We start from the raw sequence: 113,870 nt of genomic DNA on the forward strand, positions 1-113,870 counted from the left end.
TCGGCGGCGCCGTCGGCCAGGCCTGCCGCCCGCCCGCCCTCGACCAGGTGGTATTCGGCCGCGCCGGTGTCCGAGGTGCGGGCCAGGGCCAGCATCTCGGGCGAGGTGTCCACCCCGACCACCCGAGCCCCCAGCAGCCGGGCGGCGTGCCCGGCGACCTTGCCGGGGCCGCATCCGTAGTCCACGAGGACGGCCCCGGCGCCGATCCGCCGCCGGGCCAGGGCCCGGAAGACGAACGGGTAGCCGAGCAGCCAGTCCGTGGCCGCCTCCAGCGCGGCGAAGGCCCGCGCTCCCTCGCTCCCGGACCAGGCGGCCGCATCGGCGGCGCCCTGGTCCGCGGGATCCCTCTCCGAGTCGCTCACAGCCCCCACTATCGGCCCGCGCCGGCCCCCGGGCGCCGTCGCGACACGGCCGGTGTCCGCCGGCCCGGGTCCTGGGGCCGCAGCGCGCCGGCGGCGAGGGCCGCGAAGGCGCAGCAGGCCACCGGGAGCAGCAGGGCCGGGCCGAGCGGTACGAGGCGGGTCAGCGGGCCGATCACCGCGGGGCCGGCGAGCATGCCGAGGTAGCCCAGGCCCGCGACCCGGGCGACGTTGGCCCCGGCGGCCTCCGGGTCCGTGTGGCCGGCCGCGCTGAAGAGCTGCGGGACGCAGCCGGAGAGGCCGGCGCCGAACAGGGTCCAGCCGGCGAGGGCGGCCGGGACGCCGGGCGCGGCCACGGCCAGGGCCAGGCCGGCCGCGGCGAGGGCGGCTCCGTACCGCAGGACGGCGACGGGGCCGGTGCGCGCCGCCACCCGGTCGGCGAGGAACCGGCCGGCGGTCATGGCGGTGGCGAAGGCCCCGTAGGCGAGGGCGGCGGTGGCGGCGGGCGCGCCGAGGGAGTCCTCCAGGTGGAGCGCGCTCCAGTCGTTGGCGACTCCCTCGCAGAGCATCAGCAGGAAGGCGAGTACGGCGAGCGTCCGCACGCGCGGGGAGGCCCGGCGGGCGGGGCGCGCGGCCGCGGCACCGGCCGGGCCGGGGGCGGGCGCGGGGTCCGGGTCCAGCAGGGCGGGGGCGGCGAGGAGCGCGAGGAGGAGGCCGCCGAGGGCGGTGGCCCCGAGGGTGGCGGCGGCCGGGAGGCCGAGGCCCAGGGCGGCGGCGCCGGCGAGCGCGGCGAGGGCGCCACCGACGGAGAAGACGGCGTGGAAGGCGGACATGACGGGCCGCCCGTAGCCGCGTTCCACCTGGACGGCGTGCGTGTTCATGCCGACGTCGAGGCAGCCGTTGCCGAAGCCGAGCAGCAGCAGTGCGGCGCCCAGCGCGGGCGCGTCGGCCGCCCAGGCGGGCGGCACCAGCGCGACGGCGCAGAGGGCGGCGCCGGCGGGGACGGTCACCTGCGCGCCGAAGCGGTCGGTGAGCGGTCCGGCCAGCCGCATCCCGGCGAAGGCGCCGGCCCCGAGGAGGAGCAGGAGCCAGCCGAGGAGGGCGTGGTCGGTGCCGGTGTGCTGCCGCACCACCGGGATGTGCACGATCCACATGCCCATGAGGAAGCCGTTGAGGGCGAAGTAGGCGAAGGTGGCGCGCCGTCCGTTCCGCAGGCGTGCGGACGGGGGCGGCGGCCCTTGGAGTCCGAGTCGGGTTCCGTGTGCGTTTCGCTGCATACAATCGAACATAACAAACACATTCAATGTTCGAAACTTGCCTTTCAAACATGAATCCTGTTCAATGCGAGCATGAGTGCAGACCGCCTGAGGCAGATCACCGATGCCGTCCGCGCGAGCGGCAGCCGCAGCGTCACGGAGCTCGCGGAGCTCACCGGTGCCTCCGAGATGACCATCCGCCGCGACCTGGAGGCCCTCGCCGAGCAGGGCGTGCTGGAGCGCTACCGGGGCGGGGCGCGGAGCCTGCTGCTGCGCGGGGAGGAGACCCCCTTCCCGCTGCGCGCCCGCGACGGGCTGGAGGCCAAGCGGCGGATCGCCGCCGAGGTCGCGGCCCTGGTAGCGGACGGGGAATCGGTCGTCCTGGACAGCGGGACCACCTGCCTGGAGGTGGCCCGCGCCCTGCACCACCGCCGGCTCACCGTGATGCCGCTGTCCCTGCACGCCGCCAACGCCCTCGCGGACGCGCCGCGTCTGACGCTGCTGCTGCCGGGCGGCGCGCCCCGCAGGGGGGAGCTCGCCCTGACCGGGCCGCTGACCGAGGCCTCCCTCGCGGCCCTGCGCTTCGACACCGCCGTGATCGGCTGCTGCGGCCTGAGCGCGGAGCACGGCCTGACCGCCTACGACCTGGCCGACGCCGCCGTCAAGCGCGCAGCCATCGCCTCCGCCCGCCGCGTCATCGCCGTCACCGAGTCCGCGAAGCTCACGCGCACCGCCCTCGCGCACGTACTGCCCGCCTCCGCGCTGCACGCCGTGGTCACCGACGAGGGGGCGCCGCGGGCCGAGGCCGACGCCCTCGCCGCGGCCGGCGTCACCGTACGCACGGTGTGAGACGTGCGCACGCCGGGCGGCGGCCGTCCCGGCGAGCGACGATGAGGGGATGGAGGAAGCGCCCCTGAACGGCGTCAGCGCCCCCGCGCGGGTGGCCGCCGAGGGCGAGGGCATCAGCGTCGAGGAACTGGCTCTCGCCGCCCGCAACCACGGGCTGCCGCTGGAGGCGCTGCGGTACGAGGTCACGCCGCCCGGGCTGCACTACGTGCTGGTCCACTACGACATCCCCTGCGTCGGGTCCGGGGCCGGGTCCGGCGCCGACGGCTGGCGGCTCGGCGTCGGCGGCCGGGTGCGGACTCCCCTGTCGCTGGACCTGGCCGCCCTGCGGGCCCTGCCGGCCGTCACCCGCCGGGTCACCATGGAGTGCGCGGGCAACGGCAGGGCACGGCTGACGCCCCGGCCGGTGAGCCAGCCGTGGCTGGTCGAGGCGGTGGGCACCGCCGACTGGACGGGGGTGCCGCTGCGGACCGTGCTCGCGGAGGCCGGGGTACTGCCGCGGGCGGTGGAGGCGGTGTTCACCGGCGCCGACCACGGGGTGGAGCGGGGTGTGGAACAGGACTACCGGCGCAGCCTGCCCCTGCCCGTCGCCACCGGGACGGACCCCGAGGTGCTGCTCGCGTACGCGATGAACGGCGCCCCCCTGCCGCCGCAGCACGGCTTCCCGCTGCGGCTGGTGGTGCCGGGCTGGTACGGCATGGCCCACGTGAAGTGGCTGCGGGAGGTCACCCTGGCCGACGTGCCCTTCACCGGCTTCCAGCAGGCCGTTGCCTACCGGTACCGGGCCGCCGCCGAGGACCCCGGCGAGCCGGTGACCCGGATCGCGCCGAGGGCCCTGATGGTCCCGCCGGGGTTCCCCGACTTCATGTCCCGCGTCCGGGTGGTGCGGCCCGGGCCGGTGCGGCTGGAGGGGCGCGCCTGGTCGGGGTACGGGCCGGTGACCCGGGTCGAGGTGAGCGGTGACGGGGGCCGTACGTGGGCGGACGCCGAGGTGGCGGCCCGGGAGCCCGGCGGCTGGGCGTGGCAGGCCTGGAGCGCCCCGTGGACGGCCGTTCCCGGCGGCCACGTGCTCGTGGTCCGCGCCACGGACGCGGCGGGCCGCGCCCAGCCCCTCGAACAGCCCTGGAACCGCGGTGGCTTCGGCAACAACCTCGTGCAGCGGGTACCGGTGGTGGTGCTGCCGGGGGACGGCGGCCGGAGCGGCGGCTAGAAGAGGCGGGCCATGCCGACCGACGCGGGGGCTGTCTCGGCGAAGCCGTACTTGGCGTAGAGGTGCCGGGCGTCGCCGTCCGCGATCAGGGACACGTACGTGCCCTGCGGCGCGCGCCGCTCCAGCTCGGCGGAGAGTTCCGCCATGATCTGCTTGCCGAGGCCCCGGCCCTGGTGTTCGGGGAGCACGCAGATGTCGACGATCTGCAGGAAGCAGCCTCCGTCGCCGACGATCCGGCCCATGCCGACGGTTTCGCCGCCGTGCCGGACCGTGACGCAGTACCAGGAGTTCGGCAGTCCGAGCGCGGAGCCCTCGACGCTCTTGGCGCCGAGCCCGGTCTCCCCGCGCAGTCGGCGGTAGGTGGCGATGTCGGGGACGCCGGGGTGGATCTCGTAGGCGTCGTTGGCCGGGCCGCTGCTCATGTGGGTCCTGTTCGTGAGGGACGGGAGGGGTTGGTGGTTCAGGAGGGGCGGGCGTCTTCGAGGAGCTCGGGGCCGTTGTTGCGCACGTTGTTGACCGCCGTGTTCACCGCGCGGGCCGTCAGGCGGCCTCCGGCGGGGGTGGCGAGGAGGGCCCGCAGCGCGTCGGGGTCCTGGTGTGCGGGGTCGAGCCAGGCGTCGTAGTCGGCGGGGGCGAGGGCCAGGGGCATCCGGGGGTGGACGCGGCCGGCGGCGTCGGTGGCCTCGGTGGTGATGACGGTGCAGGTCGCCCACCAGGCGGCCGGGTCGTCCCCGTCGGCGACGGCGGGGTCGCGCCAGAACTCGTACAGGCCCGCCATCGCCAGCACCGAGCCGTCCTCGGGGCTGATGAAGTAGGGCTGCTTGTACGCCTTCGCGGACCCGGCGGCGGGGACGGCCTCCCATTCGTAGAAGCCGTCGGCGGGCAGCAGGCAGCGGCGTGTGGCGAAAGCCCGGCGGTAGGCGGGTTTCTCCCCCACCGTCTCGACCCTGGCGTTGATCATCCTGGCCGCGCCGTCCGGCCCCTTCGACCAGGACGGCACCAGCCCCCAGCGCAGTGCCCGCAGCTGCCGTTCCAGGACCCCGCTGTCCCGGTCGGCGCGCTCCAGCACCGCCCACACCGGGTCCGTCGGGGCGACGTTCCAGCTGGGCGGCAGCACCAGGTCGGGGGCGGGACCGGGAACCTGGAAGAGCCCCGACAGGTCCTCGGGTCCGCGCGTGGAGACGTATCGGCCGCACATGCCCTCCAGCCTGCCACGCGGGCCGGGCGCGGGGGCGCCGGGCGGGGCCCGATGTGTCAGCTGTACAGGTCGATCCGCGCGTACGCGGGGCCGTAGTAGTGCTCCAGCTCCTCCAGCGACTTCTCGGGCTTCTCCAGTGCCTTGGAGATGACCGCCCGGGAGGGTGCCGCCTCGGGGTCCCAGGTGTCCGTCCGCCACAGGCCCGAGCGGAGGAAGGCGCGGGCGCAGTGGAAGTAGATCTCCTCGGTCTCCACGACGAGGGCGAGCGTGGGCCGGTGGCCCTTGACGGTCATCGTGTCGAAGAACGGGGCGTCGCGCAGCAGCCGGGCCCGGCCGTTGACGCGGAGGGTGTCGCCCCGGCCGGGGACCAGGAAGAGCAGCCCGACGTGCGGGTTGGCGAGGATGTTGCGGTAGCTGTCCGCGCGGCGGTTCCCGGGGCGGTCGGGGATCGCGAGGGTGGTGTCGTCGAGGACCTTGGCGAAACCGGGCGGGTCGCCCTTCGGGGAGACGTCGCAGCTGCCGTCGGCGGCGGAGGTCGCTATCAGGCAGAGCGGGGAGCGGGCGATCCACTGCCGGTGGTGCTCGTGCAGGGACCGCCGTTCCTTCGCGGCGGCCGCGGGTGCCACCGGGCCGAGGAGCTCTCGCAGTTCGGCCTCGGAGGTGATCTCCACGGCTCCGGTCTGTTCCATCGTCGGTCTCCCCCTGGGTCGGATCACGGGGGCGGGTGAGGGCCCGCCCCCCGGCGCGACTGCTTCGTGAGCATGTCACGGCGCCGGGTGCCGTCCCCGAGCCGGGTGGGGGCTCAGGCGGCGCCGTCCCCGAGGGAGCGTCCGAACCGCTCGTCCAGGCCGGACGGCCGGCGCCGGTACTCGTCCCCGTCGATCTCGCCGGAGGCGAAGCGGCGTCCGAGGACCGCGAGCGGCGCGTACGCCCCGTACGCGGCCCGGATGCGCGGGAGGCGGAGCGGCTCCAGGGTGGAGGCATGGAGCACGCGCCGATCGTCGTCCACCGCATCTCCCCCTCGGGCGGCCGCCGGGTCACCCTGCGCGTCCAGGACCGGGACGAGGCCCTCGGCACGGCGCACACCGACGCGGACGTGATCGAGTTCCTGCGCCGCGCGGAGGTCCCGGATCCCGACGAGGTGGTGCTCGGCGGCGGGCCGGAGCTGATCGACTGGCAGGGGGACGCCCCGCACGTGTTCGAGGCCGAGCCGACGGACACCGACGTCCCCTGAGCCCCCGCCCCGTCCAGGGCCCCATTCCGGCCAATGCGTGACACGTGCATGACATTTCAAGGCCGCTGTGACACATTCCGTGGCGCACTCCGCACCGCCCTCCGCACCGCCCTCGCACCACACCCCCACAAGGACGTGTCACAGAGGAGCGACATGATGCACCGTGCGAAGCTCGCCGTCGCCGCACTGGCCCTCGCGGCCACGGCCGCCAGTGTCACGAGCGCCGCCGCCTTCGGCACCACCGCGGACCAGAAGGTCGACGGCGTCATCGTCGTGGCGGGCAACACCTGTACCTGGACCAACGCCCGCACCAGCGCCAATCCCCCCAACGCCCTCACCGTCGACCGCACCAGCATCAACAGGCCCGGCGGGAACCTCGCCTGCGGCGGCGGCATCAGCGCCACCCTCAACAACAACCCGTCGTTCACCTTCGGCTCCACCGGGGCCACCGCCCTCACCGACATGATCGACATCACCGGCCAGCAGAGCTTCGTGTCCTGCCGCTACAAGGCCACCAACATCGCGTGGGACCGCGACGCGGCCACCGGGAAGTACGTCAACCGCGCCTTCACCGCCACCAAGACCTCGGGCAGCTTCCTGTGCCCGGGATCCGTGACCACGGAGGCCGGCGGGGCGTCCATGCTCTTCCACTGACCGGTACTGACCGGTACTGACCGGTACTGACCGGCACCGTCCGGTACCGCCGGTACGCGCCCGCCGGCCCGGCACCGCCGTCCGCACACGACGGCGGTGCCGTGCCGCGTCAGGGGGCACCACCCGTTGGCCCCGACCGGGTCGCCGGGGCCGCGGCGGGGCATGAGCATGGTGGGGAGTCCGCCCGGGTGAGGAGGCGCCGGTGATGGCCGATGCGCAGCCCGAACCGCCGTCCGGCGGCCCCGGAGCGGGATCTCCGGCGACGGGCGGCCTGCTCGACGTGCTCGGCGTGGCCGCCGTGGTCCTGGACGCCGAGGGCCGCATCAGCCTGTGGAGCCCACAGGCCGAGACCCTCTTCGGCTACTCGGCGCAGGAGGCCCTCGGCCAGTACGCGGCGGTCCTGCTGGTGGACGAGCGGGACCGCGAGGAGGTCCTGGAGCTGTTCGCCCGCGTGATGTGGGGCCAGGGGGCGTGGGCGGGCTCCTTCCCGGTGCGCCACCGGGACGGCCACACGGTCCTCGTGGAGTTCCGCAACATGCGCCTCCAGGCCGCCAACGGCCGGCTCTACGCTCTGGGCCTGGCCTCGGAGCAGGCCACCCTGCGCCGCGTCGAACGCGACCTGGCCCTGTCCCTGCGCATGGTCGACCAGTCCCCCATCGGGCTGGCCGTCCTCGACACCGATCTGCGCTACGTCCTGGTCAACCCGGCCCTGGAACGCATCAACGGCGTGCCGTCCGAGCGGCACATCGGGCAGCGGATCGCCGAGGTCCTGCCCTTCCTGGACGCGTCGGCGGTCGAGAGCGGCATGCGCGAGGTCATGGCGACCGGCGTACCCGTACTGGACCACTTCACCACCGGCCAGATCTCCGAGGACTCCGGTGAACGGGCCTGGCTGGTGTCGATCTACCGGCTGGAGGACCAGGCCGCCCGGGTGCTCGGCGTCGCGGTCTCGGTCGTGGACGTGACCGAACAGCACCGCGCGGCCGTCTCGGCCGCCCACGCCCGGCGCCGCCTGGCCCTGATCGCGGACGCCTCCGTGCGCATCGGGACCACCCTGGACCTGGACATCACCGCCCGGGAACTGGCGGACGTCGCCGTGCCGGAGATCGCCGACATCGCCGCCGTGGACGTCCTCGACACCATGCTGACCGGACCCCGACCGGGCGAGGACGCCGACGAGCGGGGCGTACGCTTCCGCGCGCTCGCGGTGAAGGCCGCGTACCGGACCCCCGCCGAGGCGGCGGCCGACCCCGTCGGCGACGTCGCGTCGTACCGCCCCGAACGGCTGGTGGCCCGCTGCGCCCGTACCGCGCGGCCGGAACTCGTCCCGCACGTGCGGCCCGAGGACCTGCCCCGCATCGCCCGCGACGAGGCCGCCGCCCGGCTGCTGGGCGAGGCGGGGGTGCACTCGTACCTGGCGGTGCCGCTGATCGCCCGCGGCCAGGTCCTGGGCACCCTCGACCTCAAACGGGCCCGCAACCCGGTGCCGTTCGGCCCCGACGACGTGCTCCTGGCCTCCGAACTCGCCGCCCACGCGGCCGTGTCCATCGACAACGCCCGCTGGTACCAGCGCCAGCGCCACGCGGCCCTCGCACTCCAGCGGCACCTGCTGCCCCAGCACCCGCCGGCGGCGCCCGGCCTGGACATCGCCTACCGGTACCAGCCCGCCGGCGCGGCCGACGAGACCGGCGGGGACTGGTTCGACGTCATCCCGCTCACCGGGGACCGCACCGCGCTCGTCGTCGGCGACGTCATGGGCAGCGGCATCAACGCGGCGGCCACCATGGGCCAGCTGCGCGCCACCGCCCGCGCGCTGGGCCGCCTCGGCCTCGACCCGGCCACGGTGCTCACCCACCTGGACGCGGCGACCGGTGACCTCGGCGAGGCCATGGCCACCTGCGTCTACGCCGTCTACGACCCCCACAGCCGGCTCTGCCACATCTCCACGGCGGGCCACCTGCCGCCCGTGCACCTGCGCGCCGGCCGCCCGCCCCGGCTGCTGCGGCTGCCAACGGCGGTGCCGCTGGGCGTCGGCGGCGTCCCCTTCGGGAACACCGCCGTGACCCTGGGCGAGGGCGACGAGCTGGTGCTCTACACCGACGGGCTGGTCGAGACCCGCGACCAGGACATCGACGCCCGCCTGCTCACGCTGACCGACCTCCTCGCCGGCCCCCACCGCCCGATCGAGGAGACCTGCGACCTGCTGCTGTCGGCGCTGCGCCGCCCCGACACCCACGACGACGTCGCCCTCCTCGTCGCCCGCGCCCTCGGCTGAGCGCGCCGGAGGTCACCTCGCGGGGGTGAGGTGCTTCCAGAGGAAGGTGGCGACGAGGGCTTCGTTGAAGGCCGTCTGCCGGTGGTCGGTGGCGCCGGCGTGGCCGCCGCCGATGTGCTCGTGGAAGAGGACGGGGTGGCCCAGTTCGCGCAGCCGGGCCGCGGCCTTGCGGGCGTGGCCGGGGTGGACGCGGTCGTCTCGGGTGGAGGTGAGCAGGAGCAGGGGCGGGTAGGCGGCGTCGGCGGTCATCCGGTGGTAGGGGGAGATCCGCTCGAGGTGGGGCCGGTCGGCGGGGTCGTCGGGGTTGCCGTACTCGGCGGTCCAGCTGGCTCCGGCGAGCAGCTTGTGGAAGCGGAGCATGTCCAGCAGCGGCACGTGCGAGACGACGGCGCCGAACAGTTCGGGGTAGCGGGTGAGCACCGCGCCCATCAGCAGGCCGCCGTTGCTGCCGCCCTCGATGCCGAGCTGGGCGGGGGTGGTGATGCCGCGCTCGGTGAGGTCGCGGGCGACGGCGGCGAAGTCCTCGAAGGCGCGGACCCGGTTGGCGCCGAGGGCGGCCTGGTGCCAGGCGGGCCCGTACTCGCGCCCGCCCCGGATGCCGGCGAGGACGTACGTGCCCCCGCGCGCGAGCCAGGTCCGGCCGGTGACGGCGCTGTAGCCGGGGACCATGGAGACCTCGAAGCCGCCGTAGCCGTAGAGCAGGGTGGGGCCGGGGCCGGGCCGGTCCTCGGGGCCGACGACGAAGTACGGGACCCGGGTGCCGTCGCGGGAGACGGCGAAGTGCTGGCTCACGCGGAGCCCGGCGGTGTCGAAGAGGGCGGGCGCCTGCCTCAGCACCTCGGTCCCGGCGGTGCCGGCCTCGCCGCGGGAGAGGGTGGAGGGCTGGAGGAAGCCGGTGACGTCGAGGAAGTACTCGTCGCTCTCGTCGGGGTCGGTGCCCCACGCGGAGGCGGTGGACAGCGGTGGTACGCCGTCCAGCGGGGCGCGGGTCCAGCCGTCCGGGCCGGGGGTGAGGAGTTCCAGGCGGGAGGAGACGTCGGCCCGGGTGCTCAGCAGGAGGTGGTTGCGGGTCCAGCTGTAGCCAGCGAGGGCGGTGCGCTCGTCGGGGGTGAACAGCACCTCGGGCTCGCGCCCGCCGGCCCGGAAGTCCTCGAAGTCGAAGGCGAGCAGGCTGCCGGCGGGGTGCCCCAGCCAGGGGGTGCGCGGCTGGACGGTCAGCCACCCGCGGTGGACGCCGGCGCCGGCATCGTCCGGTACGTCGATCTTCTCGGGCTCCGCGGCGGGGTCCTCGGGCAGCAGGAACAGCTCCCCGTTCCAGAAGTCGGTCTGCCGGGACACGAAGTCCCGTTCGAAGCCCGGCGTGTCGTCGTGCCAGCCGCTGGCGGACAGGTCCCCGGGCCGGCCCTCGTAGACCTTCTCGGCTTCGGCGAGGGGGGTGCCGCGGCGCCAGCGGCGGACCTGGAGGGGGTAGCCGGAGGAGGACATGGAGCCGGGGCCGAAGTCGGTGCCGATCCAGAGGTGGTCGGCGTCGATCCAGTCGACGCGGGTCTTGGCCTCCTCGACGGCGAAGCCGCCCTCGACGAACTCCAGGGTGTGCAGGTCGAACTCGCGCACCACGCAGGCGTCGGCTCCGTCGCGGGAGAGCATGACCAGGGCGTGGCGGTGTTCGGGGCCGAGGACGGTGCTGCCGGCCCAGGCCCACTTCTCGCCCTCGGCGTCGGCGAGGGCGTCGAGGTCGAGGAGTGTCTCCCAGACGGGGTGCTCGGTGCGGTACTCGTCCAGGGTGGTGCGCCGCCAGACGCCGCGCAGCCGGGCGGCGTCCTGCCAGAAGTTGTAGAGGTGGCGGCCGCGCCGGGTGACGTACGGGATGCGCCCGTCGTCGTCGAGGACCTCGCGCACCTCGCGCTCCAGCACCTTGAAGCCGGGGTCCGTGGTCAGCGCGGCGACGGTCTCGGCGTTGCGCTCACGGACCCAGGAGAGCGCGGCCTCTCCTTCCACGTCCTCCAGCCACAGGTAGGGGTCGTGGTCGTGCGGGCCGGCGGTGCCGGCGGGGGTCTGTTCGCTCATCCGCCGATTGTGCCGGACGCGGGCGGGCCGGCGGGGGCTCCCGGGCCCGCCCCCGTCGGCCGGGCTACTCGGCGGCCGCCTGGTGGAGGCGTTCGAGGACGGCCAGGTCCTCGTCGGTGAGGCGCAGGGCGCCGGCGGCGACATTGTCGGCGAGGTGGTCCGGGTTGCCGGTGCCGGGGATGGCCAGGACGTGGGGTCCGCGGTGGAGGGTCCAGGCGAGGCGGACCTGTGCGGGGCTGGCCCCGTGGGCGCGGGCGACCGCCAGCAGTTCCTCGCTCTCGGAGCCGGCCGCGGCGCCGCCCTCGCGGCCGGCGGCGGCGATCGCGTAGAAGGGCACGAAGGCGATGCCCTGCTCGCCGCAGGAGCGTACGAAGGCGTCGTACTCGGGGCGCACGCCGATGCCGTACATGTTCTGGACGCAGACGACGGGCGCGATGGCCCGTGCCTCGGCGAGCTGTGCGGGGGTGACGTTGGAGACGCCGAGGTGACGTATGAGCCCTGCCTCGCGCAGTTCGGCGAGGACGCCGAAGCGCTCGGCGACGGAGTCGGTGCCCAGGACGCGCAGGTTGACGACGTCGAGGTGGTCGCGGCCGAGCTGGCGCAGGTTCTCCTCGACCTGCCCGCGCAGCTGTCCCGGCCCGGCGTGGGCGGTCCACTCGCCGGAGGCGTCCCGGGCGGGGCCGACCTTGGTGGCGATGACGAGGCCGTCGGGGTAGGGGCCGCCGAGGGCGCTGTTGATCAGCTCGTTGGCGGAGCGGAGGGGGGAGAAGTAGAAGGCGGCGGTGTCGATGTGGTTCACGCCGAGGTCGACGGCACGGCGCAGGACGGCGATGGCCCGGTCCCGGTCGCCGGAGGCGGCGGCGGCCTGGAGGGCCGCGCCGTTCTGCGGCAGGCGCATGGCGCCGAAGCCGATGCGGTTGACCGGCAGGTCGCCGAGGGTCCATGTTCCGGACGCGGCAGCGGTGGTCGTTTCTGTGGTCATCCGCAGATGATCACATGTGCGGGTTGGTGTAGTGCGTCTCGATCAGCTGGACGAAGGCGGGCTCGTCCTCGTGGCGGCCGTTCTGCTCGTAGTCGGGGGAGTCCTTGACCTGGTCGCGGGTGCAGGTCAGGTGGACGGTCCCGGCCTCGGTGTCGACGCGGGAGACGACGCCGGCGGGGATGACGACCTTGCGGCCGAAGATCCAGGGTCCGGTGTCGACGACGAGGTAGGAACGGCCGACGTCGTCCGTGTGCCGGTCGACCTTGCCGATCGGTCCGTCGGCCGCCTCGACCTTGTAGCCGATGAGGTCGGTGCCGGGGGCGTAGCCGGCGCGGTGTCCGTAGCCCCAGATTCCGGTTCCCATGACGACCTCCTCGTGCGCCTCGTGCTCTTCGTGTGCCCTCGGGAGCGCCTACCCGCCGGCCGGCGCCGGAACCGGGCGATCCGGTAGACGGCGTCTACGCAAAGTGGTAGACACTGTCTATGGATAGGGAACCGGATGCGCCGCTGCGCGAGCGGCTGATCGACGTCGGGGTGGAAATGGTCAGGGCCGAGGGGACCGCCTCCCTCGGCCTGCGGGAGATCGCCCGCCGCGCCGGGGTCTCCCACGGCGCTCCGCGCCGCTACTTCCCCACTCACCAGTCCCTGCTGTCGGCCATCGCCCGGCGCGGCTTCGGCGACCTCGGCAGCCGCTTCCTGGCGGCCGGGGCCGAGCGGCCCGCACCCCGGGAGCACGTGCGGGCGCTGGGGAGGGCGTACGTGGGCTACGCGCTGGAGCAGCCCGGCATGTTCGAGCTGATGTTCCGGCACGACCTGCTGGACAGCACCGGCCAGGAGCCCACGGGCGGCCCCCGGCTGCGGGAACAGACCCTGCCGCTGTTCGGGCTGCTGACCGGGCTGGCCGGCGCCTGCGGGGCAACGGAGCCGGAGGTGACCGCGGCGGCGCTGTGGGCGGGGCTTCACGGGGTGGCGCAGCTGTGGGGCTACGGGAGTCTGCCGCTGGTCCTCGGTGCCGGCGGTGACGGGGACGGTGACGCCGCCCCGCGGCTGGAGGCGCTGGTGGACGCCGTCGTGGACGCGCACCTGGGGGTGGAGTCCGCGTGAGGGAGCGCCTGGCACTGCTCGTCAGCGCCGCCGGGGCGATGCTCGTCGCCCTCGACGGCACGGTGCTCGTGGTGGTGCAGCCGGCCCTGCGCCGCGACCTGGGGGCCGGGGTCGCGCAGGTCCAGTGGACGAGCACGGCCTACCTGCTCGCCGTCGCCGCGTTCCTGGTCGTCGCCGGGCGTCTCGGGGACCGCTACGGCCACACCCGGCTGCTGCTGACGGGGGTGCTCGGCTTCGCCGCCGCGTCCGCGGGGATCGCGCTGGCGCCCGGGGTCGGCTGGGTGATCGCGCTGCGCGCCGTGCAGGGGGTGTTCGGGGCGCTGTTGCAGCCCGCGACGCTGGCCCTGCTGCGGCTGGCGTACCCGCCGGAGCGGCTGGGCCGGGCGGTGGCGGTGCGGACCGGGGCGATCGGGGCGGCCGCGGCGGCGGGGCCGCTGCTGGGCGGGGTGCTGGTGGCACTGCTGGACTGGCGGGCGGTGTTCCTGCTCAACGTGCCGGCCGCGCTGCTGATCGCCGCCCTCACGCTCGCCGTACGGGTGCCCGCGCCGGAGCCGCGGGGGCCGGGGGCCGGCCTGGGGCCGGCCGGTCCGGTGCTGCTCGCCGCCACCCTGGCGTCGGCCGTGTACGCGCTGGCCGGGGTGCCGCGGGAGGGGTGGACGGGCGCGCCGACGCTGCTCGGCTTCGGGGCGGCGGCCGGGCTCGGGGCGCTCTTCGTACGGGGTGAGCGGCGGGCGGAGCTGCCCCTCGTACCGTCGGCGGTGGCCCGGTCGCGGCCCGTGGCGGCGGCGGTGGCGCTGCTGCTGGCGGTGTCGGCCGGGATGTTCGGGGCGCTGTTCACGGCCACGTTCCTGCTCCAGGACGTACGGGGCCTCAGCCCGCTCGCGACCGGGATCAGGGTGCTGCCGCTGACCGCGCTGATGGTGGCCGGGGCGCCGGTCGCGGGGGCCGCGCTGCGCCGGTACGGGGCCCGGCGGACGGCCCTGGCGGGGGCGGCGCTGGTGGTGCTGGGGATCGCCGGGCTGGGCGGGGGCGGCGGGGTGGCGTTCGGGGTGCTGGGGGCCGGGTTCGCGGCGGTGATGGTCACCGCCACCGGGACCGTGGTCGGCGACGCGCCCGCCGGGTACGCGGGGGTGGTGGGCGGACTCAAGCAGACCGCGATGAACGTGGGCCCGAGCCTGGGCATCGCCGTGGCGGCGGGCGCCGGCGCCGGCGTCTCGGGCGCCGGTGCGGCGGCCCGGCCGTTGACGGCCCTGGCATGCCTGGCCGCCCTCGGCCTGGCGGCGGCCTGGCTCCTGCCGGGCCGGCCCCGGGGGGCCGCCCCGGAACCTGCCCCGGAACCCAAACCGGCTTAGAACGCAAGCGGGCCCGGCCCGGCGTGGGGGGCCGGGCCGGGCTCGCGGTCAGGGGGTGAAGGTCCAGCGTTGGGCGGCGGCGCCCGTGCAGGCGGCGCGGGTGAGTCCGGTGCCGTTGGCGGTGCCGGAGCCCGCCGGGGTGAGGCACTGGCCGGCGCCGCGCAGGCTGCCGTCCGGGCCGGGCTGCCAGGTCTGGGCGGGGCCGGGGGCGCAGGCCCGCACCGTCACCTTCGCCGGGTCGCCGGCGTCGAGGCAGACTCCGCCCAGGCCGGTGAGGCGGCCGTCGTCCTGGAGGGTCCAGCGCTGGTTCGGGCCTCCGTGGCAGGTGTAGAGGGTGGGTGCGGTGCCCGGTGTGGTGTCGCTGTGCGGCAGGTCCAGGCAGCGCGCGGAGGCCGCGTTGACGAGGGTGGCGTCCGCGGGGAGCGGTGCCGGGCGGCCGGTGAGGGTGAGCTCGGCGGCACTGGTCCAGGGGCCGCGCCCGCCGGCCTCGGTCAGGGCGCGCAGTCTCAGGTAGCGGCCGGTCCTGGGGGCGAGGGTGACGGACTTGGCGGCCGCGGTGTCGGCGAAGGTGCCGGTGGCCGCGGGGGTTCCCCAGTCGGCGGTGGTGTCGGACACGTAGACCTCGTAGCCGCCGATCCGGCCGTTGGCCCCGCCGTCCTGGCGCGGCAGGTAGCCGAGGCCGTCGACGCTGTAGCGGGCGCCGAGGTCGACGCGGATCTCGTGCGGCAGGGCCGCCGCCTTCCCGGAGGACCAGGCGGTGTGCCACAGGGTGGCCGGGTCGCCGTCGAAGGCGTTGACCGCGGCACCGTTCTCGGCGGCGGTCTCCTGGCTGTCGGCGGAGACCAGGGTCCAGGCCGACGGGGAGATGGGCGAGGAGGTGACCGGGATCGCCTCGGCGGCCGGGACGGAGGTGCCGGTGGCGGTGACGCCGAACGCGCCCGTCTTCGTACCGGTCTTGACCCACAGGACGCCCGCGCGGTCGGAGGGGTCGAAGAACCAGCCAGTGGCCGCCGCGTCGTAGGCGGCCTTGTCGGCGAGGAGGGGCAGGGCGGCGCCGTCCGCCGTGAGGGCGGTGGGGGCGGAGGCCACGTGGAGGGTGAACTCGTAGCCGCGCGAGGCCCGCTGGCCAGCGTAGCCGCCCGTGGGGGCGCCGACGGAGACGGTCACCGTCCCGGGACCCGCCGTCGGGGCGCTGACGTCGACGCGCTGGCGGGCGAAGGCGCCCGACGCGTAGGCGCGGGTGCGGCCGTCGTCCTCGTACAGGCTGAAGGTGGAGGTGCCGCGCGGGTGGATGTCGTAGGTGAGGGTGTCGACGGGCTTCTCGCCGGAGTGGTTCATCTGCGGCCACATCGGCACGACCGCCCCGCCCTTGACGAACAGCGGCAGGGTGTCCAGGGGTGCCCGGTAGCCGTTGAGCCAGCCCGGGCCCGCGTACGTCTTCCCGGTCCAGTAGTCCGTCCAGGTCCCGGCGGGCAGGTAGATGCCGTCGCGGACGGTGGTGTCGGAGACGACCGGTGCGACGAGGAAGGAGTCCCCGGCCATGAACTGGCCGCTGGTCAGGTTCCCGCGGGCGACCGGGTCGTCGGGGTACTCCAGGACCATCGCGCGGGTGCTGGGGACGCCCGTCTCGTGGGCGGTGCGGCTCATCGTGTACAGGTAGGGCATCAGCCGCATCTTCAGCTGGAGGTACTTGCGGTTGATGGACAGGTAGGGCTCGGCGAAGCGCCAGGGCTGCTTGTCCTGGTAGCCGGGCGACGGGTTGACGGCGCCCCACCCGGACATGGTCATGAAGGCGGGGGTGAAGGCCTTCCACTGGAGGTCGCGGGCGTACGTCTTGGGGCTGCCGCCGAAGATGCCGTCGATGTCGCCGGAGGCGTAGTTGAGGCCGGACAGGCCGGCGCCGGCGATGGCGGGGACGTGCCAGCGCATGTCGTCCCAGGTGCCGTAGGTGTCGCCGGTCCAGACGACGGCGTTGCGCTGGGTGCCGGCCCAGCCGTCGACGGTCCACACGTACCGGCGGGCGTCGGAGTTCTTCTCGATGCCGTCGACGGCCTGCTGGACGCCCTGGAAGGCGCTCTTGTAACCGCCGCCGATCCACGCCACGTCGGTCTTGACGCCCCGGCTGCCGGCGCTGGCCACCTCGTCGGCGATGGAGCCGAGTCCGGTGGAGGTCCACAGGCCGGTCTGGAAGCCCTTGGCCTTCAGGGCGTCGACGGTGGACTTCAGGGGGGCGGTGTAGCCGCAGCCGTAGCCGTCGTTGGGCAGGAACCAGCCCGAGGGCATGTCGGCGGCGCGGGCGTCGGCGGCGTAGCCGGCCACGTCGGGGGTGGTCTGGTGGCGCGGCCGGTCGTGGTCGCCCTGGTAGGCGGGGTTGGAGGCGTTGAAGCAGTCGGCGTTGCCGAGTTCGAAGCCCCACATCGGTGCCATGAAGGGTTTGCCGCTGACGTCCGTGTAGGCGTCGAGGACGGACTTGAGGGAGTCGCCGGTGAAGTACCAGGCGTCGAAGCGGGTCTCGTCGTGGGTGAGGGCGGTGGGCGCGTCGAAGGAGTACGAGCCCGGGGCCCAGGTGTTGCGCATGACGCCGTAGTCGTTGGTGGACATGTAGAAGGGGGCGGGGCTGGCGTTGTTGTTCTCGCGCCACTTGTTGTCCACGGCCACGGGCACCGTCTTGCCGCGCAGCGCCCACTCGCCGAGGCGCAGGCCGGTGCCGTAGAACTGCTCGTCGGCGCCGCGGGCCAGGTACTGGGTGGTCTTGCCGCCGCCCCAGCTGGTGGGCTGGGTCTCCTGCCAGACGAGGGTGGTGTCGTCGGCGCGGTACACGGAGAACCGCAGGGGTGATTTGTTGACCCGGATGGACAGCGCCCCGGTGGTGATCCGGAAGTGGGTGCCCGCGTCGGTCCAGTTCGCGTTGACGGGGCCGAAGTCGGTGGTCTGGGCCAGGTCGGAGCCGGCCGGATCGTCGGTGAAGGCCCCGTCGGGCGAGAGCCAGAGGCGGAAGACGTCGGCGCGGGCGACGACGACGCGGGCCTTGGCGCCGCTGGAGGTGCTCACGGTGAAGGTGCCGCCCGACTGGGTCAGGCCGGTGGCCGTCCCCGCCGTGGCGGCCGGGGCGGCGGCCGCGGCGCGGGCGGTGGCGGGCCCCGCCGCGGCGAGGCCCGCGGCGGCGAGGGCGGCGGCGAGCAGGGCCGCGAGGCGGGCCCGGTGGCGACCGGGGCGGGCCCGGCGGCGGTGCTCGGGTGGGCGTTCGTGCCGGTGGCGCCTCAGGGACAGTCTCGTGGGACTCATCGGGCAGCTCCTCGTGCGGTCCGGATCGCGGACACACCGCCTTGGCATGCACCCGGCAAGATAGCGGACTCGGGCGGCCCATTTGAAGGAACCTGCTCGAAGTAGTCCGGTATCAAGCAGATTTGAGCACGGAGGGGCCCGGGCGGGAAGCCGTCGCACCTGCTTCGCCGCCCGGGCCCAACCCGTCGGCGTCAGGCGGCGGTGACGCGGATCTTGGACTGGCCGTGGCCGAGCTCCTCCCAGTCGTCCATGAAGCGGGCCTTCAGCCCGTGCCGGGCGGCGAGGTCCACGAGGGTCTGCGTGCGGTAGTAGAAGTCCTCGCGCAGCACCTGGTGTTCGGTGCCCTCGGTGCGGTCGAAGGTGAAGTCGAACCAGCCGCCGGGCGCGAGGACGCGCTCCACGTGCGCGAGGCACTCGTCGATGATCCCGATCGGCGAGTGGGAGAACACGCTGTGCGCGTGCACCACGTCGAAGTGCCGGTCGGGCAGGAAGTCCAGGGTGAGGTCCTGGGTGATGGTCAGGTGCGGGAGCTTGTCCTGGAGCCCCCGCCCGGTCAGCGTCCCCTTGGCCGCTATGAGGATGTCGGGCGAGATGTCGATGCCGTAGTAGTGGCCGGCGTCCAGGTGCTCGATGAAGCGCCAGCCCGCGCGCAGGTTGCCGCATCCGATGTCGAGCATGCGGTGGCGCGGGGTGAGGCCGTGCGCCGTGAGGTAGTCGAACTGCATCTTGCCGAGGGCCAGCCAGCGCTCGTGGGTCTGGCTGCCGACGGCGGCCTCCGGGTTGCGGCCGGTGTCGGAGGCCATGACGGCACGGTAGTAGCCCACGTGGTCGGGGTGCTTGAGGCGCAGCCAGCGGTCGCGCGCGGCACGGCGGACGTACGGGGCGATGCGGGTCGGGTTGCCCAGCGCGTAGCGGACCTTGTGGCCGAGGCCGGCGCGGTTGGCGGTGAGGTTCTTCTTGGTGGCCATGAGGGGTCCCCCAGGAGTGCGGACGGAACGGGTGGTCGGGCCCCGGGTGGGCCGCGGGTGGGCGCGGGGCGGGCGCGGCGGTCAGGCCGTGCGGCGGCGCAGCACGAGGAGGGTCAGGCCCACGAGCACGGCGGCGGCCCCGAGGTAGAGGGCGGTGTCGATCCACTGGAAGGTCCAGAAGTCGCCGCTCGGGTAGACCTTGTGGTAGCGGCCGGTGAAGCCGTGCTCGGCCATGCACGCCCGCATCTCGTCACCGGACGTCTGGCAGAACTCCGTGATCGGGTACTCGCGGCCGTCGGGCGTGAGGTAGCCGAACTGCCCGGTGGACCAGGCGCTGCCGACGAGCCGCTTGGGGGTGTCGCCGGGCGTGATCCGGGTCTCGGGGGCGATCCAGGAGGTGCGGAAGAACGTCACGAACACCATCGCGGTGCCGATCGCGGCCACGGCCGCGCCCATGGCGGGCAGCGTCCGGCGCACCAGGAGGCCCGCGAGGGTCCCGGCCGCGAGCCCGAACAGGGCGCAGGCCACCGGGGCCGGGCCGGTCGCCTGGTAGACCGCCGCGTCGTGCCAGTAGGGGCCGTCGAGGGTGTTGGCGATGGGCAGCCACCACCAGGCGACGAGCGCTCCGACGACGGCTGCCACGAGTACGGCGACCAGCGCCGCCAGACCGAACCGGGCCGCGAACCAGCGGCGCGGGCCCACGCCCTGGGTGAGGGCCAGCTTGAACGTGCCCGTCTCCAGCTCCCGGCCGATGAGCGGGGCGCCCCAGAACACGCCGATCAGGGCCGGCACCGCGATGCCGAGGGTGCCGAGGGCGCGGATGCCGGCGGAGTTGCCCTGCATGATCTCGAAGGTGGCGGTGCTCTCGCAGCCCCCGTTCCAGCCGGGGCAGGGCACCCAGCCGGTGGCGTCTATCAGCTCCGTCATCTCGGAGCGCCGGTACGCCACGTACGCCGCGCAGAGCGCCAGCAGGGCGAACGCGGAGAGGATCATCAGGCGCTGCTGGCGCCAGGCCAGCCACAGGACGCCCTTCATGCGGCGGCCTCCTCGTCGGCGGCGGCGGGGCGGGGGGCGCGGAGGTGGGCGAGCAAGAGGGTTTCCAGGGAGGGGGTCTCGGTGATCCACCGGCCGTCGTCGGCCGGCGGGGGCGTACGGACGAGCGCGGTGACCTGGCGGCCGCCGACCGCGGAGTGCACGACGGCGCCGCGGTCGAGGGAGCGGGGCAGGCCGTCGGCCTCCGCCGGGTCGGCCCTGCCGGTGATCCAGGTGTGGGCCTCGCGCAGCTCCTGGACGTCGCCGCTGAGCCGGGCGGCACCGTCCTTGAGCAGCACCACGTGGTCGCAGACGTCCTCCAGTTCGGCCAGGACGTGCGAGGACATCACGATGCCGGTGCCGTGCTCGGCGGCCGCGGTCATCAGCAGGGCCGTCACGTCGTGCCGGGCGACCGGGTCGAGGTCGGCCAGCGGCTCGTCCAGGAGCAGCAGGTCGGCGCGCTTGCCGAGGACGAGGGCCAGCGCGACCCGGGTCCGGTTGCCGCCGGACAGCGACCCGACCCGGGCGTCGCGGCGGATGCCCGAGCCGGTGAGCAGCTGCTCCGCGGCGTCCTGGTCCCAGTGGCCGCGGTTGAGCGCGCGGCCCATGCGCAGGGTGTCGGCGACGGTGAAGCCGGCGTGCAGCGGCTTCTCCTGCGCCAGGAAGGCGGTGCGGCGGCGGGCTCCGGGGGTGCCGGGGGCCTCGCCGAAGACGCGTATCTCCCCGCTGGTCGGGCGCAGCAGGCCGGCGGCGAGCTGGAGCAGGGTGCTCTTGCCGGCGCCGTTGGGGCCGACGAGGGCCGTGACGCGGCCCGCGGGCAGTTCGACGTCGCACGCGTGCAGGGCCCGGTGGCCGCCGAACTCCCGCCCGAGCCGGGTGGCCCGTAGTGCCGGCGCGTGGGTCGGATCGCTCACGCCGTTTCCTCTCTCGACTGTCCGGGCCGCCCGGGCCCGGAGGGGTTGAAGCTCTCGTCCACGGCGGCCGCGACGAGCGCCGTGATGTCCTCGCGGTCCAGCCCCTCCTCGCGGGCCCGCGCCATCCAGGCGGCGAGGGCCAGGCGCAGCGGCGAGTCGGGGGCCGCGCCGGGGTGCGAGAGGGAGCGGCGGACGAACGTCCCCGCGCCGGGGCGCGGTTCGACGAGCCCTTCGCGTTCGAGCTCGCGGTACGCCTTGAGGACGGTGTTGGGGTTGATGGCGGTGGCCGCCACCACCTCCCGGGCCGTCGGCAGCCGGTCCCCCGGCTCCAGCACGCCCAGCCGCAGGGCCTGTTTGACCTGCGTGACGAGCTGCAGATAGGTGGCGACGCCGCTGCGCCGGTCTACTCGGAACTCCATCCCTCCACCTCATTCCACTAACACGTTAGTGGAATAGTGCAGACTGTGTGAGGGCTCGTCAAACCGGCGGAGTATGACCGAACCGTCACAGCCCGCCGGGGCGGGAACGCGGAGGCCGGGGCGGGCATCTAGGTGATCGGCGGGCCGGTGACGGCCGCGCGGACGTGACGGCGAGAACCGGTGCAGCCGGGTGTGAACAGCAAGGTGGGGCGTGGATGAAGGCGGAAACGGTGTCGAACGGTGCGCGGGGCGGGCGGAGCCCGCAGGAGGGTGAACCGGGTTCGGGCGCTCCCCTGCCCGACCCCACCCCAAAGCCCCCCACCGCTGCCCTGCCCGGGCGCGAACCGCAGGACACCACCCCGGAGCCGACCCATGCCCTGTCCGGGCGCGGTCGGCAGGACAGTGCCCCGGCACCGACCATCACCCCGGCCGGGCGCGGCCCGCAGGACACCGGCCCGGAGCCGACCGACGACCCCACCGGGCGCGAACCCGAGAACACCACCCAGGAGCCGACCGACGCCCCGGCCGGGCGCGGCCCGCAGGACAGTGCCCTGGCACCGACCCATGCCCCGGCCGGGCGCGAACAGCAGGACAACGGGCCGGAGCCGGCCGACGCCCCGGCCGGGCGCGGGCCGCAGGACACCGGCCCGGAGCCGGCCAACGCCCCAACCGGGCGCGGGCTGCAGGACACTGCCCCGGAGCCGACCGACGGCCCGGCCAGGCGCGGGCGCGAGAGCGCCACCCCGGAACCGACCGACGGCCCGGCCGGGCGGGGGCCCGGGGACACCACCCAGGAGCACGCCGATACCGTGTCGGGCCGTGGGCCGCGGGACAGCGCACCGGGGGCGGAGACCGACACGCCTACCCGCACCCTGACCAGGCGTGAGACCAGCGCCTTGACCGGCGCCGGGCAGAAGGCGGCCCCCGCCGGCGCCCTGCCCGGGCACGGGAGGAGCGGCGCTGACGCCGAGTCGGAGGACGACGCCCGTGCGGGGCGGGGGTCCGACGACGTCGCCGTCCGGCGCGAGGCGTCCGAGCCCGCGAACGACACCCCCGGTGCGCGGGGACCCGCCGGTACCCCGGCCGGAGCCGGCCAGGTGGCCGACACCGACGCGGAATCCGAGGACGACGTCCCCGCCGCACGGGCCTCGGCAACGGACGCCCCGGCTCAGCGGGAGGGCACCGCCGGGGCGGAGGACGCCTCCCCCGCCGGGCGGGAGGCGATTCCCGGTGACCGGGCCGGGGGCGGGGACGCCCCGTCGCGCAAGCGCGCGGACGCCGACGCGGAGTCCGGGACCGGCACCCCCGCCGAGCAGCGAACCGGCCACGCCTCCGACGGGGGCGCGTCGACGGACTCGGACGCCGCCCGAGGCGGGCAGGGAGCCCCCGCGGGAACGGGCGGCGCCCCGGCGGGTCCCGTCCCGGACGCGGAAGCCGACACCCCCACCGGGCCCGAGCCGGCCGGCAACCGGCCCGGGGCCCGGGAAACCCCCGACCGGACCGAGCCGCGCTCGCAGTCCGGCACCGCAGCCGAGCCGACAACCGACGGCAACCGGTCCGGGGCGCGGGGAAGCCTTGACCGGAGCGGGACGCGCGGCGGGGGTGCGGCGGGGGCGTCGGGCCGCCCGCGGCCGTCGTGGGCGAAGGGCGACGGCCCCGAGGAGCCCGCGGACGGCAGCCCCCGCCCCTCGGTGGCGGAGGCGAAGGTCGGGGAAGACGCCCCCGCGGTCAGGGGCGGTGCCGGGCGGGGGCCGGCCTCCGGCGGGGGCGCGGCAGCGCGACCGCACGACCCCGAGCGGACCAGCGAGTTCGTCGCGCTCCGGGACCCCGACGCCCTCAGGCCGTCGCGGCCCCAGCCCCGGCAACAGCCCGCGCACCGCCCGGCGCCGGCGGTACTGGAGCCCACCCGCGAGGCCCCGCTGCCGCCGCTGGAACTGCTGGCCGAGCTGACCAACACCGCTCCCCCGCCGGAGACCCCGCGCCGCACCCTCACGCGGCGCGTCAAGGTGTGGACGCCGATCGTGCTGCTGCTCGGCGCCGCCGTCGCGGGGGCCCAGATGCTGCGCCCGCTCCCCGCCCCGCAGCTCGTCGCCGCGCAGACCTCGCACACCATCGATGGCTCGACGTCCATCCCCTGGCCGGCCAAGGGCCAGGCGGCCGTGCGCATCCCCGGCTCCGGCACCATCGGCACCTTCGGCGAGCAGAAGCCGGTGCCGACGGCCAGCGTGGCGAAGATCATGACGGCGTACGTGGTCCTCAAGGGCCACCCCCTGCGCAAGAACGAGCCGGGCCCCAAGATCGAGGTCGACGCCAAGGCGGTGGCCGAGGGCAACGCCGGGAGCGAGTCCCGGATCGAGGGGCTCACCGCCGGGCAGAGGTTCAGCGAGCTGGACATGATCAAGATGCTGATGATCCCGTCCGGCAACAACATCGCCCGCCTGCTGGCCCGCTGGGACACCGGCGGCGACGAGGCCGCGTTCGTCGCGAAGATGAACGCCGCGGCGAAGGAACTCGGCATGACGGACACCACGTACACGGACCCCAGCGGCCTGGACGCCGGCACCGTCAGCACCGCCGTCGACCAGCTGAAGCTCGCCGAGGCCGTGATGAAGGACGACGCGTTCCGCACGGTGGTGGTGCTGCCCAGCGCCCCGGTCGAGGGGCTGTCCAAGCCGCTCATCAACAACAACGGCAGCCTGCTCCTCGCCGGCCTGAACATCAACGGCATCAAGACCGGATCGAGCACCCCGGCGGGCGGCACCCTGTCGTGGGCCGCGTACAGGACGGTCGGCGGCGAGACCCCGCTGATCCTCGGCACGATGATGGACCAGCACGTGGACGGCCCCGACCCCGACGGCGCGAACAGCCTGGAGCTGGTGAAGGAGAACAGCCGCAAGGTCATCGAGGCGGTCCGCAAGGCCCTCGCCCCGGCCACCGTCATCCGCAAGGGGCAGCTGGTGGGCCACGTGTCCGACGGGCTCGGCGGCCAGACCCCGCTCGTGGCCACGAAGGACCTCACCGTGATCGGCGTGCCGGGGCAGCGGCTGCGGCTCTCCCTCGGGGCGGGCGCGAAGCCCCTCCCGCACGAGGCCAAGGCCGGGACGCAGGCCGGCGTGCTGACCGTGGGTGAGGGGGACGGCGCGAAGAGCGTGCCCGTCGCCGTGGGTGCCGACCTCGTCGAGCCCTCTTTCGGCGCCAGGCTGACCCGCCTGTCCTGAGGCGGGTCCCGCTGTGCTTGCATGACCGGATGGACGTCCGGCCCCGCGAAGCAGAGGACCTCGACGCGTGCGTGCGCGCGCTCGCCGAGGTCCACCACGGCGACGGCTACCCCGTGGACTGGCCCGACCGGCCCCGGGAGTGGCTGTCGCCGCCCGCGCTGCTCGGCAGCTGGGTCGCGGAGCGGGACGGCCGCCTGGCCGGCCACGTCGGCCTGTGCCGCGGCGGGCCGGGCGACTCGGCGCCGGAGCTGTGGAGCCGGCGGACGGGGCTGCCCGCGCGGGACACCGCCGTCGTCAGCCGCCTCTTCGTCGCGCCCGGTGCGCGCGGGCACGGGATCGGCGCCCTGCTGATGGCACGGGCCGCGCGCCTGTCACGGGAGCTCGGACTGCACCCGGTGCTCGACGTGGTGGCCTCCGACACCGCCGCCGCCGCGCTGTACGAGCGGCTCGGCTGGAGCCTGCTGGCGACCGTCGAGCAGCGGTGGGGACCCGGCCGGGTGGTCCCCGTACGCTGCTACGCCGCGCCCCCGTAGGCGCGTTACGGGTTCGCGATGACGAGCAGGGTGCGGGCGGCCGCCGTGCCCCCGTCGGCCAGCACGCAGCGGTGCGGCAGGTCGCCCCGGTGGTGGGCGCTCTGGCCGGCGGTCAGCAACAGGGGCTCCTCGCCCCGCACTTCGAGGACGACCGACCCCTCCAGGACGTAGAGGAAGTCCTCACCGGGGTGCTCGAACCAGCCGCGCTCGCCCTGGCCCGGCTCGAAGTGGTGCTCGTAGGCCTCCATCAGCGCGCTGCGCCCGCCCGGGATGAGCACCTGTGCCACCTGCCCGGCGGCCTCGCTGACGCGGATGACCTGGGGGTCGCTCTCGTGGCTGACCACGCCGGGCCGGCCCGGCGGCCGCAGGAACGTCCCGGGGGCCACGTCGAGGGCCTCGGCGATCCGGTAGATCGAGCTGAGGCTGGGCGTGGCCAGTCCGCGTTCGAGCTGGCTGAGGAAGGGCTGCGAGAGGCCCGAGCGGGCGGCCAGTACGGCCATGGAGACGCGGCGTGCCGTGCGGCACTCGCGGATCGCGCGGCCGACGTCTATGGCTTCGGGGGTGGGTTCGGGGCGGGACACGCTGGTGAACGTACCCCATGGGTTTCCGGCGGCCGGGTGGGCCCGGGAGGTTTCGTACTGCTGCAACACGCTGTTCATAAGCTTCGTCAATTATTGACCTCACTTATGAACGCCAGGCCGGCGACGGCCGGACAGCAGATGAGGAGTGCTCGCGTGCACCCCACCCCCTCCCCCACGGCCCGGGCCCTCGGCCGGTTCGGCCCGCCGGCCGGCGCGGCCGCCGCCGTGCTCGGGCTCTGGTCCCTGCTCGCCTGGTCGGGCGCGGTGGCCCCGGGGCTGCTGCCCACTCCGGCCGACACCCTCGCGGCGCTGGCGGACAGCGCCCGCAGCGGGGTGCTGGCCTCTGACCTGGGCGCGAGCCTGGCCCGCGCGGGGCAGGGCTTCGCGCTGGGCGCGGTCGTGGGCGGCGCGCTCGGGTTCGCCACCGGGTACCTGCCGAGGCTGTCGGCGGCCGTCACTCCGGTGGTCTCCTTCCTCCGGCCGATCCCGGCCATCGCGCTCGTACCGCTGGCGACGGCCTGGTTCGGGATCGGCGAGAGCGCCAAGCGGTTGCTGATCGCGTACGCCGTGCTCCTCGCGGTCTGGCTGTACGTGCACGACGGGGTCTCGCGGGTGCCGGTCTCGCACCTGCGGGCGGCCCGTTCGCTGGGGGCGCCGCTGCACCGGCGGTTCACCGAGGTGCTGCTCCCGGCAGCCGCGCCGGCGCTGCTGGCCGCGTTGCGCTACGGGGCCTCGGTGGCGCTGCTGGCGCTGGTCGCCGCCGAACTGGGCGGCGCGGACAGCGGGCTGGCCTACCGGCTCCAGGTGGACGGCCAGTTCCTGCGGGTGGACCGGATGTTCGCGGGGCTGCTCGTGCTCGGGCTGCTGGGCGTGGCGGCGGACCTCGTCCTGGCCGCCGTCGGACGCCGCTTCGTGCACTGGAGCGCGTCATGAGCCTCGAGGTACGCCTGGAGGGGCTGACGGTGGGCTACGGCGCGGCGCCCGTGCTGGAGCGGACGGACCTGGTGTTCCCGGCGGGGTCGTTCACGGCGCTGCTGGGGCCCAGCGGCTGCGGCAAGTCCACGGTGCTGAACACGGTGGCCGGCTTCGTCCGCCCCGCGTCGGGCCGGGTGACGGCGGGGTCCGTGCCGGTGGAGGGGCCGGGCCCCGAGCGGGGGGTGGTCTTCCAGCACTACGCGCTGTTCCCGTGGCGCACGGCCCGGGGCAACGTCGAGTTCGCGCTGAAACGGCTCGGGCTGCCGCGCCGGGAGCGCCGCGAACGGGCGCTGGCCGCGCTCGCGGAGGTCGGCCTGGCGGACGGGGCGCACAAGTACCCGGCCCAGCTGTCGGGCGGGATGCAGCAGCGCGTCGCCCTGGCCCGGGCGCTGGCGGCGGAACCGGAGGTGCTGCTGATGGACGAGCCGTTCGGGGCGCTGGACGCGCTGACCCGGGGCCGGATGCAGGACCTGCTGCGGGAGCTGTGGCGGCGCAGCGGGACCACGGTGCTGTTCGTGACGCACGACATCGACGAAGCGCTCGCCCTGGCCGGGCGGGTGGTGGTGCTGGGCGCCTCCCCGGGCCGGGTCCTGGCGGACCACCCCGTTCCCCCGGCCCCCCCGGACCCGGACCTCCGCGCCCTGATAGCCCGCCACCTGACCACCCCCTGACCCGCCCCCCCACCCCGAAGCCCGCACCCGGGCCCGCCCGGTCCGCCCCGCGCGACGCTCCCCGGGTCCGCGCGCGGAACCCCACGGGCACCTTGGCCCGCAGGGAACCGGAACCCGCCCCGCCCCCGCCCGGATGGGCGGACGCCCTCCTCGGCATGAGCGGAACCGGCGCCCGGCCCGCACGACCCCGCCCCGGTGGGCAACGCCCCGCCCGCCCGACCGGCACCCGACCCGTCGGGCAACGCCCGGCCCGCACGACCGCCCGCCCCCAGGCCGGGCCCCGACCCGCTGGGCCGGGCCCCGACCCGCACACCCCCGACCCCGCTGGGCCGGGCCCCGACCCGCGCGACCCCGATCCCCACCCCACACCCCCCGTCCCGGAAAGGACCGAGTCCCATGAGCCGTCCCCGAAGCAGACCCCGCGCGGTAGCCGCCGTGCTGTTCGCCGCCCTGCTGTCCCTGCTCGCCACCGCCTGCGCGCAGTCCCCGGAGGGGAGCGGGCGGCGGGCCGTGACCGTGGCCGGCAGTGACCAGCTCGGCGGCGCGCCCGTGTACCTCGCGCAGGAGCGGGGGCTCTGGGCCGAGGAGGGGCTCGACGCCACCGTGACCACCCTGTCCACCGGGCGGGACGCGCTCAACGCCGTCCTCGGCGGCCAGGCGCAGTTCGGCGTCGTCGGCGACCTTCCCGCGGTGACGGCCGCGCTCGGCGGGCGGGACGTGCGGATCGTGGCCGACCTCTCGCGGTTCTCCGACTGGCGGCTGCTGACCCGTACCGACCGCGGGATCACCGGTTTCGCCGCGCTCAAGGGGCGCAAGGTCGGGGTCCCGCAGGGCACCAACGTCGAGTACGCCCTGAGCCGGATGCTCGCCTCGGAGCGGCTGACCCCGGCCGACGTCACCGTGGTCAACCTGGCCCCGAACCAGGTCGCGGCGGCACTCACCCGCGGCGACATCGACGCCGGGCTCACCTTCCCCAGCTTCTACGACGCCGCCCGCACCGCCCTCGCCGACCGCTACGCCGAGGTCCCCTTCTCCGGCTACACCGCCCGCACCCTGCTCGTCTCGGGCCCCTCCGCCGACGACGCCGCGGCCACCGCCGTGCTGCGTACGGTGCTGCGCGCGCAGCGGGCCGCCGCGGCGGATCCGGCGGCCGCGCGGACCGCCGTCGTCGCCCAGTCCAAGGGCGCGCTCCAGGCCGGCTACGTCGACGCCTTCCACCCCCGCTACACGTACGGCGCGAGCCTGACCCCCGAGCTGCTCGCCCAGCTGGCCGACGAGGCCGCCTGGGCCAAGGCCGCCCAGAACCTGCCCGGCGCCGCCGACCAGCAGGCCCTGCGCGAACGGCTGCGCCCCGCACCCCTGGCGGCGGCCGACCCGGCCGCCGTCACCCTGCGCTGACCGCTCCGCCGGCCCCTTCGACTCCCGACCCCTTCACAAGGAAGCAGGTACGACACCCATGACCGTCGACCAGAACACCCTGCGCCGCCGCGGCACCGGACTGCGCGCCCACGACCCCGCGCGCAGCTACGGCGGCTACACCCTCTACACCCCCATCACCAGCGACGGCACGATCCACCTCGTGGACATCGAGGGCAAGCCGGTCCACACCTGGAACTCCCCGCACCCGCCGGGCCGGCAGGCGCAGCTCCTCCCGAACGGCAACCTCTTCTACGCGGCGAAGGACACCTCCGGTCCGACCCTCTTCCCGATCTGGGACGTCTACCACGGCGGCATCTTCCAGGAGCTGGCCCCGGACTCCACGGTGCTGCGCGAGGCCCGGCACCCCTTCCACCACCACGACGCCTCGATCCTGCGCAACGGCAACCTGCTCATCACCGGCGTGGAGCCGCTGTCGGCGGCCGACGCCGCCCGGATCCGCGGCGGGATCCCCGGTTCGGAGGCTCCGGGCGGGGTGATCTACGGGGACGTGGTGTACGAGCTGACCTGGGACGGCGAGGTGCTGTGGCGCTGGGCGGCCATCGAGCACCTGGACCCCGAGGAGGTGCCGCTGAACCCGCACTTCGCCCGTGAGCACTGGCCGATGGCCAACACGGTCAACGAGCTCGCCGACGGCGGGATCGTGGTGGGCTTCCGCAGCGCTTCGACGACGGTGGCCGTGGACCGCGCGGACGGCTCGGTCCGCTGGCGGATCGGCCCGGACGTGCTGGCGCAGCAGCACCACCCGCACGAACTGCCCGGCGGCACCATCCTGGTGTTCGACAACGGGACCTACCGCGACACCACCTCGGTGCCGTACTCGCGGGTGCTGGAGCTGGATCCGGTCAGCGGCGCGGAGGTGTGGTCGTACGAGGACAACCCGCCGCAGAACTTCTTCAGCCCGTACATGTCCAGCGCGCAGCGCCTGCCGAACGGGAACACCTTCGTGGCGGAGGGCTCCTTCGGCCGGCTCTTCGAGGTGACCCCGGAGGGCGACGTGGTCTGGGAGTTCGTGGTCCCGGAGTTCGGCTCGTTCAGCCGGGGCACGGGCCTGGAGTCCTCGCGCGGCGCCCAGAACTCGGTGTTCCGCGCCTACCGCTACGGCGCGGACGAGATCGCCTGGCTCTGACGGCGGGCGGCCCAGGCGCCCCGGCACCCCGGACCGGTTCCGGGGCGCCGGGGCGCGGGGGGGCCGGGCATCCGGTCGTGGTCCGGCCCGGGGACGGCGGCCCGGGGACGGCGGCCCACCGATCGGACGCCTCGATTCCGCGGACTGGTTTCGGCCACGCGGCCGGATGGGGTGGCCGGACAACGGCCGGTGGGGCCCGACCGACGGTTCCGCAGGGTGGCCGGAAGGCGACCATGCCCGGATGAACAGGGGCTTACGGGCTGGTAACTTGCGCGAGTTGATCAAGGCCGGGGCCCGGAACGACCATGCCGCCCGGCCGGAGCCACCCCCCAGTACCAAGGAACCACATTGGCACGCACCGTCCGCACGACGGCCCTCTCGCTCACCCTCTCCTTCGCGCTGCTCCCCGCCGCGCCGGCCTTCGCCGCCTCGCCGACCCCGCACCTGGACTCGGTCGAGCAGACCCTGCGCCAGGTCTCCCCCGGCCTCGAGGGCTCGGTCTGGGAGCGCACCGCCGGCAACAGCCTCGGCGCCTCGGCCCCCGGCGGCTCCGACTGGCTGCTCCAGACCCCCGGATGCTGGGGCGACCCGTCCTGCACCGACCGTCCGGGCTCGCGCCGGCTGCTGGACAAGACCCGGCAGGACATCGCCCAGGCCCGGCAGAGCGTGGACATATCCACCCTGGCCCCGTTCCCCAACGGCGGCTTCCAGGACGCGGTCGTGGCCGGCCTCAAGGAGGCCGTGGCGAAGGGCAACCGGCTCCAGGTCCGCATCCTGGTGGGCGCCGCGCCGATCTACCACGCCAACGTGATCCCGTCCTCGTACCGCGACGAGATGGTGGCCAGGCTCGGCCCGGCGGCCGCGAACGTCACCCTCAACGTGGCCTCGATGACCACCTCCAAGACCGGCTTCTCCTGGAACCACTCCAAGCTCGTGGTGGTGGACGGCGGTTCGGTGATCACCGGCGGCATCAACAGCTGGAAGGACGACTACCTCGACACCGCCCACCCGGTGAACGACGTCGACCTCGCGCTGTCCGGTCCGGCGGCGGGCTCGGCCGGCCGCTACCTCGACACCCTGTGGGACTGGACCTGCCGCAACAAGTCCAGCTGGAGCAGCGTCTGGTTCGCCTCCTCGAACAACGCCGGCTGCATGCCCACCCTGCCCCGTCCGGCCGCGCCGGCCGGCGGCGGTGACGTCCCCGCCCTCGCGGTCGGCGGCCTCGGCGTCGGCATCCGCCAGAGCGACCCGGCGTCGGCGTTCAAGCCGGTCCTGCCGACGGCCCCCGACACCAAGTGCGGCATCGGCGTGCACGACAACACCAACGCCGACCGGGACTACGACACGGTCAACCCGGAGGAGAGCGCCCTGCGCGCGCTGGTCGCCAGTGCGAACAGCCACGTCGAGATCTCCCAGCAGGACCTGAACGCGACCTGCCCGCCGCTGCCCCGCTACGACATCCGGCTCTACGACACGCTCGCCGCGAAGCTCGCGGCCGGCGTGAAGGTCCGCATCGTGGTCAGCGACCCGGCGAACCGCGGCGCGGTCGGCAGCGACGGCTACTCGCAGATCAAGTCCCTGAACGAGGTGAGCGACGCGCTGCGCGGCCGCCTCACGGCCCTCACCGGCGACGAGCGCACCTCGAAGGCCGCGATGTGCCAGAACCTCCAGCTGGCGACCTTCCGCGCCTCGGACAAGGCGACGTGGGCGGACGGGAAGCCGTACGCCCAGCACCACAAGCTGGTCTCGGTGGACGACTCGGCCTTCTACATCGGCTCGAAGAACCTGTACCCGTCCTGGCTCCAGGACTTCGGCTACGTCGTCGAGAGCCCGGCCGCCGCGAACCAGCTGAAGGACTCCCTGCTGGCTCCGCAGTGGAAGTACTCGCAGGCGACCGCGACGTACGACTACGCGCGCGGCCTCTGCCAGGCCTGACGGCTCCGGGTCCGGGTCCGGCCCCGGGTCCGGCTCCGGGTCCGGCTCCGGGTCCGGGTCCGGGTCCGGGTCAGCGCCTGCGCTGGCCCGGGCCGGCCGCCAGCAGCAGCGCCTCGGAGACGAGCCGGGCGCCCCGGGAGAGGCGGCCGAGCTGCTCCAGCTCGATGGCGTACATCCTGATCGTGTTCTCGATGACCGACTCGGCGACGCCCATCGTCGGCAGCTCGGCCCGGCTGGTGTGCAGGGCCACGCGGACCGCGCGCATCTCGTGCTGGAGCTGGAGCTGCACGTGCCGGGCCAGCAGGGCGTGGTGACGGGTCAGCGTCAGGTAGCTCCCGTAGCGGGCCGGGAGGAGGTCCCGCAGCCAGCGGGTGGCGCTGCGTTCCCAGTCGTGCGTGCCGGGCGCCTTGACCTGCAGGGGCCAGTCCGGGCTGCGCGTGAGGGTGGCCGTCTGGGGCATCTCGTCACTTCCGAGGGGTGTGGAACTCTGATCGAGAGACTGCGTGGGGGGCGGCCTCGGTCCAGGGGTTGACCGAGGCCGCCAGGGGCGCCCCTCCGGGGGATCCACAAGCCTTGACGCGGCACCCGGTGCCGCCGTGAGGAGGTTCGGCGTACTGGGTGGCCGTTCGAGGCGGACGTGGGGAAACGTCCGCCTTTGGCGTCTGAGGGATCCGGAGCGCCGCCGTCAGTAAACATATATACCGTCGAGTAATCAAGGGTATGAAAAATTTCATGCACGCCCGGGTTCTGAATATCTGGCGTTCACGACCGGGTGCGCGACGGGCGAAACCGGCGCTTACAGGAAGAAACCGTGCTGGTCGGCGACCTGCTCGTACTGCTCCAGCCGCGCCTGGGTGCGCTCGGGGTCCGCGTCGGCCATCGCCTGGAGCAGGGCGGCGGAGAGCATGCCGGGGGCCGCGTACGAGTCGAACACCAGCCGGGAACCGGTACCGGCGGTCAGCACCACGTCGGCCGCCTCCACCAGCGGGCCGACGGTCGGGTCCGTGATCAGGACGACCTTCAGCCCCGTGCTGCGGGCCGCGCGCAGGGCGGCCAGGGTCTCGTTGGCGTGCCGGGGCATGGCGAAGGCCAGCACCCAGGTCCCGCCGGCCGCCCGGCACTGGAGCAGGGCGTCGTAGGCCACGCTGCCGCCCCTGGTCACGAGGCGGACGTCGGGGTGGATGCGGCGGGCCGCGTAGGCGAAGTACTCCGCCAGGGAGACCGAGATCCGCAGCCCCAGCACGGTCAGGGGCACGGACCGGGCGAGCTCGCGGCCGATCTCCAGGACCTGGTTGGTGTCCGCCAGCAGCCGCCGCACGTTCTCGAGGTTCTCGATCTCGGCGTCGACGGCGGCCTGGAGCTCGTTCTGCCGGATCTGCTCCTTGGTGTCCGGGGTGCCGGCGACGGCCGACAGGGCGATCGGCTGGAGCACGTCGCGCAGGGCCGGGTACCCGCTGAACCCGAGGGAGGCGGCGAAGCGGGTCACGGAGGGCTGGCTGACGCCCACGCGCTCCGCGAGCTCGGTGATGGAGAGGAAGGCCGCCTCGGTGAGGTGGTCGATCAGGTACTGGGCGATCCGCCGCTGTCCGGGTGAGAGGCGGTGGCCGTCGAAGAGCGCGAGGAGCCGGTCCGCCGGCGGCTTCTCCTGCCCCGGCGGGGTCCCGCCGGGCGTGATCGCGGCCGCCTGCGCGCGTGCCTGCTGCCCCGATGACACCGGCGGCCTCCTTCTCACGTCACTCTCCCTCCAACATAGCCCACGCTCCGTGGCCGGATGATCATTCGGGGCGGGAGCCGCCGCACCGGCAGGGCGCGGCGGCACCCGGTCACGACCGGGGCCCGGAGGGGCGGCCCGAGCCGCGGGTGAGGGAGTAGCCGTAGAGGCCCGCGAGGGCTCCGAGGATCCCGCCGGCGGCCGTCCACAGCCAGCGGTCGGACCACCAGCCGGCCGACCAGCCGCCCTCCGGGGCGCGCGCCTCCCGCTGCGGCCCGGAGGCGCCCGCGATGCCCGGGACGAGGGGCTCGGCCAGCGCCGCGTCCACGGCCCGGGCCCCGCCCGTCTCCTTCGTCCCGGCCTCGACCTGCGCCTTCACGGGCAGCCCGAGGTCCTCCTCGTGCGCCCCGAGGACGGTCAGGCGGACGTAGTAGGTGCCCGGGAGCGGGTCGTTGGACCAGGCCTCGGCGCCGGAGCGGACGGTGCGCAGGGTGCAGGACAGCTCCACGGTGGCGGTCTCCTTGGCCGCCGCCGCGCTCTGGTGGCCGTACGTGCAGGGCTGCCGGCGGCGCAGGCCGTCGTACACGTCGAGCTGCCAGGTCTGCGCGCCGTGCCGGGCGGCGGACGGCGGGAGCGTCACCGAGGCCTTCACGGTGGCCCGTTGGCCGGTGTCGGCGGGGAAGGCCCAGTAGAGGTAGTCGCCGGTGGACCCGGAGGCGGTGGCCTTCTGCCCGGGCTTGAAGAGCGCCGCGGTGCGGAAGCCCGTGCCCGCCTCGGTCGGGGCCTTGCCGTCCTTGCCGGTACCCGCGCCCGCGCTCGGCGTGGGGGTGGGGCTCGGGGCCGCGGTGGCGGCGGCCGCGGGAGCCAGGAGGGCGGCTCCCGCCAGCAGGGCGGCGGTCAGGGTGCGTACGGTACGCATCAGTTGGTCCTCCAGACGGAGATGCGCCAGCGCGAGATCCAGCCCCAGACCAGACCGGCGAGCAGGCCGGTCAGCACCAGCAGGCCGATCAGCCACCAGCCGCGGCCGAGGCCGAAGGAGGCGGCGTCGGAGCCGCCGGCGGGGCCGTCGACGAGGTCGATGGTGAGCTCTACGGGCATGCCGGGGGTGGTCTTGACGGCCGGGCCGGCGGCGAAGGAGTTGCTGACCTGGAGGCAGACGGTCTCGGTCTTCTCCTTGTCGTCCCCGTCGAGTTCGGGCTTCGGGTAGCGCAGGCCGGTGGAGATCACGTCGGTGCGGCCGTCGCCGGCCTCGGAGCCGCGCACGATCTCCCGGCCGTGGACGGTGGTCGCGCGCAGCAGGACGCCGTAGTCGTTGTTGACGGCGCGGTCGGCGCCGATGCTGACCGAGGCGCGCAGCTCCTGGCCGGGACGGACGTCGACCTTGTACCAGCGGTGCTCGCCGAAGGTCTCGCGGTCGCTGTAGAGGCCGGCCTTCAGCAGCGGGGCGCTCGCGCACTGCTTGGCGCCCTCGGTGGCGACGGGGGTGGCGACGGGGTCGGCCGCGCGGTCGACGAGCTGTCTGACCCTGCCGGAGAGTTCGGCGGTGTGGGTCACCGAGGTGTAGGTGCCCCCGGTGGCCTCCGCGATGCAGGTGAGCTGGGCGCGGGTCTTGGCGTCGGGGACGAGGCCGAGGGTGTCCACGACGAGGTGGATGCCCTTGGCGGCGATCTCGCGGGCCACCTCGCAGGGGTCGAGCGGGGCGCAGGTGTCCTCGCCGTCGGTGATGAGGACGATCCTGCGGGTGGCGTTGCCGCCCTCCAGGTCCTGGGCGGCGGCCTGGAGGGCCGGCCCGATGGGTGTCCAGCCGGTGGGCGCGAGGGTGGCCACGGCGGTCTTCGCCTCGGTGCGGTTCACCGTGCCGACGGGGTAGAGCTGCTTGGTGTCCTTGCAGCCGAGGGCCCGGTCGTCGCCGGGGTAGGTGGCGCCCAGGGTCCTTATGCCCAGGCGGACTTCGTCGGGTACCGCGTCGAGGACCTCGTTGAAGGCCTGCTTCGCGGCGGCCATGCGGGACTGGCCGTCGATGTCGTTCGCGCGCATGGACCCGCTGACGTCGAGCACGAGCTCGACCTTCGGCGGCTCCTTGGCCGGTCCGTCGGCGGCGGCCGCGGTCGACGGGAGGAGTCCCGCGGTCAAGGCGACGAACAGGCCGCAGGCCCCTGCCGCCAGTCGTTTTCTTGTGATCATCGCCGGATCGTATTGAGGATCCGGCGCCATGCCAAAACGCGTACCGACAGGCGGTATCCGTCCTTCCGCGGGAAGCGCGGGACCGGCTACCAGCGCACCGGCAGCCGGGTCACGCCGTGCATCAGGGTGCCGGGGATCCACTCCAGGGGGCCGCCGGCCGGGTCGGCTTCCAGGGCGGGGAACCGTTCCAGCAGGCTGCGGACGGCGATGCGGCCCTCCATGCGGGCCAGCGGCGCGCCGAGGCAGAAGTGCAGCCCGTGCCCGAAGGCGAGGTGGCCGCCGGGGGCGCGGCGGATGTCGAACACGTCGGGTTCGGCGAAGCGGGCCGGGTCCCGGCCGGCGCCCGCGAGGGAGGCCAGCACGACCGACCCGGAGGGGATGCGGACGCCGCCGAGCTCCACGTCCCTGGCGGCGTACCGGTAGGTGGCGTTCTGCACGGGGCCGTCGTAGCGGAGCATCTCCTCCACGGCCCCGCCGAGCAGGCCGTCGCAGTCGGCGCGGAGGGCGGCCAGCTGGTCCGGGTGCGCGAACAGGGCCCTCGCGCCGTTGGAGATGAGGTTGACGGTGGTCTCGTGGCCGGCGACGAGCAGCAGGAAGGCCATTCCGATGAGTTCGTCGGGGGAGAGCGAGTCGCCGTCCTCGTCGCGGGTACGGATCAGGGCGCTGAGCAGGTCCTCGCCCGGGGACTTGGCCTTCTCGGCGACGAGGTCGGTGAGGTAGGAGGTGAGCTGGGCGAACGCCTCTTCGTTCGTGGTCTGCGGGCGGGGCGCGACGATTTCGTTGGACCAGCGGCGGAAGCGTTCGCGGTCGAGGTCGGGGACGCCGAGGAGCTCGCAGATCACCGTCATGGGGAGCGGGAAGGCGAGGGCCTCGACCAGGTCGGCGGAGCGCCCGGGGCGGGCGGCCATCGCGTCCAGCAGCTCGTCCGTGATCCGCTGGACGCGGGGGCGCATCGCCTCCACCCGGCGGGCGGTGAACTCCCGGGCCACCAGGCGGCGCAGCCGGGTGTGGTGGGGCGGGTCGGCCTCGAGCATGTTGGAGCTCGCGGCGCTGGGCTCGATGTCCGGATACAGCCCGGAGGTGCGCCAGTCCTTGAGCAGGTCGGGGTGGGTGAGGGCCTGGCGTGCCTCCTCGTACCCGACGACGATCCAGTACGCGTCCTGTTCGGGTCCGGGGCCCCTGACCTGGTGGACCGGCCCGGCGGCGCGCAGGGCCGCGTAGAAGGAGTGCGGGTCGCGGTCGAAGTCGGGGGCGCTGGAGGTGATGTCGACGAGGGGCATCTGATCACCCTACGACGGTCAAAGCCCCATGGAGGGGGGCGAATCCGGCCACGTGCCGCCGTGTGGCCGTGGCCGGTCCCGTCCTCGCGGGTCTCCGGTCGGCCGCTCAGCCGGTCAGCCCTTCGGGGAGGCGGCCGGTGTGCACCACCCCGAGGTGCTGGGTGGCGCGGGTGAGGGCGACGTAGAGGTCGCTCGGGTCGAGGTCCGCGGGCTCGGCCACGATCACAGTGTCGAACTCCAGCCCCTTGGCCTGGCGGGCGTCCAGCAGGACCACCGGCCGGGTGAGGTCCGGCTGCTCCCCCGCCCGTACGCCGGGCAGTGCCGCGGCGAGGGCCTGGTGCAGGGGGCGCGGGGCGATCACCGCGAGCCGGCCCTCGGCGGGCGCGCCGTCGCGGACGGCTTCGGCGACGGCGCCGGGGAGGGCGGCCGCCTCCCGCACCCAGGGGCGCACCCCGGTGGAGCGCACGGAGCGGGGCGGTTCGAAGCCGGGCCGGTGGGCGCGGAGCACTCCGGCCGCCAGCTCCATGATCTCGGCGGGCGTCCGGTAGTTGACGCCGAGCCGTACGTGTTCCCAGCGGTCGCCGACGTAGGGGTCGAGGATCTGCTTCCAGGAGCCGCAGGCCGCCTCCTCGCCGGTCTGCGCGGGGTCGCCCACCAGGGTCATGGAGCGGGTCGGGCAGCGGCGCATCAGCAGCCGCCAGGCCATCTCGGACAGCTCCTGCGCCTCGTCGACGATGACGTGGCCGAAGGCCCAGGTGCGGTCGGCGGCGGCTCGCTCGGCGGTGGTGCGGTGGTCGGCCTCCTCGTGGCGTTCGGCCATCCGCTCGGCGTCGATGATGTCGTGGGCGGCCAGGTACTCGCTCTCCATGTCCTCGAACTCGTAGGACTCCGAGCCCTGGGAGAGGTCGAGGACGCCCTGCGCGTAGGCGATGCGCTCCAGCCGGTCGCGGGCGGCGGCGGCCTCGCGGGCGGTGTCGTCGACGCCGAGGAGCTCGGCGGCCTCGTCGAGGAGGGGGACGTCGGCCGGGGTCCACTGGCCCGAGGTGCGGCGGATCAGCCGGGCGTCCTCGGCGGGCAGGTGGGTGGGGTCCGCCAGGAAGTCGGATACGAGCTGCTCGGGGGTGAGGTCCGGCCAGAGCGTGTCGATGGCCGCGTGGACCTCGGAGCTGGTGGCGATGTCCTTGCCGAGCTGGGCGACGTCGTCCGGGCCGAGCAGGTTGGGGCCGCCGTAGGGGTCGGCGCCCAGCCGGTCGGCGAGCTGTTCGGTGAGTGCGTCGATGACCGCGAACGCGAAGTAGGGGCGGGCCAGGTTGTGGGGCAGGGCGGTGCTGCGGGCCCGGTCGCGGGCGGCGTGGGCCATGGTCCGGTCGAGCAGCAGGGTGCCGTAGTCGTCGTGGGCGATCTCCAGCGCGGGTTCGGGGACGACCGCGCTGTCCTCGCCGCTGTCGGCGGGCACGGCCTCGGGGAGCGTCTGCCGGTCGGCGACGACCCGGGCGAGGACGTCGGCCATGGCCGCGCGGCCCTTGACGGCGGCGGCGCCGGGGCGGTCGGTGCCGGTGGCCCGCAGGCCCGGGTAGAGGTCGCCGGGGGAGGCGAGGAGCACCCCGGTCTCGCCGAGGGCGGGCAGCACCCCGCCGATGTAGCCGAGGAAGGCGGGGTTGGGGCCGACGATCAGCACGCCGCGCTTGGCGAGCAGCTCGCGCTGGGCGTAGAGGAGGTAGGCGGCGCGGTGCAGGGCCACGGCGGTCTTGCCGGTGCCGGGGCCGCCCTCCACGACGAGGACGCCCTGGTGCGGGGAGCGGATGATGCGGTCCTGGTCGGCCTGGATGGTCCGGACGATGTCGTGCATGCGGCCGGTGCGGGCGGCGTCGAGTGCGGCGAGCAGCACGGCGTCGGCGTCCGCGCCCTCGTAGCCGGTGCGCTCGGTGTCGGCGAGGTCGAGGATCTCGTCGTGCAGGGCGGTGACCCGGCGCCCCTGGGTGGTGATGTGGCGCCGGCGGCGCAGGCCCATCGGGACGTGGCCGGTGGCGAGGTAGAAGGGCCGGGCGGCTTCGGCGCGCCAGTCGAGGACGAGCGGGGTGCGTTCGGCGTCGTCCTGCCTGATCCCGATGCGGCCGATGTGGTGGTCGCGGCCGTCGGAGAACTCCAGCCGGCCGAAACACAGACCGTGTTCGGCGGAGTTCAGGGCGGAAAGCAGGCCGGACTGCTCGGCGACCAGGACGTCCCTTTCCAGTCGGGCCTGGAGGCCGGTGCCGGCCTCTCCCAGGGCGCCCTGGACCGCCCGTTCGGCCTGGTCCCGCAGGTCTTCGAGGCGCGCGTAGAGCTCGGTGATGAATTCCTGCTCGCCCTGAAATTCGGTGTTTGACAATTTCGCTCCCAGCGCGATACGATGTCCCCGTAAAGCTTCGCCACGCCCTCGTGCAATAGAGAGCGTGAAACATCGAATATACGCGGAAACGCGCCCCGGACGTCAATTCGCCCGGGGCGTTTTTGTATGGCGTTCCGGTCAGCGCATGTCGAAGCTCACGGACGAGGCCTTGTCGTTCATCCCGTCACCGACGTAGGCGTTGTAGCCGTAGTAGGTCTGGTGGGCGCCCCGGAAGTCGCCGTGCTCCCACAGGGTGATCGGGCAGGTGATGCCCTGCGCCGAGCTCACCGTGTCGTTCCACCCCCACTTGGAGAGCGCGTTGAACTCGGGGTAGCGCCAGTTGCAGCCGACGCTGCCGCGGAAGGTGAACTCGCTGCCGCCCGAGTTGGCGTCGCTCCATATCTTGCCGAGGTCCTTGTACTCGGCCGCGGCACCGAGCGAGGCCGCCTCCGCCTTGGTCGCGAAACAGCCGCCCTCACCCGTGTCGACGACCAGGGCGCAGAACTTCGCGGGCTTCGGGGCCGGCTTGGGGGCCGCGGCGGAGGCCGGGCCGGCGGCTGCGGCCAGCACCAGCGACGCGGCGGCGAGGGCCAGGACGGATCGGACCTTGCGCATGAATGCTCCTCAGGTATGCGGACGGAGCGCCCGGTTCACCGAAGGGAGCTTTGGGAACCGAAGCGCCACATCACCCAACAAGGCGGCATATCCGCCCGTCCAGGACGCGCAGGTGCCGGTGGCATGTTTCGTACGCGCCCGCGCGCGGGGCGGACCCGTACGCGGCTGGCGCGATCACGGCGCGCGCGGCGGCCGCGGTGCCGGTCGCCGGCCGGTGCGCGGACGCCCCGGGCGCACCGCCTGGCCGAAGCCGCGCGCCCGGGCGGGGGCGGGCGCACTGCCGCCGATTGTCCCGATTCGGGCGTACGGGGCCATGGCGGGCACTCGTACGAGGAAGGCCCTTCGCGTCATATGAGGTGATATGAACCTGATCTTCTAGCATGGCGTCCCTCCCGCCCCTCCGGCCCGCCCCTCCCGTCCCGGCGGTCTTCGCACACCGAGGAGTCGCATGTCCCGAGCACACCGGTCCGCCGCCCTGGCCGCCGCGCTGGCCGCGGCCGTCTTCCTGGCGGTCCCGGCCGCCGCGGCCGCGCCGGCCCACGACCGCGCGGACACCGACGCCGAGGTGACGGCCGGCGAGGCGGCCCTGATCGGCGAGGAGCACGCCCGGGCCCACGCGGAGCGGCGCCGCGCGGCCCGGGGGGCCGGCGAGTACCCGCAGACCACGCGGAGCGCGAGCCTGGCCGCCCTCACCGCGTCGCAGGAGCGGGCCAACAAGGCCTTCCGCCCGGCGGAGTCGGGGAGGTTCGCGGAGTTCTTCCCCTCCCCCGACTTCGGGGTGCACCTGGCCCAGCTGCCGACCGGCAAGGTGCTGCTCTTCTCCTTCGAGCGGGTCGAGACCGACCCCACCAAGGAGACCGGCCCCACCGACCGGACCGGCCGGACCAACGCCGGCCGCGCCTTCCTCTGGGACCCCGCCAAGGGGACCGGCGCGCGGGCCTTCAAGGAGGTCCGGCCGCCCACCGTGCTGATGCCCGACGGCACCTACGCCCCGCGCCCCGCCCCGTTCTTCTGCGCCGGACACGCCTTCCTGCCCAACGGGATGCTCGCGGTCTTCGGCGGCAACACCGGCGGAAAGGGCGGCAGCGGCGCCAAGCTGTCCTTCGTCTTCGACCCGTGGACCGAACACTGGTACCGCAACCGGGACATGTCGGTGGGCCGCTGGTACCCGTCGGCCGTCACCGGCCCCGACGGCCGCCAGATCATCATGTCCGGCCAGTCCGAGCGCGGCACGGGCACCCCCACGCCCGTGGTGGAGCGCTTCCCCGCGAAGGGGCTGCCGGTGCCCTGGCGTCCGTTCGACATCCCGCTGGACATCGCGGTCGACCGGTTCCGGGCCGACGCGCCCTTCCGCAACGACTACCCCCACCTGTTCTCGCTGCGCGACGGCATGGTCTACGGACTGGGCCGGGACGCCGACCAGCAGTGGCTCTTCGACCCGGTCGAGGAGACCCGCCGGGACCTGCCCCGGCGTCCGGCGGACTTCCGCGGCTACGGATCCGCCGTCCCGCTCCCGGCGGGGCTGCGCGGGCCGGACTCCGTGCTGGTGCTCGGCGGGGACCCCCACGACCCCAACACCTACCGGCTCGCGGGCGGCCGGTGGACCACCGAACGCCCCCGGGCCTTCGGCCGCACCCAGGACGACACCCTGATCCTGCCGGACGCGACCCTGCTGACCGTCAACGGGGCGCTGAGCACCCGCGACTACGGGTACGGCCCCTTCAACCCGAAGGCCGACCTCAAGTACCGGCAGACGGAGCTGCGCGACGCCGCCGGGCACTGGCGGCTCGGTCCGGCCCAGCGGCTCCCCCGCGGCTACCACTCCAACGCCCTGGTGATGCCGGACGGGCGGGTGATGGTGACCGGGGACGAGCTCCAGCAGATCGCCAACGACCCCGACATCCGGGACGCGATGGACGGCAGCATCGAGATCTACGAGCCCGCCTACCTGCACAAGGGCGGCACCCGGCCGGCCCTGGACCGCGTGCCCCGGGGCGAGCTCGCCCACGGCGCCGCCTTCGAGGTGCGCAGCTCCACCGCGGCCGCCGTCCGGCGGGCCGTCCTGCTGGCGCCGACCACGGTCACCCACGCCGTGAACACCAGCCAGCGGCACCTGGAGCTGCCGGTCACCGGGGTGCGCGGCGACGCCGTCGGGCTGCGGACCCCGCCGACGGCGGCGGACGCCCCGCCCGGCTACTACATGCTGTTCCTGCTCGACGCGCGCGGGGTGCCCAGTACGGCCAAGTGGGTGAAGCTCGGCCTGCGCTGACGTCCTGACCAGCGCACCTCACCGCGCGCGTCGCCCGGACGGGTGCGTGCGAGGCCCCCCGGCACGACACGCCGCCGGGGGGCTCGTAGCGTCGTCAGCACCCGGGCCGCAGGCCCGGACGGGCCCGGTGGACCGGGTCAGGGGGGTCTCCCGACGAGAGGCCGTACCGATGGGAAGCGACGTCTCCATAGCCGGCCTGTTCCGGATCCACCGGGGCAGCGCCGGACCCGAGGAACTGGCCGCGATCACGGTCGTGGTCGCCTGCCTCGCGGGCCGGGCCGAGCAGGCCCCGCCCCGGCCGGTCCGGGGCGCACACCACCGCCCGCCCCCGCGGCCCGCGGGCCACGGCTGCTGGGCGGGGTGCTGGGCCTGCCGCTGAGCGGCCCGGGAGCGGGGCCCTCAGGAGCGGCGCAGCAGCCGCGTCATGGCGTCCGCGAGCTCCCCGCGCGGATCGGCGGACGGCCCCTCGCAGCGCCAGGCGACGAACCCGTCGGGGCGTACGAGGACGGCGCCGTCGGCGGGCAGTTCGTGGAGCTGCGCCCAGTGCGGCGCGCCGTCCGGCTGGACCAGGTCGGCGTCGGGCGAGGCGGCGACGGTGTAGGCGTCCAGGTGCGCGCCCAGTTCCCGCGCGACCTGCCCGGCCGCCTCCTGCCAGGGCGTGCCCGGGCTGCTGAGCAGCACGAACGAGGTCTCGTACAGGTCCAGCGAGGAGATCCGCCGCCCGGCCTGGGTGAGCCACATGTGCGGTGCCCTGGTGCCGACGTCGCCCTTGAGGCGCATCTCCTGCGGGATGACCGGCCGGGTGGGGTCGCCGCCGAGGACGGCGCCCCGCGGGTAGCAGTAGCCCATGGCCGTGGTGAGGACCCCGCTGCCGGGGCCGCCGCCCATGGTGGGCGGGGGCACGTACCCCGGGTGGCTGTGCTCGGCCGAGCGGGCGGAGGCGCGCTCGCTGGTGGCGCGGGCCACGGGCAGGCGTTCCTCCTCGTAGCTGTCGAGCAGGCGGGGGCCGGCGGAGCCGTTCAGCACGGCCGCGATCTTCCAGGCGAGGTTGTGCGCGTCCTGGATGCCGGTGTTGGAGCCGAAGGCCCCGGTCGGGCACATCTCGTGGGCGGCGTCGCCCACCACGAAGACCCGGCCGACGGAGTACTGCTCGGCGACCCGTTCGGCGGCGTGCCAGGGGGCCTTGCCGCCGATCTCCACGTCGAGGTCGGGCAGGCCGATGGCCTCGCGGATCTGGGTGACGCAGCGCTCCTCGGTGAAGTCCTCCAGGGTCTCGCCCGTCTCCGGGTGCCAGGGGGCGTGGAAGACCCACTGGGTCTCGTTGTCGACGGGCAGCAGGGCTCCGTCGGCGCCCGGCCGCATCAGGTAACAGACGATGAACCGCAGGTCGCCCAGGGCTTCGGCGAGGTGCTCCGAGCGGAAGACGATGCTCACGTTGTGGAAGAGCTCGCCGTTGCCGCTCTGACGGATGCCGAGCGCCTCGCGGACGGGGCTGCGGGGGCCGTCCGCGGCGATCAGGAAGTCGGCGCGGACGGTGAGGTGCTCGCCGGTCTCCCGGTCCTTGACCAGGGCGCTCACTCCGGTGGCGTCCTGGTCGAAGCTCATCAGTTCGGTGGAGAAGCGCACGTCGGCGCCCTGGGCGCGGCTGTGCGCGGCCAGGACCGGCTCGATGTTGTTCTGGCTGCACAGGCACCAGCCGGTCGGACTGAAGCGGGCCAGCGCACCGGACGGGTCGACCGCCTTGATGAGCCACTTGTGCTCACCGCCGACGAGGGACTGCGTCTGCAGGATGCCCTGGTTGGCCTCCAGCGCGGAGGCCTCTTCGCGGATGGCGGGTTCCACGCCCGCCGTCCGGAACAGTTCCATCGTCCGGGCGTTGATCCCCCGTCCGCGCGGGTGGACGGAGGTCCCGGCGTGCTTCTCGACCACCATGTGCCTGATGCCGTGGCGGCTCAGGAACAGCGAGGTGGACAGGCCTACGAGGGAACCGCCCACGACGAGGACCGGTACGCGGACATCGGCATGCTCTTCCATCGGCTGCGGACTCCTGTTTCGTGTGGGGGGCAGTGGACGCCTTATGCCCCCGATCAGGGTTCTTGTCCGGGCGAGTCGCGTCTTGTCACCCGCTTGATCCGGAGATGTCGCGATCCGTACCCGGCCGGATGACGATGAGCGACAGCGGCGGACCCACTTGGGCCACACCGTCCGCCGTTCCCTACCGCGCAGGCCCGCGGGGCCCTCCGGGGCCCGCGCCACCGGCGGTCGCCGCCGACGGGCACCGGGTCGCTCCCGCGCCGGTCCCGGGCCCTCACGAAGGAGTGAGCAGATGACAACCACCCTGTCCGAACGGGTGTCTCAGTCCGCGTTCGACGGCTCCATGCTGCGGGTCGTCCTGCTGATGGACCTCCACGAGGGCGCCCAGCAGCGGTTCTTCGACGCCTACGAGCGGCTGCGCCACGACATCGCGTCCGTGCCGGGCCACCTGGGCGACCAGCTCTGCCAGTCCTTCGCGAACCCCTCCCAGTGGCTGATCACCAGCGAGTGGGAGAGCGCCCCGCAGTACCTCGCGTGGGTGAACAGCGAGGAGCACGTGGCCCAGGTGAAGCCGCTCGGCGCCTGTGCCCGCTCGATGCGGCCGCTGACCTTCACCGTCCTGCGCGAGACCGGCAGGCGGTACGAGTCCCCGCAGCGGGCGTCGGGCCGGCTGCAGGACGCCCCCCGGCTGGGCGAGGGCGTCGTGCGGCACGCGCTGACCTTCACGGTGAAGCCGGGCAGCGAGGAGAAGGTCGCCGGGATCCTCTCCTCGTACACCTCCCCGGCCGCCCGGGTCGACGACCACACCCGGCTCCTGCGCACTTCCCTCTTCATGCACGGCAACCGGGTGGTGCGGTGCGTGGAGGTGCAGGGCGACCTGACGGCGGCGCTGCGGCACGTGTCGGAGCAGCCCGAGGTGCGGGCCGTCGAGCACGCGATCAACCCCTACCTGGAGCAGGACCGGGACCTGTCCGACCCGGAGTCGGCGCGGATGTTCTTCATGCGCGCGGGCCTGCCGGCGGTCCACCACGTGGCCCCGCACGGGCCGCGGCCCGACGAGGTGACGCGGCACGCGCTGTTCTACCCGGCGAAGCCCGGCTGCGGTCCGCTCGTCGCCCGCTTCCTGGCCCGCCAGGACGAGACGGCGGCCAGGGTCCCCACCTCCCCGGTGCTGAGCAGCACCGTCTTCCAGCGCGACGACGTGGTGGTGCGCCTCCTCGACGTCAAGGGGCCGGCCGACAGCCGCTTCGCGGCGGGCTTCGGCATCGAGGGGCCCCGCAAGGCGGCGGTGCTGAACCGCCTGCTGGCCGGGGCACCCGGCACGGCCGCCGCCCCCCACCCCATGGACCTGATCACCGACCGCCGGGCTCCGGTGGAGTCCTGATCCGGACGGGCCGACCGGGCCCCCGCCCGGACCGGCCCCGCACCAGCCCCGTCACCACCCGGCAGCCCACGCGCACGCCAAGGCTCCGATCCGCCAGGAGGAAGTCAGCATGACCAGACATCAGCCGCGCATCGTCGACCTCAGCGACACCCAGCCCAACCGCAGGCGCGGAGGGGACCTGCGCGCCGTGCTCACCCCGACCTCGGTGGGCTCGACCAGCGGCTTCATGGGTCTGGCGGTGATGGCCCCCGGCGAGTCGATCGCCGAGCACTACCATCCCTACTCCGAGGAGTTCGTGTACGTGGTCGCCGGCTCCCTGGAGGTGGACCTCGACGGCGAGACCCACCCGCTGCGCGTCGACCAGGGCCTGCTCGTTCCGCTGAACGTGCGCCACCGGTTCCGCAACGTCGGCGGCACCGAGGCCCGGATGGTGTTCCACCTCGGCCCGCTCGCGCCGGACCCGAAGCTCGGGCACGTGGACACCGAGGAGGCGCCGAACCCGGACGCCACCGCGTGGGCGGAACGTCCCCCGGAGCGCTCCGGGGTGGTCTCGTGACGCGCCGGCGGGTGGCCGTGACCGGGGTGGGCGTCGTCGCCCCGGGCGGCATCGGCACCGCCGCGTTCTGGGACCTGCTGTCCAACGGGCGTACGGCGACCCGTGGCATCACCCTCTTCGACCCGTCCGGGTTCCGCTCCCGGATAGCCGCCGAGGTCGACTTCGACCCCCGTGAGCACGGCTTCACCGAGGACGAGGCGGCCCGGGCCGACCGGTACATCCAGTTCGCCCTGGTCGCCGCCCGCGAGGCGATGGCCGACGCCGGGCTGGAGCTCGACGGCGAGCGCGCCTGGCGCACCGGCGTCTCCCTCGGCACCGCGGTCGGCGGTACCACCCGGCTGGAGCACGACTACGTCGCGGTCAGCCAGCAGGGCGCGTGGTGGGACGTGGACCACCGCCTCTCCTCCCCCTTCCTGCACCGCGCGTTCACCCCCGCCACCCTCGCCTCGGCGGTGGCGGAGCAGACGGGGGCGCGCGGCCCGGTGCAGACCGTCTCCACCGGCTGCACGTCGGGGCTCGACGCCGTCGGGTACGCGGTGCACTCCATCCAGGAGGGCCGGATGGACGTGTGCGTCGCCGGCGCCTCGGACTCCCCCGTGTCCCCCATCACCGTGGCCTGCTTCGACGCCATCAAGGCGACCTCGGCGAACAACGAGGACCCGGCGCACGCCTCCCGCCCCTTCGACGCCGACCGGGACGGGTTCGTCCTCGGCGAGGGCGGCGCGGTGCTGGTCCTGGAGGAGCTCGAGCACGCCCGCGCCCGCGGGGCCCGGATCTACTGCGAGATCGGCGGCTACGCCACCTTCGGCAACGCCCACCACATGACCGGGCTGACCACCGAGGGCCTGGAGATGGCCCGGGCGATATCCACCGCCCTGGCCCAGGCCCGGATCGACGCACGGGACGTCGACTACGTCAACGCGCACGGTTCCGGGACCAAGCAGAACGACCGCCACGAGACGGCGGCCGTCAAGCGGGTGCTCGGCGACCACGCCTACAAGACGCCGATGACCTCCATCAAGTCCATGGTGGGGCACTCGCTCGGCGCCATCGGGGCGATCGAACTCGCGGCCTGCGTGCTGGCCATGGAGCACCAGGTGGTGCCGCCGACCGCGAACTACGAGACCCCCGACCCCGAATGCGACCTGGACTACGTGCCGCGCACCGCCCGCAGCCACACCCTGCGCAGCGTGCTGTCCGTCGGCAGCGGCTTCGGCGGCTTCCAGTCCGCCGTGGTCATGACCCAGCCCAAGGAGGTACGCGCGTGAACAGACCTACGGGCGGCCCGCCGGTGGCCGTCACGGGCATCGGGGTCGTCGCGCCCAACGGGATCGGCGCCGCCGCCTTCTGGAAGGCGACGCAGGCGGGCGAGAGCGTCCTGGACCGGGTGACCCGCCAGGGGTGCGAGCACCTTCCGGTGCGCGTCGCCGGCGAGGTACGGGGCTTCGAGCCCGGTCAGCTGGTGGAGGACCGGTTCCTGGTGCAGACCGACCGGTTCAGCCACTACGCGCTGGCGGCGGCGGACCTCGCGCTGGAGCACGCCCGGCTGGGCCGGGCGGACTACGAGGACGATCCGTACGCGGTGGGCGTCGTGACCGCGGCCGGCTCGGGCGGCGGCGAGTTCGGGCAGCGCGAGCTGCAGCGGCTGTGGGGGCAGGGCCCCCGCTACGTCGGCCCGTACCAGTCGATCGCCTGGTTCTACGCGGCCAGCACCGGCCAGGTGTCCATCCGGCGCGGGTTCAAGGGTCCCTGCGGGGTGGTGGCGAGCGACGAGGCGGGCGGGCTGGACGCCTTCGCGCACGCCGCCCGGGGGATCCGCCAGGGCAGCCGGGCGATGCTGGTCGGCGCCACGGAGGCGCCGCTCGCCCCGTACTCGGTGGTCTGCCAGCTCGGGTACGAGGGGCTCAGCACCGCCGAGGACCCGGAGCGCGCCTACCGGCCGTTCACCGCGAAGGCCTGCGGGTTCGTCCCGGCGGAGGGCGGCGCGATGTTCACCGTCGAGGACGCCGCGGCGGCGAGGCGGCGGGGCGCGCCGGTGCGGGCCCTGCTCGCCGGGCACGCCGCGACCTTCACCGGGCCGGGCCGGCCGGAGGAGTCGGGTGAGGGCCTGGCCCACGCGATCCGCGGCGCGCTGCGGGAGGCGGGGCTGGCGCCCGAGGAGGTGGACGTGGTCTTCGCCGACGCCCTGGGCACGCCCGAGGCGGACGCGGCGGAGGCGCGGGCGATCCGGGAGGCGCTGGGCGCGCACGGCGCGAAGGTGCCCGTGACCGCCCCCAAGACCGGTACCGGGCGGGCGTACTGCGCGGCCGGCACCCTCGACGCGGCCGCCGCCGTGCTGGCGCTGGAGCACGGGGTCGTCCCTCCCACCCCGAACGTCTTCGACGTCTGCCACGACCTCGACGTGGTCACCGGCAGCGCCCGCGTCGCCCCCCTGCGGACCGCGCTCGTGCTGAGCCGGGGCCGGATGGGTTCGAACGCGGCCCTCGTCCTCCGCAAGGGGCCCGGATCCGCAGAGCAGTGACCGGGCCCCGTTCGTCGGGGCCGGGCGCGGCCAAGGGCCCGGCCCCCGGAAGCAGGAAAGAGAGAAGGCACCATGTCCGACCGACTGACCCTGGAAGAGCTGGCGGCGCTCATGAAGACCGCCGGCATCACCGTCGACCCCACGGAGCTGGCGAGCCGCCCGGACTCCCGGTTCGACGACTACGGCCTGGACTCGCTGGGCCTGCTCGGCATCGTCGGTGAGCTGGAGAACCGGCGGGGCCGCGCGCTGCCCCCGGACGCGGACCGCTGCAAGAGCCCGCGCGAGTTCGTCGACCTCGTCAACAACAGCCTCATGACCGGAGCCTGACATGCCTGGACACACCGACAACGAGATCCTGGTCAAAGCACCCGTCGACGTCGTGTGGGACGTGACGAACGACCTGCCCAACTGGCCGAAGCTGTTCAGCGAGTACGCCTCGGTCGAGATCCTGGAGAAGGCCGGGAACACCACCCGGTTCCGGCTGGCCATGCACCCGGACGAGAACGGCGTGGTGTGGAGCTGGGTCTCGGAGCGGACGGTGGACCGGGCGGGCCTGACGGTGAAGGCCCGCCGGGTGGAGACGGGTCCGTTCGCGCACATGGACATCCACTGGGAGTACGGCGAGGTGCCGGGCGGGACCCGGATGCGGTGGGTGCAGGACTTCGCGATGAAGCCGGACGCGCCCATCGACGACGCCGGGATGACCGACCGGATCAACCTGAACTCCCGCATCCAGATGGAGCTCATCCGGGACAAGATCGAGGGGCGGGGCGGCCACAAGGCCCCGGCCGGCCGCCGCTGAGGGCTCTCCCGCGTCCATCCGCTCCCCCACCCGAAAGGCACACCTCCCGATGCACCAAGCCCTCATCGTGGCCCGTATGGCGCCCGGTTCGGCGCCCGACATCGCCGGCCTGTTCGCCGCCTCGGACGCGGGTGAGCTGCCCCACCTGGTGGGGGTCAGCCGCCGCAGTCTCTTCCAGTTCGGGGACGTCTACATGCACCTGATCGAGGCCGACCGGGACCCGGGCCCGGCCATCGCCCAGGTGACCCGGCACCCGGAGTTCGTCGACCTGAGCGAGCGGCTCTCGGCGTTCGTCAGCCCCCACGACCCGAAGACGTGGCGGGGCCCGAAGGACGCCATGGCCCAGCGGTTCTACGTCTGGGAGCGGGACGCCGCCCGGTAGTCCGTACGGGTGCCCACGCCGGCGCCGCACCTTCCGGGCGGCCTGGGCACCCGAGACCGGGCGAGCCGGGCGCGTCCGCTTCACGGCTCGTGACGGGGGGAATTCGGCAGGTAGTTTTTGAATGAATACCTGACTGAATTCCCGTCAACAAGGTTCCGCCTTGTATCTCGATTTGATAACGAGATCCCGGAAAAGGCCTGGACCTTTGATCCGCAACGCGCGTAACTCCCTTGTTTTCAAAGCGAGTTGACAGTTCATCAAATCAGGCAACAAGGTAACGGATAGATTTCCCGGACCGGTCTCCCGTTTGTCCGAATTCTCCGAGCCGCTCATCTGGCAAGCTTCCGCGCACCCACTCTCCTGACACGGACTTGAGGTGCGCATGACAGCACGATCCACCGGCCGGCGCCGCAAGCCCGGCCACCGGCGCAAACCCCGGAAGCTGATACTCCTCACCGCCGCCATGGCATCGGCGGCGGTGCTCGCGGGAGGCATCGCCTACTCCCGCATAGGCGGCGAGGCCGAGGCGACCACGACCGCGCTGGCCGAGGCACCCGCCGCGGCCGCCGAACCGGCCGCCGCACCGGCCCGCGACGCGGAACCGGCCCCCCTGGCGAAGGCGCCCGCCAACGAAGGCGCGCGCGGCATGGTCTACGACGGGCTGGAGACGGCCCCCAAGGGCGACCGCTGCGTCGGCGTCTACCGCACGAAGGACGGCCTGTGCACCCACGGGCCCGACGCTCCCCCCGGGGGCGTCGACATCAAGAAGGACATCGAGCCGGTCGTCCGCACGAAGGCCCCCGCGGCCGACCCCGCCTCCCCGGCCAGCGCCGACCCGGCGGCCGGCGAGGGCGGCGGGCGTCCTCAGGACGCGCCCGCCGCCGACGCCCGCACCGCCGCGAGCGCCAAGGCCCCGGCCCCGCCGGCCTCCGGCAGCCAGGCCGTCGCCGCCGGGCCGGCCGGACAGACCGTCCAGTGCGACGGCGACGGCAGCACCGGCAACCGCGTCCAGGTCGTGTACGCGCACGGCCCCGGCCGCGACCGGTACGCCGAGTACGTGGCCTCGTTCCGCAAGTGGGCGGCCGACGCCGACCTCATCTACGCGGCGAGCGCCAAGGAGACCGGCGGCGTCCGGCACATCCGCTACGTGACCGCCGCCGACTGCACGCCCTCGGTGCTCAACATCGAGCTCCCCGACTCCGCGCTCTCGGAGTTCAGCGCCACCAACAACGCGCTGGCCGCCAAGGGCCTGGACCGCCGCGACCGCAAGTACATGATCTTCGCGGACACCCAGGTGTACTGCGGCATCGGCACCTTCAACGGCGACGAGCGGCCCGGCCAGAACAACCTGAGCAACTTCGGCCCGTCCTACGGGCGGACCGACTCGGGGTGCTGGGGCGGCCACACCGCCGCGCACGAACTCGGCCACAACCTGGGCGCGGTCAACAACAGCGCGCCCAACACCAGCCGGGGCGCGCACTGCACCGACGAGTGGGACGTGATGTGCTACTCGGACACCCCGTACTACCCGCAGATGCGCAACGTCTGCACCAACAAGGCGTCCGAGAACATCCTCGACTGCAACCACGACGACTACTTCCACACCAGTCCGAAGCCGGGCAGCTACCTGGCCACCCACTGGAACATCGCGGACAACCAGTTCCTGATGCGGAACGCGGGCGGCGGAGGCACCAACCCGGACCCCAACCCGAACCCGTCGCCGACCGCGAAGCCCAGCCCGTCCCCCACCAAGAAGCCCTCGGGCGCACCGGCGGTGACGGCCGGTCAGATCCAGTCCGACTCGGTGGTGCTGAGCTGGCCCAAGGCCGAGGGCGCCGCCTGGTACCAGGTGCTGCTGAACGACAAGCACCTGACCTGGGTGCAGTCCACCTCCCTGCGCGTCTACAACCTCAAGCCCGGCACCGCGTACACGGCCGCCGTGTCGGTCCGCGACGGCTCCGGCCGTGACAGCGGCCCCGGCAAGGCCGCCTCGTTCCGCACGACCGACACGGGCGGCGGCGCCACCACCCCGGGCACCCGCTACGTGCTCGGCAACGGCAGCAGCGGCATGGCCGCCGAGCTGTGGGGCGGGCGCACCGCCGACGGGACCGTGCTCGTCGCGAACCGGACCAACGGCTACGCGCAGCAGCAGTGGTACTTCGACGACGCGGGCAACGGGACGGTCCGGATCAAGTCCGCGGCGTCCGGCAAGTGCCTCCAGCCCGGCGGCGCCCCCGCCGCGGGCATGTGGGTCGCGCAGCAGCCCTGCCAGAACTCCGCCGCCCAGCAGTGGCGGGTGTCCTCCCGTGACGGCGCGGTGACCATCACCGACGCGAGCGGCGGCTTCGCCCTGACGGTCAGCAACCGGCCCTACTACGGGACCTGGCTGCTCGACCTCCAGCGCGCGGACGGCCGTCCGGCGCAGGTCTGGACGGCCCGCAAGGCCGGCTGACCCAGCCTCCTCGAACCGGCGGGCGGCCGTACTCCCCTACGGCCGCCCGCCCCCTCGTCTCCCTCCCGCACTTCCCCTCACCTGGAGCACCGTGCCGATGCGCCGACACCTCCCGAACCTCCCCGCCCTGGCCCTCGCCGCGCTCACCCTCCCCCTGTTGTGCCTCGTCCTGGCCATGGGCGCGGCGGGGCCCGCCCACGCCCACGGCGACACCCTGAAGGTGGTCATCACCGGTCAGCGGGACGGCCGGGTCACCGCCGACGTCACCTGGGAGAACGACGGTGACGCCGTGGAGGAGGCCGTGGCCGCCACCGTGAACGCCGTCAGCGCCGACGGTGGCCGTACCCAGGGCCCGTGGCGGCTGGTGCGCGACACCGGCCGGGCCGCGGGGTGGGTGACGGCCGAGGCGCTGCCGCCGGGTACGTGGCAGGTGACCGTCGACGCGGGCTTCCCCTCGCTCGGGCACGCGCAGAAGGAGGTGGCGGTGCCGGCCGTGGACCCGGCCCCGTCGGCCCCGGCCCCCTCGGCACCCCCCTCCCCGGCCACCGCGGCCCCGTCGGGCCCCGCGAGCCCCGCCTCACCCCCCTCCCCCTCCTCCCCGGAGCCCGCGCCGTCCGGCGCTTCCGGCGGCTCCGGCGGCTGGTGGACCACGGCCGGGGTCGCCGGGATCGCCCTCGTCGGGGCGGTGGCCGGCGTCTTCCTGCGCCGTTCCCGCCGCTGACGGAGTGTCGCCCGCCCGGCCCGGCGGCGGGCGAGCAAGGTGGTCCCCACAACGGCCAGACGGCGTACACGACGAGAGAGACGGCTGGGGACTGCTGATGAAGGCCACGGAGGTACTGGCGGACGGCTTCGGACGCGTCCGGGAGGTGGTGCACGAGGCGGTCGAGGGGCTCACGGCCGAGCAGTTGAACGCCCGGCTCGACGCGGAGGCGAACCCGATCGCCTGGCTGGTCTGGCACCTGACCCGGGTGCAGGACGACCACGTGGCCGAGGTCGCCGGGCTGGAGCAGGTCTGGCGGGCGGGCGGCTGGGCCGAGCGCTTCGCCCTGCCGCTGCCCGTCGACGGCATCGGCTACGGGCACACCGCCGCCGAGGCCGGCACGGTCCGCGTCGACTCCCCCGAGCTGCTGCTGGGCTACTACGACGCGGTCCACGAGCAGAGCCTGCGCTTCGTGCGGGGCCTGGCCGCCGCCGATCTGGAGCGGATCGTCGACGAGCGCTGGGACCCGCCGGTCAGCCTGGGCGTCCGCCTGGTCAGCGTCCTGACGGACGACCTCCAGCACGCGGGCCAGGCCGCCTACGTCCGGGGTCTGCTGGAGCGGCGCTGAGTCAGGGGCCGTCCGGGCGGTAGGACGCGCCGGCGTGGCCGACGCCGACGGCGATGTCCACAGTGCGGTCAGCCGCGGGGTCGTTCAGGGCGTCCGCCGTCTCGCAGCGGCCCAGGCCCGCGCGGCAGCTGACGCGGTAGCGGGTGCCCGGGGGCAGGACGAGTTCCAGGCGGCCGGCGTCGGCGCGTGCCGTGACCTGCTCGGGCGGTGCCGCGAAACGGGCGTCGGCCCGGCCGGATCCTGCGCGGATGTCGGCCTGCGGCACGGTCAGGCCGGTGGCGCGCAGGGTGCCGTCGCCGACCCGCGCCCGCAGTGGTCCGCGCAGGTCGGCCAGGACCAGCGTGCCGGCGCCCGTCTCGGCGTCGACCGCGGCGGCCATGCCGCTGACGCTGATCCGGCCCGTGCCGCCGGAGACCTTCAGCGGGACCCCGGCGGGCACGGTCACCGCGAGCCGCACCGAGCAGCCGGCTCCCGCGGCGAAGCCGAGGGAGCCGTCGGGGCAGTGCGGGGTGAGCCTGAGGGTGTCGCCGAGCCAGCTCTCCTCGACCTCCGGCCGCCCGAGCGACCAGGCGAGGTCGGCCCGGTAGCCGACCCGCGCGTCCCCGCCCGGGGTGACGGACACGTCGGACGGCCCCGCCACCACCTCCACGGCGGTCACCGTCCGGCCGCCGCTGCCGCCGACGGCCGTGCCCCTGCGTACGCCTGCGCCGGTCCCCGCCTGCCAGGCGGCCGCCGCCAGCACCAGGACGGCGCTGAGCGCGGCGGCGGTGTACCAGGCGAGGCGCTGCCCGTTCCCCCCGGCGGCGGGACCGGTCACGGCGTGCCGTCCAGGAAGCGCAGGACGGCGAGGACCCGGCGGTGGGCCTCGGCGGCCGGGGGCAGGTCGAGCTTGGCGAAGATGTTGTTGATGTGCTTGGCCACCGCGCTCTCGCTGACGACGAGTCCGGCGGCGATGGCCGCGTTGGAGCGGCCCTCGGCCATCAGGGCCAGGACGTCGCGCTCGCGCGGGGTGAGCCGTTCCAGCGGGTCGGGGCCGCCGCGGCGCAGCAGGAGCTGGGCGACCACCTGCGGGTCGAGGGCGGTGCCGCCGGCCGCGACGCGGCGCAGGGCGTCGACGAACTCCTCGACGTCGGCGACGCGCTGCTTGAGCAGGTAGCCGATGCCGGCGCCGCTCCGGGAGGACAGCAGGTCGGCGGCGTAGCGCTCCTCCACGTACTGGGAGAGCAGCAGCACGGCGGTGCCGGGGTACTGGCTGCGGATCATCAGGGCGGCGCGGACGCCCTCGTCGGTGAATCCGGGCGGCATCCGGACGTCCACCAGCGCGAGGTCGGGGCGGTGTTCCTCGACGGCGGCCAGCAGGCCCTCGGCGTCGCCGGTCTCGGCGGCCACCTCGAATCCGGCCATCTCCAGGACTTTGACAAGACCTATGCGCAGCAGGACGGAGTCCTCGGCGATCACAGCCCGCACGGCAGCTCCACAGTGACGGTGGTCGGGCCCCCGAGGGGGCTGTCGATCAGAATCGTTCCGTCGACCGACCCTACGCGCTTGCGCAGGCCGGTCAGTCCGGTGCCGCCCGCCGGGTCGGCGCCGCCGACGCCGTCGTCGGTGACGACGACGCGCAGGAGGTCGCCCCGGCGGCCGTCGGCGACGCGGCCGACGTGGACCGAACAGCGTTCGGCGCGGGCGTGTTTGGCCACGTTGGCGAGGGCTTCGGAGACGACGAAGTAGGCGACGGCCTCGACGGTGGAGCCGGGCCGCCGGGCGAGGTCCACGGTGAGTTCGACGGGGAGCGGGGCGCGTGCGGCGATGCCGGAGAGCGCGGCGTCCAGGCCGCGGTCCTCCAGTACGGCCGGGTGGAGTCCCCGTACGAGGCTGCCGAGTTCCTCGATGGCCTCCTTCGCCTCGCGGTGGGCCTCGTCGATGACGGCCCTGGCCTCGGGCGGCAGGTCGGTGAGGGTGGCGCGGGCGATGCCGAGGTTCATGGCGAGGGAGACCAGGCGCTGTTGGGCACCGTCGTGCAGGTCGCGTTCGATGCGGCGGCGTTCGAGGTCGGCGGCGTCGAGGACGCCGGCCCGGCTCTCGGCGAGGTCCTCGACCCGGCGCTCCAGTTCGCGGGCCCGGTTGGGGCCGAGGAGGGCGGCCGCGGCGGTGGCGTCGATCCGGGTGAGGGCCGCGGCCAGCCAGGGCGCGGCGAGCAGGGCGAGCACGCCGAGGCCGGTGATGGCGTCGTACTGGGCCGTCCAGCCCGGGGCGGGGAGTTCGCCGTCGGAGGGGAGCACCCAGAACCAGGCGTAGACGCAGGCCCCGGCGGCGCCGCCGGCCCAGGTCAGGACCAGTACGGCGGCCCCCGCGGCGGCGAGCGGGCTGACGAGGAGGTGGTAGCCGTACTGGCGCCAGGTCGACTCGGAGCGCAGCCGCTCGGCGAGGCCGCGTACGGTCGCCCAGCGGTGTTCGTGGACGACGGGCGGCACCTCCAGGCCGAGGAGCGTCCGGAAGCGGCTGCGCTGGAGGAGGGTCAGCAGCGGGCGGAGCGCGAGGACCAGGAGCAGCGGGAGGGCGGTGTGGCCGGGGAGGGCGACGAGGGCGGCGGCACCGAGCAGGAGGGGCAGGGCGGGCGGGATCGCGGCCGTGGCGAAGACGGTGTTGCGCCAGGCCCACGCCGACCAGGGGGCGTGCGACGCGATCCAGGTGTACGTACGCCTCAGCGCGCCGCGGGTTGCCATGTCCGCAACGGTAATCGGATGGATCACGGGGCTGCCACCACCCTGGCGTCCGGCCGGTGGTGTACCTGGCACCACCCCCGCTTGGGACGGTGGGGCTACTGATCTTCTCCTCGCGGGCCCACAGGGTTGTGGTGTGCCCGGCGGACGGACCGCCGGACCGGAAGGAGACCCGCAGCCATGGCCCTCGTCGCCCCGCAGTTCCCTGCCCGCCCCCGCTCCGGGGGAGTGCGCGGCCGCGCGCCGCGGCTCGCGGCGGTGCTGACGGGGGCCGGGCTGGCGCTGCTGCCGTGGATGGTGGTGCTGGCGCGGACGCTGCCGCGGACGGCGGAGGTGTCCAACTGGTCCACCGCCTGGGTCGGCTTCGACGCGCTGCTGGCCGCCGGGCTGACCGGGACGGGGCTGCTGCTGCGCGGGGGCGACCCCCGGGTCCCGGCGGTGGCGGGTGCGACGGCCGCGCTGCTGGTGGCGGACGCCTGGCTCGACGTCACCACCTCGGCGGGTACGGCCGGGCAGGGCGCGGCGGTGCTGATGGCGCTCGCCGCGGAGCTGCCGCTGGCGGTGGCCTGCGCGGTGGTGGCCGTGCGGCGCACCGCCTGACGGGCGGCCGGGGGGCTGCTACTCGATGACGAGCTCGACGGGGATGTTGCCCCGGGTGGCCTTGGAGTAGGGGCAGACCTCGTGGGCCTGCTTGACCAGCAGGGTGCCGGTCTCGCCCTCCAGGTGGGCCGGGAGCTCGACGCGCAGGGTGACGGCGAGACCGAAGCCGCCGGCGTCCTGGCCGATGGAGGCCTCCGCGGTGACGGACACGTCGCCGGTGTCGACCTTCGCCTGCCGGCCGACCAGGCCCAGGGCGCTGGCGAAGCAGGCCGCGTAGCCGGCGGCGAAGAGCTGCTCGGGGTTGGTGCCCTGGCCGTTGCCGCCGAGCGCCGGGGGCATGGCGAGGGGCAGGTCGATCTGGCCGTCGGAGCTGACGGCGCGGCCCTCGCGGCCGTTGGCGGTGGCGACGGCGGTGTACAGCGCGTCCATCGGGAGGTCCTTTCAGAGGGGCGGGGCGGCCGGTGGCCGACCCTCGACCACAAATAGAGCACACAATTCAGTTGTGCACAACTCAATCGCTCGCAAGTCTGCTCCGGTACACTGGGGCACATGACCCAGCAGCCCGCCGACCCCTTCCGCGAACCCCTTCGCGACGAGGACTTCCTCCGCCTCGACGGACAGATCTGCTTCGCGCTGGGCGCCGCGAACCGCGCCTTCGGCGGTCTCTACCGGGTCGTCCTGAAGGACCTGGGGCTCACCTACCCCCAGTACCTGGTGATGCTGGTGCTCTGGGAGCACGGCACGATGCCGGTCAAGCAGCTCGGACAGCACCTGCGGCTCGACTCGGGCACGCTCTCGCCGCTGCTCAAGCGGCTGGAGACGGCCGGCCTGATCCGGCGCGAGCGCAGCACCGAGGACGAGCGGTCGGTGCACGCGGTGCTGACCGAGGAGGGCTCGGCCCTGCGCGCGCGGGCCGTGGAGGTGCCGCGCCGGATCGCGCGGGCGACCGGCTTCGAGCTGGCCGAGATCCGCGAGCTCCAGCAGCGCCTGGGCCGGCTCACGGCCGCCCTGGACGCCGCCGTCGAGTCGGTCGAGGCCGCTCCCCGGGACTGACCGCCCGCGGCGGGCACCAGGGCCGGCCGCGGGCCGGGATCAGGAGGCTCCGTCGCGCTCCATGGCGGGCCGCAGCCGCTCCAGCAGGGCGTAGAGGGTCGCACCCTCCGCCTCGTCCAGCGCGTCCAGCGCCCCGTGGGTGGCCTGCATCTCCGCGCGCACCCGGCGCATCACCTCACGGCCCTCGCCGGTCGCCACCACGTTCTTGACCCGGCGGTCGCGCGGCTCGGGCTCGCGCCGCACCAGCCCGCGCGCCTGGAGCCGGTCCACGATGCCGGTGACGTTCGAGGCGTCGCAGGCCAGCAGGGCCGCGAGGCCGCGCATCGGCACGGGCCCGTCCAGCTGGGCGAGGACCTTGGCCTGCGTGGAGGTGAGCCCGTGGCGGGCCGCCGCGGCGGCGAAGTCGCGCCACTGGGCGGTGCCGATGGCGGCGAGGAGTTCCAGCAGTTCCAGCTTGGTGGGGCGGTGCGGTGCGGTGGTGCTCATGGCCCGCGAGCCTAGCCGAGGATCGTTGACATTATCAACCTTTTACTTGACCACCTTAACTATCTCTGACTACCTTCGTCGAAGTACTTGATGACATAAAACATCTGCGTCCTGAAACACTGAGAAGGTCCCCCCTCCATGAGCTCCGCCGCATCCGCCCCCGCCGAAGCGAGGAAGGGCAACGAGACGGTCATCGTCTTCGCCCTGAGCCTCGCCGCCATGGTCGTGTCGATGATGCAGACCCTGCCCGTACCGATCCTGGGCCTGATCCGCACCGACCTCGGCACCTCCACCGCCAACGTCAGCTGGGTGACCACCGCCACCCTGCTCTCCGCCGCCGTCTTCACCCCGCTGCTCGGCCGCTTCGGTGACCAGCACGGCAAGAAGCCCACCCTGGTGGCCGTCCTCGGCGTGATGGTGGCGGGTTCCGTGGTGGCCGCGCTCGCGACCTCCCTCCCCCTGCTGATCCTGGGCCGGGTGCTCCAGGGCGCCGCGACCGCGATCTTCCCGCTGGCGCTGTCGGTGCTGCGCGAGGAGGTCCGGCCGCAGAAGCTGCCCGGCGCCATGGCGCTGGTCAGCGGCACGCTCGCGTTCGGCAGCGGCCTGGCGCTGGTCGCCACCGGCCTGCTGACCTCAGGCGAGGGCGCCGACTACCGCAACGCCTTCTGGATGGCGACCGGCTTCGCCGTCATCGCCCTGCTCGCCGTCGTCTTCCTGGTCCCCGCCACGCGGCACAAGACCGGCGGGCGCACCGACTTCCTCGGCGCGCTGACCCTCGGCATCGCCCTGCTGCTGCTCCTGCTGCCCATCTCCCAGGGTCACGAGTGGGGCTGGTCCTCCGCCCGCACCCTGGGCAGCTTCGCCGGTGCCGCCGTGATGACGGCCGTCTGGGTCCTGGTCGAGCGCAAGGTGGCCGAGCCGCTCGTCGACATGAAGATGTTCGTCCACCGCCCGGTGCTGATGGCCAACCTGGCCGGCATCCTCGTCGGCTTCGGCATGTTCGCGAACTTCCTGGGCGTTTCCTACCTCGTCCAGATGCCCGAGAAGCTCACCGGCTACGGCTTCGACGCGTCCATCCTGCGCGCCTCCGTCCAGTTCCTGCTGCCCGGCGCGATCGTCTCGCTGCTCGCCTCCCCCGTCGGCGGGCAGCTGGTGCGCCACCGCGGGCCCCGCCTCGCGCTCGCCGTCGCCGCCGCGCTCGGCGCCGTCGGCTTCGGCTGGCTGGCGCTCGACCACGGCCACACCCTCTCGGTCATCGGCGCCGGCCTCGTCGTCGGCGCGGCCGTCAGCTTCGGCTACGCCGCCATGCCCGCGGTGATCATGTCGAGCGTCCCGCACCACCAGAGCGGCATCGCCAACGGCATCAACTCCATCTCCCGCTCCACGGGCAGCGCGATCGGCAGCGCCATCGTCACCACGATCCTGGCGTCGAAGACCGTCGAGCACCTGCCCCAGGGCGTCCCGCCGCTGCCCGCCGAGTCCGGATTCACCCTCACCTTCTGGATCGGCGCCGCCGCCTTCGCCCTCGTCGCACTGATCAGCTGGCTCGGACTGCGTTCCGGCCACGGCCCGCGCGTGGTCGCGTCCGCCGTCGCGGAGGCCGCGCCGTCGAAGGCCGCGGCGTCGAAGGCCGCGGAGCCCGCCGACGCCGTCTGACCTGCCGTCAAGCCGTATCCCCGCCGCCCCCGGTCCGCCACGGACCGGGGGCGGCGGCATGTCCGGGACCCTCACCCGGAGCCCTCCCCTCCGCGTTGTCAGTGGGGCTCGCTAGTCTCCCCGCATACCGCAGCTCGACGGGCGCTCGCGCCTCGTTCCGGGCTGCGCAAGACCGTTTCCGGACAGGTGGAGGGGCGCGCGCTGATGGGCTGGCTGGCGTTGGACGAGGGGTACGAGATCTCCCTCGTGGAGGGGAAGGTCGCGGTACGGCGGCCCGGGGGGCGGCAGTTGAAGGCACTGCCGAAGGCGCTGCGCGACCATCCCGAGGTGGACCGGCTGCGCCGGCTCGCCGAATGGCTGGAGCGGCACGAGGCGGCCTGCGCGGCCCAGGTGGACACCTGGATGGTGTCCTCGCTGCCGGTGCCGACCGAACTCCTCGCCCGGGTATGGCCCGACGGGGCCTGGCAGGCCGCACTGCGCGACCTCGCGGTCGTCCCCGACGACGACCCCGACGAGGTGGGCTTCCTGCGCGACGCCACCGCCGACGGCGAGCTGAAGGTGGTCAACCTCGACGGCGAGACCGTACGCCTCTCCCCGCGCACGGTGACCCTGCCGCACCCGGTGCTGCTGCCCGACCTGGACGACGTACGGGAGTTCGCGGCCGAGCTGGACATCACCCAGCGGGTCGAGCAGATCCACCGGCCCACCTGGGAGAAGCCCGCGGACCTGGAGCCGGCCGCGACCGAGGTCCGCGACTACGCGGGCGGGGTGTTCCCCACCCGGTTCGGCCTCGCGGCCCGCGCGACCGCCCTCGGCTACCGGGTCTCCGGCGGCTACGCCACCTGCAAGGTGCGCGACCGCGGCCGGGCCGTGGAAGCGGCCGTCTGGATCGGCGAGCCCTACTGGGACGACGAGACCGCCACCGGGGCGCTCAACTGGCACGACGAGGACGGCCGGGCGGTACGCCTCGGCGAGGTCGGACCGGTGGCCTGGTCCGAGGGCATGCGGATGGCCGCGGCGCTGTACGCCGGGCGCAGGATCGAAGAGGGCGGGGACGAAGCGTGAGCACCACCGACACCACCGACACCACGGGCACGGCCGGGCACGCCGCCGCCGACGCCGCCGAACTCCTGGCGGCGGGCGCCGTCCTGCCCGCCGGCACCACCGGGGCGGGCGCCTCGGCCGTGCCCCTCACCGCCCGGGCGTACCGCCACCCGGCCCTCGGGGACGAGCGCGTCGTGGTCCGCCTCGCCGCGGCCGAGCTCGGGGCCGCCGAGGACCTCGCCGCCGGCTTCCTGGGCCTCGTACCGGACGGCGAGCCGCAGGTGGTCGGCCTCGGCCGGCGCCAGGCGCTCGGCTTCCCGGAGTGGGTGCTGGTGCACCACCCCGAGGACGGACACCACGCGCTGGCCGTGGTGCCCGAACTGGACCGGCTGGCCCGGCAGGCCAAGACCAAGCCCAAGGCCGCCCTCGACGCCTGCACCGAGCTGGCCGACCGGCTCGCCGCCGCCGTCCCGCACTTCCTGCCCGTCTTCTACGAGCAGGCCGCGCGCGTCTTCCTCGCCGTCGAGAACACCACGTACGCGGCACAGCTGTTCGGCCGCGCCCGCACCAGCGAGGCCCGCTACGGCCTGGCCGTCGACGAGGACCGGCTCGACGCCGTCTTCCTGGAGTTCGCCCTGGCCGGAGCCCTGCCGGTGAAGACGCTCACCGGCTACGGCAAGGAGCTGGCCCAGCGCGTCTCCCCCGCCGAGGCCCTCGAGCGCTTCCGGCGCCTGTGCGTACGCCGCACCGCGGGCGGGCTCGCCCCGTCCGCGCAGGCCGCCGTCGAGCTGCGCCGGCTCGCCCGCGCGGCCGGGCTCACCGGCAGCGTGCCCGAGCAGGACTACCTCGCCGAGCTGCTGCCGCTGCCCGCCACCCTGCGCGCCGCGGCCGGCTGGTGGAAGGCCCACCGCACGGCGCTCGTCGCCCTCGCCCGGCGCGTGCCCGCCGTACGCGGCACCCTGCTCGGCATCACCCCCTCCGGCGGCGGCGACGCCGGGGAACTGGCCGCCCTGTGGCTGGAGGTGCTGGAGGAGTCCGGCGCCACCGCCGGGCTGGCGGACCCCGGCCTGCCGGCCGAGGAGCGCCCCGCCGACGGCACCGCGGGCTGGCTGGAGCGCTTCCACACCGCCCGGCACACCGGCTGGGGCACCCCGCCGCCGCTGCCCGGGCTGCTCCCCCTGGTCGAGCGCTGTGCCGGCGTGCTGCGCGCCGAACTGGCCCTGCCCGGGCGGGAGGCGGGCCTGCGCCTGGGCCTCCAGGACGTGGACCTGCTCGACCTGCTGCTCTCGTACGGGCTGACCGTCGCCGACCCCGGCCCGAACCAGGTGCTGGGCCTGGACACCTGGGCCCGTTCGGCCGGGCGGCGCGACCTGCGGGCGCTGTGCGCGGACGAGCGGTTGCGCCCGGCGTTCTTCCGCACCCTGGACCGCTTCAACACCAACGCGTCGGGCGACCGCGGGACCGTACGGCACCTCGCCGAGGCGCCCGGCAGCGCCCCGCTGGTGGCCGAGTGGGTCCGCCGGGTGGCCGGCGAGTCCACGGCGGCGGCACTGCCGGAACTGCCGGAGGCCCTGCGCCGGCTCACCTGGCTGCCGTCCGAGGCGCTGGCCCTCGCCCCCGAGGAGGTGTCCCGGGCCGCCTCCGCCGACCTCGGCGAGATCCTGGCCCGCACCCTGCGGGGCGGCCTGTTCGAGGAGCTGGTCTGGCCGGCCTGGGAGGCCGCCGTCACCGAGCTGTCGCCCGGCCGCGGCCGCACCCGGCTGACCGTGATGGACGCCTGGCCGTACGTCATCGTCGCCAACTCCACACAGGTCCGGGTCATCGACGCCGACTCCACCGTGCTCACCCACGACCTGCGGGTCCCGCCGGGCGACCGCCACAACCACGGCTTCCACTACACCGACGGCGACCTGCTCGTCTTCTGGGCCTCCTACGACGGCCCGGTCCAGGGCTACTGGCTGAGCGCCCCCGACGACGTCCTCACCCTGGACTCCGCCGCCAACTACTGGTCGGTGCGTACCGAACACGTGACCCTGGCACTGCCCGGCGGCGGCCGCACCACCGGTGGCCCCGCCCCGCTGCACGCGGGCGACAGCAGGCTCCCCGCCGAACGGGCCGTCATCACCGACGGCACCTCGTACTGGGTGTGGGACCAGGGCGGCCGCCCCGGCGACTGGGGCTGGGCCGAGTACGACCCGGCCACCGGCGCGGTCGGCCGGCGCTCCCTGCCGCGCTTCCTCGCCGACGCCCTGGACGGCCACCCGGCCGGCAGCGTCCTGAACGACCACGTCGGCCAGAACTGGCTGCGGCCGACGCCCTCGGTCGAGGGCTCCGTGCTGGGCGCGCCCGTCGACGGGCTGCTCGGCTGGCGGGTGGTGTACCGGCGCGGCGAGGGCTGGCACGGCTCCGACAACACCGGACGCGCCGTCACCGTCCGCGAGGGCGGCCCCCTCCCGCGCGCCGCGGTCGTCTTCCCCGGCGACGACCGGCCCCGCGCCGTCTCCCAGGACTGGCGGACCCTGGCCCTGACCGACCCCGAGGGCGCCGTCACCTGCCGGGTCACCTCCGACCACAACGGCGGCCTCTACTGGACCGGCCACACCGAACTCCCCAAGCTCGCCTACTGGTACTGCCTGCGGCCCCGCGACCCCGAGGGCTCGGCGGTGCTGCGCGCGATGGACGGGCGCGCCGCCGGAGCCCTGCTGGCGGCCGCCGAGCAGGCCGAGAAGCGCACGGACCTGGCGGCACTCGTCGCCGCGGCCCTGCCCGGCGTCACCGCGCCCGCGCTGCTCGGCGGCGTCGTCGACACCCTGCGCTCCGCACTGACCCAGCGCAAGGCCCTGGCGAAGGTGGCGCAGGCGCTCGAGCCCGCACCGCAGCGGACGAAGGAACCGGCCCGGCGGGGACCCCTCGACCAGGTGGTCGACCGGGCGCTGCACGGCCTCACCGGCACCCCCTACCACCGGCACTTCGGCGGGGACTCCGACGCGACGTTCCGCTTCCTGCGCACCCTGGCGGCGGCCGTCGCCGACACCGCCGCCGAGGCGGTCCCGGGCCGGCTGCACGTGGACACGCCGAAGATCTCCGCCTCCTCCTTCCCCTGGGCCGGACTGTTCCTGGACGCCCCCGCGGCGGTCGCCTACCGCGCGGTCGTCACCGGCGACACCTCCGAGGAGGAGCGGACGGCGCTGTTGCGGATGCTCGCCGAGGTGGACGCCCTGGGACTGGCCTCCGCCACGGCGTCGGCCGAACGGTGGCGGCGCGTCCGCGTCCGCATCGACACCGCCCACCTGCTGGGGGCCGACGGCCGCGAGCGCGGCCGCGGCGGCAGGCACCGCGCCGTCCTCCCGCTCGGCGGCGGCGCCGTGCTCGCCCTCAACGAGCAGACCCTGGAGTTCCCGAGGACCCGCGAGTTCGACGCGCTGCTGCACGACCCGGCGGGCGCCTTCGCCGTGCCCGCCCCCTACACCGGGGCCGGGGCGGCCGAGCCCGTCGGCGACCGCGGGCGCGCCGCGGACTGGACCGCCGCCTTCCTGAAGGAGGCGGCCGAGCGCGGCCCGGCGCCCTGGTTCCCCGAGGCCGCGGAGGAGTTCGCGCGGCTCACCGGGGTCTCCGGTGCCGTGGCCCGGATGGTCCTCGCGGGCCTGCCGCACCTGGACACGTGGGAGCGCTCGTTCCTGCCCGCCGGGCTGCGCGACACGCTCGCGCTGAAGGCCGGCGACGCCGTCAACGCCCGCGACGACCTGAAGGAGCTCGCCGTGGAGGTCCGGCGCGCCCTGGTCGCGGCGCTGCTGCCCGCCGACCCGGCGCGGCTGTGGACGGACGGCCCGGACGCGGCCGCCGCCGCGCGGGTGTGGAACGAGCGCGTGGGCCGTCGTACGCCCGTGCCCGAGTGGCTGCTCGCCGAGGCCGCCAAGGACGTGCGCGGCGGCTGGGCCCCGCACCGGGCACTGCCCGCGCTGCTCGACGCGGCCTCCTCCGAGGTGCTGAGCACCGATGTCGCGTGGACGGTCAACGGCGACCACGTGGAACCCGCCGTCCCGGTGGCCCAGCCCTTCGACGCGGGCGTGCTGACCGGGGCCGCCGCCCTGACGGCCTGGCTCGCGCACCGGCTGCCCGCCGGACACCCGGTACGGGCGAGCCTGCCGCCCGCGCTCACCGCGCTGCGCCAGCGCCTGGCCTCACCCGAACTGCTGATGAGCGTCGGGCACTACGTCCGGCTGCCCGACTTCCGCAAGGCGGCCGGCGCCCCCACCGAGACCGGCCAGGGCTACGAGCGGTACGGCGCGGTGGTGCTGGCCACGCACGACACGCAGCCCCGGCCCGCGGTGCGCCCCGCACTGCTGGACTCGACCGGCTCCGACCCCTACCTGCCGCTGCTGCGCGGCGCCGAACAGCAGCCCTCGCGGGCCGAGACGGCACTGCGCCTGGTCCAGGACCCGGCGTTCGCCGCGCTGCTCGCCGACCCGGGGGCACCTGTCGCCGGCGGCCTTGACAAGGAGGGGACCTGGTGGCCGCAGGACCCGTCGCGCAGCGTGCCCGAGCTGGTGGCGGAGGTCACCGCGGCGTACGGGCTGGGCGCCGACGCGGCCGCGCTGTACCTGGCGCTGCTGGCGATGCCCGACCCCACCGACCGCAACACGTCCCGCTGGACGGGCTGGAAGCCGGCCCGGATGAAGGCCGCCCGCGCCGAACTGGCCGCCACCGAGCTGGTGGTGACGGCCGCGCGCTCCCGCGCGGGGCGCTCCCTGTTCCTGCCCGGCGGCTGGTCCGAGCCCGGCGCGCCGGTCCTGCCGGTCGAGACGTGGAAGCTGCCCATGTACGCGCTGGCGGCGGGCGGCCATCCGGTGCTGGGCGTGCTGGTGCCCGCGGAGCCGGCCGCGGAGCTGTACCGCCGGGCCTGGGCGCGGGTCCGCGGGGGCGACGTACCGCGCTTCGAGGAGCTGAAGGTGAAGCGGACCGGCTCCCGCCGGCGCTGACGGGCATCCGCCGGACCGGCGCCGGATCCGGTGGGGGCGCGGTACCGCCGCGCCCCCACCGGGCTCCGGCCCGCCCTTTCCGCACCTGGGCACTCGTGAACTCCCGCACTCGTGAACCTCTGAACTTCTGCACTTCTGCATGCACTTCCGCACTTCTGACAGTTGAAGGACCGATACCCCATGACCGTCACCGAACAGTCCGCCCCGGCCCGGCAGGCGATGCCCGCCGAGGAGCGGTACGCCGCCGAACTCGCCTTCCTCGCCGCCCAGGACCCCGGCCCCCGCCCTCCCGGCTGGGCGCTCACCCCGCGCGCGGTGGTGACCTTCGTGTGCGGCAGCGCGGGCGAGCAGCTGGCCCTGCCCGAGCGTCGTGCCGGGCTCCCGTCGAAGCTGGTGATCGCCCCGAAGTTCGTCGGCGAACGCGCCCTGGTGGAACGCTGCGTGGTCACCCTGGCCGGGGAGCGCGGCCTGCTCCTCACCGGCGAGCCGGGCACCGCCAAGTCGATGCTGTCCGAGCTGCTGGCGGCCGCCGTGTGCGGCACCAGCGAGCTCACCGTCCAGGGCACCGCCGGCACCACCGAGGACGCCTTCCGCTACGGCTGGAACTACGCGCTGCTGCTCGCCCAGGGCCCCACCCCACAGGCCCTGGTCGACTCCCCCGTGCTCAGCGCGATGCGGACGGGCCGGGTGGCACGGGTCGAGGAGATCACCCGCTGCCTGCCCGAGGTGCAGGACGCGCTCGTGTCGATCCTGTCCGACCGGCGGGTCAGCGTGCCCGAACTGACCGCCACCGAGGACGCGGTGGTCAGCGCCGTCCCCGGTTTCACCGTCATCGCCACCGCCAACCTGCGTGACCGGGGCGTCTCGGAGATGTCCGCCGCCCTCAAGCGGCGCTTCAACTTCGAGACCGTCGGCCCGATCGCCGACCCGGACGCCGAGACCGAGCTGATCCGGCGGCAGGCCGGCGCCGCCGTCCAGCGGGCCGGCGCCGCCTTCGGGGTCGACGACTGCGTACTCGACGCGCTCGTCACCGTCTTCCGGGACCTGCGCTCGGGGCGCAGCGCCGAGGGCTGGGACGTGGAGCGGCCCGGCACGGTCATGTCCACCGCCGAGGCCGTCCAGGTGGCGGCTTCCCTGGGGGTGTCCGCCGCGTACCTGCCGGGCGGTGACGTGCTGGACCTGCTGCCGGGCCACCTGCTGGGCGTGGTGCGCAAGGACGACCCCGCCGACCACGGGCGGCTCCTCGGCTACTGGGACGGCCCGGTCCGCCGCCGCGCCGAGGACGGCTCGGCGACCTGGCGCCGGCTGTGGGACCTGCGCGGGAGCCTGCGTTGACGCTCACCGCCGAACCGCGGGCGGCGGTCGAGGAACTGGCCGCCTGCCGCGAGCCGTACCTGCTGGGGGTGCGCCACCACAGTCCCGCACTGGCCGCGGTGGTGCCCGCGCTGCTGGACGCGGCGGACCCCGAGGTCGTCTGCGTGGAGCTGCCGGCCGAGTTCCGGCCGTGGCTGCCCCACCTGGCCGACCCCGAGACCGTGGCGCCGGTGGCCCTGGCGGGCCTGGGGGACGGAGGCCGCCTCGCCTTCTACCCGTTCGCGGACTTCTCCCCCGAGCTGGCGGCGATCCGCTGGGCGTACGGGCGCGGCGTGGAGGTCGTCTGCTGCGACCTGCCGCTGTCCGACCGGGGCTGGACGCCGGAGCCCGCGACGGCCGTCCCCGGCCCGTCGGGGGGCCGCGACTACGCCGGCGCGCTCGCCGCGTCGGGGACCGGGCGCGAGGGCGACGACCTGTGGGACCGGGCCGTCGAGGTCCTGGCCCCGGGCTGCTCCCCCGAGGCCGTACGCCGCGCCGCGCTCGGCGTCGGCTGGGCGCTGCGGGCCGATGCGGGCGCGGTGGCGGCGGTGGACCTGGCGCGGGAGGCCCACATGCGGGGCGTGCTCGCGCGGTTCGCCGGCCGCCGGGTCGCCGCCGTGATCGGCGCCTTCCACGCCCCCGCCCTCCTTGCTCACGCGGGGCCGGAACACGAGGCCGGGGACGGGGCCGGGGACGGGGCCGGGGACGGGAACGGGTTCCGGTTCGGGGACGGGTGCGAGCCCGAAGCCGGGGGCTTCGTCACCTCGTTCGTGGCGTACTCCCATGACCTGCTCGACTCCCGCTCCGGCTACCCCGCCGGCATCCGCGACCCGCTGTGGCAGCAGGCCGTCTTCGAGGCGGGCGGGGACCCGGAGCGGCTGCGGGAGGCGGCCGCGGCCGCCCTCGTCCGGCTGTGCCGGGAGCTGCGCCGCGCCGGGCACACGGCGGGCACCGGGGAGGCGGCCGAGACGCTGCGGCTGGCCTGCGACCTGGCGGTGCTGCGGGGGCTGCCCGCGCCCGGCCGGGGCGAACTGCTGGAGGCCGTCACCACGGTTCTCGGGCAGGGCGAACCCCTGGGCCGGGGACGGGCCCTGGCCCGCGCCCTGGAGGCCGTGTTCGTCGGCACGGGCCGCGGCCGGACCACCCCGCACGCCCCCCGTTCCGGGCTCGGCCCCTCCGTGGAGGCCGAGCTGGCCGCGCTGCGGCTGCCGGGTCCCGGGGACCCGGAGCCGCGCGAGATCCGCCTCGACCCCCTGCGCTCCGAGCTCGACGGGCGCCGGGAGGTGCTGCTGCGGCGCCTGCTGGTCTGCGGGGCGTCCTACGCGGAGCCCCTCGGCACCGCCGCCACCGGCGACGGCACCGCCCTGGGGAGCAAGTGGCGGCCGGCCTGGACCCCGGCCGTCCCGGCCCGCCTTGACCTGGCGGGGGTCCGCGGCGTGAGCGCCGCCCAGGCGGCCGCCGGGACGCTGCGTGACACCGCGCGCCGCCAGGCGGCCGAAGGCGGCCCGACGGCGGCCCAGGTGCTGGCCGGGCTCGACGCGGCCGCGCGCTGCGACCTGCCCGAACTGGTCGGCGTACGCATGGAGGAGATGGCGGCCGTCCTGCCGGACACCGCCACCGTGCCGGAACTCCTGGAGGCCGTCGACCTGCTGGAGGGGCTGCGCCGCGGCCACCTGCCCGGCGCCGGGGACGCGGCGCGGGCCGCCGCCGGGGAGCTGGCCGGCGAGCTGCTCGACGCGGCCCTGCGGTCCCTGCCCGGCCTGGCCGGCAGCGACGACCCCGCCGACGCGGGCGCCCTGGTGGCCCTCGCCAACCGGGCCGCCGCCCGCCGGCTGGGGCTGCGCATGGACGCCGCCCTGGCCGAACTCGCTTCCGGTGCGGGCCCCTTGATGCGCGGTGCGGCCCTGGCCGTACGGGTGCTGCTCGACCTGGACCCGGCGGACGAGCTCGGCGCCCGCGCCGCCGCCTGGGTGGACGGGGCGGCCACCCCCGACGGCCGGCGCGCGCTGGCCCGCCGCCTCACCGGCCTGCTCACCGCCGCCGGGCCGCTGCTCGGCGCATCCCCCGCGGCCCTCACCCCGCTGCTGGACCGGGTGGACTCGCTGGCCGACGCGGCGTTCCTGGAGCGGCTGCCCGCGCTGCGCGCCGGGTTCGACGTGCTGACGCCGGCCGCCCGGGAGCGGCTGCTCGACACCGTCACCGAGCGGCTCGGCGACCGCGTCGACCTGGCGCTGGACGCGCTGCCCGCGCTGCTGGCCCTGTGGGCCGCCGCCGACGCGGCCGGGCTGGCCGCGCTGAAGGAACTGCCGCTGCCCGGTGGTCCGCCGGACGCGGCCGGCGTCCCCGCCCCCGTCGGCGCGGCGGTGGCAGCGCTCCCCGCCCGGCCGGCCGGGGAGGAACGGAGGCTGGCGCCCGCCGACCGGTGGCGGCTGCTGCTGGGCCGCCAGCGCGACCGGCTCCCGGCGGGTGCCCGGCCCTACGCCCGCGCGCTGGACGAGCTGTACGGAGCCGGGCGCGGGGAGGGCTCCGCGGACGTGGGCCGGCCCGGCTCCGGCGGCGGGGACGAGGCCTCCTTCCCGACCGCCCGGGAGTGGTCGGCGGAACTGGAGTCCCTGTTCGGGGCCGACGTGCGCGAGGAGGTGCTCGCCGACGCGGCCGGGGCGGGCCGCACCGATGTGCTGGCCCAGCTCGACCCGGCCGCGGTACGCCCCTCCGTGGAACTGCTGACCTCGGTGCTCTCGCTGGCCGGCGGCATGTCCGAGGCGCACCTGGCCCGGCTGCGGCCGCTGGTGCGGCGGCTCGTGGACGAGCTGGCCAAGGAGCTGGCCACCCGGCTGCGCCCCGCCCTGTCGGGCGTCGCCACCCCCCGCCCGACCCGCCGGCCGGGCGGCCCGCTCGACCTGGCGCGGACCCTGCGGGCGAACCTGGCGCACACCCGGCGCCTCGACGACGGCCGGGTGGTGGTGGTTCCGGAGCGTCCGGTGTTCAGCACGCGGACGTCGAAGGAGGCGGACTGGCGGCTGATCCTGGTGGTGGACGTCTCCGGGTCCATGGAGGCGTCCGTGGTCTGGTCGGCACTGACGGCGGCGGTGCTGGGCGGGGTGCCGACCCTGTCCACGCACTTCCTCGCCTTCTCCACCCAGGTCGTGGACCTCAGCGGCCGCGTCGAGGACCCCCTCTCGCTGCTGCTGGAGGTCCGGGTCGGCGGCGGTACGCACATCGCGGCGGGCCTCGCGCACGCCCGGAGCCTGATCACGGTGCCGAGCCGCACGCTGGTCGTCGTGGTCAGCGACTTCGAGGAGGGCGCCCCCCTCGGGGGACTGCTCTCCGAGGTGCGGGCGCTGGCGGCGTCCGGTGCCCATCTGCTGGGCTGCGCCGCGCTCGACGACGCGGGCACGCCCCGCTACTCGGTGCCGGTGGCGCGGCAACTCGTCGCCGCCGGGATGCCGGTGGCCGCCCTCAGCCCTCTCGCCCTGGCCCGCTGGGTGGGCGACCGACTCCGTGGGGAGCCCCGATGACCAGTACGCTGTCGCCGCCCGTCACCGCCGAGGTGGTCGCGGACGCGGTGGAGAACCTGAGCGCCCGGCTGCGCAAGAAGCTGGACGCCGCGATCGAGGGCTGCCCGGAGGGTGCCGGCGCGGACGGGGCGGTCGTGTTCCGCTTCGGCGAGGACGCGGTGGTCACCCTGCGGCCGGGGCCGTCGGGGGCGGTCACGGAGGCCGGACAGGCTGTCTGCGGCTGCCTGCTGGCGCCGCGCTGCCTGCACCGGGCGGCGGTCCTGGGGGCCGCGCCGCTGGCGGAGCCCCCGGCCGAACCGCCGGCCGGGCCCCTGGCCGGGGAAGGCCCCGGTGAACGGGACGCGTCCGGACCGGAGGCGGGTACGCCGCCCGAGGACGACGCTCCCGCGCGGACGACGGGGGCGGCGGGGGCGGCCGCGCCGCCGGGTTCCGTGCCGGATGCCACCGCCCCGGCAGCCGCTGCCGGAGCCGCTGCCGGGTCCGTTTCGGACGCCGGGGACGCGGACCGGGACGCCGGCGCCCCGCCGACGCCGGCCCAGGTGCGGGCCGGGGCCGCGCTGTGGGCCGTGTCGGCCGAGGCGCTGGCCGCCGGGGTCGTCGCCGGGGGCGCGGTGGTCCAGGCCGAACTGCTGCGCGCCGCGCACACCGCACGGCTCGCCGGGCTGCCGCGCGCGGAGGCCGCGGCGCTGCGCGTGGTACGGGGACTGCGGGCCGCTCGGGAGCGCCGGGCCGGCCAGCGGCTCGCCGACCTGGCCGCCGCCTTCTCGGAACTGCTGCGCACCGCCGCGCTGCTGGCGTCCGGGACGGGCGGGCCCGGGCTGACCGGCGGCGGCCGGCGCGCCTACACGGCCGGGGGCGGCCTGCGCGTCCACGGCCTGTGCCGGGAGCCGGTGCTCACCGCGACCGGCTACGGCGGCGTGGTCACCCACCTGCTCGGCGCGGACGGCGCCCGCTACACCCTGTCGGACGTCCGGCCCGGCGGGCTCGCCCGCGCGCGGGGCGCGGGTGCGGCCTCCGTGGCCCTGGGCGGTGCCGCCCTCGACCACGCGGGGCTGGCGCGCGCGGGGCTGCGCATCAGCGGGGCGACGGTCTCCGCCGACGGCCGGCTCGGTGCCGGGCGCGGGGTCCGGGCGGTGCCGGCGCCGGGCGCGGCCTGGGACGAGGAGCCGCTGGCCGCGCTGTTCGCCCGGCCGGCCGCCGAGGCCGTAAGGGAGTTGCTGGCGCGGGACGCCGAACCGGGCCTGCTGGGCTGCGACGTCCAGGTGGTCGGCGCGGCCGGCGAGCACCTGCTGGTGCGGGAGCTGCGCGCGGACGCGCCGCTGCTGCGGCTGCGCCCGGCGCATCCGCACCCGGAGCTGGCGCACACCGCCAACCTGCGCCGCCTGGCCGGGCATCCGGGGCTGGCGGTGCGCGTCCTGGGCCGCCCCGACCCGGACCGGGCCGCCACCCTGAGCCCGCTCGCGGTGGGACCGGTGCCCGGCGCGCAGTACACGCTGCGCCTGCCTCCCGAGTGGCGCGACCGGGCCGACCTGGGCTACGACCGGCTCCAGGGCAGCCACTTCCCGGACGCCGGGGCCCCCGCCGGGCCGGTGGCCGAAGGGGAGCCGGGTCCGGACGCGGTGGCCGACTCGCCGCTGTGGCGGGTGCGCCGGCTGCTGGAGACGGGCGTGGCGGGCGGGCGTCGGGCGGTGGCGGAGACGGGCCGGGTCCCGGAGCCGCTCGCGGCGTACGGACCGCTGCGCCGGGCCGGGTTCGGGGCGGCGGCCGACCTGGCCGGCGCGCTCGTCGCGGAGGCCGGCCGCCGCCCGCGCGACGCCTTCGGCCGGCTCACCGAAGCCTCGTCGGAGGGCTACGCCTGGGCGTGGCTGGCGGCGTCGGCGCACCTGGAGGCGGCCCACCGCTCGCTGGTGGCCGCCTCCTGGGCCTGACCTGGGCTCTGCCGTCACGCTCCCGTCGTCGCCCGGAGGGCGGCCCCGCGGCTGGGGGAGGGAGTTCGGCGACGGACCCCGGGGCCGGCGGCGGGAGCGGAGCGCCGCCGGGCCTGGACCCGGCGGCGCCCCCACGGATCGTGGCTTGCGCTGGAGTGCGCTCCAGCGCGTAGCTTCGTCCGCACGCACCTACCACCAAGGGGGACACCGGATGCGGTACACACTCTTCGGCAAGACCGGTCTGCGGGTCAGCGAGCTGAGCCTCGGCACCATGATGATGGGCGACGAACCGGGCCGGGGCACCGACCTGAAGACCGCCTCCCGCCTCCTCGACGCCTACGCCGACGCGGGCGGGAACTTCGTCGACACGGCGAACATCTACGGCGACGGCGGTTCGGAGCGGATCCTCGGCGAACTCCTCCAGGGACGGCGCGAGGAGTTCGTGCTGGCGACCAAGTACACCTGCGCGACCCGTGACGGCGACGTCAACGCGGCGGGCAACCACCGCAAGAGCCTGGTGCGGTCGGTGGAGGCCAGCCTGGAACGGCTGCGGACCGACCACGTCGACGTCCTGTGGGTGCACGCCCGCGACAACTTCACCCCGGTCGACGAGGTGATGCGCGCACTGGACGACCTCGTCCGCACGGGGAAGGCACTGTACGTCGGCGTCTCGGACTGGCCCGCCTGGGAGATCGCACAGGCGAACACCCTCGCCGAGCTGCGGGGCTGGTCGGCGTTCGCCGGATCGCAGCTGCGCTACAACCTGCTGGAGCGGACGCCCGAGCGTGACCTGCTGCCTCAGGCGCGGGCGTTCGACCAGGCTGTACTGGCCTGGGCACCGCTGGCGGCCGGGAAGCTCACCGGCAAGTACCGCCGGGGCGAGGGGGGCCGGCTGGACTCCTGGGACACGGCGGCGTCCCCGCAGGAGGAGGACGTCATCACCGCCGTGCTGGAGGTCGCCGAGCAGGGCGGCTGGACCCCGGCCCAGGTGGCGCTGTCCTGGCTCCTCGGGCGCCCGGGCAACATCGTTCCGATCATCGCGGCCACGCACGAGGCCCAACTCGCCGACAACCTGGGCTGTCTCGACGTCCGCCTCGACTCCGACGCCGTCGCCCGGCTCGACGAGGTGAGCGCCGTACCGCTCGGCTTCCCCCACGACTTCCTGCGGGAGCCCCAGGTCGTCAGCACCGTCCACGGCGACCGCTGGAGGCAGATCGAGGACCGCCGCAGCACCTGCCGGCGGACGGCCACCGAGGTGTGCTGACCCGGCGACCGGGGACCGGTGCGTGGTTGGATGTCCGGTTATGGGTAGTCTTCCCGGGTCAGTTCACGTAGCGTCTCGTCCGGGGTGGGGTCATGCATCGTCACACAGGTGTACGCGGCGGGGTGGTGGCCGTGGCGCTGCTGCTCGGGGTGAGCGGGTGCGGGGGGACGGGGAGTCCCGGCGACGGCAAACCGGCGCGGAAACCGGCCGGTGCCACCCCCTCCGCGCCGGCGTCGGCCCCCGCGCCCTCCCCTTCCGCGGGCGACGCCAAGCCGGCCTCCGGGGACGTGCTGCCGGGGATGGTCAGCGCGGCCGTGGCCCGGACCCAGCTCGCCTCGCTGACCACCGGCAAGCCCGGCACGATGGCCGGGTACAGCCGGGACAAGTTCACGCACTGGGCCGAGCAGGGCAACAAGTGCGACACCCGCGAGGCCGTCCTCAAGCGCGACGGGGCGGACGTCACCCAGGACTCCGAGTGCCGCGCCGTGTCGGGCAGCTGGAAGAGCCTGTACGACGGCGTCGCGGTCAACGAGGCCTCGAAGCTGGACATCGACCACATGGTGCCGCTGGCCGAGGCCTGGCGCTCCGGCGCCTCCGGGTGGGACGCGGCCAAGCGCAAGGCCTTCGCCAACGACCTGACGCGGCCGCAGCTGCTGGCCGTCTCCGCCGCGTCCAACCGCTCCAAGGGCGACCAGAGTCCCGACCTGTGGCAGCCGCCGGACAAGGCGAGCTGGTGCCAGTACGGGCGGGCCTGGACCACCGTGAAGTCCCACTACGGTCTGACCGTCACCGACGCCGAAAGGGCCATGCTCACCACCATGATCGACACCTGCGCCTCATGACGGCCCCCCGGCAGTGGCAGGACGAGGTCCTCGCGGGTCCCGGCGGCGCCATGACCGACGAGGTCGGTGTCATCACGGGCCCGCTCACCCTGCGGACCACCGGCGGGGCGGACGGCGAGGTCCGCTTCGACATCCAGTACACGGACGCGGACGAGTGGTACACGCTCACTGGCAGCCCCGTGGCCCACGGTGACCCCGCCGCCCTCCACGCGGCCGCACTGCGCGCGATCCGGTCCGGTGGCGGCGCCGTGGCCCCGTCCCCGCAGGCCTGAGGCCGGTGCGTCCCGTTGGGCCGCTCGGGTGACGGGCGATAACCCCTGGGCCGGACGGCAGTTGGGCAGTTCGTCCCGCCGGGGACAGCACATGCGACAGAAGGATCCTCACGATGCTCAAGAAGTTCATGGCCACCGCCGCCGTCACCGCCTCCGTCCTGGGGACGGGCGCCCTCGCGGCATCCCCGGCGATGGCGATCGGCAATGACAACGGGATCAACACGGTCAACGGCAACAACGCCGACCAGATCTACGGCAACCAGGAGACCTCGGGCAAGCTGAGCCCGCAGCTCTCCGCGGTCCAGGGCTCGGTGAACAAGCTCTGCATCGGCCTGCCGGCCAAGGTCAACGTCCAGTCGGTGGCCGCCCTGATCGCCAACATCGGCGTGCAGGACATCCCGATCGCGTCCAACCCGCAGAACCAGCAGTGCGCCGAGAACTCCACCCAGGCCAAGGGCGACGAGACGCTCTCGCACCTCGTGGAGAACATCCCGGTCCTGTCGGGCAACCTCTCGGCCGGCAGCTGATCCAGCGGCCCCGGAGCGGCGCGGCGGTCGGACCGTCGCGCCGCTCCGGCGTGTCCGGGGCCCGACGGCAAAGGATTTGGTCTAGACCTTGACAGGTCCAGACCACTATCGGTTCAGTGGCGGTAGTTGTCGCCCCCCACCCTCCCGCGACATCTCCCCCCACTCCAGGAGCAGTTACGTGATACGCACTCTTCGCAACCGAGCCCTCTCCCTCGCCGCGGCCGCCGCCGCGACCCTCGGCCTGGCCGTCGCCCTGCCGGCCTCCCCCGCCGCCGCGGCCCCCGCCTGCGCCGGGGCCTGGAACTCCTCCGCCGTCTACACGGGCGGCGCGAGCGCCTCGTACGGAGGCCACAACTGGCAGGCCAAGTGGTGGACCCAGGGCGAGACGCCCGGCACCACCGGCCAGTGGGGCGTCTGGTCGGACCAGGGCGCCTGCGGCGGCGGGGGCCAGGACCCCGACCCGGGCAACGGGAACCCGTCCGGCTTCGTGGTCAGCGAGGCCCAGTTCAACCAGATGTTCCCGAACCGGAACCCCTTCTACACCTACAAGGGCCTGGTGGCGGCCCTCTCCGCGTACCCCGGCTTCGCCAACACCGGCGACGACACCGTCAAGCGGCGCGAGGCGGCCGCCTTCCTCGCGAACGTCTCCCACGAGACGGGCGGGCTGGTGTACATAGTGGAGCAGAACACCGCCAACTACCCGCACTACTGCGACGCCTCCCAGCCCTACGGCTGTCCCGCCGGCCAGGCCGCCTACTACGGCCGCGGCCCGATCCAGCTCAGCTGGAACTTCAACTACAAGGCGGCGGGCGACGCCCTCGGCATCAACCTGCTCGCCAACCCCTACCTCGTGGAGCAGGACCCGGCCGTCGCGATGAAGACGGCGCTCTGGTACTGGAACACCCAGAACGGCCCCGGCACGATGACCGCGCACGCCGCCATGGTCAACGGCGCCGGCTTCGGCGAGACGATCCGCTCCATCAACGGGGCCCTGGAGTGCAACGGCGGAAACCCCGCGCAGGTGCAGAGCCGGGTGAGCAAGTACCAGAGCTTCACCCAGCTGCTGGGCGTCACCCCCGGGAACAACCTGGGCTGCTGACGCCGCGGAGGCCCCGGCTCACTGGCCGCGCAGGGCCGTGGCCAGCTGGGCGCGGGAGCGGACGTCGAGCTTCTGGTAGATCCGGGTGAGCCGGGCCTCCACCGTCTTGACGCTCAGGAAGAGCTTCGCCGCCGCCTCCTGGTTGCTGGCTCCCCCGGCGACCAGGAGGGCGAGCCGCGCCTCCGCCTCGGTCAGGGCCGCGACCCCGGGGTGCGGGCCGCAGCTCTCGGGCGCGTTCTCCCGGGCCAGGTCCAGCCAGGGCGCGGCCCCGGCGGCCTCGAACAGTTCGGCGGCGGCCCGCAGGGCGTCCCGGGCGGGGGCCCGTCGCCGCCGTCGGCGTTCCACGCGGGCCAGCGCGAGCAGGGTACGGCCGCGCTCGAGGGGCAGTCCGAAGTCGCCGAACCGCTCGGCGGTGGCCTCCAGCAGGGCGACGGCCCGCTCCGGCTCGCCCTGAGCGGACAGGCACAGCCCGCGGGCCCGGTCCAGGGCCGCGAGCACGGTGGTGCGGCCGAGGGAACGGGCGACCGGGGTGACCCGGTCCAGCAGCTCGGCGGCCTCGCCGGGCGCGTCGGCGGCGACCAGGGCCTCGGCGAGCTCCCCGTGCCAGCGCAGGACGGAGGGGTCCACGACCTGCTGGGCCTCCTCCAGGGCGGCGACCCGACTCAGGGTGGCGACCGCCCTCGCGGCCTCGCCGGTGGCGAGTTCCACCGTGCCGAGCGCGTACAGCCCCCGGGACAGGAAGACCTGGTCGCCCTCCTCCTCCGAGGCCCGGATGCCCCGGCGGGCGTACGCCGCGGCGCGGGCGAAACTGCCGGCGGCGGCCTCGGCGGTGGCGGCCACGTACCAGGCCGGCCCGGGCGAGAGGCCCGCCTCGATGGTGAGTTCCAGGGCGCGGCGGGCGTGGGCGGTGGCGCGGACGCAGCGGCCGCGGCGCAGTTCGGTCTCGGTCATGCTGCGCAGCACCTCGAAGACGTCCTCGGCGGAGCCGGTGCGCTGGACGGCGGGCAGCAGGACGAGGAGCTGGCGGCGGGCGTCGGTGAGCCGGTCGTCGAAGAGGGCGTGGCGGACGGCGAGGAACTGGGGGGCGTTGCGCATGCCGAGGGGGACCTCGGGGGCGGGCAGGGCGAGGGCCTGGGCGAGGATGTCCTCGGCGTCGGGGTCGCCGAGGATGCGGCCCATCCGGGCGCGGACGGTCAGGGCCATGGCTTCGGCGACCTGGTCTCCGCCGGCCTTCGCGAGTGCTCCGGCCTCGGCGGCGGCGTCGCGGGCGCGGACGGGGTCGCCGTCGCCGATGTTGTGCTTCCAGGCGATCCGCAGCTGGACGGCGGCCTGCAGGGAGGGGTCCCCGGCGGCGTCGGCGACGGCGTGGGCGATGGTCTCGTCGAGGTCGGCCAGGGCCTGCCCGGCGGCGTCGATCACCGCGAGCCGGGCCCGTACCCGCTGGGCGGGCGAGGCGTCCCGGGCGAGGACGGCGCGGGTGGCGCGGCGGGCGAGGTCGGCGCGGCCGGCCCAGCCGGCGTCCTCGGCGGCGCCGACGAGGCGGGCGAGTTCCTCCTGCGGGAAGGCGGCGGGGGTGCGTTCGGCGGCGAGCAGCCCGAGCTCGGCGGCGAGCGCCCGCTGGCCCCGGCGGCGGCAGGCGTCGGCGGCCCGGGTGATGTCGGCGGCGAGCCCGGCGTCGGGGGTGTCGACGGCGAGGGCGCGGTGGCGCACGGCCTGGACGGGGTCGTCGACGGCGGTGGCGAGCGCGGCGTGGCCGGCGGCCCGCTCGGGCCAGCCGGCGTCGGCGGCCAGGGCGGCCGGCAGCGCTCCGGCGGTGAAGGCGACGGCGCCGTCCTCGGCGACGGTGACCAGTGCGGCCCGTTCGGCCTGCGCGAGTTCCGCCTCGGCGTCGGGGCGTCCGGCCCGGCGGAGCAGGGCGGTGGTGGGGCGGGCGGCGAGGGCGGCGAGCAGCAGGGTCGGGCGGGTCCGGCCGGGGGCGGCGGCGAGGAGGCGGCGGGCGACCTCGCGGGCCTGGCCGGTGACGGGCAGGGTGTCGGCGTGGTGGGCGCCGCCGCCCTGGCCGGCGGCTTCGGCGAGGGAGTGGCCGAGGGCGAGGGCGAGGCGCGGGTTGCCGCCGCTGGCCTGGTGGATGCGGCCGGCCAGGCGGGCGGGCAGGCCGTGGCGGAGCAGCAGTTCGGCGACCTCGTCGGCGCCGAGCGCGGGGACGTGGACGACGGGGGTGCCGGGACCGCAGAGGGATTCGGCGACGGGCGCGGCCTGGACGCACTCGGCGGCGAGGACCCGGACGCGCGGCGGGGTCAGGCGCAGGACGAAGCGGAGCAGGTCGGTGCTCTCGGGGTCGAGCCACTGGGCGTTGTCGAGGACGAGCAGGACGGGGCCGGAGGCGGCGAGGCCGCGGAGCACTTCGACGACGGCCAGGCGCAGGGCGACGTGGTCGCGGCCGGCGCGGGGGGCGTCGGCCTCGCGGCGCAGCAGGGCGATGGCGGTGCGCTGGGGTCCGGCGAGGCGGTCGAGGGCGGTGCGGGGGACGGAGGCGAGGAGGGCCGCGGCCGCGGCCTCGGGTATCTCCCGGTCGGCGGCTTCGGGGGCGAGGTGCAGGACGGTTTCGCGCCGGCGGGCGGCGGCGGCCGCGACGGCCCGTGCCACCTCGGTCTTCCCCGACCCCGCGCAGCCCGTGAGGACGGCGCGGCCGTGCGTGGTCAGCGCGCGGTCGACCGCCTCGATGAGTGCGCCGTGTCCGACGTTGGTGTCAGCGTTCCCCGTCGCCGCCACGCACAGCCACCAGCCTTTCGCGCCCCTGCTCCTGTGCCCTTCCTGTGAGACGCGACAATACGAGGTCAGCCCCCCGACGGACCCGGATTGTGACGCAGAATTCAGTCAGGCGGCAGGAATGCGCGGCGGGTCTGCCGGTACGGGAGGTACCGGCAGACCCGCGCACTGGATTGGTCCGTACCATCGGTCCGTCAGAACGGAGTTGGGGGGCTCCGCCGGGACCGGTGCGGGACCGGGATCAGAAGCCGAGGCTCCAGGAGTCGATCTTGCCGGTGTCGCCGCCCGCGTTGTCGTTCACACGGAGCTTCCAGGTGCCGTTCGCGACCTCGGAGGAGGCGTCGACGGTGTAGGTCTGGTTGATGTTGTCCGTGCTGCCGCCGGCCCGGTTGTGCAGGGTGTAGACGGTGCCGTCGGGGGCGACCAGGTCGACCTTCAGGTCACCGATGTAGGTGTGCGCGATGTTCACGCCGACCTTGAGGGCGGCCGGGGCGTTGCCGGTCACACCGGTGACGGTGATCGGGCTCTCGACCGTGGTGTTGTCGCCGATGGCGACGTCCGCGGTGTTCTCGAAGGCCGGGGTGGGCTGGGTCGAGGTCACGGCGTTGACGGTCGCGGTGGCGTCGGCGAGGCCGGCGCCGCAGCCGCCGGTGCAGGTGCCGGCCAGCGGACGGGCGTTGGCCTTGATGGCCGCCTCGATCTGCGCCGGGGTCAGCGAGGGCTTGGCCGCGACGAGGAGGGCGGCGAGGCCCGCGACGTGCGGGGCGGCCATGCTGGTGCCCTGGTACGGCTTGTAGATCTCGGCGCCGGGGGTGGTGGTGCCGCCGTTCAGCGTGGAGAGGATGCCGTTCTCGGGGGTGGTGACGGTGCCGGGCGTGTCGGTGGCGCGGCGGGTCTCACCGCCCGGGGCGGCGACGTCGATGATCGCGCCGTAGTTGGAGTAGAAGGAGCGGTCGCCGGTGCGGTTGCTGGCGGCCACGTTGATCACGTTGTTGCAGCTGGCGGGCGAGAAGCCGGCCGCGTCCGCGTTGCTGTTGCCGGCGGCGACCACGACGGTGGTGCCGCGGGCGACGGCCGCGTTGATGGCGTTCTGGTAGCTGGTGGTGCAGGCGCCGGAGCCGCCGAGGCTCATGTTGATGACCTTGGCGGGGGTGGCGTTCGCCGGGACGCCCGCGACGGTGCCGCCGGAGGCCCAGGTGATGGCGTCGACGATGTCCGAGGTGGCGCCGCCGCACTTGCCGAGCACGCGGACGGGCTGGATCTTGGCGTTGTACGCGATGCCCGCGACGCCCTTGGCGTTGTTGGTCGCGGCGGCGATGGTGCCGGCGACGTGGGTGCCGTGCCAGGAGGAGTCGCTGGCCTTGGAGCCGGTGCCGCACTCGCCGGCCGCGCTCCAGTCGCCCTGGTCGGCCGGGTTGTTGTCGCGGCCGTTGCCGTCACGGGCGGCGGTGGAGCTGCTGATGAAGTCGTAGCCGGCGACGATGTTGGGGGCCACGTCGGAGTGGGCCACGTAGCCCGTGTCGATGACGGCGACGGTGACGCCGGAGCCGGTGGTCTTGTCCCAGGCGGCGGGCACGTTCATCCCGGCGGTGGGCTCGAAGAGGTCCCACTGCTTGGCGTACTCGGTGTCGTCCGGGGTCGCCATGGCGTAGGCGCGGGAGTCCGGCTCGACGTAGGCGACGTCCGGGTCGGCGCGGAACTGGTCCATCACCTTCGCGGCGTCGGCCGGGGCGGTCGCACCGCCGAGGTTGACGAGCGCGGCACCGGTGCCGAGACGGCGGTCGAACTTGGCCTTCTTGCCGGCCTTCTGGCCCTTGGCGGCGGCGTCGGAGGCGGCCGCGTCGTTGGAGCTGGCCTCGGACGCCGAGGACTTGTAGCCGACGATCAGGTTCTCGACCGGGGCGGCGGCCGGGGTGGCGGGGGCCGCGGCGGCCGGCAGGGTGCTGGCGGCCGGGTCGTTCGCGGCGGTCACGGCCACGGCGGAGGTGGCGGCGCCGGCGAGCAGGGTGACGGACATGGCCACGACGGATATGAGCCGACGTCTGGGTGCGTGCACGTTGTTCCCCTTTACGGGCCGGTTCCGGGCAGGCCGGAGCGGCCGGTCGGTGCAGTGTGGGAGGTGGAACCGGCGGAAGCGGGCCTGGACGGGCTGGTCGAACCCGCCCCGGCACCGCCGCGCGCCGCGTCGCCCGGCCGCAACGGCGGGGCAGGGCGACGGCGTACCCCGGCGATCAGCGCGTCCGCGGTCGTTTCACACCATGTGGGGTTGGTGCGGGGGCCGCCCGTGGCGCGGAAGATCGCCGGTGGGCAGACAGTAGGCAACGCGGGAGTGAACCCGATACGGGGAAAACCCTTGTCCGGACCCTGCGGGGCCCCTCCCCGCCCGGGGGTTACCGGGGGTCGGCGCAGGCCCGCGTGATCCGTGGGGTCAGTGGGGCCGGCGGGTCAGTGGGGCAGCGGGCCAGACTGACCAGGCGGGCCGGCGGGCCGGCAGGTCAGCCGGGTCAGCGGGGGTTGAGACGGCGGAAGTACGTCCAGCTGGACTCGTTGGGCTCGGTCCACTTCTCCGGCGCGCGGGCGAACTCCGGGTGGCGGGCCGCGATGTACGCGCGGGTGCTCTCGGGGACCTCGGCGTAGGAGGCGAGCTTCACCCCGCGGCAGTGGAAGGTCAGGCCGCCGGGGCGCTGCCCCTGCTCCATCCAGGGCAGCCAGGGGGACATCCGGGTCCACGACATGGTGGCGGGGACGCTCGGGGCGTCACCGGCCAGGGCGGCGGCCGGGGTGAAGAACTGGAAGAGTTCCAGGGCCCGGTAGGTGTCGTCGGCGGAGTTCAGCGGGTAGTCCGCGACCGGCAGCGGGGAGGGGTAGGCGAGGGGGATCTCCAGGCTGAAGCAGACCTGGTCGCCCAGTTCGGTGCGCGGGACGGGGAAGGGCCGCCACCGCTGGTTGGCCGGATCGTTCCAGACGTGGACCACGGGCTTGTCCTGCCAGGTCTCCAGGATCTCCCGAGTGGCCGGGTCGAGGTAGAAGGCCGCCTCGCGGGAGAGCATCCGGTAGCCGCCGCCCTCCTCGTCGGCCTCCAGGCGGGCCGCGTTGAGGCCCTCGAAGCCGAAGAGGCGCCGGTAGGGCTCGCCGGGGGCCCAGGAGTGGACGTCGCCGGTCCACCAGAAGACGGTCTCCTCGCCGTCGAGGGAGGCGCGGGTGCGGGCGAAGGCGTGCAGGAGCTCTTCCGGTGTCATACGAGAACTCTCGGGGGCGGGCCCGCGGCCGGACAAGAACCGGACGGGCCAACCTGGGCCGGGGGCGGCCGGGAACACCGGGACCGGGACCGCCGCCCGGACCCGGATTCCCCGGCCGGGACCGGCTCGGACGCCGGGCCCGCGCCCCGGGACCGGGGGCCGCTGAGCAGCGCACGGCGGGACACCTCCGAACGCGCGGCGCCGCCCTGGTACGGACGCCCGGTTGACGGTCCGGCGGGGCACCGACGACCGTGACCGTCATGGGGAACGGAAACCGCCTGCTGGCGCTGCTCGTCTGCCTGGTGCTCGGCGCCGGGCTGGCCGCCGCCGTGCTGGGCGCCTCTCGGGCGGCCGGGTCGCGCCACGACCCCGCCGCCGGCCGCGTGGACATCGGCCGGGTAACGCCGGACCCGGCCCCGCCGCCGGCCGGGCCCGACGCCTCCACGGGCACGGTGACGGTGGACTGCGGGCGCAACGAGGAGGGCCACTGGAACGAGGACAACCTGGTGGTCTCCCCCGGCCTGCGGGCCGGCGCCCACCACACCCACGCGTACGTCGGCAACCTGTCCACCGACGCGATGTCCACCGACGCCTCCCTGGCCGCCGCCGCCACCAGCTGCGCGGGCGGCGACCGGTCCACGTACTACTGGCCGGTCCTGCGGCGCACCGACCGCCCGGGCGACCGCGCCCACGAGGGGGCCGCCGGGCACGGCAACACCGGCGAGATCCTGCGCGAGGCATCGGTGCGCGTGGAGTTCCGGGGCAACCCCGCCGGCAAGGTGGTGCCGATGCCCCGGTTCCTGCGCGCGATGACCGGCGACGCCGTGGCGTACACGGCGGGGGCGGACGCCCGGGTCCGGGCCCGCTGGGGCTGTTCGGGCTCCCCCGACCGGTCCACGACGCACTACCCGCGCTGCCCGGCGGGCGAGCTGGTGACCCGTACGCTCGTCTTCCCCGGCTGCTGGAACGGCCTGGAGGAGGCCTCCGCCGACCACCGCTCGCACCTCGCGTTCGCCTCGGCCCAGGGGGTCTGCCCGCAGGGCACGTTCCCGATCCCCGAGCTGCGGCTGTCGCTCGCGTACGCGGTGCCGCCGCGGGTGCCGATCGCCCTCGACTCCTTCCCGGAGCAGCTGCACAGCCCGAAGACCGACCACGCGATGTTCGTCGACGTGATGACCGGGGAGCGGATGGCCGAGGTCGTGGCCTGCCTCAACGAAGGCCGGACCTGCCACATGTGAACGGGGGTGTGGCGCACGTCACATGAACCGGCGGGCCCCCAGGGGTCGTGTTCCGACCGCACGACGCAGCACGCGGCGGACGGAGAAGCTGTATGCCCGGACCACTGTGGCCCCGCAACCGGCGGGGCTCTACCGACGAGGCCCTCATCAGGGCGGTGTACGAGGAGCACGGCAACGCCCTGCTCGCCTACGCCACCCGGCTGACCGGGGACCGGGCCGCCGCCGAGGACGTCGTCCAGGAGACGCTGATCCGGGCCTGGCGGCATTCCGAGGTCCTGGTCAACGGGAAGGGCTCGGTGCGCGGCTGGCTGCTCACCGTGACCCGCAACATCATCACGGACCGGTACCGGGCCAAGGCGGCGCGGCCCCCGGAGGTCTCCGGTTCCGCGGCGGCTCCCCCCGTCGAGGGGGACCACGCGGACGCGGTGGTGGACAGCATGACGGTGCTCGGTGCCCTGGACCGGCTGTCGCCGGAACACCGGGACGTGCTGACGGAGTTGTACTACCGCCAGCACAGCGTTGCCGAGGCCGCCGACCGGCTCGGCATCCCGGCGGGCACGGTCAAGTCGCGCTCGCACTACGCGCTGAAGGCCCTGCGCGAGGTGTTCGGGGACGGCGCCGGTGACGGTGCCAGGAGGAGAGGAAGCGGCCGGCCGCCCCAGCAGCCCGGCGGACTGCGGGAGGTGGTGGCGTGAACGTTCAGCGGCACGAGGAGGAAGTGGAACTGCTCGGCCCGTACGTGCTCGGCGTCCTGGACGAGGAGGACGTGCGGGGCGTCGAGGAGCACCTCGGCGACTGCGTGCGGTGCCGGGAGGAGGTGGCCGCGTTGCGCGAGATGGAGAAGGTGCTCGGGGAGGTCCCCGAGGAGGCCTTCCTGGACGGGCCCCCGCAGGGCGGGGACCTGATGCTCCAGCGGACCCTGCGGCAGGTGCGCGGGGAGCGGGCGACGGCCGCGCGGTGGCGGGCCGGTGTGGCCGGCCTGGCCGCGGCGGCCTCGCTGGCCGCGGTGTTCTGGGCCGGGGCCCGGGTGGGCGCGGACGACGGCAGCACCGGGGCACTGCCCCCGCCGCCGTCGCCGACCGTGTCCGCGGCGCCGTCGCCGCCGGTGGCGGGGACCCGGGTGGCCTCCGCGACGGACGCGGGCACGGGCGCGCGGATGACCGTACAGCTGACGCCGGCCGCCAAGTGGGTCCGGCTGCGCGCGGCGGTGACCGGGGTGCCGGCGGGCGAGCGGTGCCGTCTGGTGGTGGTCTCCCGGGACGGTACGCGCGCCACGGCCGGCGGCTGGGTGGTGGGCACGGCGGAGCACGGCGAGGGCAAGGGCGCGTCCCTGGACGGCTCGGCGGCCGTGGACCCCTCGGACGTCAAGGAGGTCCTGGTGGTGAACGAGGCGGGCCGGACGTTCGTCTCGGTCCCGGTGTGACCTCACGGCCCGGACGTGACGGGGCCCGGGAACACGTCCAGTTCCCGGGCCCCCGCGTGCGGCCCGCTCCGAAGGAGACTGCCTAGCCGTGCAGCCGGACCGGGAGGTCGTGCAGGTCGTTCTGGGTGAGGACCGGCTTGTTGCGCAGCTCCTCGCGGGGGACGGCCAGGGTGAGGGCGGGGAAGCGGGCGTACAGGGCCGGGAGGGCCACCAGGGCTTCCAGGCGGGAGAGCGCCGCGCCGGGGCAGACGTGGGGGCCGTGGCCGAAGGCGATGTGCCGGTTCGGGGTGCGGGTGACGTCGAACCGCCCCGCGTCCTCGCCGTGCTGGGCCTCGTCGCGGCCGAGCGCGCCGAAGGAGACGATCAGGCCCTCGCCCGCAGGGAGGACCCGGTCTCCGACCTCGATGTCCTCGGTGGCGAAGCGGATCAGGACGTGCGAGGTGGGGGTGGACCAGCGCAGGGTCTCCTCGATGACGTTCTCCCAGGGGACCTCCCCCTTCAGGACGAGGGCCCGCTGCTCGGGGTGGGTCTCCAGGGCGACGACGGCGTTGACGATCAGGCTGATGGTGGTCTCGTGTCCGGCGGCGACCATCAGCTGGAGGGTGTTGGTGATCTCCTCGGTGGTGAGGTGGTCGCCGTCCTCGGAGGCGGCGATCAGCGCGCTGGTGAGGTCGTCGCCGGGGGCGGTCCGCTTGGACTCAACGATCCGGGAGAAGAGCGCGCCGAGGTCCGCCATCATCTGGGGGACCTCCTCGGGGAGGGTCTGGGTGGAGAAGAACTTCTCGAAGAGGGCCTTCAGGCGCGGGTGTTCGGCGGCGTCGACGCCCATCAGCTCGCTGATGACGTTCATCGGCAGCGGGTAGGCGAAGTGCGCCTTGAGGTCGACCGTCCCGTCGGCCGGAAGGGCGGCCAGGCCGTCGAGCGAGCGAATGGTGAGGGCCTCGATGCCGGCGCGCAGCTTCTCCACCCGGCGGGCGGTCAGGGCCTGGGCGACGAGGGTGCGCAGCCGGCGGTGTTCGTCGCCGTCGACGGTCAGCATGGAGCGGCCGGGGTTGGCGAGGCCTATGAGCGGCCAGTCGAGGGGGATCTCGCCGCGCTGCCAGGCGCCCCACACGTTGATGTCCTTGACGACGCGGGGGTCGGTGAGGAGCTTGCGGGCCTCGGCGTGGTGCGTGACGGCGTACACGGCGACGCCGCCGGGGAGGACGACGCGGGCCAGCGGGCCGGCGGCGCGCAGGGCGGCGCTCTCGGCGTCGAGGTCGGTGACGAAGGGGTCGAGGGTGAGCGGGGCGGGGCCGGTGTGGTCGATCGGGCAGGTCACGGGGTGGCTCCAAGCGCGGGGGTCGGGGTGTAGGTCACGGGGAGGGCGCTGAGGCCGCGCAGCCAGGGCGACGGGCGCCGGGTGAGTTCGGCGGCCGGCCCGGCGAGGTCGACGTCGGGGAGGCGGTCGAGGAGGACCTCAATGCCGGTCCGGGCGATGGCCTCGGCGACCTCCTGGGCCGGGAAGGGGCAGCGGTGCTCCCCGTGGCCGAAGGAGAAGAAGGCGTTGTTGCCGCCGGTGAGGGCGCCGGCGTCGGTGCGCACGTGCGGGTCCCCGTTGGCGGCGGCCAGGCCCAGCAGGACCAGGTCTCCGCCGGCGATGCGCCGGCCGCCCAGGTGGGTGTCCCGGGTGGTCCAGCGGCCGGCGACGTTCTGGGTCGGGGTGTCCTCCCAGAGCACTTCGTTCATGGCCTCGCCGACGCTGTGCCGGCCGCCCGCCAGGGAGGCGGCGAAGCGGTCGTCGGTGAGCATCAGGCGCAGTGAGTTGCCGATCCAGTCGGCGGTGGGCTGGTGGCCGGCGGCCATCATCACCATCAGGTCCTGGGCGATCTCGTCGACGGTGAACCCGGCGGTGTTGGCCAGCATGCGGGAGGCGACGTCGGGGCCGGGCTCGGCGGACTTGGCGGCGAGGAGCGCGTACATGGACTCGGCGAGGTGGCGCTGGCCGTCGAGGGCGCCCTCCCGGCCGTTGATCATGTCGTTCATGGCGGTGACGAGGCCCGGGCCCTGCTCGTCGGAGAAGCCGTAGATGCGGGCGAGGACGCGCAGGGGCAGGAGCATCGCGTACTCGCCGACGATGTCGCAGCTGCCCCTGGAGCAGAGCCCGTCGATCAGCTCGTCGGCGAAGCGTTCGGCGTGGCCCTTGAGTTCGAAGGGGTCGACGGACTCCAGCGCGCCGGAGATGACGGCGGCGCGCTCGCGGTGGCGTTCGCCGACGGTGTAGAGGATGGACGGCTGCTTGCGGCCGATCATCGGGAGCAGCGGCCAGTCGGCGGGGATGCGGTCCCACTGGTTCCACAGGTCGGAGTCGCGGGAGAAGAGCTGGGGGTCGCTGGTGACCTGGTGCAGTTCGCGGTAGCCGAGGACCAGCCAGGCCGGCACGTCGCCGTCGAGGACGACCGGGGCCACGGGGCCGTGGTCGCGGCGCATCTCCCGGTACAGCTCGGCGGGGTCGCTGTGGAAGCGCGGGCCGCCGAGGTAGACGGGCTGCGGCTCGGGGGTGGTCACGGGGTGGGCTCCGGGATGGGGTGCGGGACGGCGTCCGGCCGGTCGGACCGGTGGCTGTGGAGGTGCTGGAGGTGCTGGACGAGCGAGATGAGCACCTGCTTGCTGGACGCGCGGGACCGGGCGTCGCAGAACAGCAGGGGCACCGCGGAGGGGAGGTCGAGGGCGGTGCGGATCTGCTCGGGGGTGTGGGCGGGCCCGCCGAAGTCGTTGCAGGCGACGACGAAGGGGGTGCCGTGGTGTTCGAGGCGGTCGATGGCGTACCAGGAGTCCGCGAGGCGGCGGGTGTCGACGAGGACGACCGCCCCCAGGGTGCCGGAGAAGAGCCGGTCCCACAGGAACCAGAACCGCTCCTGGCCGGGGGCGCCGAACAGGTAGAGCACGTTGTGGGCGTCGAGGGTGATCCGGCCGAAGTCGAAGGCGACGGTGGTGGCGGTCTTGGCGCCGATGCCGTCGGTGTCGTCGACGGCCTCGCCGGCCTTGGTCATCGTCTCCTCGGTGTTCAGCGGGCGGATCTCGCTGACCGAGCGGACCATGGTGGTCTTGCCGACGCCGAAACCGCCCACGATCACGATCTTGAGGCCGTTGTCGGCGGTGCTGCTGAGGTTCTGCCGGGGCTCGCCCGGGTCAGAGGTTGCGGAGTCCAACGAGCACCTGCTCCAGGATGTCGGGGTCGGGAAGGCGGTACGTCGTGACGCGCGGGTGCCGGGCGCTGACGCGCCCGGCTGCGAGGAGGTCGGCCAGGAGGATCCGTACGATCGAGACGGGCAGGCCCAGTTCGGCCGCGACCTCCACGACGGCGGTCGGGTAGCGGCACATCCGCAGGATCGCCGCGTGCTCGGACTGGATGCCGGGGACCGGGTCGCATTCGGCGACGATCAGGGTCACCAGGTCGAACGCGTCGCTCCCGGAGCTGCTGCGGCCGCCGGTGAGGGTGTACAGCCGGTCCGGGGTGTCGTCCCGGCCCGGCCTGACGCGGCTCATCCCCGGGGCCGGGCGATCAGGTGCTCGCTCAGCTGCTCCACCAGCTCGGACATGTTGTGGCCGACGAGGCCCGCGTCGGCGTCCTCGGCGGCGACGAGCGCGAGGTGCGCACCCTCGCCGGCCTCGACGATGAAGAGGATCCCGCCGTAGAACTCGGCCATGGCGGAGCGGACCCCACCGGTGCCGTCGCCGAACTCGATGGACGCCCCGTGGGACAGGCTCTGGATGCCGGCGGAGATCGCGGCGAGCTGGTCGGCCTGGTCGACGGACAGCTCAGGGGTGCGGCACAGCTTGAGGCCGTCGCGGGAGAGCACGAGGGCGTGCCGGGCGCCGGGGGTGCGCTCCAGGAGTCCTTCCAGGAGCCAGCTGAGCGTCTCGTCGGTGGTGGGGCCGGTCATGGGGTGTCGTTGCCTTCCGGGTGCGGGGGGTTCGTGGGCTGCTGCGGCGCGGGGGCCGCGGTGCCGCGTACGGCTTGGCGGAAGCTGCCGAAGCGGGCGGCGGACCGGGACGCGCCGCCGGGGGCGGCCTGGGTACGGGCCGCCGCGCTCGCGGCGTCGGGACCTTCGGGGTGGGCGGCGGCCAGGGTCCGGCCGCGCCGCCGCTGGGGCAGTCCGCTCTCGCCGAGCACCGGGTTCGGGCCGGTGGTCTCGGACTCCCCGGATTCTACGGGGGTGTCGTGGACGGGCTCGGCCTCGGTCCGCCGCGCCGCGGCGGCCGCCGGGGCAGGAGCCGGGGCGGGGGCGGGGACGGGGACGGACTGGGGGGCCGTCAGGAGGGCCGGGGCGGGGACGGGTTCGGCCGGGGCGTGGCTGATCAGCTCTTCCGGGATCATCATCAGCGCACCGGTGCCACCGCGCGCGGAGGGGCGGAAGGAGACGGTCAGGCCGTGCTTGCGGGCGAGGCGGCCGACGACGGCGAGGCCGAGGCGGGTGCCGGAGAGCCCGGCGAGGTCCAGGGACTCGGCGGTCACGGCCTGTTCGGCGCGGCGCAGCTGGACCTCGCTCATGACCAGGCCGCTGTCCTCGACGGTGATGACGACCCCGGCCGGCACCTCCTCCACGTAGACGTGGACTTCGGCGGTCGGCGGCGAGAAGTTGGCCGCGTTGTCGAGGAGTTCGGCGAGGGCGTGCATGACGCCTTCGGCGGCGTGCCCGGCGACGGCGGCTTCGCTGGTGAAGTGCAGCCGGACGCGCTGGTAGCCGCCGATGCGGCCCATGGCGCCGCGCAGGATGGACTCCATGACGATGGGCTTGGCCCAGCGGCGGCCGGAGCGGGCTCCGGTGAGGACGGCGATGGAGTCGGCGAGGCGGCCCGCCTGGGCGGTGCGGTGGTCGAGGTGGAGCAGGTCGCCGAGGACTTCCTCGTCGGCGTGCTTGTGCTCCATCTCCCGCAGGTCGGCCAGCATTCCGGTGGCGAGGGCCTGCATCCGGCCGGCCGCGTTGGCGGCGGCGGCCATGGCGGCGGCCCGGCCCGAGCGGGCGCGGCGCAGTTCCTCGCCGAGCCGTTCGCGGGTGGCCTGCTGGGCGGTGGCGAGCCGGTCCAGTTCGGCGGCGTGGGCGGTGGTGAGGTGGTGCAGTTCGGCGGCGTGGGCCGTCGTCAGGCGTTCCACCTCGGCGGCGTGGGCGGTGGTGAGCCGGGTGTGGTCGGCGGTGCGGGCCGCCGCGTCACGGGCGCCGTCGGCCGTCAGCCGGGCGATGTAGGCCTCGCGGGTGTGGAGTTCGCCGGTCAGGTGGGAGAGCCGGCCGCGCAGCTCGCGGGCGCTGCGCGCCCACCAGGTGACGGCGCCGGCGGCGACCGCGAGCAGCAGCGAGCCGGAGAAGGAGAACCAGGCGAGGGGGGTTTGCACGGCCGACGGGGCCGCGGCCACCGCCGCCGTGGACAGAGCACCCGCGGCCGCTGCCGTGACGAGCAGGGCGAGCGCGGAGGGGCGGAGGGGGGAGGGCGGCGCCGTCATCAATCAAGGCCTCAAACCGGGCGTAAATGGAAGAGAAGGTTCCTGTGGCAACGGGGCACAACTATAAGAGGATTGCTGATCGTTTAGGAAAGGTCTTGATAAACATTACGTTGAGTAGTGCCCACTTAGGCTGCTTCTGGCGCGGTTTCAGGGCTATCTCATGGCATCCTGTGACGTCACCACTCGCCGGACGGAATCGGCGGACGTCCGGGGAAAACGGGGAAGGTCCATGAGGCTCTGCTTCCTGGTGGAGGAGCACTACCGCCACGACGGCATGCCCAACGAGGTCGTCCGGCAACTGACCGCCTGGGGGCACCAGGTGGACGTGGTCCGCCCGGGCGGCTCCCTGCTGCGCATGGACGGCCTGGTCCGGGCCGGCGCGCACGACGCCTGGGTGCTCAAGACGGTGTCCGGGGGCCCCGGTCTGACCCTGCTGGAGGCCGCGGCCGCCGCCGGCACGACCACCGTCAACGACGCCCGCTCCATCCGCGGGGTACGGGACAAGGCGCTGGCCGCCGCACTCGGCAGCGCCCGGGGGCTGCCGCTGCCGCCCACCTACGCCCTCGCCCGGCCCGAACTCCTGGCGGGCGTACCGGACAGCGCGTACCCGCTCGTGGTCAAGCCCGCCGACGGCAGCTCCGGGCGGGGCGTGCACCTGGTGCCCTCGCCCGACCGGCTCGCCGCGCTGCTGCCCGAACTCGCCGGCGAGGGCATGCTCATCGCGCAGCCCTACGTCCCCAACTCCGGCACCGACCTCAAGGTCTACTGCGTCGGCGGGGAGCTCTACGCCACCGAGCGCCGCTCCCCCCTGCACCCGGACGCCCCCGTCCGGGAACGCCGCGTGCGGCTGCCGCAGGAGGTGGCGTGGATCGCCGCCCGGGTGGGCGAGGTGTACGGGCTGGACCTCTACGGCGTGGACGTGCTGCTGGGCCCCGACGGGCCCGTCGTGGTCGACGTGAACGACTTCCCGAGCTTCCGCCAGGTACCGGACGCGGCCGCGCGGGTCGCGCGCGCCGTGCTGGACCTGGCCCGCTCGGGCGGCGAACGCCCGCCCGCCGCGCCCCTCCCGACGGCGCGCCCGTACGCCCGCCCGGTGCCCGTTCCCGCGCAGGCGGCGGCCGGGGCGGGGGACGGCGCGTGAGGGTCGGCCTGATCACCCCCGACGCCGGGCACCCGCTCCTGGCCGCCACCGCCGCGCTGCTGGCGCCCGGGCACGAGGTACGGGTGCTGGACCCGGCGGCCGGACCCGCCGCGGCGGCCGGGGCACGGGCCGACGTGTACCTGCTGAAGGCCCGGACCCGCCCGGCCCTGGCGCTCGCCCGGGAACTGGAACGGCGCGGGGCGCCCGTACTGAACTCCGCGGCGGCCACCGAGCGCTGCCAGGACCGCACCGGCATGGCCGAGCTGGCACTGCGGGCCGGACTGCCCTTCGCCGCCACCCGCACCTACGCCTCGCTCGCCGCACTGGGGGCGCAGGTACGGCCCGGCCGGCCGGTGGTGGTCAAGAGCCGGCTCAGCCGCAAGCACGACCTGGTCGCCCGCGTCGACGGCCCCGGGGAACTGCGCGCGCTGGCCGCCGCGGGCTGGGAGCGGGAGCCGGTCGTGGTGCAGCCGTTCGCCCCCAACGACGGCTGGGACCACAAACTGTGGGTGATCGGCGACCGGGTCTTCGCGGGCCTGCGCCGCTCCGAACTCGCCGCCGGCGGGAAGGAGCAGGCCCGCCCGCCCGGCCCGCTGCCCGACAGCTGGAGCGAACTGGCCCTCGAGGTGGGCGCCGTCTTCGCCCTGGACGTGTACGGCGTGGACGTCATCGCCACGGACGGCGGCGGGCCCCTCATCGTCGACGTCAACGCCTTCCCCGGCATCCGCGGCCAGTCCGGCGCCCCCGAGGCCCTCGCCGCCCTGGCCCTGAGCCGCGCCGGACGGCCGGCGTAGACCGTGTCTCGCGGTCGGGGCAGTCGGGCGCAGGACGGCCGCGGTCCGGGGGGCGGTGTGCGTAGACTCGCATCGGCGCGACCCATGACGACGAGGATTCCATGCACCCCGCCGACGAAGACCCGCAGCGGCTGGACCCGGCCAGCCTCCACAACGCGAGGACGACGATCGTCCAGCTCCTCGGCCGGGCGGGGGTTCCCGCCGGCTCCGCCGAGGAACTGATCGGGCTCGTCGAGGCGGGCGTCCTCGCCGCCGCCCACCGGGAGGCCGAGGAGAGGGCGGGGGCCGCTCCCGCCGGCAAGGGCGAGCTCTACGAGTCGGGCTGGCTCGACGGCGCCCGCGCCCTCACCGAGGAACTCGGCGGGATCGCCGAACGGGCCCTGGCCCGGGCCGTCGGCGCCGGCCCGGCGGAGGACTCCCCCGGGGACTGGCCGCCCGTCCGCCGGATGGAGGTGGAACGGGCGAAGGTCGCGCTGGCACCGCTCTACCTGTCCTTCAGCACCGTCTCGGACCTCGATCCGGAGGTCTCCGAACAGGTGCTCACCGCAGTCCTCGGCACGATGAGCCCCCGCCAGCGGGCCGGGTACGCGGGCCGCCTCACCCGGTTCGCCGCCGACCACCGCCCCCACCTGACCCGCCTGTACGAGCGGTACGGGCCGGGCAGCGCCATCGCCCTGCACGGCCGCTACTCCCTGCTGCACTCCCCCACCAGCCTCGCCGTCCTGGAACGCCTCGCCGCGGCGCCGTCGGCGCTGCGCGAGGAATGGGACGCCGCCGAGCTGCCGCCCTCGTGGCTCGACGGCCTGACCTCGTCCTGGGAACCGTCGGCCTAGGCTCCGAGGAACCCGGCGACCGCGCCCGTGAAGGCCTCCGGGTCGTCGAGCCACGGGAAGTGGCCCGCGCCCGGCTGGACGGTGAGGGCCGCGTCCGGGAAGAGGGCGGCGTGCCTGGGTTCGCCGCGTTGTCAGTGGCGTGTACTAGCTTGGTGCCATCAGTTGAAGGGGGGTGGGCCGGGTGATCCGTGCGTACAAGTTCCTCATGCGGCCCACCGTGGGCCAGACGATCGCGCTTGGTGAGATGCTGCGTGATCACTGTTCCCTCTACAACGGGGCCCTGCAAGAACGGCGCGACGCCTACCGGCATGTGTCGAAGACGAGCGTCAAGTACGGGATGCAGTCCGCGCAGCTGAAGGAGATCCGGGCCTTCGACGCGGAGCGTCAGGGCCGCTGGTCGTTCTCGTCCCAGCAGGCCACGCTGCGCCGTCTGGACAGGGCGATGCAGGCGTTCTTCCGTCGGGTCAAGTCCGGTGACACTCCGGGCCATCCGCGTTTTCGTGGCGTGAACTGGTTCGACACGGTGGACTTCCCCAAGGACGGCGACGGCTGCCGCTGGGACTCCACCCCACACGATCCCGTCACCCGCGTCCGCTTCCAGGGCATCGGGCACGTCAGGGTCAACCGGCACCGGCAGGTGGTCGGCAAGGTCAAGACCGTGTCGGTCAAGCGTGAGGGCAAGCGCTGGTACGTGGTGCTGACCGCTGAGCAGGTCCTGCCCCACCCGCTGCCCGCGACCGGGTCCGTGGTCGGCATCGACATGGGCATCGTGTCGTTCCTCACCACATCGGGCGGTGAGCACGTCGCCAACCCCCGCCATGGCCGCGCGGCCGCCGCGAAACTCGAAGCCTCGCAGCAGGCGCTCAGCCGGTGCAAGCGCCGCAGCAACCGGCGTCAGAAGGCCGCCGACAAGGTCGCCGCCCTGCACCGTACGATCCGGCGCCGGCGCTTGGACCACGCCCACAAGACCGCACTCGGTCTCGTGCGCGAACACGACTTCATCGCACACGAAGACCTCAAGATCCGTAACATGAGCGCCGCCCCTGCGCCGAAGCCCGACCCCGGCAGGCCCGGCGCGTTCCTGTCCAACGGAGCCGCCGCCAAGGCCGCTCTGAACCGTTCGATCGCTGATGCCGGATGGGGGGTGTTCCTGACGATCCTGAACGCCAAGGCTGAGAGTGCCGGACGGGAGGTGATGGCTGTGGACCCCCGCAACACCTCCCGGCGGTGCCCCGAATGCGGGCACACTGCCAAGGAGAACCGGCCCACACAGGAGACGTTCCGCTGCGTCTCGTGCGGCCACCAGGCGCACGCGGACGCGGTCGGCGCCCTGAACGTTCTACGGGCCGGGCTGGTCCGTCGCGAAACCCAACCGGCATAGCGAGAAGCCCCGGCTTCAGCCAGGGGAGGAGTCACACTTGGGCCCCATGAGAGGGAAGGAACAGCCGCGCACCAGCCCGCTGGTGCCCGGAACCGTGCTGGAGACCATCGCGCGGTACGACTGGGAGTCCGTCGTCTGCGGCTGCGGCCGCTCGGCCGGGCACCTGGAGGGCACCCTGTGGGACGCGGCCGAGGGGCACCCGGCGGCGTACCACGCGCTGGAGGGGCACGTCTTCGCCCGGTCGCGGCTGTGGCCCCCGGCCCCGGCGGCCTGCGCGGTGCTGATGGCCGTCTGGTCGGCCGGCCCGCCCCGGCTGGCGACCCGGGAGGCCCTGCTGTGGACGCTGCTGGCGCTGCTGAACTCGGAGGACGACGGGAACCCGTACGAGGCGGGGCTCTACGGCCAGTGCGCCGCCCACGTCCGGGCCGGCCTGCCGCTGCTGCGCGGCGGCCTCGCGGGCCGGCCCGGTTCGGTGTCGGCGGCCTACGCCGAGGGCATCGTGGACCTCATCGCGCTGTGCGCGTGAGGCCGCCCAGCAGGGCAGGGGTGACCTCCTCCAGGGAGGCCGCGAAGGTCCGGGCCGGTGAGGACGGCACGCCCAGCAGCGAGGGCACCACCAGGACCGGGCAGCCGGCGGCCTCGGCCGAGGCGGCGCCGTCCGGGGAGTCCTCCACCGCCACGCACTCCCGCGGTGCCAGTCCCAGGCGCTCGGCGGCCGCCCGGTAGGGGTCGGGGTGCGGCTTGGTCCGGTCGGTGTCGTCGGCCGACAGGGTGAACGCGAAGGGGACCCCGGCCAGCGCGCCCGTCACGACCTGGTCGACGACCCGCCTGGGCGAGGCGCTGACCAGGGCGAAGGGCACGCCCTCGGCCTCCAGGGCGGTCAGCAGCCGCAGGGCGCCCGGGCGGACGGGGGCTCCGGCGGCGACCCGGCGGGAGAACCCCTCGGTGAGTTCGGCGGCCACGGCCCCGACCGCCGGGGCGCCTGCTCCGGCGGCCCGGACGAGGTGCGCGGCGGTGTCCTCGACGGCGCGGCCGACGACCTCGGGGGCGTCGGCCGGTCCGAGCGCGTGGCCGAGCCGGGCGGCGGTCTCCTCGGTGGTCCGCCACCACAGCACCTCGGTGTCGACGAGGGTGCCGTCCATGTCGAAGAGGACGGCGGCCGGCGCCGCGCTCACGCGGTGCCCGCCTCGACGAGCACGGGCCGCTCGACGGGGCGTACGCGGGCCCGCGCGCCGGGCGCCAGTTCGGCGGCCTCCCGGGACGGCAGGTCGGCCTTGACCCGGGTGCCGTCGGCGAGGTCGAGGTGGAGGCGGGTGACGGCGCCGAGGAAGGAGGCCGACACCACGGTGGCCCGGCCCTCGGGGTCGGCGGCCACGGTGAGGTTCTCGGGGCGGACCAGCACCCGCACCCCGGACGTCCCCGGGGCGGGGGCGGGGCCGTCGACCGGCAGCCGGACGCCGGCGACCTCGACGTGGCCGGAGCCGGTGAGCCGGCCGAGGATCCGGTTCATGGTGCCGACGAACTCGGCGACGAAGGGGGTCGCGGGCCGCTCGTACAGCTCGGCGGGGGCGGCGCACTGCTCCAGCTTCCCGGCGTTCAGCACGGCGACCCGGTCGGCCATGGACAGGGCCTCCTCCTGGTCGTGGGTGACGAACACGGTGGTGATGCCGAGGGACAGCTGGAGCCTGCGGATCTCCTCGCGCAGGCCGGCCCGTACCTTGGCGTCCAGGGCGGAGAGCGGTTCGTCGAGCAGCAGCACGCGCGGCCGCAGCGCCAGGGCGCGGGCGAGCGCGACGCGCTGCTGCTGGCCGCCGGACATCTGGTGCGGGTAGCGGTCGCCGTGCTCGGGGAGGCCGACGAGGGCGAGGAGTTCGGCGGCGCGTTCGCGGCGGCGGGCCGCGGGGACCTTCCGTACGCGCAGGCCGAAGGCGACGTTCTCGCGGGCGTTGAGGTGGGGGAAGAGGCTGTAGGACTGGAAGACCATCCCGGCGTCGCGGCGGTTGGCCGGGACCGGGGTGATGTCCGCTCCGTCGACCAGGACCTCGCCCGAGTCGGGCTGCTCGAAGCCGGCGAGCACGCGCAGGGCGGTGGTCTTGCCGCAGCCCGAGGGGCCGAGCAGGGCGAGGAGTTCGCCGGGTTCGACGGTGAGGTCGAGGCCGTCGAGGGCGACGGTGGAGCCGAAGGCCCGGCGCAGTCCGCGGAACTCGACGCGGGCGCCCCCGGCGGCCGGGGCCTCGGCGGGGGCTTCGGCGGCTTCGGTTCCGGCAGGCTGCCCGGCCGCGGGAAGGGTGGTGGACATGGGGGTCAGGGCTCCTTGCGGGAGGTGGCGGGGGCTGCGGCCGCGGTGGAGGGGGTTCCGGCCCGCGAGAGGGCGAGCAGCAGCAGCCAGGTGATGAGGAGGCTGAGGATGGAGACGGCCACCGACATCCGGGCCTGGGCCCCGGAGATGGAGACGATCCACACCGCGAAGGGTCTGAAGCCGAGCAGCGAGGCGATGGTGAACTCGCCGAGGACCAGGGCGAGGGTGAGGAAGGCGGCGCCGGCGAGCGAGGCCCGCAGGTTGGGCAGCAGCACCCGCAGGACCACGTGGGGCCAGCTCGCGCCGCAGCTGCGGGCGGCCTCGACCAGGGTGGGGACGTCCACGGCGCGCAGGCCCGCGTCGAGGGAGCGGTGGACGAACGGCAGGGCCAGCACGGTGTAGGCGAGGACCAGGACGACGGGGAACTTCTCGTTCTGCACGGCCAGGAAGGTCTGGTAGAGCGGGGTCCGCGAAAGGTGTTCGGGGCCCCAGCGCAGGACGGTGGTGATGCCGGTGACCAGGGCGATGGGCGGCACCACCAGGGGCAGGGTGCACATCACCTCCACGACGGGCCGCAGCCTCGGCGAGCCGATGCGGACGGCGATCAGGGCGGGCACGGCGAGCAGCAGGCACAGCGCGATGGTGGCGGCGGCGAGGCCGAGGGAGAGCATCAGGCTCTCGGTGAAGCCCTCGGCGGCGAGCAGCCGGGTGTACGCCTCGAAGGTGATCCCCTGGCCGGGGACGTGCACGGTGAAGACGAAGGAGGCGAGGAGCGGGAGCAGGAAGTACGCGCCGGCGAGGGCGAGTACGGCTCCGCGCCAGACGCGCGGCCGGGGGCGTCGGCGGCCCTTCGCCTCCGGGGCCGCGTACGTCCGCCGGGCGGTCTCGGTCATCGCAGCCATCGGGCGCTCCGTCGCTGGAGGGGCAGGTGGACCGCCATGACCAGGCCGGCGATCAGGATCATGTCGAGGCCGAGGGCGAGCGCCACGTTCTCCTGGCCGGTGAGCACGTTGCCGGAGAGGGCGTCGGCGATCTTCAGCGTGACCAGGGGTACGGAGCCGCCGACGAGGGCGGCCGCGGTGGCGTGGGCGGCGAAGGCGGTGCCGAAGAGCAGGACGAACCCGCCGAGCAGGGAGGGCGCGAGGACGGGCAGGCCGACGTGGCGCCAGAACTGCCAGGTGCTCGCCCCGTTGTTCCGGGCGGCCTCGCGCCACTGGGGGCGCAGTCCGTCCAGTGCGGGGACGGTCACGATCACCATCAGGGGGATGAGGAAGTACAGGTAGACCACGGTGAGGCCGGTGAAGGAGTACAGGTTCCAGCCGAGGCCGGTGAGGTCGGCGAGCCGCGTGACGACCCCGGAGATCCCTGCGGTGGCGATGAAGGCGAAGGCGAGGGGCACTCCGCCGAAGTTGGCGAGGACGCCGGAGGCGGTCAGTGCCGCGGAGCGCAGGGCGGTGGAGCGGGAGGTGGCCACGGCGTACGCGACCAGGACGCCGAGCACCGCGCCGAGGAGGGCGGTGAGGGCGGACAGCTGGACGCTGCCGGTGAGGGAACCGAGGTAGGGGCCTTGGAGGGAGCGTGCGAGGTGCTCGCCGGTGACCTGGGTGGAGCCGGTGGCCGGGTCGGTGCGGGTGACCGCGCCGAAGGCGATGGCGCCGAGGGGGAGGCCGAAGCAGAGCCCGGTGAAGGCGAGGAGGGGGAGGGCGGCGAGCCAGGTGCGGGGGCCGCGCCGCCGGCGGCGGGGGGTGGTGGTGCCGCCGGCGGTCCCCGTCGTGAGGGGGGTGGTGGGGGCGGACATCAGCTGAGGGCCTTGTCCCACTTCTCGGCGAGGGTGGCCTTGGCCTTGTCGAGTTCGGCGGAGGCCGGGAAGGAGGGGGTGCCCTGGACCTGCGGGAGCTTGGCCACGGCGTCCTTGTCGGCGGTGCCGTCCTGGGTCATGCCGGGGAGCAGGACCGGGCGGGCGTGCCCCGCCAGCCAGATGTTCTGGCCCTCTGCGCTGTACAGGAACTCCATCCACAGGCGGGCGGCCGCCGGGTGGGGGGCGTCCTTGTTGACGGCCTGCGAGTAGTACTGGGCGTAGACGCCGTCGGCGGGGACGACGGTCTTCCAGTCGACGCCCTTGCCCTTGAACTGCTCGGCGTAGCCGGCGTTGAGGTAGTCCCAGTCGATGGAGATGGGCGTCTCGCCCTTCTCGACGGTGGCCGGGGTGGACTCGACGGGGATGAAGTTGCCGCTCGCCCGGAGCTGTCCGAAGAAGTCGATGCCGGGCTGGATGTCGGCGAAGGATCCCTTGTTGGCGAGGGCGGCCGCGTAGACGCCGCCGAACGCGGAGCCGGACTTGGTCGGGTTGCCGTTGAGGGCGACCTTGCCCTTGTACTCGGGCTTGAGGAGGTCGGCGAAGGTCTGCGGGCAGTGGGGGATCTTCGCGGCGTCGCAGCCGATGGAGACGTAGCCGCCGTAGTCGTTGTACCAGCGGCCGTCGGCGTCCTTCTGCGAGGCGGGGATCCTGTCCCAGGCGGTGACCTTGTAGGGGGCGAAGAGGTTCTCGGCGGCTCCGCTGCGGGCGAAGGCGATGCCGAGGTCGAGGACGTCGGGGGCGCGGTCCTGGCCCTTGCGGGTCTTGACGGCGGCGATCTCGTCGGAGCTGGAGGCGTCCGGGTTCTCGGCGGCTATCTTGATCTTCGGATACTTGGCCTGGAAGGCCTTCTGCATCTCGCCGTAGTTCGCCCAGTCCGGGGGCAGGGCGATGACGTTGAGCTTGCCCTCCTTCTCGGCGGCGGCGACGAGGGCCTCCATTCCGCCGAGGTCGGCGGCCGAGGCGGCGGTGACCGGCCGGGCCTTGGCCTTGCCGTCGGCCGCGGTGCCGGCGGCGGGCTGGTCAGGAGCGGCACCGCACGCGCTGAGCGTGGTGAGGACGGCGGCGCCGAGCAGAACGGCCGCACCGCGACGGGCGGAGGAACTGAACACGGTCTCTCCCGGAGACGAAGGGGGGTTTCACTTGCCAGGCATCACTTGTCTGAACAAGTTGGCTCCAGTTCGCCCGGACCGCCTGTACGGCCGGTGAACGGGGGCTGGACCGCGGAGCACGGCTCGACGAAGACCCGAGAATGGCCGGAAGAAGGCGTGACAGAACCCGCTCGGATGATCATGAGTCGATCAGGAGCACACGGCGATCAGGGGGCGAACGGCATGGGAACGGTCCGGCACCTGGAGATCGCGCAGGCCCTGCGGGCGGCGATCCTGTCCGGCGAGTACCCGGTGGGCGCCCGGCTGCCCTCGGAGAGCGACCTCGCGGCCCGCTGGTCGGTCTCGCGCGGCACGGTCCGCCAGGCCGTCGCGGCCCTCGCGGCCGAGGGGCTGATCGGCTCCAGCCAGGGCGCCCGGCGGATCGTCCTGCGCCACGAGCGCCGGCACGGCTTCGGGGAGCTGAACAGCTTCGCGCAGTGGGCCGAGGGGGTCGGGCACGAGGCCCGCAGCCGGTTCCTGTCCCGGACCCGGCGGCCGGCGACGGCGCGGGAGGCGGAGCGGCTCGCCCTGGCGCCGGGCACGGAGGTGCTGGCCGTGCTGCGGCTGCGGCTGCTGGACGGGGAGCCCACGATGGTGGAGCGGACGGCGTACGCCGACTGGGTCGCGGCGGCCGTCGAGGCCCTCCCGGACGACTGCCGCTCGGTGATGGACAGCCTGGCGGCGGACGCCGGGATCACCGCCCACTACGGCGAGCACCTCATCGACGCCCTCCCGGCCGGCAGCGAGGACGCCCGCCTGCTGGAGGTCCGGCGCGGCAGCCCGCTGCTGCGCCAGCGCCATGTTTCGGCCACCCGCACGGGCCGCCCGATCGAGTGGTCCGACGACCGCTACCGAGCGGGAAGCGTCACCTTCAGTGTGAGCAACTCGGCGGTAGCAACCCCCTTGGAGCGCCACCCGGGCGCCGACCGCTGAGCCGAACCTCTGACAGGGCACCACCGCGCGTAGCAGGATGGTCCCGGGCCGGTGGCGGTGGGCAACAGCCCGGTCGGGAAGGGGGGTTGGCGTGGCGGAATACCTCGTCCGGGAGGGGCGCTGGGCGCTGTGGCTGGTCTGCGGGTGCTATCTGGTGGTGGTGTACATCACCAGCCGGGGGCTGATCGCCGCTCCCCGCTACCGCATGCTCCAGGCCCGCATCCACGACTGCCGCGCCCGGGCCGACGTGTGCGCGGCCGGGCCGGGGGGCCGGTCCGCCGCCCTCGGGGCGGTCACCGAACGGCTGGACCGGCTCGAACGGAACGGGCAGGTCGCCTGGCGGCTGCTCCCCCACCGCTGGGTGGTCGCCATCCCGCTCTCCAAACTCGCCTCCGCCTGGCGGGTGCTGCACGAGGCCGAGAGCCAGCTGCTGCGGCTGGAGGAGCCCGGGGAGATCACCCTGCGCGTCCACGCCCTGCGGCTGCGGCTCGCCTCGGAGCCCGACCCGGCCCTCCGCCCGCTCGCGGCCGAACTGGCGCCGCGCCCCGGCGACGCCGCCGCCGAGCGGGCCCTGCTGATCGCCGTCACCGAACAGCTGTCCCGGCAGGAGGACGAGGCCTTCGAGCGGGAGTACGAGCTCCAGCGGATCGCCCTGTGGCTGGCGCTCACCGGCCTCGGCGCGGTCCTGCTGATCGGCCTGGTGCTCGACCACCGCCTGTCGCTGCTCCTCGGCGGGCTGGGCGGGTTCCTGTCACCCCTGATCGGCGTGATGCGGGCGCAGCGGCCGGCGTCCTGGGGCGTCCTCGTGCTGGCTCCGGTCGGCGGTGCGCTGGCCGCGCCCGGCGGGCTGCTGCTGGTGCGGATGCTCGCCGACCCCGAGCTGAACCTGCTGGGCCAGGTGTTCCTGGACAACTCCTGGGGGGCGTCGGCGCGGCCGATCGCCCTGGCGATCGCCCTCCTGTTCGGCTTCTCGGGCACCCTGTTCTCCCGCCTCGCCCTCGCGGCGACCGGCCAGCTGATGCCGGTGGCCGGCCGCGCGGCCCCCCGCTCCGGCATCCCGGCCCAGCCCCCGGCCCCGTCGGCGCCGCCCGGGCCGACGGGTCGGCGGATTCCGTAGCACCGGCCCACCGCGGACCGCCCGTCCGGGGCCTGATGGCATGATCGGCACGTGATGAGTGAAGCCCGCCCGTCCGGTACGACGAGGTACGTCCTGTTCGACGTCGACGGCACGTTGATCGACGCCCTGGACAACCAGCGCCGGGTCTGGCGGACGTGGGCGCGGCGCCACGGCCTGGACCCCGACGAGGTCCACCGGGTGGCGCTGCGCACCCGGCCGGTGGAGACCTTCGCCCAGGTGGCTCCCGACCGGGACCCCCTGGAGTGCCTCGCCGCGCTGCACGCGTTGGAGGACGAGGACGTCCGCACCGGCGTCTACGGGGCTTTCGACGGCGGCCCGGAACTGCTCGCCGCCCTGCGGCCCGGCACCTGGGCGCTGGTGACGTCGAACTACGAGCACCGGGTGCGCGGCCGTTTCGCGCGGACGGGCCTGCCGGTCCCGGAGGTCGTGGTGGACGCGGCCGCCGTGGAGGAGGGCAAGCCCTCGCCGGTGCCGTACCTGCGCGCGGCCTCGCTGCTCGGCGCCCGGCCGCAGGACTGCCTGGTCGTCGAGGACGCCCCCTCCGGGGTGCGGGCCGGGCTGCGGGCCGGGATGACGGTGTGGGGCGTCAACACCGTCACCGCGGTGGACGGCGTACACCGCCACTACGGCACCTTGCGCGAAGCGGTCGCCGACATCCTCGCCTTCGCCTCGGGCTCCCTCCCCGCGCACCCGGCGTGACCGGGCCCGTCGCGTAGGCCGTGTCTTCCGGATCTCGCCTGACCCGACCGGGCCGCCGGGGGCCCTCCTACAGCCGGCGCAGGCGGCGCTGGGCGGCGGCCGCCGCGAGGCGGGCCGCGCGGGCCGCGCGGTCGGCCTCGCGGTGGCGGGCCTCCGCCTCGGACACCGCGGCGTACGCGCCGTCCCGCGCGGCCCGCGCCTGTTCCGCCTCCCCCAGCAGCCGCTCGACGGCGGCGTCGGCGTCGGCCGCGCGGGCCACGGCGTGCTGCCGGGCCACCTCCGCCAGGCGCAGCTCCTCCTCACGGGCGGAGACGGCCCACGCGGCGTCCTCGGCGGCGGCCCGGGCCGCGGCGATCCGGGCCGCGCGGGCGGGGTCGGCGGGGGGCTCGGGCTGCGCGGCCGTCCCGGGCCCGCCTGACTCCGGCTCCGGCCCGGACCCCGACCCCGGCTGCGGAACGGGTTCCCGTCCGGACTCCGGTTCCGGCTCCGGCCCGGGCCACGGTTCCGGTTCCGGTTCTCGTACGGGCCGGGTCGGGGGGCCGGGGAGGGGCAGCGCCACGGCCGGGTCGACCGCCGGGAACTCCGACACCGGCGCGGGGGCCCGTACCAGCCGGCCCGAGGCCCACTCCCGGGCGGCGTCCGGATCGGCGAGGACGGCGTGCAGGATCCGCTCCAGCTCCCGCACCACCGCCTCGGAGACCGGGGTCCCCGCCTCCTCGGCCAGCCGCGCGGCCTCCCGCGCGAGGGCCCCGATCACCACGTGCTGCTGGTGCGAGAGGTCACGCAGCCGTTCCCCGTCCAGGGAGCGGTGCGCCGCCCGCAGGGTCTGCCCCAGCTGGAGGAACTGCTCGGTCTCGTCGGGCTTGGCCCGTACCAGCGTGTTGGACGCCCAGGCCGCCAGGGTCGGCCGCCGCAGGGCCGCGATCCGCTTGGCCGCCGCGGGGTCCCCGGCCTCCTTCACCCGGGCCGCGGCCTCGTCCCGCGCCGCCGTGAACCCGGCCGGATGGGGCAGGTACAGCGCGTCGACGATCTCGTCCAGATCCAGTTCCGCATCGGCATCCACGCGCCCCACTGTCCGCCATGGCCACCCGCCCGGGGCGCCCGCGCCCCACGGCCACGCGGGTGAATGGCGCCGGGCCGCCGGTTCCCGTGCCGGGCGCGGCCCGTTGGAGGGGCGTGAACGGCCCGCCGCTCCCCCGCATCCGCTCCACGGTCCGCGACGGGGTCCTCTCCGTCAGCCTGGCCGGGGAGTTCGACCACTACAGCTGCGCCCCGCTGCGCGTCCTCCTCGACGGGGCTCCCCCGCTCGGCGCCCGGCTCCTCGTCCTCGACGCGGCGGAGGTCGAGTTCTGCGACTCGGCCCTGCTGGACGTCCTGGAGCGGTGGTCCCGCGGCGGCCGCCGCTGGGAGCTGGCCGCCGCCTCCCGGCCGGTGCGCCTGCTGCTGGAGCTCTGGAACCGGGTGCGTGCCCCGCTGCCGCCGGTCAGTGCCCCACTGCCGCCGGTCAGTGGTCCGCCGCGGCCGGCTCGACGATCCGGCCGTCGCGCAACTCGACCACCCGGTCGGCGAGTTCCATCAGCTGCGGATCGTGGGTGGCGACCAGGGCCGTGACGCCCTCGCTGCGGACGACCGCGCGCAGCAGCCGCATGATGGAGCGGCCCATCTCGGAGTCCAGCTGGCCGGTGGGCTCGTCGGCGATGATCAGGGCGGGTTCGTTGGCGAGGGCGCGGGCCAGGGCGACGCGCTGCTGCTGACCGCCGGAGAGTTCCCCGGGGCGCTGTGCGGCGTGTTCGGCGAGGCCGACCAGGGCCAGCAGGGTGCGGACGCGTTCCTCACGCTGCTGTGCGGGGACCTTGCGCATGCGCAGCGGGACGCCGACGTTCTCGGCGGCGGTGAGCACCGGGATCAGTCCGAACGACTGGAAGACGAAGCCGATCCGGTCGCGGCGCAGCGCGAGGAGGCCGCTCTCGTCGAGGGTGGAGAGGTCGGTTCCGTCGAGTTCGACGGTGCCGCCGCTGGGGGTGTCGAGGCCGCCGGCCAGGTTGAGCAGGGTGGTCTTGCCGGAGCCCGACCGGCCCTTGAGCGCGGTGAGTTCGCCGCGCCGCGCCTCGAAGGTGACCCCGCGCAGGGCGTGTACGGCGTTCGCCCCGCTGCCGAAGCTCCGGTGCAGGCCGCGCACCGCCAGCATGGGCGGTGCGGCGTCCGCGAGCGCGGCGTCCGCGCGGCCGGCCCCCTCCGCCGTGGACTGTCGGTCCGGTTGCTGCGTCATGGTGGGCTCCCCCTCGGCCGGCGCTGTTCCCTACCTTCGCGTCCGAATTTGCTCATCTGTCACATCAATCACGCAAGTACCTTCCTCTCGCCGACCGGATCTGACACCATCGTCCGCTATCCGGTGCCCTTGGTCCGGTTCGGGGGGAAGGAACAGGCACATGATCGGCTTTGTCGTGCGCCGGCTGCGCGGACGACTGCCGCTGGCCGCCGCCGTATTGCTCACCGCGCTCATCACCACCACCACGCTGACCGCCCTGCTGGCGTTCACCCGGGGCGTCGGCGACGCCGGCCTGCGACAGGCGCTGACCGGCCCCGCCGGCCGGGCCGGCACCGCCGTGGTCCTCACCGGCGAGCACGCGCTGACCGCCCGGGCCGGCGACGACGCGGCCGTACGGGGCTTCGCGCAGGGCCTGTTCGGGAGCGTGCCCGTCGGCGTCGAGAACGTGGCACGCAGCCGCTCGTACGGCCTGCCGGGCCCCCGCACCCCCGGCCGGGAACCGGACCTCACCCTGCTCGCCGCCCTCGACCCCGGCCGCGCCCGGCTCCTCGCCGGCCGGTGGCCCGACGCCGCGGGGGACCGCCCGGGCCGCGTCCAGGTGGCCGCGCCCGAGGCCGCGCTGAACCGGCTCGGCCTGGGCCGGCAGGCCCTGCCCGCCGAGGTACGGCTGGAGGACCGCTACGGCGGGGCGCCGCTGGACGTGCTCGTCACCGGCGTCTACCGGGCGGCCGAGCCGGACTCCCCGTACTGGCGGCTCGATCCCCTCGGCGGCCGCGAGGTGCAGGTCGGCTCCTTCACCAGCTACGGGCCGCTCCTCGTCCACGACTCCGCCTTCACCGGCGGCGCCCTGGTCCAGAACAGCCGCGCCACGCTGCTGAGCCCCGACTTCCGCGCCGCCCGCGCCGCCGACCTCGACCGGCTGCGCCCCCTGGCACCCGAGACCGACACCAAGGGCCCCGCCGGGCTCACGGTCACCACCGGGCTCAAGGACCACACCGCGGCGCTGACCACGGGACAGCGGGTGGCCCGCTCCACCCTGCTGGTCGGCGCGCTCCAGACGGCCGTCCTGGCCGGGGCCGCCCTGTTGCTGGTCGCCCACCTGCTGACGGAGCGCCAGGAGCCCGAGCGGGTCCTGCTCACCTCGCGCGGCGCCTCCCGCCGCCGGCTCGGGACGCTGTCGGCGGCCGAGGCGCTGCTGCTCGCCCTGCCCTCGGCGGTCCTGGCCCCGCTGCTCACCCCGCCGCTGCTGCGCCTCGCGGGCCACTACGGGCCGCTGTCCAAGACCCCCGTCGAGACCGGCGGGGCGTGGCTGCTGTGGCCGGCCGCGGCGGCCTGCGCGCTCGCGTGCGTCCTGCTGACCTCCCTGCCCGCCGTGCTCCGCGGGACCGCGGCGTCCGTGCTGCGGCGGGCCGGGCGCCGCGCGGCCGTGGTGTCGGGGGCCGCCCGCTCCGGACTGGACCTCGCGGTGGTGGCGCTGGCCGTCCTCGCCTACCGCCAGCTGGACCGCTACAGCGGCGCCCCGTCCGGCCCGGGCGACGGAGCCGGCGTCGACCCGGTGCTGGTGGCCGCCCCCACCCTGGCGCTGTGCGCGGGCACCCTCCTGGTGCTGCGCCTGCTGCCGTTCGCGGCGCGGCTCGGCGGCCGGATCGCCGCCCGGGGCCGCGGGCTCGGCCCGGCGCTCGTGGGCTGGCAGCTCGCCCGGCGCCCGGGGCGGGCCACCGGCCCGGTCCTGCTGCTGGTGCTGTCGGTGGCCAGCGGGGTCCTCGCCCTCGGCCACCACACCGCCTGGTCCGCATCGCAGCGCGACCAGGCGGAGTTCGCCACCGCCGGGGGCCTGCGGATCACCGGCAGCGAGGTCGCCGCCGCCGGCCGGGCCGGGCGGTACGCGTCCCTGCCGGGCGGCGACCGGGTCATCCCGGTGGTGCGCTCGGCCCACGGACTGCCGGGCGGGGCGGACGGGGAGCTGCTCGCGCTGGACGCCGCCGCCGTCGCCCGGCGGGTGCCGCTGCGGGCCGACCTGCGGGACGGGCGGCCCATGGAGGGGCTGTTCGCCCCGCTCGCCGTCGACGCCCCCGGCAGCGCGGGCATCGTGCTGCCGGGCCGGCCCCAGCGGATCGACGTCGAGGTGTCGGTACGGGCCGTCGGCGCGAGCGGCTCCGCCCGGCTGGGCGTCCTGCTGCGCGACCGGTTCGGGCTGACCTACCGGGCGCCGGTCGAGACGCTGCCGGAGAACGGCGAGCACACCTTCTCCGTGGACGTCGCGAAGCTCGCCGGGGCCCCGCTCGGGACCGCCGCCGAACCCCTGTCCCTCGCGGGGCTCGCCCTGTCGTACGGGTCGGACAGCGGCTGGTACCGGCCCGAGGGGAAGGCCGCGGTCGAGGCGGAGGTGGAGCTGCGCCGGGTCTCGGCCGCGCAGACCCCGGACGGTCCGGCCAGTCCCGTGCGGGCTCCCGCGCCCGCCTGGAACCTGGTGTCCCCGGTACTGGACGGGAACGGCCCGGCCGCCCGGCTGCTGCCTGCCGACGGGGCGCTGATGCGGCTGCGGTACGCGGGCGCCCCCGTGGGGAGCTACGCCCTCAGCCTCACCAGCGCCCCGGCCGCCGCCGAGCTGCCGGGCATCGCCACCCGCGCCTACCTGGCCGCCGTCGGCGCCCGGGTCGGCGACCGGATCCCGGTGCCGCTCGGCTCGGCCACCGTCCCGGTGCGGGTCACCGCCGCCGTCGCGGCCCTGCCCGCCGCCGGCGAACGCGCGGTGGCCGTCGACCTCGCCACCGCCGGGCGGCTGCTCGCGGCCACGGACGGGCGGGCCCTGCCGGCCGCCGACGAGTGGTGGCTGCCCGCGGCATCCGCCGCCGACCCCGTGCCCGCACGGGCCGCCGCCGAGCTGCGCGCCGGCGCCGGCTCGCACCGGCTGCTGCTGCGCGAGGAGGTGGCCGCCGGGCTGCTGGACGACCCGCTGAGCGCCGGCCCCCGCATCGCGTTGGCCGCCCTGGCCCTGTCCTGCGCCGTCCTGGCCGCCATCGGCTTCGCCGCCTCCTCGGCGGCGGCCGCGCGCCGGCGGGCCCGGGAGTCCGCGGTCCTGCTGGCCCTCGGGGCGCCCCGGCGGGGCCTGGCCCGGGCGGCCGCCGCCGAGGGGCTGGTCCTCGTCGCGCTCGGGACCGCGGTCGGCCTGGCGGTGGGCGCGGCGATCGTGCACCTGACGGTGCCGCTGACGGTGCTCACCCCGGCCGCGCGGCGCCCGGTCCCCGAGGTCCTGGTGGACCTGCCGGCCCTGCGGACCCTGCTCCTGGCCGCCGCCATCGCCGCCGTCCCGCTGCTGTCGGCCGTGGCCGGCGGGCGCGGCGACCGCGCGTCCCGGGGCGCCGCCGCCCGCCTGCGCCCCGTGGAGGAGATATGACCGGCCCGACCACCGACCCCCGTACCACCGCGCCGCGGGGCCGCGGCGGGGCCGGCTGGGTGCGGACGCGGCTGCGCGCCGCTCCCCTGGCCACGCTCCTGTCGGCCGTACTGGTCTTCGTCTGCGTCCTGCTGGCCACCGCGCTGCCGCGCGCCCTCGACCGGGGCGCCGACCGGGCCCTGCACGCCTACCTGGCCGAGCAGGGCCCCGAGCGGACCAGCCTCACCGCCACCGCCCCCACCGGGCAGGGCCGGACGGGCGGGGACCTCGCGGCCTCCCTGGACCACGTGCTGGCCGCCCTGACGGCCGCGGTGGGACCGGGCTACCGCCTGGCGGACTCCGGTCCCGTGTACGGCGTCCGCGCGAAGGACGCGCGGCCCCTGGCGGGGCCCGGACTGGCCCGCCCGTCGGACGTCGCGCCCAACCTGGGCCTGCTGCACCTGCCCCGGATCGCCTCGCACGCCCGGCTGGCCGAGGGCCGCTGGCCGTCCGGCGGCAGCGGCGGGGGGACCCTCCCGGTCGCCCTGTCCAAGAGCGCCGCCGACAGCATCGGCGCCAAGGTGGGGTCGGTCCTGGAGGGCTCCTCCGGCATCGCCCCGCCGATGAGCGTCGAGGTCGTCGGGCTGTTCGCGCCGGCCGACCCCGCCGACGCCTACTGGAGCGACACCGCCTCCAGCTGCTTGGTGCGGGCCTGCCTCAAGTGGGACGAGAAGCACGAGAAGTCCTGGTGGGACGCGGCCGCTCTGGTCGGCCCGGAAGGGATCGAGCGGCTGGCGGGCTGGGGAACCCGCGCCACCGACTTCTGGCGGCTCCCGGTGGACACCGGCGCCCTGCGCACCGACCGGCTGCCCGAGGTCGGCGGACGGATCGCCTCGTACGTGGCCGGTCCCACGGCCACCCGGCTGGTGGCCGAGACCGGCCGCGGCGACCTCCTGATCGCCTCCGAGCTGCCGAAGCTGTTCGCCGCCGCCGAGGCCCGCCGGCAGGCCGCCGCGCCGCTCGCCGCGATCGGGCCGGCCGGGGTCGGGGGCGTCGCCCTCGTGGTGTTCTGCCTGGCCGCCGGGCTCACCGGTGACCGGCGGGAGGCCGAACTGGCCCTGCTGCTGGCCCGGGGCGGCTCCCGCGCGGGCGTCCTGCGCCGGCTGCTGGGCGAGGGGGCCGTCACCGTGCTGCCGGCCGCCGTGCTCGCCGCGGCCCTCGGCGTCCTGCTGCTGCCGGCCCCCCGGCCGGCGCCCGGCCTGCTCGCGGCCGGGGCCGTCGCCCTCGCGGCCCTGCTCGCGTTCCCGGTACGCGCCTGCGTGCTGCTGTCGGCCCGGCGCGCGGCCGCACCCCGGCGCAGGCTGGTGGCGGAGCTGCTGGTCCTCGCCGCCACCGCGGCCGCCGTCGCCGAGGTCCGCCGGCGCGGGGTGGCCCCGGCCGGTACCGGGCTGGATCCGCTGCTCGTCGCCGCCCCGCTGCTGATCGCCCTGTCCGGGGGGCTGCTGCTGGCCCGGATCCAGCCCCCGCTGGCCCGGCTGGCCGCCCGGGCGGCGGGACGCGGGCGGGGCCTGACCGGCTTCCTGGGGCTGGCGCGCGCCGCCCGGGGGAACGCGGGCGGCGCGCGGCCCTCCGTACTGCCCCTGGTCGCTCTGCTGCTGGCGGTGACCACGGGCGGGTTCGGATCGGCCGTACTGGCCTCCGTGGACGGGGCCCGCCTGCAGGCGGCACGGGGCGACGTCGGGGGCGACGCGCATGTGGCGACCCCGCTCGGGGAGGCGCTGACGCCGGAGTTCCTGCGGGCGGCCGGCGCGCTGCCCGGCGTACGGACTTCCCTGGGGGTGTGGACCGACCGGGACGCCCTGCTGACGGCGGACGACCCGACCGGCACCCACGTCCGGGCGGTGGTCGCCGATCCGGCCGCCTACGCCGAGCTGTCCGATGCCGCCGGCCGGGGCCGGTTCGACCCCGCCCGGCTCGCCCGGGGCGGTGCCGACGCCGCCGTCCCGGTGCTGATCAGCAAGAACCTCTCCGGGAAGGACGCCGGGGGCGAGTTCCGGCTGCGCGTCGCGGGCGGCGTCGAACTGCGGGCCCGGCCGGCCGGCCCGGTCGAGGGGACCCCCGCTGAGCCGTCCGCGGAGGCGGCGGTCGTGGTGGTGCCGGACTGGGCCGTCGCCGGCCGGGTGCCCCAGGCGGCGCACCCCAACCACTGGTTCGCCCTCGGGGCGGTCGACGAGGACCGGCTGCACGAGCTGGTCCGCGCCCACGCGCCGGCCTCGGTCGCCGAGCGGACCTTCGTCCACACCAGCGCGGGGGTCTCCGCGCAGCTGGCCGGCGACCCCCTCCAGCAGGCGGCCGGGCAGCTGTTCTGGACCTCGCTGGCCGCGGCGGCAGGCTTCGCGCTGCTGTCCGTGCTGCTGACCCTGGTACGGGCCGCCCCCGAGCGGGCCGCGCTGCTGGCCAGGCTGCGGACCATGGGCCTGCGGCCACGGCAGGGCGTGGTGCTCGTCCTGACGGAGTCGCTGCCGCAAGTGCTGGCGGCGCCGCTGGGCGGTGCCGTGACGGCGGTCGCCGCGATAGCCCTGCTGGGCCCGGCGGTCGACCTGTCGACGCTGGTCGGCGCCACCGTGCCGGCCGGGCTGGGGCTGGGGCTGCGGCCGGTGCTCGTGCAGGCGCTGGGCCTGGCGGGACTGGTGGCCGCGGCCGTGCTCGCGGAGGCGGCGGTGAACGGCCGGCGTCAGATCACCACCGAGTTGAGAGCGGGAGACCGACGTTGAACACCGAAGCGCCCACGTACGAGGAGCTGCGGCGCCAGGCCCTGGCGGCCGCCGAACCGCGCCGGCACGCCGCCGGCACGGCTATCGCCTGCGACCGGCTGGTCCGCATCTTCACCAGCGACGGGGTCGAGGTGCAGGCGCTTCAGGGGCTGGAGCTGACGGTGGCCCAGGGCGACCTGGTGGCCCTGGTCGGGGCCTCCGGCAGCGGCAAGTCCACCCTGCTGAACATCCTCGCGGGGCTGGACGTGCCCACGGCCGGCACCGCGACCGTGGGCGGCTACGACCTGCTGGAGATGTCCGCGCGCGACCGGCTGCGCTACCGGCGCGAGACGGTGGGGTTCGTCTGGCAGCAGACCGCGCGCAACCTGCTGCCGTTCCTGACGGCTGCGCAGAACATCCTCCTGCCGATGCAGTTGAAGGGCGGCGGGCGCGGCGCCCGGGGGCGGCGGGCGGCACGGGTCGCGGAGCTGCTGGAGGCGCTGGAGATCGGCGACCTCGGCGGCCGGCGCCCCGCCGAGCTGTCCGGCGGGCAGCAGCAGCGGGTGGCCATCGCCGTGGCCATGGCCAACGACCCGACGGTGCTGCTGGCCGACGAGCCGACCGGCGAGCTGGACTCCGAGACCGGTGCGGCCGTCTTCGAGGCCTTCCGCACCGTGAACCGGGAGCTGGGCGCCACCGTGGTCATCGTGACCCACGACCCGATGGTGGCGGGCGAGGTGCGCCGTACGGTGGCCATCCGCGACGGCCGCACCAGCAGCGAGGTGCTGCGCCGCACGGTCACCGACGAGCACGGTACGGAGTCGGTCAGCGAGCGCGAGTACGTGATGCTGGACCGGACCGGCCGGGTGCAGCTGCCGCGCAAGTTCCTGGAGGCGCTCGGCATGGAGCACCGCGTCGCCGTCGACCTGGCCGCCGACCGCATCGAGGTCCGGCGCGACGACGCCGACGGGCCGGCCGGAGCGTGACCGGACGACGCCTCCCGGGGCCTGCAGCGTTCACCGTCCGGACCGGCGCCGGGGGTTGGTGCGTCACTTCCGCGGCCCGGGTGTCGTTAGGGGCTCGGGGCTGAACCGGGGGGCGAAGGGATGACGTAATGCGGCAGTTTCCTCTGCAGATGCACCACATGGAGCCGGGGCGCCTGGTCGAGTGGCGGTTGCGGGCCGCCGCCGGGGCGCCGGGACCGGACCGGGGTGACGAGGCCGGCAAGAAGGCGTCCTTCAACCAGGACAAGCACTTCACCGTCGCCGAGGAGAGCCGCGCGGAGGACGATCCCATGGCGTCCTACGTGGCCGTCACCTTCGAGATCGACGAGCCCCTCGACGAACCGGCCCTGGCCGGGGCCCTGCTGGCCTTCGTCCGCCGGCACGAGGTGCTGCGCTGCGAGTTCCTGCGGCTGGCCGGGGAGCTGTCCTGCGAGCCCCTCGCGCCCGAGGTCCTCTCCCTGGAGGCCCACCCCGTCGCCGAGTTCGACGACGTGGAGCGCCAGCGCGAGTTCCTCGCGGAGCGGTTCACCCGCAGCATCGACACCCTGTCGTGGCCGCTGTTCACGATGGGCGCGGTGCTGCGCCCGGACTCCGCGACGGTGTACCTCGCCTTCGACCACATCGTCTGCGACGGCATGTCGATGCCGGTCGTCGTCCACGACGTGCTGACCTGCTACGAGGCGCTGCGGCGCGGGCAGGAGCCGGTGCTGCCGCCCGCGCCCAGCTACCTGGACTTCGCGGACGCGCAGCGCCGCCGCTACCTGTCGATCGGGGCGGACGACGAGCGCCTGGACTACTGGAGGTCGTTCACGGCCCGGGGCGGGGAGTTCTTCCCGCGCTTCCCGCTGGACCTGGGCGTGGAGCCGGACCGGATGTACCCGATCGTCAACGAGGCGTCCACGCTGCTGGACGCCGCCGAGACGGAGGTCTTCGAGAAGGTGTGCGGGCAGGCCGGCGGCAAGCCGTTCATGGGGCTGCTCGGCTCGGTGGGCGTGTGCCTGCGCGAGGCGGGCGGCCCCGGGGTGTACCGGGGGTTCATGCCGGTCAGCGAGCGCGGTCGGGAGGACTGGAACAACTCGGTGGGCTGGTTCGTCAACACCCTGCCGATCGAGTTCGACGCCTCGCCGGGCAAGGACTTCGCCCAGGTCATGGGCGAAGTGCGGGCCGGGTTCGGCGAGATGATGCGCCACCTCGACGTGCCGTTCGTGCGGGCCTGGCAGCTGCTGGCGCCC

Annotated in this window: 97 protein-coding genes and 2 pseudogenes (2 of these 99 cut by a window edge); 54 read left to right on the forward strand and 45 right to left on the reverse strand. The window is 75.2% G+C overall.

Annotation, left to right across the window (positions count from 1 at the left end):
* Both D1J60_RS03055 and D1J60_RS03060 read right to left on the reverse strand, forming a co-directional pair.
* Positions 1-362 carry the beginning of a class I SAM-dependent methyltransferase gene (locus D1J60_RS03055; RefSeq protein WP_164720824.1) on the reverse strand. 433 nt of this gene lie to the left of the window's left edge, so only the first 362 of its 795 coding nucleotides appear in the window; its start codon is at positions 360-362; its stop codon lies beyond the left edge, outside the window.
* 8 nt (positions 363-370) lie between these two features.
* Entirely contained in the window at positions 371-1,636 is a 1,266-nt protein-coding gene (locus D1J60_RS03060; RefSeq protein ID WP_277607493.1) for an MFS transporter, read from the reverse strand.
* 72 nt (positions 1,637-1,708) lie between these two features.
* On the opposite strand from D1J60_RS03060, the gene D1J60_RS03065 reads away from it, so the two are divergent.
* Entirely contained in the window at positions 1,709-2,464 is a 756-nt protein-coding gene (locus D1J60_RS03065) for a DeoR/GlpR family DNA-binding transcription regulator (RefSeq protein WP_125605210.1), read from the forward strand.
* Positions 2,465-2,513: 49 nt separating this feature from the next.
* Entirely contained in the window at positions 2,514-3,671 is a 1,158-nt protein-coding gene (locus D1J60_RS03070) for a sulfite oxidase (RefSeq protein ID WP_125820031.1), read from the forward strand.
* Here the strand turns inward: D1J60_RS03070 and D1J60_RS03075 are convergent.
* The 4 genes and pseudogenes from D1J60_RS03075 to D1J60_RS03090 all read right to left on the reverse strand — a co-directional run.
* A complete protein-coding gene (locus D1J60_RS03075) occupies positions 3,668-4,093 on the reverse strand; it encodes a GNAT family N-acetyltransferase (protein WP_125820032.1) in 426 nt (141 codons plus the stop codon). The genes D1J60_RS03070 and D1J60_RS03075 overlap by 4 nt on opposite strands.
* A gap of 38 nt (positions 4,094-4,131) precedes the next feature.
* Positions 4,132-4,869, reverse strand: a complete 738-nt coding sequence (locus tag D1J60_RS03080) for an SOS response-associated peptidase (RefSeq protein WP_125820033.1) — start codon at positions 4,867-4,869, stop codon at positions 4,132-4,134.
* 56 nt (positions 4,870-4,925) lie between these two features.
* A complete protein-coding gene (locus D1J60_RS03085; RefSeq protein ID WP_125603105.1) occupies positions 4,926-5,558 on the reverse strand; it encodes a pyridoxamine 5'-phosphate oxidase family protein in 633 nt (210 codons plus the stop codon).
* Between the two features lie 113 nt (positions 5,559-5,671).
* Positions 5,672-5,794 (reverse strand): annotated as a pseudogene (locus D1J60_RS03090) (SHOCT domain-containing protein); the annotation flags it as partial.
* A gap of 57 nt (positions 5,795-5,851) precedes the next feature.
* On the opposite strand from D1J60_RS03090, the gene D1J60_RS03095 reads away from it, so the two are divergent.
* The 3 genes from D1J60_RS03095 (at position 5,852) to D1J60_RS03105 (ending at position 9,032) form a co-directional block, all read left to right on the forward strand.
* Entirely contained in the window at positions 5,852-6,103 is a 252-nt protein-coding gene (locus D1J60_RS03095) for a hypothetical protein (RefSeq protein WP_125820034.1), read from the forward strand.
* 153 nt (positions 6,104-6,256) lie between these two features.
* Positions 6,257-6,757 (forward strand): hypothetical protein, encoded by a 501-nt coding sequence (locus D1J60_RS03100; protein ID WP_241253115.1) that lies wholly within the window; start codon positions 6,257-6,259, stop codon positions 6,755-6,757.
* Between the two features lie 205 nt (positions 6,758-6,962).
* Positions 6,963-9,032: a SpoIIE family protein phosphatase gene (locus D1J60_RS03105; RefSeq protein WP_125820036.1), complete on the forward strand. Its 2,070-nt coding sequence runs from the start codon at positions 6,963-6,965 to the stop codon at positions 9,030-9,032.
* Between the two features lie 12 nt (positions 9,033-9,044).
* Here the strand turns inward: D1J60_RS03105 and D1J60_RS03110 are convergent, their stop codons facing one another.
* The 3 genes from D1J60_RS03110 to D1J60_RS03120 all read right to left on the reverse strand — a co-directional run bounded on the left by D1J60_RS03110 (position 9,045) and on the right by D1J60_RS03120 (position 12,445).
* Entirely contained in the window at positions 9,045-11,099 is a 2,055-nt protein-coding gene (locus tag D1J60_RS03110) for a prolyl oligopeptidase family serine peptidase (RefSeq protein WP_125820037.1), read from the reverse strand.
* A gap of 64 nt (positions 11,100-11,163) precedes the next feature.
* Positions 11,164-12,081: an oxidoreductase gene (locus D1J60_RS03115; protein ID WP_125820038.1), complete on the reverse strand. Its 918-nt coding sequence runs from the start codon at positions 12,079-12,081 to the stop codon at positions 11,164-11,166.
* A 10-nt stretch (positions 12,082-12,091) separates the two neighbouring features.
* On the reverse strand, positions 12,092-12,445 hold the full coding sequence (locus D1J60_RS03120) for a PRC-barrel domain-containing protein (protein WP_125603111.1): 354 nt from the start codon (positions 12,443-12,445) through the stop codon (positions 12,092-12,094).
* A 119-nt stretch (positions 12,446-12,564) separates the two neighbouring features.
* Between D1J60_RS03120 and D1J60_RS03125 the strand changes: the two genes are divergently transcribed.
* On the forward strand, positions 12,565-13,185 hold the full coding sequence (locus tag D1J60_RS03125) for a TetR/AcrR family transcriptional regulator (RefSeq protein WP_125820039.1): 621 nt from the start codon (positions 12,565-12,567) through the stop codon (positions 13,183-13,185).
* Positions 13,186-13,223: 38 nt separating this feature from the next.
* A complete protein-coding gene (locus D1J60_RS03130) occupies positions 13,224-14,537 on the forward strand; it encodes an MFS transporter (RefSeq protein ID WP_125823832.1) in 1,314 nt (437 codons plus the stop codon).
* A 48-nt stretch (positions 14,538-14,585) separates the two neighbouring features.
* Here the strand turns inward: D1J60_RS03130 and D1J60_RS03135 are convergent, their stop codons facing one another.
* The 5 genes from D1J60_RS03135 to D1J60_RS03155 all read right to left on the reverse strand — a co-directional run bounded on the left by D1J60_RS03135 (position 14,586) and on the right by D1J60_RS03155 (position 21,155).
* Positions 14,586-17,822, reverse strand: a complete 3,237-nt coding sequence (locus tag D1J60_RS03135; RefSeq protein WP_125820040.1) for a TIM-barrel domain-containing protein — start codon at positions 17,820-17,822, stop codon at positions 14,586-14,588.
* A 191-nt stretch (positions 17,823-18,013) separates the two neighbouring features.
* On the reverse strand, positions 18,014-18,790 hold the full coding sequence (locus D1J60_RS03140; RefSeq protein WP_125820041.1) for a class I SAM-dependent methyltransferase: 777 nt from the start codon (positions 18,788-18,790) through the stop codon (positions 18,014-18,016).
* Positions 18,791-18,871: 81 nt separating this feature from the next.
* Positions 18,872-19,825 carry an ABC transporter permease subunit gene (locus D1J60_RS03145; RefSeq protein ID WP_125820042.1) on the reverse strand — a complete coding sequence of 318 codons (954 nt, stop codon included), beginning with the start codon at positions 19,823-19,825 and terminating at the stop codon, positions 18,872-18,874.
* Positions 19,822-20,736: an ABC transporter ATP-binding protein gene (locus tag D1J60_RS03150; RefSeq protein ID WP_125820043.1), complete on the reverse strand. Its 915-nt coding sequence runs from the start codon at positions 20,734-20,736 to the stop codon at positions 19,822-19,824. Before D1J60_RS03150 ends, D1J60_RS03145 begins: the two co-directional genes overlap by 4 nt.
* Complete coding sequence (locus D1J60_RS03155; protein ID WP_125601613.1) at positions 20,733-21,155, reverse strand: GntR family transcriptional regulator; 423 nt, start codon at positions 21,153-21,155, stop codon at positions 20,733-20,735. The genes D1J60_RS03150 and D1J60_RS03155 overlap by 4 nt, the downstream gene beginning before the upstream one ends.
* A gap of 215 nt (positions 21,156-21,370) precedes the next feature.
* Here D1J60_RS03155 and D1J60_RS37885 point away from each other — a divergent pair, with 215 nt between their 5' ends.
* Together D1J60_RS37885 and D1J60_RS03165 are read left to right on the forward strand one after the other, a co-directional pair.
* Positions 21,371-24,373: a serine hydrolase gene (locus D1J60_RS37885; protein ID WP_241253116.1), complete on the forward strand. Its 3,003-nt coding sequence runs from the start codon at positions 21,371-21,373 to the stop codon at positions 24,371-24,373.
* A 29-nt stretch (positions 24,374-24,402) separates the two neighbouring features.
* Positions 24,403-24,906, forward strand: coding sequence for a GNAT family N-acetyltransferase (locus D1J60_RS03165; protein WP_125820044.1), 504 nt, complete (start codon positions 24,403-24,405; stop codon positions 24,904-24,906).
* Positions 24,907-24,911: 5 nt separating this feature from the next.
* Here D1J60_RS03165 and D1J60_RS03170 read toward each other — a convergent pair whose 3' ends face one another.
* Positions 24,912-25,487, reverse strand: a complete 576-nt coding sequence (locus D1J60_RS03170) for an XRE family transcriptional regulator (protein WP_125601610.1) — start codon at positions 25,485-25,487, stop codon at positions 24,912-24,914.
* Positions 25,488-25,640: 153 nt separating this feature from the next.
* Here D1J60_RS03170 and D1J60_RS03175 point away from each other — a divergent pair, with 153 nt between their 5' ends.
* The 5 genes from D1J60_RS03175 (at position 25,641) to D1J60_RS03195 (ending at position 31,634) form a co-directional block, all read left to right on the forward strand.
* The gene (locus D1J60_RS03175; RefSeq protein ID WP_125601607.1) at positions 25,641-26,420 is read left to right on the forward strand and encodes an ABC transporter permease subunit; all 780 of its coding nucleotides are present in this window, start codon (positions 25,641-25,643) and stop codon (positions 26,418-26,420) included.
* Positions 26,417-27,133, forward strand: coding sequence for an ATP-binding cassette domain-containing protein (locus D1J60_RS03180; protein ID WP_125820045.1), 717 nt, complete (start codon positions 26,417-26,419; stop codon positions 27,131-27,133). Before D1J60_RS03175 ends, D1J60_RS03180 begins: the two co-directional genes overlap by 4 nt.
* Before the next feature lie 396 nt (positions 27,134-27,529).
* Complete coding sequence (locus D1J60_RS03185; protein WP_125820046.1) at positions 27,530-28,531, forward strand: NrtA/SsuA/CpmA family ABC transporter substrate-binding protein; 1,002 nt, start codon at positions 27,530-27,532, stop codon at positions 28,529-28,531.
* A 58-nt stretch (positions 28,532-28,589) separates the two neighbouring features.
* A complete protein-coding gene (locus tag D1J60_RS03190) occupies positions 28,590-29,699 on the forward strand; it encodes an aryl-sulfate sulfotransferase (RefSeq protein WP_125820047.1) in 1,110 nt (369 codons plus the stop codon).
* 348 nt (positions 29,700-30,047) lie between these two features.
* Positions 30,048-31,634: a phospholipase D-like domain-containing protein gene (locus tag D1J60_RS03195; protein ID WP_125820048.1), complete on the forward strand. Its 1,587-nt coding sequence runs from the start codon at positions 30,048-30,050 to the stop codon at positions 31,632-31,634.
* 70 nt (positions 31,635-31,704) lie between these two features.
* Here D1J60_RS03195 and D1J60_RS03205 read toward each other — a convergent pair whose 3' ends face one another.
* The 7 genes from D1J60_RS03205 to D1J60_RS37125 form a co-directional block, all read right to left on the reverse strand.
* The gene (locus D1J60_RS03205) at positions 31,705-32,094 is read right to left on the reverse strand and encodes a hypothetical protein (protein WP_125603770.1); all 390 of its coding nucleotides are present in this window, start codon (positions 32,092-32,094) and stop codon (positions 31,705-31,707) included.
* A gap of 336 nt (positions 32,095-32,430) precedes the next feature.
* Positions 32,431-33,348, reverse strand: a complete 918-nt coding sequence (locus D1J60_RS03210; protein ID WP_125820049.1) for a MurR/RpiR family transcriptional regulator — start codon at positions 33,346-33,348, stop codon at positions 32,431-32,433.
* A gap of 109 nt (positions 33,349-33,457) precedes the next feature.
* The gene (locus D1J60_RS03215) at positions 33,458-34,264 is read right to left on the reverse strand and encodes a hypothetical protein (protein ID WP_206436469.1); all 807 of its coding nucleotides are present in this window, start codon (positions 34,262-34,264) and stop codon (positions 33,458-33,460) included.
* Positions 34,264-35,529: a VWA domain-containing protein gene (locus tag D1J60_RS03220; protein WP_125603937.1), complete on the reverse strand. Its 1,266-nt coding sequence runs from the start codon at positions 35,527-35,529 to the stop codon at positions 34,264-34,266. The genes D1J60_RS03215 and D1J60_RS03220 overlap by 1 nt, the downstream gene beginning before the upstream one ends.
* 86 nt (positions 35,530-35,615) lie before the next feature.
* Positions 35,616-36,809, reverse strand: a complete 1,194-nt coding sequence (locus D1J60_RS03225; RefSeq protein WP_125820050.1) for a cytochrome P450 — start codon at positions 36,807-36,809, stop codon at positions 35,616-35,618.
* Between the two features lie 106 nt (positions 36,810-36,915).
* Positions 36,916-39,177: an ATP-binding domain-containing protein gene (locus D1J60_RS03230; protein ID WP_125820051.1), complete on the reverse strand. Its 2,262-nt coding sequence runs from the start codon at positions 39,175-39,177 to the stop codon at positions 36,916-36,918.
* Positions 39,178-39,315: 138 nt separating this feature from the next.
* Positions 39,316-39,792 carry a hypothetical protein gene (locus tag D1J60_RS37125; RefSeq protein WP_125603940.1) on the reverse strand — a complete coding sequence of 159 codons (477 nt, stop codon included), beginning with the start codon at positions 39,790-39,792 and terminating at the stop codon, positions 39,316-39,318.
* 448 nt (positions 39,793-40,240) lie between these two features.
* On the opposite strand from D1J60_RS37125, the gene D1J60_RS03240 reads away from it, so the two are divergent.
* Together D1J60_RS03240 and D1J60_RS03245 are read left to right on the forward strand one after the other, a co-directional pair.
* Positions 40,241-42,061: a glyoxal oxidase gene (locus D1J60_RS03240; protein ID WP_125820052.1), complete on the forward strand. Its 1,821-nt coding sequence runs from the start codon at positions 40,241-40,243 to the stop codon at positions 42,059-42,061.
* A gap of 169 nt (positions 42,062-42,230) precedes the next feature.
* Positions 42,231-42,440 (forward strand): acyl-CoA carboxylase subunit epsilon, encoded by a 210-nt coding sequence (locus tag D1J60_RS03245; RefSeq protein WP_125820053.1) that lies wholly within the window; start codon positions 42,231-42,233, stop codon positions 42,438-42,440.
* A gap of 20 nt (positions 42,441-42,460) precedes the next feature.
* Here D1J60_RS03245 and D1J60_RS03250 read toward each other — a convergent pair whose 3' ends face one another.
* Positions 42,461-44,095 (reverse strand): FAD-dependent monooxygenase, encoded by a 1,635-nt coding sequence (locus D1J60_RS03250; RefSeq protein ID WP_125820054.1) that lies wholly within the window; start codon positions 44,093-44,095, stop codon positions 42,461-42,463.
* Positions 44,096-44,387: 292 nt separating this feature from the next.
* Here D1J60_RS03250 and D1J60_RS03255 point away from each other — a divergent pair, with 292 nt between their 5' ends.
* The 10 genes from D1J60_RS03255 to D1J60_RS03300 all read left to right on the forward strand — a co-directional run bounded on the left by D1J60_RS03255 (position 44,388) and on the right by D1J60_RS03300 (position 53,520).
* Complete coding sequence (locus D1J60_RS03255) at positions 44,388-45,479, forward strand: SchA/CurD-like domain-containing protein (RefSeq protein ID WP_125820055.1); 1,092 nt, start codon at positions 44,388-44,390, stop codon at positions 45,477-45,479.
* A 109-nt stretch (positions 45,480-45,588) separates the two neighbouring features.
* Complete coding sequence (locus tag D1J60_RS03260; RefSeq protein WP_125602219.1) at positions 45,589-46,035, forward strand: cupin domain-containing protein; 447 nt, start codon at positions 45,589-45,591, stop codon at positions 46,033-46,035.
* Positions 46,032-47,303 (forward strand): beta-ketoacyl-[acyl-carrier-protein] synthase family protein, encoded by a 1,272-nt coding sequence (locus D1J60_RS03265; RefSeq protein ID WP_125602222.1) that lies wholly within the window; start codon positions 46,032-46,034, stop codon positions 47,301-47,303. The genes D1J60_RS03260 and D1J60_RS03265 overlap by 4 nt, the downstream gene beginning before the upstream one ends.
* A complete protein-coding gene (locus tag D1J60_RS03270) occupies positions 47,300-48,556 on the forward strand; it encodes a beta-ketoacyl synthase N-terminal-like domain-containing protein (protein WP_125820056.1) in 1,257 nt (418 codons plus the stop codon). The genes D1J60_RS03265 and D1J60_RS03270 overlap by 4 nt, the downstream gene beginning before the upstream one ends.
* Before the next feature lie 72 nt (positions 48,557-48,628).
* The gene (locus D1J60_RS03275) at positions 48,629-48,883 is read left to right on the forward strand and encodes an acyl carrier protein (protein WP_125602228.1); all 255 of its coding nucleotides are present in this window, start codon (positions 48,629-48,631) and stop codon (positions 48,881-48,883) included.
* Between the two features lies 1 nt (position 48,884).
* A complete protein-coding gene (locus D1J60_RS03280; protein WP_125602231.1) occupies positions 48,885-49,358 on the forward strand; it encodes an SRPBCC family protein in 474 nt (157 codons plus the stop codon).
* Positions 49,359-49,407: 49 nt separating this feature from the next.
* Positions 49,408-49,740 carry a TcmI family type II polyketide cyclase gene (locus tag D1J60_RS03285; protein ID WP_125602233.1) on the forward strand — a complete coding sequence of 111 codons (333 nt, stop codon included), beginning with the start codon at positions 49,408-49,410 and terminating at the stop codon, positions 49,738-49,740.
* Positions 49,741-50,122: 382 nt separating this feature from the next.
* Positions 50,123-52,192, forward strand: coding sequence for an RICIN domain-containing protein (locus D1J60_RS03290; RefSeq protein WP_241253117.1), 2,070 nt, complete (start codon positions 50,123-50,125; stop codon positions 52,190-52,192).
* Positions 52,193-52,289: 97 nt separating this feature from the next.
* Positions 52,290-52,913 carry a hypothetical protein gene (locus D1J60_RS03295; RefSeq protein ID WP_125820057.1) on the forward strand — a complete coding sequence of 208 codons (624 nt, stop codon included), beginning with the start codon at positions 52,290-52,292 and terminating at the stop codon, positions 52,911-52,913.
* A gap of 97 nt (positions 52,914-53,010) precedes the next feature.
* On the forward strand, positions 53,011-53,520 hold the full coding sequence (locus tag D1J60_RS03300) for a DUF664 domain-containing protein (RefSeq protein WP_125820058.1): 510 nt from the start codon (positions 53,011-53,013) through the stop codon (positions 53,518-53,520).
* Between the two features lies 1 nt (position 53,521).
* On the opposite strand, the gene D1J60_RS03305 is transcribed toward D1J60_RS03300, so the two are convergent.
* The 3 genes from D1J60_RS03305 to D1J60_RS03315 are packed head-to-tail and all read right to left on the reverse strand — an operon-like array spanning position 53,522 to position 56,441.
* Positions 53,522-54,337 carry a hypothetical protein gene (locus tag D1J60_RS03305; RefSeq protein ID WP_125820059.1) on the reverse strand — a complete coding sequence of 272 codons (816 nt, stop codon included), beginning with the start codon at positions 54,335-54,337 and terminating at the stop codon, positions 53,522-53,524.
* Positions 54,334-54,987 (reverse strand): response regulator transcription factor, encoded by a 654-nt coding sequence (locus D1J60_RS03310; RefSeq protein WP_125605135.1) that lies wholly within the window; start codon positions 54,985-54,987, stop codon positions 54,334-54,336. The genes D1J60_RS03305 and D1J60_RS03310 overlap by 4 nt, the downstream gene beginning before the upstream one ends.
* Complete coding sequence (locus D1J60_RS03315) at positions 54,975-56,441, reverse strand: sensor histidine kinase (RefSeq protein ID WP_125820060.1); 1,467 nt, start codon at positions 56,439-56,441, stop codon at positions 54,975-54,977. Before D1J60_RS03315 ends, D1J60_RS03310 begins: the two co-directional genes overlap by 13 nt.
* Between D1J60_RS03315 and D1J60_RS03320 the strand changes: the two genes are divergently transcribed.
* Positions 56,421-56,840, forward strand: coding sequence for a hypothetical protein (locus D1J60_RS03320; protein ID WP_241253118.1), 420 nt, complete (start codon positions 56,421-56,423; stop codon positions 56,838-56,840). The two genes, D1J60_RS03315 and D1J60_RS03320, sit on opposite strands and share 21 nt — an antisense overlap.
* An 18-nt stretch (positions 56,841-56,858) precedes the next feature.
* Here D1J60_RS03320 and D1J60_RS03325 read toward each other — a convergent pair whose 3' ends face one another.
* Positions 56,859-57,269, reverse strand: a complete 411-nt coding sequence (locus tag D1J60_RS03325; protein ID WP_007262362.1) for an organic hydroperoxide resistance protein — start codon at positions 57,267-57,269, stop codon at positions 56,859-56,861.
* 120 nt (positions 57,270-57,389) lie between these two features.
* On the opposite strand from D1J60_RS03325, the gene D1J60_RS03330 reads away from it, so the two are divergent.
* Entirely contained in the window at positions 57,390-57,893 is a 504-nt protein-coding gene (locus D1J60_RS03330) for a MarR family transcriptional regulator (protein ID WP_125820061.1), read from the forward strand.
* 39 nt (positions 57,894-57,932) lie between these two features.
* Here the strand turns inward: D1J60_RS03330 and D1J60_RS03335 are convergent, their stop codons facing one another.
* Positions 57,933-58,379 carry a MarR family transcriptional regulator gene (locus D1J60_RS03335; protein WP_125602993.1) on the reverse strand — a complete coding sequence of 149 codons (447 nt, stop codon included), beginning with the start codon at positions 58,377-58,379 and terminating at the stop codon, positions 57,933-57,935.
* A 138-nt stretch (positions 58,380-58,517) separates the two neighbouring features.
* On the opposite strand from D1J60_RS03335, the gene D1J60_RS03340 reads away from it, so the two are divergent.
* The 11 genes from D1J60_RS03340 (at position 58,518) to D1J60_RS03390 (ending at position 76,861) form a co-directional block, all read left to right on the forward strand.
* Entirely contained in the window at positions 58,518-60,035 is a 1,518-nt protein-coding gene (locus D1J60_RS03340; protein ID WP_125820062.1) for an MFS transporter, read from the forward strand.
* A 204-nt stretch (positions 60,036-60,239) separates the two neighbouring features.
* A complete protein-coding gene (locus D1J60_RS03345) occupies positions 60,240-61,100 on the forward strand; it encodes a DUF4132 domain-containing protein (protein WP_125823838.1) in 861 nt (286 codons plus the stop codon).
* Positions 61,097-66,058: a DNA-binding protein gene (locus D1J60_RS37130; RefSeq protein WP_164720825.1), complete on the forward strand. Its 4,962-nt coding sequence runs from the start codon at positions 61,097-61,099 to the stop codon at positions 66,056-66,058. Before D1J60_RS03345 ends, D1J60_RS37130 begins: the two co-directional genes overlap by 4 nt.
* Before the next feature lie 180 nt (positions 66,059-66,238).
* On the forward strand, positions 66,239-67,393 hold the full coding sequence (locus tag D1J60_RS03355; RefSeq protein ID WP_125820063.1) for an AAA family ATPase: 1,155 nt from the start codon (positions 66,239-66,241) through the stop codon (positions 67,391-67,393).
* Positions 67,390-70,929, forward strand: coding sequence for a DUF5682 family protein (locus D1J60_RS03360; RefSeq protein WP_125820064.1), 3,540 nt, complete (start codon positions 67,390-67,392; stop codon positions 70,927-70,929). Before D1J60_RS03355 ends, D1J60_RS03360 begins: the two co-directional genes overlap by 4 nt.
* Complete coding sequence (locus tag D1J60_RS03365) at positions 70,926-72,857, forward strand: hypothetical protein (protein WP_125820065.1); 1,932 nt, start codon at positions 70,926-70,928, stop codon at positions 72,855-72,857. Before D1J60_RS03360 ends, D1J60_RS03365 begins: the two co-directional genes overlap by 4 nt.
* 211 nt (positions 72,858-73,068) lie before the next feature.
* On the forward strand, positions 73,069-74,121 hold the full coding sequence (locus tag D1J60_RS03370; protein WP_125820066.1) for an aldo/keto reductase: 1,053 nt from the start codon (positions 73,069-73,071) through the stop codon (positions 74,119-74,121).
* Positions 74,122-74,213: 92 nt separating this feature from the next.
* The gene (locus tag D1J60_RS03375; protein WP_241253119.1) at positions 74,214-74,963 is read left to right on the forward strand and encodes an HNH endonuclease family protein; all 750 of its coding nucleotides are present in this window, start codon (positions 74,214-74,216) and stop codon (positions 74,961-74,963) included.
* Positions 74,960-75,235 (forward strand): hypothetical protein, encoded by a 276-nt coding sequence (locus tag D1J60_RS03380; protein ID WP_125820067.1) that lies wholly within the window; start codon positions 74,960-74,962, stop codon positions 75,233-75,235. Before D1J60_RS03375 ends, D1J60_RS03380 begins: the two co-directional genes overlap by 4 nt.
* Before the next feature lie 113 nt (positions 75,236-75,348).
* Positions 75,349-75,762, forward strand: a complete 414-nt coding sequence (locus tag D1J60_RS03385; RefSeq protein ID WP_125820068.1) for a rodlin — start codon at positions 75,349-75,351, stop codon at positions 75,760-75,762.
* Between the two features lie 178 nt (positions 75,763-75,940).
* Positions 75,941-76,861 (forward strand): glycoside hydrolase family 19 protein, encoded by a 921-nt coding sequence (locus D1J60_RS03390; protein ID WP_125820069.1) that lies wholly within the window; start codon positions 75,941-75,943, stop codon positions 76,859-76,861.
* 18 nt (positions 76,862-76,879) lie between these two features.
* On the opposite strand, the gene D1J60_RS03395 is transcribed toward D1J60_RS03390, so the two are convergent.
* The 3 genes from D1J60_RS03395 to D1J60_RS03405 form a co-directional block, all read right to left on the reverse strand.
* Entirely contained in the window at positions 76,880-79,633 is a 2,754-nt protein-coding gene (locus tag D1J60_RS03395) for an AAA family ATPase (protein ID WP_206436470.1), read from the reverse strand.
* Between the two features lie 238 nt (positions 79,634-79,871).
* On the reverse strand, positions 79,872-81,647 hold the full coding sequence (locus tag D1J60_RS03400) for a S8 family serine peptidase (protein WP_206436623.1): 1,776 nt from the start codon (positions 81,645-81,647) through the stop codon (positions 79,872-79,874).
* Between the two features lie 487 nt (positions 81,648-82,134).
* Complete coding sequence (locus D1J60_RS03405) at positions 82,135-82,869, reverse strand: DUF1838 family protein (protein ID WP_125820071.1); 735 nt, start codon at positions 82,867-82,869, stop codon at positions 82,135-82,137.
* Between the two features lie 260 nt (positions 82,870-83,129).
* Between D1J60_RS03405 and D1J60_RS03410 the strand changes: the two genes are divergently transcribed.
* From D1J60_RS03410 to D1J60_RS03420, 3 genes are all read left to right on the forward strand, one after another.
* Positions 83,130-84,107: a DUF1996 domain-containing protein gene (locus D1J60_RS03410; RefSeq protein ID WP_125820072.1), complete on the forward strand. Its 978-nt coding sequence runs from the start codon at positions 83,130-83,132 to the stop codon at positions 84,105-84,107.
* A gap of 92 nt (positions 84,108-84,199) precedes the next feature.
* Positions 84,200-84,802, forward strand: coding sequence for a sigma-70 family RNA polymerase sigma factor (locus D1J60_RS03415; protein ID WP_206436471.1), 603 nt, complete (start codon positions 84,200-84,202; stop codon positions 84,800-84,802).
* Entirely contained in the window at positions 84,799-85,530 is a 732-nt protein-coding gene (locus tag D1J60_RS03420) for a zf-HC2 domain-containing protein (RefSeq protein WP_125603454.1), read from the forward strand. Before D1J60_RS03415 ends, D1J60_RS03420 begins: the two co-directional genes overlap by 4 nt.
* An 82-nt stretch (positions 85,531-85,612) precedes the next feature.
* Here the strand turns inward: D1J60_RS03420 and D1J60_RS03425 are convergent, their stop codons facing one another.
* The 6 genes from D1J60_RS03425 to D1J60_RS03450 are packed head-to-tail and all read right to left on the reverse strand — an operon-like array spanning position 85,613 to position 91,012.
* The gene (locus D1J60_RS03425) at positions 85,613-86,851 is read right to left on the reverse strand and encodes a cytochrome P450 (RefSeq protein ID WP_206436472.1); all 1,239 of its coding nucleotides are present in this window, start codon (positions 86,849-86,851) and stop codon (positions 85,613-85,615) included.
* Positions 86,848-88,077 carry a cytochrome P450 gene (locus D1J60_RS03430; protein WP_125820073.1) on the reverse strand — a complete coding sequence of 410 codons (1,230 nt, stop codon included), beginning with the start codon at positions 88,075-88,077 and terminating at the stop codon, positions 86,848-86,850. Before D1J60_RS03430 ends, D1J60_RS03425 begins: the two co-directional genes overlap by 4 nt.
* On the reverse strand, positions 88,074-88,721 hold the full coding sequence (locus D1J60_RS03435) for an ATP/GTP-binding protein (RefSeq protein ID WP_125604691.1): 648 nt from the start codon (positions 88,719-88,721) through the stop codon (positions 88,074-88,076). Before D1J60_RS03435 ends, D1J60_RS03430 begins: the two co-directional genes overlap by 4 nt.
* Entirely contained in the window at positions 88,702-89,058 is a 357-nt protein-coding gene (locus tag D1J60_RS03440; RefSeq protein ID WP_125604693.1) for a DUF742 domain-containing protein, read from the reverse strand. Before D1J60_RS03440 ends, D1J60_RS03435 begins: the two co-directional genes overlap by 20 nt.
* A complete protein-coding gene (locus D1J60_RS03445) occupies positions 89,055-89,456 on the reverse strand; it encodes a roadblock/LC7 domain-containing protein (protein WP_125820074.1) in 402 nt (133 codons plus the stop codon). Before D1J60_RS03445 ends, D1J60_RS03440 begins: the two co-directional genes overlap by 4 nt.
* On the reverse strand, positions 89,453-91,012 hold the full coding sequence (locus D1J60_RS03450; protein WP_125820075.1) for an ATP-binding protein: 1,560 nt from the start codon (positions 91,010-91,012) through the stop codon (positions 89,453-89,455). The genes D1J60_RS03445 and D1J60_RS03450 overlap by 4 nt, the downstream gene beginning before the upstream one ends.
* A gap of 229 nt (positions 91,013-91,241) precedes the next feature.
* Here D1J60_RS03450 and D1J60_RS03455 point away from each other — a divergent pair, with 229 nt between their 5' ends.
* The 3 genes from D1J60_RS03455 (at position 91,242) to D1J60_RS03465 (ending at position 93,780) form a co-directional block, all read left to right on the forward strand.
* Positions 91,242-92,153 carry a hypothetical protein gene (locus D1J60_RS03455; RefSeq protein WP_125820076.1) on the forward strand — a complete coding sequence of 304 codons (912 nt, stop codon included), beginning with the start codon at positions 91,242-91,244 and terminating at the stop codon, positions 92,151-92,153.
* Positions 92,150-92,947: an alpha-L-glutamate ligase gene (locus tag D1J60_RS03460; RefSeq protein ID WP_125820077.1), complete on the forward strand. Its 798-nt coding sequence runs from the start codon at positions 92,150-92,152 to the stop codon at positions 92,945-92,947. Before D1J60_RS03455 ends, D1J60_RS03460 begins: the two co-directional genes overlap by 4 nt.
* A gap of 101 nt (positions 92,948-93,048) precedes the next feature.
* A complete protein-coding gene (locus D1J60_RS03465; RefSeq protein ID WP_125820078.1) occupies positions 93,049-93,780 on the forward strand; it encodes a hypothetical protein in 732 nt (243 codons plus the stop codon).
* On the opposite strand, the pseudogene D1J60_RS37890 reads toward D1J60_RS03465, so the two are convergent.
* Positions 93,777-93,893 (reverse strand): annotated as a pseudogene (locus tag D1J60_RS37890) (alpha/beta hydrolase); the annotation flags it as partial. The gene D1J60_RS03465 and the pseudogene D1J60_RS37890 sit on opposite strands and share 4 nt — an antisense overlap.
* Positions 93,894-93,961: 68 nt before the next feature.
* On the opposite strand from D1J60_RS37890, the gene D1J60_RS03475 reads away from it, so the two are divergent.
* Positions 93,962-95,161 (forward strand): RNA-guided endonuclease TnpB family protein, encoded by a 1,200-nt coding sequence (locus tag D1J60_RS03475; protein ID WP_125820079.1) that lies wholly within the window; start codon positions 93,962-93,964, stop codon positions 95,159-95,161.
* A 46-nt stretch (positions 95,162-95,207) separates the two neighbouring features.
* Positions 95,208-95,687, forward strand: a complete 480-nt coding sequence (locus tag D1J60_RS03480) for a hypothetical protein (RefSeq protein WP_125820080.1) — start codon at positions 95,208-95,210, stop codon at positions 95,685-95,687.
* On the opposite strand, the gene D1J60_RS03485 is transcribed toward D1J60_RS03480, so the two are convergent.
* From D1J60_RS03485 to D1J60_RS03505, 5 genes are read right to left on the reverse strand one after another with little or no spacing between them, the layout of a single operon-like run.
* Positions 95,668-96,336, reverse strand: coding sequence for an HAD family phosphatase (locus tag D1J60_RS03485; protein ID WP_125820081.1), 669 nt, complete (start codon positions 96,334-96,336; stop codon positions 95,668-95,670). The two genes, D1J60_RS03480 and D1J60_RS03485, sit on opposite strands and share 20 nt — an antisense overlap.
* On the reverse strand, positions 96,333-97,460 hold the full coding sequence (locus tag D1J60_RS03490) for an ABC transporter ATP-binding protein (protein ID WP_125820082.1): 1,128 nt from the start codon (positions 97,458-97,460) through the stop codon (positions 96,333-96,335). The genes D1J60_RS03485 and D1J60_RS03490 overlap by 4 nt, the downstream gene beginning before the upstream one ends.
* A 5-nt stretch (positions 97,461-97,465) precedes the next feature.
* Entirely contained in the window at positions 97,466-98,353 is an 888-nt protein-coding gene (locus D1J60_RS03495) for an ABC transporter permease subunit (protein WP_125823843.1), read from the reverse strand.
* Positions 98,350-99,258, reverse strand: coding sequence for an ABC transporter permease subunit (locus D1J60_RS03500; protein WP_125820083.1), 909 nt, complete (start codon positions 99,256-99,258; stop codon positions 98,350-98,352). Before D1J60_RS03500 ends, D1J60_RS03495 begins: the two co-directional genes overlap by 4 nt.
* On the reverse strand, positions 99,258-100,391 hold the full coding sequence (locus D1J60_RS03505; protein WP_241253526.1) for an extracellular solute-binding protein: 1,134 nt from the start codon (positions 100,389-100,391) through the stop codon (positions 99,258-99,260). The genes D1J60_RS03500 and D1J60_RS03505 overlap by 1 nt, the downstream gene beginning before the upstream one ends.
* 258 nt (positions 100,392-100,649) lie before the next feature.
* Between D1J60_RS03505 and D1J60_RS03510 the strand changes: the two genes are divergently transcribed.
* The 3 genes from D1J60_RS03510 to D1J60_RS03520 all read left to right on the forward strand — a co-directional run bounded on the left by D1J60_RS03510 (position 100,650) and on the right by D1J60_RS03520 (position 103,236).
* Positions 100,650-101,399, forward strand: coding sequence for a GntR family transcriptional regulator (locus D1J60_RS03510; RefSeq protein WP_125820085.1), 750 nt, complete (start codon positions 100,650-100,652; stop codon positions 101,397-101,399).
* Between the two features lie 91 nt (positions 101,400-101,490).
* The gene (locus D1J60_RS03515; protein ID WP_125820086.1) at positions 101,491-102,516 is read left to right on the forward strand and encodes a hypothetical protein; all 1,026 of its coding nucleotides are present in this window, start codon (positions 101,491-101,493) and stop codon (positions 102,514-102,516) included.
* A 54-nt stretch (positions 102,517-102,570) separates the two neighbouring features.
* On the forward strand, positions 102,571-103,236 hold the full coding sequence (locus D1J60_RS03520; protein WP_206436473.1) for an HAD-IA family hydrolase: 666 nt from the start codon (positions 102,571-102,573) through the stop codon (positions 103,234-103,236).
* A gap of 67 nt (positions 103,237-103,303) precedes the next feature.
* Here the strand turns inward: D1J60_RS03520 and D1J60_RS03525 are convergent, their stop codons facing one another.
* Together D1J60_RS03525 and D1J60_RS03535 are read right to left on the reverse strand one after the other, a co-directional pair.
* Entirely contained in the window at positions 103,304-104,299 is a 996-nt protein-coding gene (locus D1J60_RS03525) for a hypothetical protein (RefSeq protein ID WP_125820088.1), read from the reverse strand.
* Positions 104,300-104,740: 441 nt separating this feature from the next.
* Positions 104,741-105,505: an ABC transporter ATP-binding protein gene (locus tag D1J60_RS03535; RefSeq protein WP_125820090.1), complete on the reverse strand. Its 765-nt coding sequence runs from the start codon at positions 105,503-105,505 to the stop codon at positions 104,741-104,743.
* A 160-nt stretch (positions 105,506-105,665) separates the two neighbouring features.
* Between D1J60_RS03535 and D1J60_RS03540 the strand changes: the two genes are divergently transcribed.
* From D1J60_RS03540 to D1J60_RS03555, 4 genes are all read left to right on the forward strand, one after another.
* Positions 105,666-108,902 carry an FtsX-like permease family protein gene (locus D1J60_RS03540; RefSeq protein ID WP_125820091.1) on the forward strand — a complete coding sequence of 1,079 codons (3,237 nt, stop codon included), beginning with the start codon at positions 105,666-105,668 and terminating at the stop codon, positions 108,900-108,902.
* Positions 108,899-111,655, forward strand: a complete 2,757-nt coding sequence (locus D1J60_RS03545) for a hypothetical protein (protein ID WP_125820092.1) — start codon at positions 108,899-108,901, stop codon at positions 111,653-111,655. The genes D1J60_RS03540 and D1J60_RS03545 overlap by 4 nt, the downstream gene beginning before the upstream one ends.
* 41 nt (positions 111,656-111,696) lie before the next feature.
* Positions 111,697-112,620, forward strand: coding sequence for an ABC transporter ATP-binding protein (locus D1J60_RS03550; RefSeq protein WP_241253527.1), 924 nt, complete (start codon positions 111,697-111,699; stop codon positions 112,618-112,620).
* A gap of 128 nt (positions 112,621-112,748) precedes the next feature.
* Positions 112,749-113,870: the 5' portion of a condensation domain-containing protein gene (locus D1J60_RS03555; RefSeq protein ID WP_125820094.1), read on the forward strand. Its footprint extends 348 nt past the window's final position; 1,122 of the gene's 1,470 nt are visible here — the first part of the coding sequence; the start codon lies at positions 112,749-112,751; its stop codon lies beyond the right edge, outside the window.

It is taken from the genome of Streptomyces sp. W1SF4, from assembly GCF_003950035.1.
In the GTDB taxonomy this organism is placed as follows: domain Bacteria; phylum Actinomycetota; class Actinomycetes; order Streptomycetales; family Streptomycetaceae; genus Streptomyces; species Streptomyces racemochromogenes.

Bases quoted from the DNA above. Each gene is read 5' to 3' on its own strand.
- D1J60_RS03060 (WP_277607493.1), bottom strand. From the start codon at position 1,636: ATGCAGCGAAACGCACACGGAACCCGACTCGGACTCCAAGGGCCGCCG.
- D1J60_RS03065 (WP_125605210.1), top strand. From the start codon at position 1,709: ATGAGTGCAGACCGCCTGAGGCAGATCACCGATGCCGTCCGCGCGAGC.
- D1J60_RS03070 (WP_125820031.1), top strand. From the start codon at position 2,514: ATGGAGGAAGCGCCCCTGAACGGCGTCAGCGCCCCCGCGCGGGTGGCC.
- D1J60_RS03075 (WP_125820032.1), bottom strand. From the start codon at position 4,093: ATGAGCAGCGGCCCGGCCAACGACGCCTACGAGATCCACCCCGGCGTC.
- D1J60_RS03080 (WP_125820033.1), bottom strand. From the start codon at position 4,869: ATGTGCGGCCGATACGTCTCCACGCGCGGACCCGAGGACCTGTCGGGG.
- D1J60_RS03085 (WP_125603105.1), bottom strand. From the start codon at position 5,558: ATGGAACAGACCGGAGCCGTGGAGATCACCTCCGAGGCCGAACTGCGA.
- D1J60_RS03095 (WP_125820034.1), top strand. From the start codon at position 5,852: ATGGAGCACGCGCCGATCGTCGTCCACCGCATCTCCCCCTCGGGCGGC.
- D1J60_RS03100 (WP_241253115.1), top strand. From the start codon at position 6,257: ATGATGCACCGTGCGAAGCTCGCCGTCGCCGCACTGGCCCTCGCGGCC.
- D1J60_RS03105 (WP_125820036.1), top strand. From the start codon at position 6,963: ATGGCCGATGCGCAGCCCGAACCGCCGTCCGGCGGCCCCGGAGCGGGA.
- D1J60_RS03110 (WP_125820037.1), bottom strand. From the start codon at position 11,099: ATGAGCGAACAGACCCCCGCCGGCACCGCCGGCCCGCACGACCACGAC.
- D1J60_RS03115 (WP_125820038.1), bottom strand. From the start codon at position 12,081: ATGACCACAGAAACGACCACCGCTGCCGCGTCCGGAACATGGACCCTC.
- D1J60_RS03120 (WP_125603111.1), bottom strand. From the start codon at position 12,445: ATGGGAACCGGAATCTGGGGCTACGGACACCGCGCCGGCTACGCCCCC.
- D1J60_RS03125 (WP_125820039.1), top strand. From the start codon at position 12,565: ATGGATAGGGAACCGGATGCGCCGCTGCGCGAGCGGCTGATCGACGTC.
- D1J60_RS03130 (WP_125823832.1), top strand. From the start codon at position 13,224: ATGCTCGTCGCCCTCGACGGCACGGTGCTCGTGGTGGTGCAGCCGGCC.
- D1J60_RS03135 (WP_125820040.1), bottom strand. From the start codon at position 17,822: ATGAGTCCCACGAGACTGTCCCTGAGGCGCCACCGGCACGAACGCCCA.
- D1J60_RS03140 (WP_125820041.1), bottom strand. From the start codon at position 18,790: ATGGCCACCAAGAAGAACCTCACCGCCAACCGCGCCGGCCTCGGCCAC.
- D1J60_RS03145 (WP_125820042.1), bottom strand. From the start codon at position 19,825: ATGAAGGGCGTCCTGTGGCTGGCCTGGCGCCAGCAGCGCCTGATGATC.
- D1J60_RS03155 (WP_125601613.1), bottom strand. From the start codon at position 21,155: ATGGAGTTCCGAGTAGACCGGCGCAGCGGCGTCGCCACCTATCTGCAG.
- D1J60_RS37885 (WP_241253116.1), top strand. From the start codon at position 21,371: ATGAAGGCGGAAACGGTGTCGAACGGTGCGCGGGGCGGGCGGAGCCCG.
- D1J60_RS03165 (WP_125820044.1), top strand. From the start codon at position 24,403: ATGGACGTCCGGCCCCGCGAAGCAGAGGACCTCGACGCGTGCGTGCGC.
- D1J60_RS03180 (WP_125820045.1), top strand. From the start codon at position 26,417: ATGAGCCTCGAGGTACGCCTGGAGGGGCTGACGGTGGGCTACGGCGCG.
- D1J60_RS03185 (WP_125820046.1), top strand. From the start codon at position 27,530: ATGAGCCGTCCCCGAAGCAGACCCCGCGCGGTAGCCGCCGTGCTGTTC.
- D1J60_RS03190 (WP_125820047.1), top strand. From the start codon at position 28,590: ATGACCGTCGACCAGAACACCCTGCGCCGCCGCGGCACCGGACTGCGC.
- D1J60_RS03205 (WP_125603770.1), bottom strand. From the start codon at position 32,094: ATGCCCCAGACGGCCACCCTCACGCGCAGCCCGGACTGGCCCCTGCAG.
- D1J60_RS03215 (WP_206436469.1), bottom strand. From the start codon at position 34,264: ATGCGTACCGTACGCACCCTGACCGCCGCCCTGCTGGCGGGAGCCGCC.
- D1J60_RS03220 (WP_125603937.1), bottom strand. From the start codon at position 35,529: ATGATCACAAGAAAACGACTGGCGGCAGGGGCCTGCGGCCTGTTCGTC.
- D1J60_RS03225 (WP_125820050.1), bottom strand. From the start codon at position 36,809: ATGCCCCTCGTCGACATCACCTCCAGCGCCCCCGACTTCGACCGCGAC.
- D1J60_RS37125 (WP_125603940.1), bottom strand. From the start codon at position 39,792: ATGCGCAAGGTCCGATCCGTCCTGGCCCTCGCCGCCGCGTCGCTGGTG.
- D1J60_RS03240 (WP_125820052.1), top strand. From the start codon at position 40,241: ATGTCCCGAGCACACCGGTCCGCCGCCCTGGCCGCCGCGCTGGCCGCG.
- D1J60_RS03245 (WP_125820053.1), top strand. From the start codon at position 42,231: ATGGGAAGCGACGTCTCCATAGCCGGCCTGTTCCGGATCCACCGGGGC.
- D1J60_RS03250 (WP_125820054.1), bottom strand. From the start codon at position 44,095: ATGGAAGAGCATGCCGATGTCCGCGTACCGGTCCTCGTCGTGGGCGGT.
- D1J60_RS03255 (WP_125820055.1), top strand. From the start codon at position 44,388: ATGACAACCACCCTGTCCGAACGGGTGTCTCAGTCCGCGTTCGACGGC.
- D1J60_RS03260 (WP_125602219.1), top strand. From the start codon at position 45,589: ATGACCAGACATCAGCCGCGCATCGTCGACCTCAGCGACACCCAGCCC.
- D1J60_RS03275 (WP_125602228.1), top strand. From the start codon at position 48,629: ATGTCCGACCGACTGACCCTGGAAGAGCTGGCGGCGCTCATGAAGACC.
- D1J60_RS03280 (WP_125602231.1), top strand. From the start codon at position 48,885: ATGCCTGGACACACCGACAACGAGATCCTGGTCAAAGCACCCGTCGAC.
- D1J60_RS03285 (WP_125602233.1), top strand. From the start codon at position 49,408: ATGCACCAAGCCCTCATCGTGGCCCGTATGGCGCCCGGTTCGGCGCCC.
- D1J60_RS03290 (WP_241253117.1), top strand. From the start codon at position 50,123: ATGACAGCACGATCCACCGGCCGGCGCCGCAAGCCCGGCCACCGGCGC.
- D1J60_RS03295 (WP_125820057.1), top strand. From the start codon at position 52,290: ATGCGCCGACACCTCCCGAACCTCCCCGCCCTGGCCCTCGCCGCGCTC.
- D1J60_RS03300 (WP_125820058.1), top strand. From the start codon at position 53,011: ATGAAGGCCACGGAGGTACTGGCGGACGGCTTCGGACGCGTCCGGGAG.
- D1J60_RS03320 (WP_241253118.1), top strand. From the start codon at position 56,421: ATGGCCCTCGTCGCCCCGCAGTTCCCTGCCCGCCCCCGCTCCGGGGGA.
- D1J60_RS03325 (WP_007262362.1), bottom strand. From the start codon at position 57,269: ATGGACGCGCTGTACACCGCCGTCGCCACCGCCAACGGCCGCGAGGGC.
- D1J60_RS03330 (WP_125820061.1), top strand. From the start codon at position 57,390: ATGACCCAGCAGCCCGCCGACCCCTTCCGCGAACCCCTTCGCGACGAG.
- D1J60_RS03335 (WP_125602993.1), bottom strand. From the start codon at position 58,379: ATGAGCACCACCGCACCGCACCGCCCCACCAAGCTGGAACTGCTGGAA.
- D1J60_RS03340 (WP_125820062.1), top strand. From the start codon at position 58,518: ATGAGCTCCGCCGCATCCGCCCCCGCCGAAGCGAGGAAGGGCAACGAG.
- D1J60_RS03345 (WP_125823838.1), top strand. From the start codon at position 60,240: ATGGGCTGGCTGGCGTTGGACGAGGGGTACGAGATCTCCCTCGTGGAG.
- D1J60_RS03355 (WP_125820063.1), top strand. From the start codon at position 66,239: ATGACCGTCACCGAACAGTCCGCCCCGGCCCGGCAGGCGATGCCCGCC.
- D1J60_RS03365 (WP_125820065.1), top strand. From the start codon at position 70,926: ATGACCAGTACGCTGTCGCCGCCCGTCACCGCCGAGGTGGTCGCGGAC.
- D1J60_RS03370 (WP_125820066.1), top strand. From the start codon at position 73,069: ATGCGGTACACACTCTTCGGCAAGACCGGTCTGCGGGTCAGCGAGCTG.
- D1J60_RS03375 (WP_241253119.1), top strand. From the start codon at position 74,214: ATGCATCGTCACACAGGTGTACGCGGCGGGGTGGTGGCCGTGGCGCTG.
- D1J60_RS03380 (WP_125820067.1), top strand. From the start codon at position 74,960: ATGACGGCCCCCCGGCAGTGGCAGGACGAGGTCCTCGCGGGTCCCGGC.
- D1J60_RS03385 (WP_125820068.1), top strand. From the start codon at position 75,349: ATGCTCAAGAAGTTCATGGCCACCGCCGCCGTCACCGCCTCCGTCCTG.
- D1J60_RS03400 (WP_206436623.1), bottom strand. From the start codon at position 81,647: ATGTCCGTCACCCTGCTCGCCGGCGCCGCCACCTCCGCCGTGGCCGTG.
- D1J60_RS03405 (WP_125820071.1), bottom strand. From the start codon at position 82,869: ATGACACCGGAAGAGCTCCTGCACGCCTTCGCCCGCACCCGCGCCTCC.
- D1J60_RS03410 (WP_125820072.1), top strand. From the start codon at position 83,130: ATGGGGAACGGAAACCGCCTGCTGGCGCTGCTCGTCTGCCTGGTGCTC.
- D1J60_RS03415 (WP_206436471.1), top strand. From the start codon at position 84,200: ATGCCCGGACCACTGTGGCCCCGCAACCGGCGGGGCTCTACCGACGAG.
- D1J60_RS03440 (WP_125604693.1), bottom strand. From the start codon at position 89,058: ATGAGCCGCGTCAGGCCGGGCCGGGACGACACCCCGGACCGGCTGTAC.
- D1J60_RS03445 (WP_125820074.1), bottom strand. From the start codon at position 89,456: ATGACCGGCCCCACCACCGACGAGACGCTCAGCTGGCTCCTGGAAGGA.
- D1J60_RS03450 (WP_125820075.1), bottom strand. From the start codon at position 91,012: ATGACGGCGCCGCCCTCCCCCCTCCGCCCCTCCGCGCTCGCCCTGCTC.
- D1J60_RS03455 (WP_125820076.1), top strand. From the start codon at position 91,242: ATGAGGCTCTGCTTCCTGGTGGAGGAGCACTACCGCCACGACGGCATG.
- D1J60_RS03465 (WP_125820078.1), top strand. From the start codon at position 93,049: ATGCACCCCGCCGACGAAGACCCGCAGCGGCTGGACCCGGCCAGCCTC.
- D1J60_RS03480 (WP_125820080.1), top strand. From the start codon at position 95,208: ATGAGAGGGAAGGAACAGCCGCGCACCAGCCCGCTGGTGCCCGGAACC.
- D1J60_RS03490 (WP_125820082.1), bottom strand. From the start codon at position 97,460: ATGTCCACCACCCTTCCCGCGGCCGGGCAGCCTGCCGGAACCGAAGCC.
- D1J60_RS03495 (WP_125823843.1), bottom strand. From the start codon at position 98,353: ATGACCGAGACCGCCCGGCGGACGTACGCGGCCCCGGAGGCGAAGGGC.
- D1J60_RS03500 (WP_125820083.1), bottom strand. From the start codon at position 99,258: ATGTCCGCCCCCACCACCCCCCTCACGACGGGGACCGCCGGCGGCACC.
- D1J60_RS03510 (WP_125820085.1), top strand. From the start codon at position 100,650: ATGGGAACGGTCCGGCACCTGGAGATCGCGCAGGCCCTGCGGGCGGCG.
- D1J60_RS03520 (WP_206436473.1), top strand. From the start codon at position 102,571: ATGAGTGAAGCCCGCCCGTCCGGTACGACGAGGTACGTCCTGTTCGAC.
- D1J60_RS03535 (WP_125820090.1), bottom strand. From the start codon at position 105,505: ATGACGCAGCAACCGGACCGACAGTCCACGGCGGAGGGGGCCGGCCGC.
- D1J60_RS03540 (WP_125820091.1), top strand. From the start codon at position 105,666: ATGATCGGCTTTGTCGTGCGCCGGCTGCGCGGACGACTGCCGCTGGCC.
- D1J60_RS03545 (WP_125820092.1), top strand. From the start codon at position 108,899: ATGACCGGCCCGACCACCGACCCCCGTACCACCGCGCCGCGGGGCCGC.